Annotated in this window: 82 protein-coding genes, 1 other RNA gene and 1 pseudogene; 57 read left to right on the plus strand and 27 right to left on the minus strand. The window is 41.1% G+C overall.

Features of this window, described 5'->3' with window-relative positions; translation table 11 throughout:
- The first annotated feature begins 587 nt into the window (after nucleotides 1-587).
- From AB4153_RS08480 to AB4153_RS08495, 4 genes are all read left to right on the plus strand, one after another.
- Complete coding sequence (locus tag AB4153_RS08480) at nucleotides 588-1,886, plus strand: CmpA/NrtA family ABC transporter substrate-binding protein (protein ID WP_229370130.1); 1,299 nt, start codon at nucleotides 588-590, stop codon at nucleotides 1,884-1,886.
- A gap of 101 nt (nucleotides 1,887-1,987) precedes the next feature.
- A complete protein-coding gene (locus AB4153_RS08485; RefSeq protein ID WP_371997097.1) occupies nucleotides 1,988-2,947 on the plus strand; it encodes an ABC transporter permease in 960 nt (319 codons plus the stop codon).
- 16 nt (nucleotides 2,948-2,963) lie between these two features.
- The gene (locus AB4153_RS08490) at nucleotides 2,964-3,806 is read left to right on the plus strand and encodes an ABC transporter ATP-binding protein (protein WP_371997042.1); all 843 of its coding nucleotides are present in this window, start codon (nucleotides 2,964-2,966) and stop codon (nucleotides 3,804-3,806) included.
- A 44-nt stretch (nucleotides 3,807-3,850) separates the two neighbouring features.
- The gene (locus tag AB4153_RS08495) at nucleotides 3,851-5,098 is read left to right on the plus strand and encodes an alginate export family protein (RefSeq protein ID WP_371997044.1); all 1,248 of its coding nucleotides are present in this window, start codon (nucleotides 3,851-3,853) and stop codon (nucleotides 5,096-5,098) included.
- 130 nt (nucleotides 5,099-5,228) lie between these two features.
- Here the strand turns inward: AB4153_RS08495 and AB4153_RS08500 are convergent, their stop codons facing one another.
- Nucleotides 5,229-6,476: a dicarboxylate/amino acid:cation symporter gene (locus AB4153_RS08500; RefSeq protein WP_102526509.1), complete on the minus strand. Its 1,248-nt coding sequence runs from the start codon at nucleotides 6,474-6,476 to the stop codon at nucleotides 5,229-5,231.
- A gap of 363 nt (nucleotides 6,477-6,839) precedes the next feature.
- On the opposite strand from AB4153_RS08500, the gene AB4153_RS08505 reads away from it, so the two are divergent.
- The 6 genes from AB4153_RS08505 (at nucleotide 6,840) to AB4153_RS08530 (ending at nucleotide 14,753) form a co-directional block, all read left to right on the plus strand.
- Nucleotides 6,840-7,262: a YqaA family protein gene (locus tag AB4153_RS08505; RefSeq protein ID WP_102526508.1), complete on the plus strand. Its 423-nt coding sequence runs from the start codon at nucleotides 6,840-6,842 to the stop codon at nucleotides 7,260-7,262.
- A gap of 171 nt (nucleotides 7,263-7,433) precedes the next feature.
- On the plus strand, nucleotides 7,434-10,265 hold the full coding sequence (locus AB4153_RS08510; protein WP_371997045.1) for a M16 family metallopeptidase: 2,832 nt from the start codon (nucleotides 7,434-7,436) through the stop codon (nucleotides 10,263-10,265).
- 251 nt (nucleotides 10,266-10,516) lie between these two features.
- Nucleotides 10,517-12,109, plus strand: coding sequence for a glutamate--cysteine ligase (gene gshA, locus AB4153_RS08515; protein WP_371997046.1), 1,593 nt, complete (start codon nucleotides 10,517-10,519; stop codon nucleotides 12,107-12,109).
- A complete protein-coding gene (locus AB4153_RS08520) occupies nucleotides 12,106-12,534 on the plus strand; it encodes a hypothetical protein (RefSeq protein WP_371997047.1) in 429 nt (142 codons plus the stop codon). Before gshA ends, AB4153_RS08520 begins: the two co-directional genes overlap by 4 nt.
- Nucleotides 12,535-12,732: 198 nt before the next feature.
- On the plus strand, nucleotides 12,733-13,350 hold the full coding sequence (locus tag AB4153_RS08525; protein WP_102526504.1) for a hypothetical protein: 618 nt from the start codon (nucleotides 12,733-12,735) through the stop codon (nucleotides 13,348-13,350).
- Between the two features lie 224 nt (nucleotides 13,351-13,574).
- Nucleotides 13,575-14,753 carry a methyl-accepting chemotaxis protein gene (locus tag AB4153_RS08530; protein WP_102526503.1) on the plus strand — a complete coding sequence of 393 codons (1,179 nt, stop codon included), beginning with the start codon at nucleotides 13,575-13,577 and terminating at the stop codon, nucleotides 14,751-14,753.
- Between the two features lie 68 nt (nucleotides 14,754-14,821).
- Here the strand turns inward: AB4153_RS08530 and purK are convergent, their stop codons facing one another.
- Together purK and purE are read right to left on the minus strand one after the other, a co-directional pair.
- A complete protein-coding gene (gene purK / locus AB4153_RS08535) occupies nucleotides 14,822-15,943 on the minus strand; it encodes a 5-(carboxyamino)imidazole ribonucleotide synthase (protein ID WP_102526502.1) in 1,122 nt (373 codons plus the stop codon).
- Complete coding sequence (gene purE, locus AB4153_RS08540) at nucleotides 15,943-16,434, minus strand: 5-(carboxyamino)imidazole ribonucleotide mutase (RefSeq protein ID WP_102526501.1); 492 nt, start codon at nucleotides 16,432-16,434, stop codon at nucleotides 15,943-15,945. Before purE ends, purK begins: the two co-directional genes overlap by 1 nt.
- A 333-nt stretch (nucleotides 16,435-16,767) precedes the next feature.
- Here purE and AB4153_RS08545 point away from each other — a divergent pair, with 333 nt between their 5' ends.
- The 6 genes from AB4153_RS08545 to AB4153_RS08570 all read left to right on the plus strand — a co-directional run bounded on the left by AB4153_RS08545 (nucleotide 16,768) and on the right by AB4153_RS08570 (nucleotide 24,525).
- Nucleotides 16,768-17,517 carry a transporter substrate-binding domain-containing protein gene (locus tag AB4153_RS08545; RefSeq protein WP_303517352.1) on the plus strand — a complete coding sequence of 250 codons (750 nt, stop codon included), beginning with the start codon at nucleotides 16,768-16,770 and terminating at the stop codon, nucleotides 17,515-17,517.
- 96 nt (nucleotides 17,518-17,613) lie between these two features.
- Nucleotides 17,614-18,885 carry a von Willebrand factor type A domain-containing protein gene (locus tag AB4153_RS08550; RefSeq protein ID WP_371997049.1) on the plus strand — a complete coding sequence of 424 codons (1,272 nt, stop codon included), beginning with the start codon at nucleotides 17,614-17,616 and terminating at the stop codon, nucleotides 18,883-18,885.
- A 143-nt stretch (nucleotides 18,886-19,028) separates the two neighbouring features.
- Nucleotides 19,029-19,616 (plus strand): sigma-70 family RNA polymerase sigma factor, encoded by a 588-nt coding sequence (locus AB4153_RS08555; RefSeq protein WP_102526515.1) that lies wholly within the window; start codon nucleotides 19,029-19,031, stop codon nucleotides 19,614-19,616.
- Nucleotides 19,609-20,490 (plus strand): hypothetical protein, encoded by an 882-nt coding sequence (locus tag AB4153_RS08560; protein WP_371997050.1) that lies wholly within the window; start codon nucleotides 19,609-19,611, stop codon nucleotides 20,488-20,490. The genes AB4153_RS08555 and AB4153_RS08560 overlap by 8 nt, the downstream gene beginning before the upstream one ends.
- Before the next feature lie 264 nt (nucleotides 20,491-20,754).
- Complete coding sequence (locus AB4153_RS08565; RefSeq protein WP_371997052.1) at nucleotides 20,755-24,030, plus strand: S41 family peptidase; 3,276 nt, start codon at nucleotides 20,755-20,757, stop codon at nucleotides 24,028-24,030.
- Between the two features lie 183 nt (nucleotides 24,031-24,213).
- On the plus strand, nucleotides 24,214-24,525 hold the full coding sequence (locus tag AB4153_RS08570; RefSeq protein ID WP_102526496.1) for a hypothetical protein: 312 nt from the start codon (nucleotides 24,214-24,216) through the stop codon (nucleotides 24,523-24,525).
- A gap of 257 nt (nucleotides 24,526-24,782) precedes the next feature.
- Here AB4153_RS08570 and AB4153_RS08575 read toward each other — a convergent pair whose 3' ends face one another.
- Entirely contained in the window at nucleotides 24,783-25,226 is a 444-nt protein-coding gene (locus tag AB4153_RS08575; RefSeq protein WP_229370104.1) for an OsmC family protein, read from the minus strand.
- A gap of 401 nt (nucleotides 25,227-25,627) precedes the next feature.
- Between AB4153_RS08575 and AB4153_RS08580 the strand changes: the two genes are divergently transcribed.
- The 3 genes from AB4153_RS08580 to hpf all read left to right on the plus strand — a co-directional run bounded on the left by AB4153_RS08580 (nucleotide 25,628) and on the right by hpf (nucleotide 33,902).
- Nucleotides 25,628-28,618: a TonB-dependent receptor gene (locus tag AB4153_RS08580; RefSeq protein ID WP_371997054.1), complete on the plus strand. Its 2,991-nt coding sequence runs from the start codon at nucleotides 25,628-25,630 to the stop codon at nucleotides 28,616-28,618.
- A gap of 78 nt (nucleotides 28,619-28,696) precedes the next feature.
- Complete coding sequence (locus AB4153_RS08585) at nucleotides 28,697-33,025, plus strand: alpha-1,6-glucosidase domain-containing protein (protein ID WP_371997055.1); 4,329 nt, start codon at nucleotides 28,697-28,699, stop codon at nucleotides 33,023-33,025.
- Nucleotides 33,026-33,545: 520 nt separating this feature from the next.
- The gene (gene hpf / locus AB4153_RS08590; protein WP_102526492.1) at nucleotides 33,546-33,902 is read left to right on the plus strand and encodes a ribosome hibernation-promoting factor, HPF/YfiA family; all 357 of its coding nucleotides are present in this window, start codon (nucleotides 33,546-33,548) and stop codon (nucleotides 33,900-33,902) included.
- A 73-nt stretch (nucleotides 33,903-33,975) separates the two neighbouring features.
- Here hpf and AB4153_RS08595 read toward each other — a convergent pair whose 3' ends face one another.
- Nucleotides 33,976-34,698 carry a YebC/PmpR family DNA-binding transcriptional regulator gene (locus AB4153_RS08595; RefSeq protein ID WP_102526491.1) on the minus strand — a complete coding sequence of 241 codons (723 nt, stop codon included), beginning with the start codon at nucleotides 34,696-34,698 and terminating at the stop codon, nucleotides 33,976-33,978.
- A gap of 263 nt (nucleotides 34,699-34,961) precedes the next feature.
- Here AB4153_RS08595 and AB4153_RS08600 point away from each other — a divergent pair, with 263 nt between their 5' ends.
- A complete protein-coding gene (locus tag AB4153_RS08600; protein WP_102526490.1) occupies nucleotides 34,962-35,219 on the plus strand; it encodes a TIGR02922 family protein in 258 nt (85 codons plus the stop codon).
- A 156-nt stretch (nucleotides 35,220-35,375) separates the two neighbouring features.
- Entirely contained in the window at nucleotides 35,376-36,425 is a 1,050-nt protein-coding gene (locus AB4153_RS08605) for an alkene reductase (RefSeq protein WP_371997057.1), read from the plus strand.
- Between the two features lie 185 nt (nucleotides 36,426-36,610).
- On the opposite strand, the gene AB4153_RS08610 is transcribed toward AB4153_RS08605, so the two are convergent.
- Nucleotides 36,611-39,256: an EAL domain-containing protein gene (locus tag AB4153_RS08610; RefSeq protein WP_371997058.1), complete on the minus strand. Its 2,646-nt coding sequence runs from the start codon at nucleotides 39,254-39,256 to the stop codon at nucleotides 36,611-36,613.
- A 431-nt stretch (nucleotides 39,257-39,687) separates the two neighbouring features.
- Here AB4153_RS08610 and AB4153_RS08615 point away from each other — a divergent pair, with 431 nt between their 5' ends.
- Entirely contained in the window at nucleotides 39,688-40,029 is a 342-nt protein-coding gene (locus AB4153_RS08615; protein ID WP_102526514.1) for a zinc ribbon domain-containing protein YjdM, read from the plus strand.
- 197 nt (nucleotides 40,030-40,226) lie between these two features.
- Here the strand turns inward: AB4153_RS08615 and ssrA are convergent.
- Both ssrA and smpB read right to left on the minus strand, forming a co-directional pair.
- Nucleotides 40,227-40,581: a transfer-messenger RNA gene (gene ssrA / locus AB4153_RS08620) on the minus strand.
- 72 nt (nucleotides 40,582-40,653) lie between these two features.
- Entirely contained in the window at nucleotides 40,654-41,151 is a 498-nt protein-coding gene (gene smpB / locus AB4153_RS08625) for an SsrA-binding protein SmpB (RefSeq protein WP_102526487.1), read from the minus strand.
- A gap of 201 nt (nucleotides 41,152-41,352) precedes the next feature.
- Here smpB and AB4153_RS08630 point away from each other — a divergent pair, with 201 nt between their 5' ends.
- A complete protein-coding gene (locus AB4153_RS08630) occupies nucleotides 41,353-41,790 on the plus strand; it encodes a type II toxin-antitoxin system RatA family toxin (protein ID WP_102526513.1) in 438 nt (145 codons plus the stop codon).
- The gene (locus AB4153_RS08635) at nucleotides 41,780-42,112 is read left to right on the plus strand and encodes an RnfH family protein (protein WP_371997060.1); all 333 of its coding nucleotides are present in this window, start codon (nucleotides 41,780-41,782) and stop codon (nucleotides 42,110-42,112) included. The genes AB4153_RS08630 and AB4153_RS08635 overlap by 11 nt, the downstream gene beginning before the upstream one ends.
- Before the next feature lie 114 nt (nucleotides 42,113-42,226).
- On the opposite strand, the gene AB4153_RS08640 is transcribed toward AB4153_RS08635, so the two are convergent.
- Nucleotides 42,227-42,760 carry an outer membrane protein assembly factor BamE gene (locus tag AB4153_RS08640; RefSeq protein WP_229370091.1) on the minus strand — a complete coding sequence of 178 codons (534 nt, stop codon included), beginning with the start codon at nucleotides 42,758-42,760 and terminating at the stop codon, nucleotides 42,227-42,229.
- A 345-nt stretch (nucleotides 42,761-43,105) separates the two neighbouring features.
- Here AB4153_RS08640 and AB4153_RS08645 point away from each other — a divergent pair, with 345 nt between their 5' ends.
- The 7 genes from AB4153_RS08645 (at nucleotide 43,106) to AB4153_RS08675 (ending at nucleotide 53,354) form a co-directional block, all read left to right on the plus strand.
- Nucleotides 43,106-43,951 (plus strand): SAM-dependent methyltransferase, encoded by an 846-nt coding sequence (locus tag AB4153_RS08645; protein ID WP_303517335.1) that lies wholly within the window; start codon nucleotides 43,106-43,108, stop codon nucleotides 43,949-43,951.
- Nucleotides 43,952-43,979: 28 nt separating this feature from the next.
- Nucleotides 43,980-44,186: a hypothetical protein gene (locus AB4153_RS08650; protein WP_153913335.1), complete on the plus strand. Its 207-nt coding sequence runs from the start codon at nucleotides 43,980-43,982 to the stop codon at nucleotides 44,184-44,186.
- Between the two features lie 9 nt (nucleotides 44,187-44,195).
- On the plus strand, nucleotides 44,196-45,914 hold the full coding sequence (locus AB4153_RS08655; protein WP_371997062.1) for a diguanylate cyclase: 1,719 nt from the start codon (nucleotides 44,196-44,198) through the stop codon (nucleotides 45,912-45,914).
- A gap of 1,482 nt (nucleotides 45,915-47,396) precedes the next feature.
- On the plus strand, nucleotides 47,397-49,052 hold the full coding sequence (gene aceB, locus AB4153_RS08660) for a malate synthase A (protein WP_102528876.1): 1,656 nt from the start codon (nucleotides 47,397-47,399) through the stop codon (nucleotides 49,050-49,052).
- 120 nt (nucleotides 49,053-49,172) lie between these two features.
- On the plus strand, nucleotides 49,173-50,498 hold the full coding sequence (gene aceA / locus AB4153_RS08665) for an isocitrate lyase (protein WP_102528875.1): 1,326 nt from the start codon (nucleotides 49,173-49,175) through the stop codon (nucleotides 50,496-50,498).
- A 277-nt stretch (nucleotides 50,499-50,775) separates the two neighbouring features.
- Nucleotides 50,776-52,251: an HDOD domain-containing protein gene (locus tag AB4153_RS08670; RefSeq protein ID WP_371997064.1), complete on the plus strand. Its 1,476-nt coding sequence runs from the start codon at nucleotides 50,776-50,778 to the stop codon at nucleotides 52,249-52,251.
- Nucleotides 52,252-52,616: 365 nt separating this feature from the next.
- Complete coding sequence (locus AB4153_RS08675) at nucleotides 52,617-53,354, plus strand: alpha/beta hydrolase (protein ID WP_371997066.1); 738 nt, start codon at nucleotides 52,617-52,619, stop codon at nucleotides 53,352-53,354.
- 165 nt (nucleotides 53,355-53,519) lie between these two features.
- On the opposite strand, the gene AB4153_RS08680 is transcribed toward AB4153_RS08675, so the two are convergent.
- Together AB4153_RS08680 and AB4153_RS08685 are read right to left on the minus strand one after the other, a co-directional pair.
- The gene (locus tag AB4153_RS08680; protein WP_102528873.1) at nucleotides 53,520-53,996 is read right to left on the minus strand and encodes a nuclear transport factor 2 family protein; all 477 of its coding nucleotides are present in this window, start codon (nucleotides 53,994-53,996) and stop codon (nucleotides 53,520-53,522) included.
- A 46-nt stretch (nucleotides 53,997-54,042) separates the two neighbouring features.
- Nucleotides 54,043-54,867 carry a M90 family metallopeptidase gene (locus tag AB4153_RS08685; protein ID WP_102528872.1) on the minus strand — a complete coding sequence of 275 codons (825 nt, stop codon included), beginning with the start codon at nucleotides 54,865-54,867 and terminating at the stop codon, nucleotides 54,043-54,045.
- Between the two features lie 312 nt (nucleotides 54,868-55,179).
- Here AB4153_RS08685 and AB4153_RS08690 point away from each other — a divergent pair.
- A pseudogene (locus AB4153_RS08690) lies at nucleotides 55,180-55,392 on the plus strand (hypothetical protein).
- Between the two features lie 8 nt (nucleotides 55,393-55,400).
- Here AB4153_RS08690 and AB4153_RS08695 read toward each other — a convergent pair.
- Together AB4153_RS08695 and AB4153_RS08700 are read right to left on the minus strand one after the other, a co-directional pair.
- Complete coding sequence (locus AB4153_RS08695; RefSeq protein ID WP_371997067.1) at nucleotides 55,401-55,802, minus strand: CopG family transcriptional regulator; 402 nt, start codon at nucleotides 55,800-55,802, stop codon at nucleotides 55,401-55,403.
- A complete protein-coding gene (locus AB4153_RS08700) occupies nucleotides 55,762-56,508 on the minus strand; it encodes an AAA family ATPase (protein WP_102528870.1) in 747 nt (248 codons plus the stop codon). The genes AB4153_RS08695 and AB4153_RS08700 overlap by 41 nt, the downstream gene beginning before the upstream one ends.
- Before the next feature lie 719 nt (nucleotides 56,509-57,227).
- Here AB4153_RS08700 and AB4153_RS08705 point away from each other — a divergent pair.
- Nucleotides 57,228-57,440 carry a DUF3820 family protein gene (locus AB4153_RS08705; protein WP_055025682.1) on the plus strand — a complete coding sequence of 71 codons (213 nt, stop codon included), beginning with the start codon at nucleotides 57,228-57,230 and terminating at the stop codon, nucleotides 57,438-57,440.
- Nucleotides 57,441-57,471: 31 nt separating this feature from the next.
- On the opposite strand, the gene AB4153_RS08710 is transcribed toward AB4153_RS08705, so the two are convergent.
- The 4 genes from AB4153_RS08710 to AB4153_RS08725 form a co-directional block, all read right to left on the minus strand.
- Nucleotides 57,472-57,981, minus strand: a complete 510-nt coding sequence (locus AB4153_RS08710) for a GNAT family N-acetyltransferase (protein WP_371997068.1) — start codon at nucleotides 57,979-57,981, stop codon at nucleotides 57,472-57,474.
- A gap of 138 nt (nucleotides 57,982-58,119) precedes the next feature.
- Complete coding sequence (locus AB4153_RS08715) at nucleotides 58,120-58,422, minus strand: NrfJ (RefSeq protein ID WP_102528868.1); 303 nt, start codon at nucleotides 58,420-58,422, stop codon at nucleotides 58,120-58,122.
- A gap of 230 nt (nucleotides 58,423-58,652) precedes the next feature.
- On the minus strand, nucleotides 58,653-60,401 hold the full coding sequence (locus AB4153_RS08720) for a bifunctional UDP-sugar hydrolase/5'-nucleotidase (RefSeq protein WP_371997069.1): 1,749 nt from the start codon (nucleotides 60,399-60,401) through the stop codon (nucleotides 58,653-58,655).
- 183 nt (nucleotides 60,402-60,584) lie between these two features.
- Nucleotides 60,585-61,763, minus strand: coding sequence for a CNNM domain-containing protein (locus AB4153_RS08725; protein ID WP_371997071.1), 1,179 nt, complete (start codon nucleotides 61,761-61,763; stop codon nucleotides 60,585-60,587).
- A gap of 169 nt (nucleotides 61,764-61,932) precedes the next feature.
- Here AB4153_RS08725 and AB4153_RS08730 point away from each other — a divergent pair, with 169 nt between their 5' ends.
- The 15 genes from AB4153_RS08730 (at nucleotide 61,933) to AB4153_RS08800 (ending at nucleotide 77,087) form a co-directional block, all read left to right on the plus strand.
- Nucleotides 61,933-63,054, plus strand: coding sequence for a bifunctional tRNA (adenosine(37)-C2)-methyltransferase TrmG/ribosomal RNA large subunit methyltransferase RlmN (locus tag AB4153_RS08730; protein ID WP_102528865.1), 1,122 nt, complete (start codon nucleotides 61,933-61,935; stop codon nucleotides 63,052-63,054).
- A 35-nt stretch (nucleotides 63,055-63,089) separates the two neighbouring features.
- Nucleotides 63,090-63,872 carry a type IV pilus biogenesis/stability protein PilW gene (gene pilW / locus AB4153_RS08735; RefSeq protein WP_102528864.1) on the plus strand — a complete coding sequence of 261 codons (783 nt, stop codon included), beginning with the start codon at nucleotides 63,090-63,092 and terminating at the stop codon, nucleotides 63,870-63,872.
- The gene (locus tag AB4153_RS08740; protein ID WP_371997073.1) at nucleotides 63,872-64,858 is read left to right on the plus strand and encodes a RodZ domain-containing protein; all 987 of its coding nucleotides are present in this window, start codon (nucleotides 63,872-63,874) and stop codon (nucleotides 64,856-64,858) included. Before pilW ends, AB4153_RS08740 begins: the two co-directional genes overlap by 1 nt.
- A 38-nt stretch (nucleotides 64,859-64,896) precedes the next feature.
- Entirely contained in the window at nucleotides 64,897-66,012 is a 1,116-nt protein-coding gene (gene ispG / locus AB4153_RS08745; protein WP_102528862.1) for a flavodoxin-dependent (E)-4-hydroxy-3-methylbut-2-enyl-diphosphate synthase, read from the plus strand.
- A gap of 160 nt (nucleotides 66,013-66,172) precedes the next feature.
- Complete coding sequence (hisS, locus tag AB4153_RS08750; protein WP_102528861.1) at nucleotides 66,173-67,447, plus strand: histidine--tRNA ligase; 1,275 nt, start codon at nucleotides 66,173-66,175, stop codon at nucleotides 67,445-67,447.
- Nucleotides 67,448-67,496: 49 nt separating this feature from the next.
- Nucleotides 67,497-68,117 (plus strand): tetratricopeptide repeat protein, encoded by a 621-nt coding sequence (locus AB4153_RS08755; protein WP_102528860.1) that lies wholly within the window; start codon nucleotides 67,497-67,499, stop codon nucleotides 68,115-68,117.
- 12 nt (nucleotides 68,118-68,129) lie between these two features.
- Nucleotides 68,130-69,317: an outer membrane protein assembly factor BamB gene (gene bamB, locus AB4153_RS08760; RefSeq protein WP_102528859.1), complete on the plus strand. Its 1,188-nt coding sequence runs from the start codon at nucleotides 68,130-68,132 to the stop codon at nucleotides 69,315-69,317.
- Nucleotides 69,318-69,396: 79 nt separating this feature from the next.
- On the plus strand, nucleotides 69,397-70,863 hold the full coding sequence (der, locus tag AB4153_RS08765; RefSeq protein ID WP_371997075.1) for a ribosome biogenesis GTPase Der: 1,467 nt from the start codon (nucleotides 69,397-69,399) through the stop codon (nucleotides 70,861-70,863).
- 242 nt (nucleotides 70,864-71,105) lie between these two features.
- Nucleotides 71,106-71,672 (plus strand): cytochrome b/b6 domain-containing protein, encoded by a 567-nt coding sequence (locus AB4153_RS08770; protein WP_371997076.1) that lies wholly within the window; start codon nucleotides 71,106-71,108, stop codon nucleotides 71,670-71,672.
- A 245-nt stretch (nucleotides 71,673-71,917) separates the two neighbouring features.
- Nucleotides 71,918-72,397 carry a TlpA family protein disulfide reductase gene (locus tag AB4153_RS08775; protein WP_371997077.1) on the plus strand — a complete coding sequence of 160 codons (480 nt, stop codon included), beginning with the start codon at nucleotides 71,918-71,920 and terminating at the stop codon, nucleotides 72,395-72,397.
- 4 nt (nucleotides 72,398-72,401) lie between these two features.
- Complete coding sequence (locus tag AB4153_RS08780; protein ID WP_102440587.1) at nucleotides 72,402-72,641, plus strand: DUF4266 domain-containing protein; 240 nt, start codon at nucleotides 72,402-72,404, stop codon at nucleotides 72,639-72,641.
- A complete protein-coding gene (locus tag AB4153_RS08785) occupies nucleotides 72,632-73,942 on the plus strand; it encodes a DUF3570 domain-containing protein (protein WP_102528855.1) in 1,311 nt (436 codons plus the stop codon). Before AB4153_RS08780 ends, AB4153_RS08785 begins: the two co-directional genes overlap by 10 nt.
- 153 nt (nucleotides 73,943-74,095) lie before the next feature.
- Nucleotides 74,096-74,923 carry an FAD:protein FMN transferase gene (locus AB4153_RS08790; RefSeq protein ID WP_371997099.1) on the plus strand — a complete coding sequence of 276 codons (828 nt, stop codon included), beginning with the start codon at nucleotides 74,096-74,098 and terminating at the stop codon, nucleotides 74,921-74,923.
- Between the two features lie 73 nt (nucleotides 74,924-74,996).
- Complete coding sequence (locus tag AB4153_RS08795) at nucleotides 74,997-75,656, plus strand: response regulator transcription factor (RefSeq protein ID WP_371997079.1); 660 nt, start codon at nucleotides 74,997-74,999, stop codon at nucleotides 75,654-75,656.
- Between the two features lie 33 nt (nucleotides 75,657-75,689).
- Nucleotides 75,690-77,087 (plus strand): ATP-binding protein, encoded by a 1,398-nt coding sequence (locus tag AB4153_RS08800; protein ID WP_371997081.1) that lies wholly within the window; start codon nucleotides 75,690-75,692, stop codon nucleotides 77,085-77,087.
- A gap of 157 nt (nucleotides 77,088-77,244) precedes the next feature.
- On the opposite strand, the gene AB4153_RS08805 is transcribed toward AB4153_RS08800, so the two are convergent.
- The 4 genes from AB4153_RS08805 to AB4153_RS08820 all read right to left on the minus strand — a co-directional run bounded on the left by AB4153_RS08805 (nucleotide 77,245) and on the right by AB4153_RS08820 (nucleotide 81,244).
- Nucleotides 77,245-78,690: a DUF3300 domain-containing protein gene (locus AB4153_RS08805; RefSeq protein WP_371997083.1), complete on the minus strand. Its 1,446-nt coding sequence runs from the start codon at nucleotides 78,688-78,690 to the stop codon at nucleotides 77,245-77,247.
- Between the two features lie 150 nt (nucleotides 78,691-78,840).
- On the minus strand, nucleotides 78,841-80,166 hold the full coding sequence (locus AB4153_RS08810; RefSeq protein WP_371997100.1) for an ATP-binding protein: 1,326 nt from the start codon (nucleotides 80,164-80,166) through the stop codon (nucleotides 78,841-78,843).
- 98 nt (nucleotides 80,167-80,264) lie between these two features.
- Nucleotides 80,265-80,945, minus strand: a complete 681-nt coding sequence (locus AB4153_RS08815; RefSeq protein WP_102528851.1) for a response regulator transcription factor — start codon at nucleotides 80,943-80,945, stop codon at nucleotides 80,265-80,267.
- Nucleotides 80,946-80,947: 2 nt separating this feature from the next.
- Entirely contained in the window at nucleotides 80,948-81,244 is a 297-nt protein-coding gene (locus AB4153_RS08820; RefSeq protein ID WP_133146647.1) for a PepSY domain-containing protein, read from the minus strand.
- 443 nt (nucleotides 81,245-81,687) lie between these two features.
- On the opposite strand from AB4153_RS08820, the gene AB4153_RS08825 reads away from it, so the two are divergent.
- The gene (locus AB4153_RS08825; protein WP_371997086.1) at nucleotides 81,688-82,761 is read left to right on the plus strand and encodes a choice-of-anchor H family protein; all 1,074 of its coding nucleotides are present in this window, start codon (nucleotides 81,688-81,690) and stop codon (nucleotides 82,759-82,761) included.
- A 158-nt stretch (nucleotides 82,762-82,919) separates the two neighbouring features.
- Here AB4153_RS08825 and xseA read toward each other — a convergent pair whose 3' ends face one another.
- The gene (gene xseA, locus AB4153_RS08830) at nucleotides 82,920-84,248 is read right to left on the minus strand and encodes an exodeoxyribonuclease VII large subunit (protein WP_371997088.1); all 1,329 of its coding nucleotides are present in this window, start codon (nucleotides 84,246-84,248) and stop codon (nucleotides 82,920-82,922) included.
- A 121-nt stretch (nucleotides 84,249-84,369) separates the two neighbouring features.
- On the opposite strand from xseA, the gene guaB reads away from it, so the two are divergent.
- The 3 genes from guaB to tadA all read left to right on the plus strand — a co-directional run bounded on the left by guaB (nucleotide 84,370) and on the right by tadA (nucleotide 88,331).
- Complete coding sequence (gene guaB, locus AB4153_RS08835; RefSeq protein ID WP_102528849.1) at nucleotides 84,370-85,842, plus strand: IMP dehydrogenase; 1,473 nt, start codon at nucleotides 84,370-84,372, stop codon at nucleotides 85,840-85,842.
- A gap of 102 nt (nucleotides 85,843-85,944) precedes the next feature.
- Nucleotides 85,945-87,522 (plus strand): glutamine-hydrolyzing GMP synthase, encoded by a 1,578-nt coding sequence (gene guaA, locus AB4153_RS08840; RefSeq protein ID WP_303517303.1) that lies wholly within the window; start codon nucleotides 85,945-85,947, stop codon nucleotides 87,520-87,522.
- 203 nt (nucleotides 87,523-87,725) lie between these two features.
- A complete protein-coding gene (gene tadA, locus AB4153_RS08845) occupies nucleotides 87,726-88,331 on the plus strand; it encodes a tRNA adenosine(34) deaminase TadA (RefSeq protein ID WP_303517301.1) in 606 nt (201 codons plus the stop codon).
- A 168-nt stretch (nucleotides 88,332-88,499) separates the two neighbouring features.
- On the opposite strand, the gene mltF is transcribed toward tadA, so the two are convergent.
- Complete coding sequence (mltF, locus tag AB4153_RS08850) at nucleotides 88,500-89,954, minus strand: membrane-bound lytic murein transglycosylase MltF (RefSeq protein ID WP_371997101.1); 1,455 nt, start codon at nucleotides 89,952-89,954, stop codon at nucleotides 88,500-88,502.
- A 426-nt stretch (nucleotides 89,955-90,380) separates the two neighbouring features.
- On the opposite strand from mltF, the gene purL reads away from it, so the two are divergent.
- Nucleotides 90,381-94,262 (plus strand): phosphoribosylformylglycinamidine synthase, encoded by a 3,882-nt coding sequence (purL, locus tag AB4153_RS08855; protein ID WP_371997102.1) that lies wholly within the window; start codon nucleotides 90,381-90,383, stop codon nucleotides 94,260-94,262.
- A gap of 288 nt (nucleotides 94,263-94,550) precedes the next feature.
- Nucleotides 94,551-95,609: a diguanylate cyclase domain-containing protein gene (locus AB4153_RS08860; RefSeq protein WP_371997090.1), complete on the plus strand. Its 1,059-nt coding sequence runs from the start codon at nucleotides 94,551-94,553 to the stop codon at nucleotides 95,607-95,609.
- 93 nt (nucleotides 95,610-95,702) lie between these two features.
- Here the strand turns inward: AB4153_RS08860 and AB4153_RS08865 are convergent, their stop codons facing one another.
- Both AB4153_RS08865 and AB4153_RS08870 read right to left on the minus strand, forming a co-directional pair.
- On the minus strand, nucleotides 95,703-96,296 hold the full coding sequence (locus AB4153_RS08865) for a DUF1287 domain-containing protein (RefSeq protein WP_371997092.1): 594 nt from the start codon (nucleotides 96,294-96,296) through the stop codon (nucleotides 95,703-95,705).
- Nucleotides 96,297-96,903: 607 nt separating this feature from the next.
- Nucleotides 96,904-97,149 carry a hypothetical protein gene (locus AB4153_RS08870; protein ID WP_215999716.1) on the minus strand — a complete coding sequence of 82 codons (246 nt, stop codon included), beginning with the start codon at nucleotides 97,147-97,149 and terminating at the stop codon, nucleotides 96,904-96,906.
- Between the two features lie 2,236 nt (nucleotides 97,150-99,385).
- Between AB4153_RS08870 and AB4153_RS08875 the strand changes: the two genes are divergently transcribed.
- Genes AB4153_RS08875 through cydX form a run of 3 tightly spaced genes read left to right on the plus strand, consistent with a single transcriptional unit; the run spans nucleotide 99,386 to nucleotide 102,233 of the window.
- Entirely contained in the window at nucleotides 99,386-100,942 is a 1,557-nt protein-coding gene (locus AB4153_RS08875; RefSeq protein ID WP_102529401.1) for a cytochrome ubiquinol oxidase subunit I, read from the plus strand.
- Between the two features lie 15 nt (nucleotides 100,943-100,957).
- Entirely contained in the window at nucleotides 100,958-102,097 is a 1,140-nt protein-coding gene (cydB, locus tag AB4153_RS08880; RefSeq protein WP_102529402.1) for a cytochrome d ubiquinol oxidase subunit II, read from the plus strand.
- 13 nt (nucleotides 102,098-102,110) lie between these two features.
- Nucleotides 102,111-102,233, plus strand: coding sequence for a cytochrome bd-I oxidase subunit CydX (cydX, locus tag AB4153_RS08885; RefSeq protein WP_102529403.1), 123 nt, complete (start codon nucleotides 102,111-102,113; stop codon nucleotides 102,231-102,233).
- Between the two features lie 126 nt (nucleotides 102,234-102,359).
- On the opposite strand, the gene AB4153_RS08890 is transcribed toward cydX, so the two are convergent.
- Both AB4153_RS08890 and AB4153_RS08895 read right to left on the minus strand, forming a co-directional pair.
- Nucleotides 102,360-102,851 (minus strand): DM13 domain-containing protein, encoded by a 492-nt coding sequence (locus AB4153_RS08890; RefSeq protein ID WP_248955016.1) that lies wholly within the window; start codon nucleotides 102,849-102,851, stop codon nucleotides 102,360-102,362.
- 182 nt (nucleotides 102,852-103,033) lie between these two features.
- Nucleotides 103,034-105,037: a methyl-accepting chemotaxis protein gene (locus AB4153_RS08895; protein WP_371997095.1), complete on the minus strand. Its 2,004-nt coding sequence runs from the start codon at nucleotides 105,035-105,037 to the stop codon at nucleotides 103,034-103,036.
- Nucleotides 105,038-105,319 lie beyond the last annotated feature (282 nt).

The following is a 105,319-nucleotide window of genomic DNA, read 5'->3' on the forward strand; positions in this document are numbered from 1 at the left end:
TTAAATCTAGTCTCATTAAACCTACTCTCAACAAACTAAGTCTCATTAAACCTAGTCTCATTAAATCTAATCTCAGCAAACTAAGTCTCATTCAACCTCATCTCATTTATTCAAAAGTGATTTTTTCGTTTCAATAAAATGTTGCACCCCTTTAGGGGGATACTTTGCCGTTCAAGTACCCATTTAGGTGCGATTGAACTTATGTTGCACTGAATTGGTATCACCCTTTATGAGTACTACCAGTGCTTAATTTGTATACCTGTTTAAAAACAGAGACTTAAAAGGTTGGCACGGTTGCTGAATAGTATTTATCAACAATTCGAATTTTCAGTAGTGCTCATAAGTCGCATTTATCGTTGGTTATTTAATCGATTGTCTGTGTTGTGAGCCTTGAAAGAGATAAATTAATTTAAGCAAAGGCGCTTAATTATTCCTTAGGGAGTAGTTGGCGCCTTTTTTGTTTTCCCTATTTCAAACTTAGTTTTTGACTTAACTTTTTTAAATTTAACAAGGATAGAAAGATGAATTGGAAAAAAGCACTTAAACATACTCTATTGGCTGTGTCGTTTACGGCAGTCGCTCCTGCTATGGCAGAGGTAGGCTTTCCTGAAAAAGAAGAGTTAACGTTCGGTTTTATCAAATTAACCGATATGGCGCCGATTGCGATTGCTTATGAAAATGGTTACTTCGAAGAAGAAGGTTTATATGTGACCATCGAAGCACAAGCTAACTGGAAGGTGCTATTAGATGGTGTTATCGATGGACGTTTAGATGGTGCACATATGTTGGCAGGGCAACCGATAGCTGCCACGATTGGTTATGGCACTAAAGCTCACATCATCACGCCTTTTTCGATGGACTTAAATGGTAATGCGATTACGGTTTCAAATGATATTTGGAGCAAGATGAAACCCAATATTGCCAAAGATAGTGAAGGGAAACCCGTTCACCCTATTAAAGCTGATGCGTTAAAACCAGTGGTAGAGGAATACACTGAAGCGGGTAAGCCATTTAAAATGGGTATGGTATTTCCTGTCTCAACTCATAACTACGAATTACGTTATTGGTTAGCAGCAGGTGGTATCCACCCTGGTTACTACGCGCCTCATAAAGGTGATACTTCAGGTCAGTTAGATGCCCAAGCATTTTTATCAGTGACGCCACCACCACAGATGCCTTCAACCCTTGAAGCGGGCACGATTTATGGTTACTGCGTGGGTGAGCCATGGAACCAACAAGCCGTGTTTAAAGGTATTGGGGTGCCAGTGGTTACCGATTACGAGATCTGGAAAAATAACCCTGAGAAAGTCTTTGGTATAACAGCTGAATTTGCAGAAAAATACCCTAACACAACAATTCGATTAACCCGTGCTCTGATCAAAGCGGCGAAATGGTTAGATGATAACAACAATGCTAACCGTCCTGCTGCAGTTAAGATTTTGTCACAGTCAAACTATGTTGGTGCCGATTACGATGTGATTGCCAATAGCATGACAGGTACCTTTGAATACGAAAAAGGTGATAAGCGTTCAGTACCTGATTTCAATGTGTTCTTCCGCTACAACGCAACTTATCCATATTACTCTGATGCGATTTGGTATTTGACTCAAATGCGCCGTTGGGGACAAATCTCAGATGACAAGCCTGATGCTTGGTACAAAGATGTTGCTGCAAAAGTTTATCGTCCTGATATCTACGCTAAAGCTGCACAGTCTCTGATTGATGATAAGACAATCGAAGCTAAGCACTTCCCAGATTTTGCAACGGAAACGGGATTTAAAAAACCACAGCAGCACTTCATTGATGACATCGTTTATGACGGTAGTGCGCCTAATGATTATTTAAGCAAATTCGCTATTGGCTTAAAGCAGGGCGACAAACTCTAGATGATGTATTCGTAAGCAAGCTGAGTCATCAACTTGCTTACGTTTAGCGCGGAGTTAAGGAACACATTATGACAACCATTACACGCTTAACCGATCGATTAATGCTCGATAAAAGTAAATTGACCTCTTTAGTCTCTTGGATGGCTCAAGCCAGTAAAGCATTGCTACTGCCTGTCATTGGCATCACGGTTTTTTTAGTGATTTGGTCAATTGCTGCAAATAGCATTAACACCTCTTTAGGTAAATTCCCAGGTCCTGTTGCCGTAGCAGAACAGTTTGGGGCTTTATATCAAGAGCATAATGCTGAAAGAGTGAAAGCCGAGGCCTTTTATGAGCGTCAAGACAAGCGAAATGCTGCACGATTAGAAGTTGACCCTAGCTATGTTGTGAAAGTCAGAGCATACACAGGTAAAGAAACCTTTGTTGACCAGATTTTTACAAGTCTAGTGACAGTGATGTCAGGCTTTATCTTGGCTGCTGCTATTGCGATTCCAATGGGAATTTGGATGGGCTTGAGTCCAACGCTAAATGCAGCACTGAATCCGATAGTGCAAATTTTTAAGCCTGTATCGCCATTAGCCTGGTTACCTTTGGTGACAATGGTTGTCAGTGCCCTGTATGTATCGCCAGATCCTATGGTGTCTAAATCGTTTATTAATTCTTTACTCACGGTCACTTTATGTAGTTTGTGGCCAATGATGATTAATACTTCTCTTGGTGTAGCCAATATTGACTCTGATTTAGTGAACGTGAGTCGTGTACTGCGTTTATCTCCGTTGACCCATGTACAGAAAATTGTGTTACCGGCTTCGATTCCACTCATCTTTACAGGTATGCGCTTATCGCTTGGCGTTGCTTGGATGGTATTGATTGCGGCAGAAATGCTGGCACAAAACCCAGGGCTAGGTAAGTTCGTTTGGGATGAGTTTCAAAATGGTAGCTCAGAGTCATTGGCACGCATTATGGCTGCCGTGGTGGTTATTGGTCTAATTGGTTTTTTACTCGACCGAGGAGTGCTGGCGTTACAACGTTGGTTCTCGTGGGATAAAACCAAGTCATGAATGAGAGGAAAATCTAATGAGCACTTTTTTAGACATAAGTAACATTGATATGGATTTCCCTACACCTAAAGGGCCATTTAAAGCGCTTAAGGAAGTGAACCTTAAAATCAATAAAGGCGAGTTCGTGTCACTGATTGGTCACTCAGGTTGCGGTAAGTCTACGGTACTGAACATTGTCGCGGGTTTATACCAGGCAACCAAAGGTGGCGTGATTTTAAATAGCACAGAAGTGGCAGAACCAGGGCCAGAACGTGCCGTTGTGTTTCAGAACCACTCATTGCTGCCTTGGTTAACCTCATATCAAAATGTTGAGTTAGCCGTAAAGCAGGTGTTTAAGAATAAAAAATCCAAAGCAGAAATGAAAGATTGGATTGAATACAACTTGAAACTGGTTCATATGGACCATGCGATGCATAAGTTACCCAGCGAAATATCAGGTGGTATGAAACAACGTGTTGGTATTGCTAGAGCACTGGCAATGGAGCCTGAGGTTTTACTGATGGATGAGCCTTTTGGGGCTCTTGATGCGTTAACCAGAGCCCATATGCAAGACTCGTTGATGGAGATTCAGAATGAGCTCAATAACACGGTCATTATGATCACCCATGATGTTGATGAAGCGGTGTTGCTGTCAGACAAAATTGTGATGATGACCAATGGCCCTGCGGCAACAGTTGGTGAAATTTTAGACGTAAATTTACCTCGTCCTAGAGAGCGTTTAGCACTCGCAGAGGATAAAGATTATAACCATTTAAGAGCTGAGGTACTGAAGTTCTTATACGAAAAACAACGCAAAGTTGAGAATATAAATATTAGCAATTCATCAATTAGTAATGGTGAAACTGCTAATGTTGGCTAAGATTATTCTGATGGATAAGCTTTAAATACAATAAGGGAAATATGATGAGAAAGAACCAACTTGCAAGCTTAATCAATAAAAAGTTAGCCAAGTCTGCTTTGACTTTACTTGCACCTGCTTCATTGGCATTGATGGGCCAAGTACATGCAGCAGAAGCAACAACGATTGCAGAAGCGGTTACCGAGGGAAAGGTCAAGGTAGACCTTAACCTTCGTTATGAAATGGTTGAGCAAGATAACGCACTAAAAGATGCAGATGCTTTTACGCTACGTACTCGACTTACTTATGCGACAGCTGATTACTATGGTTTTAGTTCGTTAGTAGAGTTTGAAGATTCACGCGTCGTGGCTGGGGTTGATGATTACAACAACACTCTCGGTAAGAACCCTGATTATTCGGTCATTGCCGATCCAGAAACCACAGAGCTTGACCAATTCTTTTTAAAATACAATTACGAAGGTTTCACTGCTAAAGGTGGCCGTCAAGTGATTACCTTTGATAACCAACGTTTTGTTGGTCATGTAGGCTGGCGTCAAGATAGGCAGACCTTTGACGGGCTTATGCTTGAATATAAATTCAACGACGTTTTTAAAATTGATTACGGTTACATTACTCAACGTAATCGTATCTTTGCTGAAGAGAAAGATATCGATTCAAAAGATAATTTAATTAATGCTCAATTAAAAACGGGCTTCGGTACATTAAGTGCTTATGGTTACCTTCTGGAAGAAGATACCAATATTGAAAATGGTCTGGATACCTACGGTGTCCGTTTCGCGGGAAAAACCGATATTGGTGATATTAAAGTACTTTATTCTGCAGAGTACGCGACGCAAGACTCAGACACTGCAGGCCAATCTTATTCTGCTGATTATATGAGCGTTGAAGGTGGCATTGGACTTTCAGTGGTCACATTCAAAATAGGTTATGAGCTGTTAGGATCTGATGGCGGCGACTATGGTTTCTCGACTCCATTGGCAACACTGCACGGCTTTAATGGTTGGACGGACCAATTCTTAACCACACCTAAACAAGGTTTAGCTGACTTGTATGCGTCGATTGGCGGTAACGTAATCGGTGGTAAATGGGCTGTGGCTTATCATGAGTTTGATGCAGATGAATCGAGTGCGGTTGTCGATGATTTAGGCTCAGAAATTAACGCGGTGTTTAGTGTACCTTTCTATGACCACTATACTGTTGGTGTTAAGTATGCGGCTTATTCTGCAGGTGATGTGGCCGCGGGTAAAGTTGATACCGATAAAGGCTGGGTGTGGTTTAATGCCAAGTTCTAATGTTTATTTAAAACGCTACGTTTTAATGACAAAATTGTCATAAAGCAGGCAATAAAAATGGCAGATGATTTCATCTGCCATTTTTGATTTTATCGCGCTATATCAAGCTGAACTATGCTAATGCTAAAGCTTAAGCTGCTTGTTCAACGACTTTCTCATTTGAGTAAAATTGCTCTTCATCAAACTGACCTTCACTTTTACCAATAACAACAGCTGTCATCATATCGCCAGTGACATTGGTTGCAGTACGGATCATATCAATGACGCGGTCGATAGCGGCAATAAAGGCAATCCCTTCAAGCGGTAAACCCACAACACCTAGTGTTACGGTTAACATCACCATTGCACTTCCCGGCACGCCAGCAGTACCTACTGATGCTACCGTCGCTGTAACCGCAATCAACATATAGTCAGTCATGTCTAACGGAATACCGTAGATTTGAGCAATAAAGATAGCCGCAATTGCTGGGTAAATACCGCCACAACCGTCCATGTTCATGGTGGCGCCTAGTGGCAATACAAATGCGCTATAACGTTTTGATACACCCATTGATTCAGTACATTTATTACTGGCAGGCAATGTGCCAAAGCTTGATGCGGTGCTGAAAGCCACTAGTTGGGCAGGCATTGCTTTACGGAAAAACTGCACAGGGCTTAAGCGAGCTACAAACTTAATTAAACCGCCGTAAACGAAAATAATGTGAATTAATGCGGCAACGTAAATGGCTAAGATGAACTTACCAAGCGGAAGTAGAGTTGATAATCCATATTCGCCAACAACCCACGCCATTAAGCCAAATACACCAATTGGAGTCAGTTTTAACACCATACGAGTTAATTCAAACATCACTTCAGCACCCGCTGAAATGGTGTTTTTTAAAGGCGCTGCTTTTTCGCCAACGGTATTAATCGCTATACCGACTAACGCGGCAAAGACAATAATCTGGAGTACTTTACCTTCTGCTAGTGATGCAAAAGGGTTCTCGGGGATCATGTTCAGTAATACTTGAGCGAAGCCCGGAATATCTCGGTCACGCACTTCACTTGTTGCTAGCTCAATGCTGCCACCCATGTCGAATGAGCTACCAATGGCTAGGCCAATAAATGATGCGGCCGTACCTGTCAGCATAAACATGCCTAAGGTTTTGAGGCTGAGCCGCTTAAGGTTTGCTTGTGAGCCTAAAGAAGTAATGCTAACTACGATGGCACAAAATACTAACGGTGCGACCAGCATTTTAATGGCACTAATGAATAAGTCGCCTAGTGGCTTTAACATTATGGCGCTATCGCCAAGTGCGATACCTGCTAAAATACCAAATGCGAAACCCGCTAGCACTTTCTGCCAAAAAGGAATACGTTTCAAGGTTTGAAAAATCATTTCAATTCCAACTATTTATTATACTTGCTCTTTAAAGTAGGCAAGGGGATTATTATTTCAATAACCTAACACAATCACACATAAAGGCCATTGATAGTCATTGTTGATTTGTTTGTTACGAGCAAGAATACGTCGATAAGCCATATCATGTTCAGCTTATTTTAATATTGCTTAACTACAGTCTTTATCTGAACAATTTTCGAATTGTATTGAGTGTTCCAAGGTGGAACAAACCGTTTTTGATATAACTTATGCCAAAAACATAATATGTTAAATGCACTTTAAAATTCAACAACTTGCTAACTTTGTCGTCTGTGTAGTTGAAAGTGTTTAAAACTCTATAGATATCATTAGGTAAAGTAAATGACTGCGTTATGGTTAATGTTTAGTGGGGCGTTTTTAGCGGCAACTTTGTTACCTGGAGGTTCAGAAGTTTTACTTGTGGCTTTGCTAACAGATGCGCCTGAAACTTGGGTATCTTTACTGGTGGTCGCCAGCGTAGGTAATTCGTTAGGAGCGATTACAAGTTACTATTTAGGCTATTTAGGTCGATTCGCTAAGACGCCAGAGGATTTTGCCTCTAAAAAATACCAACATGGATTAAATTTAATTGAAAAATATGGCTACTGGGCATTACTCTTGTCTTGGCTACCTTTGATTGGTGATATTTTGTGTTTAATTGCAGGTTGGTTAAAGCTACCCATAGTCCCTTCTACAATCATGATTTTGATTGGCAAAACAATTCGATACTCTTTAATAGTAGCGGCCTTTATGTGGGCGTGGTAAAACGATAGTAATAGGCGTTTTACACCAAAGTATTTTATAAATAATGTCAGTGAGGCTTTTTTCAGCAATTGAATCAACAAGGTGAGATTTACTGAAACCCTATGCATTCCCTGCTGTCAGAGATGACATTAGCACATCTCACTGACCTTATATTTATTCAAGGAGAATAGAGTGAAAAAATGGATCTTAGCAGCGGCAATTTCAATTGCTATTAGTGGCTGCGCTCATGAAGCAACCACCTTTTCATCATTACCCGACGGGGTGACCTTACTTGAAACCGTTCAAGCATCAGATGCGATAGGCATCCCTTATAAAAAATACCAACTTGAAAACGGCTTAACGGTCATTCTGCATCAAGACAGCTCAGATCCTTTAGTTCATGTTGATGTGACCTATCATGTGGGCTCTGCTCGCGAAGTGGCTGGCCGCAGTGGCTTTGCACATTTATTTGAGCACATGATGTTTCAAGGTTCGCAAAATGTGGGCGATGAACAACACTTTAAAGTGATCACCGAAGCAGGTGGCACCTTAAATGGCACCACTAATACCGACCGAACCAACTACTTTGAAACGGTGCCAAGCAATCAGCTAGAAAAAATGTTGTGGCTAGAGTCAGACCGAATGGGCTTTTTGTTGCCTGCGTTAACCAGCGAGAAGTTTGAAGTACAACGTGAGACAGTTAAAAATGAACGAGCTCAGCGTATTGATAACCAGCCATATGGCCGTTTGAATGAGCGTTTCAATCAAGCAATGTTCCCAGCAGGGCACCCTTATTCTTGGCCAGTAATTGGCTGGCCTGAAGATTTAGAACGTGCCACGGTTGATGATGTTAGAAACTTTTTCAAACGTTGGTATGGCCCTAACAATGCAACATTAACCATTGGCGGTGACTTTGATGAAGTGCAAACCCTTGCCATGGTGAATAAGTACTTTGGTGAATTAGCACGTGGCCCTGAAGTGAATCCCGATCCGAAGACGCCAGTGAGCCTAGATAAAACTCGTTATATCTCAATGGAAGATAAAGTGCATTTGCCACTTGTCTACATGGGATTCCCAACGGTATACGCTCGCCATCAAGATGAAGCCGCATTAGATTTATTAGCTAACATATTAGGTGGGGGTAAAACCTCATTACTCTATAAAAACCTAGTAAAAGATGGTTTTGCGGTGCAAGCCTCGGTAGGGCACCCGTGCCAAGAGTTATCTTGTCGTTTAACCTTATTTGCATTAGCTAACCCAGCTAGCGGTGCTAACCTTGCTGACCTTGAGCAAAAGATTACTGACTCTATTGCTGAATTTGAGCAACGCGGGGTGACCGATGACGATTTACAAAAAGTAAAAGTACAATTTGAGTCGGACACTATCTATGGCATGCAAAGTGTCAAAGGTAAGGTATCGACACTGGCTTATAATCAAACCTTTTTCGATAACCCGAATATGGTCGCAAGCGATCTTGAGCGATACGCCAGTGTCACGAAAGAAGACGTTATGCGCGTTTTCAACAAATATATTAAAGATAAACCGATGGTGGTGATGAGCGTTGTCCCAGAAGGTGCAAAACAGCTTATTGCAAAACCGGATAACTTTACGCCGACTATGCTACCTATTGCTGAGGAAGCGGTAACGGGCACTGAAAATGTCCGTCAAATTACCTCAAGCTTTGATCGCACAGTCATGCCGAAAGTTGGTGACGCCCCTGTACTTAAAGTACCTCAGCTTTGGACTGCATCATTAGCTAATGGTATTGAAGTCATGGGGACTGAAAGTAATGAAACCCCAACCGTTGAGTTATTAATTTATCTTGAAGGAGGAAATCGACTTCCTGAAATGGATAAAGCAGGCTTAGCTTCAATAACCGCGTCAATGCTAAACGAGTCAACTGAAAAGCGCACAACAGAAGAGTTAGCGGGCGCACTAGAAATGCTAGGTAGTCGTATTTCGTTCGGTGCATCAGCCACGCAAAGCTATATTCAAGTGTCGAGTTTGACAGAGAACCTAACGCCGACATTAGCTATTTTACAAGAAAAGTTATTTAGTCCAGCTTTTGCTGAGGCGGATTTTGAGCGCTTAAAGCAACAGGAAATTCAAGGTCTACAGCATCAAGAGTCAGATCCTAACTTTCTTGCTAGCCGTGGTTTTTCAAGCTTACTTTATGGCGATGATAGCCATTTAAGTGCTAATGCTGGTGGAACTCTTGAGACTGTATCAGGATTAACGCTTGATGATGTGAAGCAGTTTTATCAGCAGCAGTATAAAGCTGGCAATGCACAGATGGTCGTGGTGTCTGATTTAAATCAGCAAGAAATCATGCCTTCATTAGCTGTATTTGAGCAATGGCAAGGTCAAGCTAATGAGCCTATGGCATTACCACCATTGCCTAAGCTTGCTGGTGGCACCATTTATATCATTGATAAACCAGATGCTGCCCAATCAGTGATTAAAATGGGTAAACGTGCTTTACCTTATGATGCTACTGGTAATTACTTCAAAGCATTCTTAATGAATTATCCATTGGGCGGCGCGTTTAATAGTCGGATTAACTTAAATCTTCGTGAAGATAAAGGTTATACCTACGGCGCGCGTACTGGCTTTAATGGTAATGACTTAACTGGACGTTTTGAAGCTTCTGCAAGTGTGAGAAGTGATGTGACAGCGGAGTCAGTAACTGAATTTATTAATGAAATAAAGCAGTTCCAAAAAGACGGTATGACGGAAGAAGAGTTGGCATTTATGCGCAGTTCGATTTCTCAAGGTAAAGCATTAGACTATGAAACGCCATATCAAAAAGCAGGGTTTATGCGCATTATTCAGCGTTACAAACTGGCCGATGATTTTACTGAACAGCAAGCTGACATTGTTGAAAACATCACAGCGAAAGAGCTAAATAAGCTTGCGGCTGAACAGCTTAAATTATCTGAGATGATTATTGTCATTGTGGGTGATAAACAAGCTATTTCACCAAAGCTTGAAGCATTGGGCTATCCTATTAAGGTGATTAAATAAGTTTAGCTATTGCTTTTGAAGTTATAGACCCTATATAGCCTATATAGGGTCTGATACAATGAATAAAAACTAATAACGGTGACAATAAAAATGTTACCGTTTTTTCTTTATTAGGCGCTAAAATGTGATTAATTTCATTAATTGTATTTATTTATACAGTTTGGGAAATTATCTCGTCTAATATCGGGTCTAGCAGTTTGAACGTCGTGGATGTGAGCGGCTAATACGAGCAACAATAAGAGAACAGCAAATTGAATTCATTCAATGAAACAATCGATCTTCTTTCTAACGGCGAAGGCCGTGAATCTTTACTTGGCATGCTACGTGGTATTGAACGTGAAGCATTACGTATCGATGACTCAGGTCAATTAGCAAAAGATGGCCACCCAGAAAAGCTAGGTTCTGCATTAACCCATTCTCGTATTACCACTGATTACAGTGAGTCATTGCTTGAGTTTATTACTCCTGTTAATACCAATATTGATACCTTATTAGAAGGCTTGACTCAAACTCATGCCTATAGCGTAAAAAACATGAATGGCCAGTCGCTATGGCCTGTGAGTATGCCGTGTTATGTGGGGGATGAAAAAGATATTCCGATTGCACGTTATGGCAGCTCAAATAACGGTAAAATGAAAACCTTATACCGTAAAGGTTTAACCCATAGATATGGCCCACTGATGCAGATTATTGCAGGGGTACATTTTAACTTTTCAGTATCAGAAAAGTTATGGGATAGCTTGTATGAGAACAGTGATAAAAGCTTAACGCGTCAAGATTTTATCTCAGAGTCTTACTTTGGCATGATCCGTAATTATCGCCGCCTGGTTTGGGTGTTGCCTTACTTTTTTGGTTCATCACCTGCGCTTTGTAGTTCTTTCATTAAAGGTCAGTCTACTGAGTTCGACTTTAAAACAACGGGTAAAGGCACCTTATACCTACCGTATGCAACCTCATTGCGTATGAGTGATTTAGGTTACACCAACCAAGAACAAGAACAGCTTAATATTAGCTACAACTCACTACCTGAGTATTTAAATGGTGTAGGTGAAGCCATCAGAATGCCTTCAGAAAGCTTTGCCAAAATTGGTGTCAAAGTGGATGGCGAATATCGCCAACTTAACAGCAATGTATTGCAAATCGAGAATGAATTTTACTCGCCTATTCGTGCTAAACGTGTGGCTAAGTCTGGCGAAAAACCTTCAGAGGCTTTGGCTAGAGCTGGGGTTGAATATATTGAAGTGCGTGCACTTGATGTTAACCCGTATAGCCCAATCGGGATTGATGCTAGTCAGGTCAAGTTCCTCGATTTATTCTTGCTGTATTGCTTGTTGTTGTCTTCAGAAAAAACCGATGCATCGGCTGAAGCTGAAATTGCTGCAAACCTTAAGGCGGTTGTGCTTGAAGGTCGTAAACCTGGCTTAGCATTGAGCCGTAATGGTCAACAAGTTGCCTTGAATGAGTGGTTAAATGATATCTTTGAGCCCATGACAAGAATTGCTAAATTACTTGATGGCGAAGGCACACAATACCAAGATGCGTTAACGCAGTGGCATGCGGCGATTAACGATCCAAGCAAAACAATCTCTGGTCGTGTAATTGACGATGTGGTTAATCAAGGTATTGACCATGGCGTTTGGGTGAAACAATTATCGCAGCAATATCAAGATTATTTAACTAATTACCCATTGTCAGAATCGACTATGGCAGAGTATGAAGCAGAAGCTGCAGCATCTCTACAGCAACAAAAAGACGTTGAAACCCAACCTTCTGTAGGATTTGATGAGTTTTTGGCTGACTACTTTGCTGATTTAGCTGAACCTGCAACAGCAGTGAATCAATGAGAAACATTGCGTTACTAGCGATATCGGTTGTGTTGCTGCAAGGCTGCGCAACGTCTACTGAAGATGAACTGATTTGTGGTTCAGTGGCGAGTTATATTACGCCACCAGTCACAGACAGTTTATATCGTGTCGTGGTAACGCACCTTAACGGTAAACCAGTTATTTCACGTCCATATTATAAATTACCAGCGGGTGAACATCAGTTTACTGTTGCTGAGTTAATTGAATCGCCGGAACTGAAAGTTAAATTAGCTGCTCGACAAACTAAAACTATCTTGGTTGAGGTTGAACTAGAGCAGCGTTATCACTTAGCCGCTGAATTTAAACTAGATAAAGTTTACAACGGATTAAATACAGATTATTGGCAACCAGTTGTCTGGAAAAAAGAATCTTATGAGTGTGCGTTTGCCAATCCAATAGAGTAAGCTTGCGCGCATTTTCTATTCGTACACTTTCTATTCGTACATCGTTCTAAACCATTCATTTGAACTGTAACCGCGTCGCCTTATGCTCAAGTAAGGCTTATGGCTAATTTTCTGGTAAACCCGATTGCATCTGTACTTCATAGATGTGAAAATCTAGCCCTATGATTGAGTTTGTATTCCGTTGATTTAAGGGCTTTTATGAAGTGGTTTTTCCGTGCTTTTAGCACCGTTATTCTTCTGCAACTTGCAGGCTGCGCTACACCACCGCCTAAAGAACCTGATAATTTATGTTCTATATTCCAAGAGAATCGCTCTTGGTATAAAGCCGCAGTCAATACCCGTGATAAATGGGGAGTACCTGTGCATGTCCCGTTAGCCATGATGTATCAAGAAAGTTCGTTTAAGCATAATGCCGCGCCGCCAATGGAATACTTTTTAGGTTTTATCCCAACAGGCAGAGCCAGTGATGCTTATGGTTATGCTCAAGCTAAAACCATGACTTGGGATGATTACGTGCGTGAAACAGGGAACTCTTGGTCGAGCCGCAGTAACTTTGATGACGCGATGGACTTTATGGGATGGTTTATTTACAAAACTCATAAAATTAATGGCGTTTCAAAATGGGATGCCAAGAATCAATATTTGAATTACCACGAAGGTTGGGGCGGTTATAAACGTGGCACTTATAAGGCTAAAGCTTGGTTAGGGCCTGTGGCTGATCGTGTTGACGCCCGTTCTAAAACCTATGCTCAACAATACCGAACCTGTAAAGAGGATTTAGATTCTTCATGGTTATGGCGTTTGTTTTTCGGTTAAGCTGAGCGTAACAACTTGCCCCGCATTGTCGGGGCTTTTTTATGTCATTAATTTATGATTCTATTCAGAATAACACTAAACTTTCCTGACTATCTTCCGATAACAAATGTAGATATTGTGTTAATTTAGTGCTGTTGAACACGCTATTAACTCAAAGATGAACCCTAAAAACCATAATAAGAACTGTTAGATTCGTATCATAAAAATTGTTTTCGGAACTCTATATGCAAAACCATAATGATAATAAATTGCAGACGAAATTACTTTTACCATTAATTTCGTTAGTGCTGCTGGCCATTGTTGTATCTCTGTTTTCACCCGCACAAGTCTCAAAAACTTATCTTGTTTGTCTATTAATCAGTTTAGGGTTAGCGCAATTAATCCTCGGTGTGTATTTGTTTAAACAGCAAATACAAAAACGATTAAATGATTTAAGCCATTATCTTAGTTTGGTTATCAGTACCGAAACGGCGCCCGATAAACCAATTAAAGATCATGGTGATGATCAAATTGCTGATATTACTAATAGTCTCAGTGAGTTCATTGAAGACTTAAAGTCGGTAATTGATAATATTCGCAGTGATGCCAACGACGTAAAAGAAGGCTCTTATGAGCTTGCTTCGCAAATGGGGGCTGCTGAGTCTTCGGTCAACAAAAGCACCGATGAGAACGAGCAAATTACCGCATCGCTCACTGAAATCATGCTCACAGCCGATGAGCTGTCAAATAATGCTGATGAACTTAAGTCCACCTCAGTTCAAGTTACTGAGCTATTAGCGCAAGGTTCAGATGATGCGCAAAATAATCAAAACTCAATGACCACATTTGCTAACGGTATTGAAAGTATGGTCTCTGATTTAGATCTACTGAACAGTGATAGCCAAAAAATCGGTAATGTACTAGAAGTGATTAAAAGCATTGCAGAGCAAACTAATTTGTTAGCGCTTAATGCGGCCATTGAGGCAGCAAGGGCTGGCGAGCAAGGGCGTGGTTTTGCTGTGGTTGCTGACGAGGTTCGAGCATTGGCGCATCGTACTCAAGAGTCGACAGTTGAGATCCAATCCATTGTACTCGAGTTGCAGGCTAAAGCCGGTAATGCTGTAAATGCTATTGGTGAAAGCCAACGGGTTACCCAAGAAAGTTTAATGCAATGTCAGCGTGTGACTCAGGCATTTGCTGATATTGGAAGGGCATTTCAGCAGTTAGATACGGTTGCCGGTAACATGACTTACAGTATTCAAGGCCAGCAAACTTCAACAGGGAGTATTAATACCCGTGCAATTGAAATCTCTCGCTTAAGTCATGAAGTGCAATTAAACCTTGAGGCCATTTCAAATAGAGCGAAGCAGCAAAAAGCCAGCTCAGAAAACTTGGAGCAAGTTCTCACAAGAGTGTGCATCTAGTCGGTTTGACGGATTCATAAAAAAAGGAGCCCTAGGCTCCTTTTTTTGTGCAAAATATTAAGTCAACTCTAGCGACTAAACTCGTCTAAAATCCATGCTAATGGCGCCTGATATTGCTGTGGCATCCATTGCTGCAATTGGCCAATACTGTCATTAACCATATCGTTACTGTGTGCTGAAAGATTAAGATGTCCTACCTTGCGGCCAACTCGCACTTCTTTGTTATACCAAAATAACTCTGCATTAGGCAGGCTTAACCAGCGGTCATCTTTATCGACACCAATTAAGTTAACCATGACACACTGGAAGTTAACTTGTGGCTTATGGATAGGTAATCCACACAGTGCACGAAGGTGTAATTCAAATTGGTTAATGTGGCAACCTGATTGAGTCCAATGCCCAGAATTATGAACGCGAGGAGCAAGTTCGTTAACGAGCAGTTTATCACCGACTCTGAAACACTCCATCGCCATCACACCCACATATTCAAGCTCGTCCATAACACTGGTCAGCATTGCTTCAGCTTGTGGTTGCAGATGGTCGAGACGAGTTAACGGTGCAATAGAGGCCATTAAAATGCCGTCTTGATGCAAGTTAAGTGTGAGTGGGTAAAAAACACATTCGCCAGTTTGGGTTCTCACACCAACAATCGATACTTCTTCATCAAAGTTGATGGCTTGCTCTGCAATGGCTTCGTTACGCCAGTCAGCAGGAATGTCAGTTGCTTCAGCTTGTTTTAGCCAATGTTGACCTTTGCCATCATAACCACCAGTACGGCGCTTTAATAAAACCCGATCACCGTATTGCTGATGTAATGCCTCAGTTTGAGTGTTGTCATCGACCAATTCCCAAGGAGAAGTCGGCACTGATAACTCATCTAATAGGCTTTTTTGAGTAAAGCGATCTGCTAAACGGCCAAATACATGGCCATTAATAAAATGCGGGTGTTCGCTTAACTGTAAACTTAAGCTTGATTCAGGCCATTGTTCACGTTCAGCTGTAATGATATCAGTACCCTGTAGCGGTAAACGCTCATCTGATGGCGTCATGATATCCACTGGGCGAACATTAATCGCTAGTGGCTGGCCTGCATGAGATAACATCGCGCCTAATTGGCCATCGCCTAATACCCAAACATTGTGTTGTTTTGCTGGTGTTTGCGTGTTTGACTGAGAGTCCTGCTTAGACATTAAGCTTCCCTCGGATCTGGATTATCAAGAATAGTATTAGTTTGATCTTCGCGGAATGCATCTAAACGAGCTGCAAGTTCAGCATCGGTAACTGCCAAGATTTGGCTTGCTAATAAACCTGCATTGAACGCACCAGCTGTGCCAATAGCTAACGTACCAACAGCAATACCTTTTGGCATTTGTACTATTGAAAGCAAGCTGTCCATACCTGAAAGCGCTTTACTTTGTACTGGGACACCTAGCACAGGTAAGCGAGTTTTTGACGCTATCATACCTGGTAAATGTGCTGCACCACCGGCACCACCAATAATGACCTTATAGCCTTTATCTGCAGCGGTACTAGCAAAATCCATTAGTTTGTCAGGAGTGCGATGCGCTGAGACAACTTCAACATGATATGGCACCTGAAGCTTATCCATAATTTCTGCGGCGGCTTCCATGGTCGGCCAATCACTCTTAGATCCCATTACTACGGCAACAAGGGCTTGCATGATAACTCCTTAACACACTTATATTATTAGGTTATTTTTACTTTTATCCTGTGTAGGGCACAGGGTTTATAACTTGCTGAAAGCTCGCTATAAAAAAGGGGCTAGATAATATCATGTTGGCTTTATTTTGGCTGCTTTTCAGTGTTTTCTGCGGCTGAAACTCAGTTTCTGATTGCGAATGCTAAAACTCTCCTCTAATGTTAACCACATAGGCTTTAAACTCGGAGGCAATCTATGGCATTCCAAAGGTTAAAGACTAAGGGACTAGTTTTTTACATTACATTGTTTTTTATTATTATAAATCAACCTTCTTACGCAACTGTACAGGCTGTTATGTTGACGGAAGTAGATGAGACGATTGTGTCTATTGCTGGTAATGAAGAAATGGAAGTGCTTTCTTTACTCACTGAATTTAGTGATAACCAGCTGTCGTTTGAACAGCAGCAAGTCAGTATGACTCGTGGTTGGTTAGAGCTGTCTAAACAGCAAAATAGTTGCATGTTTAATAAGATTAAAACCCCCGAACGACTTGAAGTTGCAAGCTTTTCACATTACCCCATCAGTATTTACCCACCATTGAGATTAATCGTGCTCGCTAAAAATCAGCAGATTTTTGCACAGCAATTAGATTTAGCCAATATGCCCGCAAACACACAGGCGCAGATAGGTGTAGTTAAAGACAGAGCCTATGGCGAGTACATTGATCAACAAATAACTAAAAGACCTCATGAATTTTATGTTCGTGGTGGTGTTAGCTCCTCTAATAAGTTAATTGAGATGCTCAAGGCTGAAAGGGTACTTGGGGTGATTGAATATAGTGAAGTGGTGGATGCTTATTTACGTGAATACAACAAATCTCTTGATTATATTTCGATACCTATTCGCCATGTTGAACAGCCTATTTATGGCTATATTGCCTGCTCTAAAGGTGATAAAGGCGATAAGATAACCGCTGAAATTGATCGCATTATGGCGCAGCAAAGCTTTCAAGAAGCGTTTATTAGAATGCATGATGATTATTTTGGTGAGGCTGAGAAAGCCATTTTAATTCCAGAACTGGAATTACTCTTTAATCTCAGGTGAACTGAAAAAGATTAAAATAAATAACCCTTTTTGATTTTGGTTACGTTATTACTAATAAGGTTGGTATCAATCAACGTTTTGGTAATGAGGCTGAATATGACAAAGCAAAATCGAAATGGGTTCAAACATCAATGTTATCTCGCGACTTTAACCGCGATGTTAGCGACTTCAATGTGCGTCAACGCTGAAGAAATTCAGCAAATCGCTAAAAGTGAAAAAGTACAAGCCGTTAGTACTGATCCTATTTCATTACCTAAGAAGCCTTCTTACCCACCGGTTAAACCAGGCTATTACCAAGGTAACTTAACCCTCAGCGGTCATGGCGGAAATATGGTGACAGGCGAAACCCCTGTGTCACGATTTAGTTTTATGTCAAACCGTGATGACTATGAATTATTAACCCAAGCGGTGAATAAAAATACCTTACCAGAACGCAATCAAGTGGCGAGTCATCAGTTGATTAATCGCTTTGATTATCAATTTTCCCACAATGCTAATGATGTCGTGCTCTTATCCAATAACTATGTGTTGGCAACAGAACTTGCACCATCCCCTTATAACCGTGATACAGAATTATTGTTAATCAGTATTGAGTTAACTAAAGAGGCCAGTGATAAAGCGGCACTTGGCTTTAATTGGTTACAAGCGACGGTTAACTTTAACCCAAGACTCGTGTCAGAATATCGTTTGGTAGGCTTTGAAAATGCGCATCAAACCTCATCACACCCAAGAACAATGAAGCTTAGTTATCGTCGCCAGTATGTGGCGCTTTATGAGCTTAGATTTAATGAATCTATTGAAAATCAGCCCAATAACTCTATCAATAGCTCTATCAATCACTCGAACAATGATTCAATCATTAACAAATACAGTGCCAATGAGTTAGCCACGTTATCCTTGTCCGATGCACGCTCGACATCAGGGCAACAATTAATCAAGCCGCAGCCTATTGATATTCATCAGCAGCAGAAGTTTTTTGAACACACGAGTAACGAATTTAGATTCGCAGCAGCAGTCGCAGGCTTAGGGCAGTTAATGAACATGAATAATTATGTGCATGACTTCGATTACCAACAACTGATTGAAATTGCTGAAGGTTCAAAAGGTGAAGATTTCGATGGTGAACGCACAGAGTTCATTGCGCTAGCCAAGTCTGTAGCCGTTATTGCCTCAGACAGTAAATTGAGGGATGCGCGCAGTAAAAAACAGGTGGTACCACCACATGAGCGGGAGCCTTATCCAATGCCGTATCCAATAAAATCTAAACATGCCGGTGAGCTACCTGAGGGAAAACAAAAATTGATATTGCCTGTAAAGCCAGTGCTTGAACCTGTTCCTAAGCCTTTACCGGTAAATAATCATATTTAGTAGACAATAACTGCTGGGCTGGGCAAACTGGTTTAATGCAATTAAAACAGCAAATAAGCCAGGTAGCCTGAGTGAAAGACTTAGATTCAAATAACAGCGATTCGAATAAGCCAGACTCGAATAAGCAAAGCTCTGATAGTGCAATGGGAATATCAGATGAACAACTCATGTTGAATTATCAGCAAGGTGATACTGCGGCATTTGAGCAGTTATATTCTAAGCATAAAGGCCCGTTATATCGCTATTTTGTTCGCCAGTTGAGCCAGAAATCATTGGCTGAAGACTTGTATCAAGATACCTGGGGCAAAGTGATAAAAGCAGCGGGTAATTATCAAGTTACAGCAAAGTTCACTACTTGGTTATATCGCATCGCCCATAATTTATTAATCGATCATGTTAGAGCGGTTAAACCGCTTGATGAAGCTGCAGATATGGGAGACGAGACTATGGATAACTTTGATGCCAATATTAATAATGAACATGCTCATGGCCGTCCTGATGAGCAGCTTGAAGATGAACAAAAAGCCAAATTACTTAAGTCCTGTGTAGCCAGTTTACCTGCAGTTCAAAAAGAGGCTTTTTTACTTAATATCGAATTAGGGTTAACCGCTGCCGCAATTAGTGATATTGCTGATGTCACTTTAGAAGCCACTAAAAGCCGTATTCGTTATGCCTATCAAAGCATTAAGCAATGCGTTGCCGCTAAATGGCAAGGGGTAACATATGACTGATCGTCATCAGACAGATAAAGATGCAATGAGTGATGAAGAGTTTATTGCCTTACAGCAAGAAATCTCAGCACTCTATAAGCAGCAAGCCCTTGAACGGCCTTCAGCCGCAATTGATGCCGCTATTTTATTGCAAGCGAAAGCGACTCAGGCATCTTCATTAAAAAATAATGTGAAAACTGCCGAGAAAAGTAATCTTGTCCAATTAAGTTTTTGGAAAAAACATCGCTTGCCCATATCAAGTGCAGCTTCTGTGATGCTTATTGCTTCAGTGATGTTACTTAACCCAGAATTCAAACAACATGCAGTGTCGGAACTTGATGACAGTGTTCCTGTTATGTCTGATGTAGCAGCTCCTGTTCAAATGGCTGCACCTGTTCAAATAGCACCTGTTCAAACAGCAGAACCGGCAACTGTAAAAGCGCCAGTTATGGACGCAACCGGATTAACAACGTCAGAAGCAGCTTATATGAGTGAGAGCAAAAATACCCCTATGCCACAGGCTCGTGTACAAGCGTTTGATGCACAAATCCCGCAAACCAATAAGACAGGCGTTCGTGGTCAAATGAAAATGGACTCTGCAGAAGGGGTTAGTGTAGGCGAAGCACTTACATCTTCATCGTCTACCGAACCTAGACTTGAGCGTACTGACATTGAGCGAAATCGCACTGAACTTGATCGAACAGCCCCTAGAATGCATGTTGATTCTGCAGAAAAGGCAGTCATGCAGCTCAGTGAATTGGTCGAATCAGAAGATTATGTTCAAGCGGAACGTTATATGATCACTATCGAACAACGATTTCCGAATATTGTTAATCCACAGCACCCGCAATATGATGCTTTCAAAAAACTAAAACAGCAATTAACATCCCAGTAAAACAGTGATGCATTCCATAGCCCAGTGTTATCAAGATTGATAACGCTGGGCTGCTTATGAACCATTAGTCGTGAATATTGCTTTAGATATTGATATATAAGAATTTTATTCAACAGAACATCTTCTGTCGCATTAAACATTAATTTGGTTACAATTTCCTATCATTTAAATGATGTTTTCCTCCATTTTACTGCTGCTTATTAACCATTTATTTGCTAATTTGAGTCCTTGAAAATAATAATATTTACAAGGATTTTTCTGACTATGAAACTTCGCCACTCAGTTACTGCATGTATACTGGCATTAGGTTTATGCAGTACTTCAACTTTTGCGCTCGATACAAACAATCAAGGTTATTACCGAGCCCCTGCCTTGCATGACCAAACCGTGGTCTTTACCGCAGAAGGCGACCTGTGGACCAGTCAGTTAAATCAAACAAACGCTAAACGCATCACCACTCAAGCGGCTGAAGAGTTAGACGCGACAATATCTAAAGATGGACAATGGCTAGCCTATACCGCGAATTATGACGGGGCGACAGAAGTCTATGTTATGCCAATTGGCGGAGGAGTAGCCAAACGGGTAAGTTTTGAAAACAGCCGTGTCAGATTACAAGGCTGGACTGCTTCAGGAGAAGTGCTTTACTCAACAGACAATGCCCATGGCCCAGCGAATTATTGGGTACTGAAAACCGTTAACCCTAATTCATTGGCTGTAACGGATTTACCGCTTGCAGATGCGATTGAAGGTACGATAGATGAACAGGGTAAGTACGTATACTTCACTCAGTTTGGCTTACAGGCCAGCGGCGACAATGCCAAAGTTTACCGTGGTGGAGCACTGGGCGAGATTTGGCGCTTCGAGCTTGGCAGCGAAAATGAAGCGCAAAAACTAACAACGGCGCATCAAGGCTCAGTAAGACAACCTATGCTGTGGCAACAAAGATTGTATTTTGTTAGTGACCAATCAGGCAATGACAACATCTGGTCAATGCAGCTTAATGGCAGTGATATTAAGCAGCACACCAAGTTCAATGAATGGCAAGTACGTGATGCGACCCTAAATCAAGGCCGAGTTGTTTTCCAACACGGTGCAGATTTAAAAGTGTTTGATATTGCTAATCAAAACTCATCAATCATTAATGTCAGTTTGACTTCTGACTTCCCTCATCGCCGTGAACATTGGATAAACGATCCGATGGAATTCGCGACCTCTGTCGAGTTTGCCGCGAAAGGTGACAAAGCGGTTATAACAGCAAGAAGCCATGTTGCAGTTGCCAGCCATGATGGCAGCCGATTAGTGCAGATTCAAAGTCCCGCTGAATCTCGCATTCGAGACGGCGTATTAAGCGTTGATGGCAAGTGGGTATACGGCATCAGTGATGCATCTGGTCAGCAAGAAATATGGCAATTCCCAGCTGATGGCACCAAAGGGGCTAAGCAGTTAACCAAAGATGGCAGTAGCCTTCGCACTAGCTTACATTTATCACCTGATGGCCGCTATATTGCTCACGATGATTATGATGGCAATGTTTGGTTGCTAGATTTGAAAAAAGGTAACAATCAAAAAATCATTACTAACGGCGAAGGATTAGGTGAATACCCTAATATCGTTTGGTCTGCTAACAGCCAACTTATTGCGGTAACGAAAGCTGAAATCGGTAAGCAGCGACCGCAAATCGTGCTTTATTCTTTATCTGAAGAAAAGTCTACATCACTAACCAGTGATAAGTATGAGTCGTACTCGCCAAGTTTCAGTCCTGATGGGCAGTGGTTATATTTCTTATCGAATCGTCACTTTGACGCCACACCGGGCTCGCCTTGGGGTGATAGAAATATGGGGCCGATTTTTGATAAACGGACACAAGTTTTTGCTATCGCATTAAATGAAAAAGCCCTGTTTCCATTTGTTAAACCAACCGAGCTTAATGCAGCGCAATTAGCTGCTACTTCTGATGATGAAGAGAACACCACTAAAAAGGCTAAAGTGGATTGGAAAGGGATTAAACAGCGACTATGGCAAGTGCCTATCGCTGCGGGTAATTATGACAAATTGACAGTGTTAAAAGATAAGTTCTACTTGTTAGACACTCATGCAAACAAAACCAGTTTGAAATTAGTTAAGTTTGATCACTTATCTGCAGACGTTAGCGAGTTTGCAGCTGATATCGCTGATTACCAGGTGTCTGCTAATGGTGAAAAACTGCTGATTACTAAGCAGTCTAATCCGAGTGAATTACACATAGTTGCAGCGGGCGATAAACTACCTGCTGAGCTTAAAAACACCAAAGTAGACACGGCTCAGTGGCAGTTAGCCATATCGCCAATGCAAGAGTGGCAACAAATCTTTGAAGATGCCTGGTTAATGCACCGAGATTCATTTTATGACAAAAACATGCGTGGTAAAGATTGGACTGAAATAAAGAAAAAGTACCAACCTTTGCTAGCAAGGCTGACCGACAGAAATGAACTAAATGACATTTTCAAACAAATGATGGGTGAACTAGACGCTTTGCACTCACAAGTCAGGGGTGGCGACATTGCTAAAAATGACACCGCAACAGGAGCAAGTTTAGGCGCGCGATTAACGCAAACTTCAAAAGGCATAGTGATAAGCCATATTTATCAAAATGATCCTGAGTTACCAAGCCAAGCATCACCATTAGCACGTATCGAAGTTGATGCTAAAGAAGGTGATATTATTTTGGCGATTAACGGCAAACCAGTCACTAATATTGCAGAAGTGACCCAAGGGCTTAGAAACCAAGCCAAAAAACAAGTATTACTAGAGTTAAAGCGCGGTAAACGCAGCCATAGCACGATTGTGGTTCCTCATGAAAATAACACCGACGCAAAATTACGTTATTTAGATTGGGTCAATAACAATGCCACTAAAGTGACCGAAGCCAGCGATGGCAAAATGGGCTACTTACACTTATATGCTATGGGATCGGGTGACATTGAAAGTTTCGCCCGTGAATTTTATACCAACTATGATAAAGAAGGCTTAATCATCGATGTTCGTCGTAACCGAGGCGGCAATATTGATAGTTGGATTATTGAGAAACTACTGCGCCGTGCGTGGGCATTTTGGCAGCCAACACATGGGTCTGCTAGTACCAATATGCAGCAGACCTTCAGAGGGCATTTAGTCGTGTTAGCTGATCAAATGACGTATTCCGATGGAGAAACCTTTTCTGCAGGGATTAAAGCCTTAGGTATTGCCCCTGTGATTGGTAAGCAAACAGCGGGAGCAGGTGTGTGGCTTTCAGGTCGAAACCGTCTTACAGATAAAGGCATGGCACGTGTGGCTGAATACCCACAATATGCAATGGATGGACGTTGGATTGTTGAAGGTTTTGGGGTGACACCAGATATTGAGGTCGATAACTTACCTTATGCCACCTTCAATGGTGTTGATGCTCAGCTCAATAAAGCTATTAGTTACCTAAAAGATGAAATGGTGCAGACGCCTATTTTACCGTTAAAAGCACTACCAATCCCTGAGACTGGCGCTGCGAAAGATATCTTGCCGCAATAAATATTTTGCAGCATTTCTAATGAAAAGCCGCTGTCGAAAAAGTAGTCGACAGCGGCTTTTATTTTATGTAGTTTAAGCGTTAAAGTTTGGCCTGTAAGCCAAAAGGTTGATTCATTATTGTCGTCAGAGCAAGATGAATATAACCCTAAAATATGGAAATCGAATTCAAATCTAAGGATGGATATGAGTGACTTTAGTTATTCAAAACAAGTAAAACTCGAGTCGTTGATTGCGGGCGGAAAGTGGCGATTTGTTTTTCTACACGGCGTATTGGGCTGGGGAATTTCAACGGCTTTTATTATCTTTGTTATCGACCATTTCGTCATGAACACCCAATTAGTCAACTCATTTACTCAAGCGCTAATGATCTATCCCGCGGCAGGTTTTTTGTTTGGTCTTGTTATGTGGACAATGGTCAATAATGAATATCGTAAGATGTTTATGGGCTATAGTGAACAGCAAAAAATGAGCCCTAAGGTTCAGTCAAAACACTGAGTTAAAACACTGAGTTAAACTTTGAGTCAGACACTTACTCAAAACACTTTCTCAAAACACAGGCTCAAAACACAGGTTCAAAACACAGGCTCAAAACACAGGCTCACTTCCTGGTTTCCTAAATAAGTTTACGAATTAAGCTTATGATATGGGTTAATGACTACACTTACACTTACACTTACACTTACACTTACACTTACATATTGAAAAGCCACTCAATTGAGTGGCTTTTCAAGTGTTTATCGCAGCTAAACTAGTTACAGATTAATCTCTACTTCAGAGTTAATACTATTGGCAATAAAGCAATTGGCATGCGCTTTATCGTGAATCTTTTGCAGGACTTCTTGGCTCACTTCTACACCATCAGCAAATATCACTTGTGGATTAAGACACATCTTAGTCACAGATAATTTTCCCGATTCATTTTTACCTAACTCGGCCTTGGCGTTGTCAGTGTAAGTTTCAACGGTGAGCCGTTTTAAATGAGCTATGGCTAAAAAAGTTAACATATGGCATGAGGATAATGCTGCCAACAAACTCTCTTCAGGATTTACCTTAGCTTCATTACCCTTGTATTCTGGCGCTGAAGAAGCATTAACCACTTGGCCTGAACCGAACTCAATTTGGTGGTCTCGGTTAAATTCTGGTGCAGTATGCTCAAAGTGATCCGCTTGCCACTTTACCGTTAACTTAAAACCCATCTAAAAATCCTTTATTAACAATTTCAAATATTTAGATAAGCTTTTTTGAGTAAAACATCAAATGATGTAAAAGCATTTGCCTAGATATTTTTCGCTGAACAAGCATTTTACCTAAGTGACTGATGAAATCTACTAAAGCTTAGATATTTAAAGACTAGCCTAGAGTAAAAATTCCTTTGCAATATTTATTTGGATAGTTTTTATCCGATTTTTCATCCTCTTAGCCTTTATTTAACAGTCTTAATTGTTAATCAAATGTTATGAATACGTATGCAATAAATTGAGGCGAATACTTATCCATGACTACTATAACCAAATAATAATGCCTGATATTCCATTAGTCTGAGTCGTATAACTGAATGTTGGGTGACTATAAAGTCAGTAAGGTGAGGGGAAACTCAATGTTCAATTGTAAACCTAGTGTTTTATCGCTAGCGCTAGCGGCGGCAGGAGTCAGTTTTATATTAACTCCTAGTCAGGCTTTGGCAGCCGATGAGGTAAAAACACAATCAGTCCAGTCATCAACAGCTGATGTTGAAGTCCAAGCGACTGAAAGCACGGCACCTACCAATGTGTTAGCAGAATCTAACCCTGAGGCTGTGGAAGAAGACACAGATATCGAACGGATTAATGTGACTGGATATAGTCGCAGCTTAATTGATTCTCTCAACTCAAAACGCTATGGGGATACCGTTTCTGAGCAACTATCAGCAGATGACTTAGGTGCACTGCCTGATGTATCAATGGCTGATGCATTAACGCGACTACCGGGGATTTCAGCGGTACGTACAGGTGGCCAAGCGGCAGAAATCAATATTCGTGGTATGTCTGGAGGCTTTGTCTTTTCAACTTTAAATGGGCGTGAGCAGGTATCGACAAGTGGTTCACGTAGTATTGAGTTTGACCAATATCCTTCAGAGTTAATCAGTTCAGCTGCAGTTTATAAATCGCCAAAAGCATCACTCATCGAAGGTGGTGTAGCGGGTACGGTTGAACTTACTACCGTCAGCCCATTAAGCAAAGAAAAACAACACAACTTTACAGCTAATGTTCGTGGCATGTATAACGACCGCGCTGACGAAGTGTTTGGCGCAGAAGAGTTTGGTCATCGCTTAAGCTTCTCGTATCAAGGTAAGTTCTTAGAAGATACCTTAGGGGTGGCTGTTGGATATGCAAGGCTTGAGCAACCCAGCGTCGCGACGCAATTTGTAGGCTTTGCTTATAATGGCTCGTTAGATGTTGATGGCTTAGAGAATGATACTAATGGGCCTGTTGGCGATGACGGTGACATGAGCAATGTCCATAAAGAATACCTAGGTGAAGGCTTCGAGTTACAACATTTAGGCGGTGTTGAAACCCGAAATGGCTACATGGGGGCTATTGAGTGGGCACCTGTTGAAAACTTTGTCCTGAAGGCAGATGCTTTTATTTCTCGTTTTGATAGTGAAGCTTTTGCTCGTGGTTTTAGGGTAAAACTTGATGGTGAAAATGCCAATATTCATAACCCTGTATTAGATGGTAATGCGGTGGTTGGTGGTAATTTCGGGCGTAAATCAAAAGACAGTAATACTCGCGTTGAAATCGTCAACGATGACAATCAAGATTTTGATGAAGTAAACAGCTTTGGCATCAATGCTGATTGGCAAGTCACTGATAATTTAAATGTAAATTTAGATGTGTCGTTATCGTCAGCTAAAAGTGATTTCCGTAATGGTTTGCTATGGTCTAACGTTGCAGAAGATGCCACCATCGATTCACCCATATTTGATAATGATGTGGCAATCAACTATCTACTTAATGGTTTAAATCTACCTGATGTGGGTTTTAATCAGGCTGATGACTTTTCAAATATAGATAAAGTGATGGTGAGTAAATACGGTATTTACCCCTTTGTAAATGAGGATGAATTAACTGCATTTCGTTTAGATTTCACCTATGAACTTGATAATGATTTTATCTCAAGTATAGAGTTTGGTGGTCGCTACTCTGATCGTACCTACTCAAATGATCGCTCGGTATTTGAATATGGTGCTGATAATGCCTTTTCTGAATCGCAACCACCACTTAGGTTAACTGATGAAATGGCCACAGTGGTCGACTGGGAAGGGGACTTTGGTTACTTCCCTTCATATCTAGCGATTGATGTAGATAAAGCGCTCAATGCATGGTTCCCTGATGGCACACCGCAACCTGTACAAACTTGGGGTAATTCTGCTGGAGTCATTGACGCGAAAGGTTATGAAAATGGTTACTCATGGACCATGCTGCAAAGCGGGGAGGTATACGAAGAGGTCTTTTCTGGTTATGTGATGGCTAATATCGATCTAGAAATAGGCAGCTTGCCTATAACGGGTAACTTTGGCGTGCGTGTGGTTAACACTGACCAGTCAGCAACCATGTTGCAAAATGTCGGTGGGGAGCCTGAGTTAGGTGCGCAAAACATTACAGACGACATAGGCATTATCAATCAAAACTATGCACCTACGGTACAAGGTGTGGATTACACCGATTACCTACCATCAATTAACTTAAACTTCAAAGTTACTGACGACTCACAAGTGCGTTTTGCTGCGGCAAAAGTGATGTCTCGCCCGCCAATTAATCGTCTTGCTGGCGATATTAGTGCAACGGTTTCAGATGATGGCGAAATCAATGGTTCCAGTACTAACAATCCTTTCTTAAAACCATTTTATGCCGATCAGTATGATTTATCTTATGAATACTACCTTGATGACGGTGCGATAGTTGCCGCAGTATTCTACAAAAATATTGACTCATTCATTGATACCATTGGTATCACTGATTTCGATTTTGCAGGGAATGGCTTTAATGTCCCAGAATACAAAGAGCTTGATAATAATTCCCGTGTACCCACCTATAACGGCACTTATACCACCGCAGTAAATAATGCTAACGGTGGTTACATTCGCGGCCTGGAATTAGCTTATACCCAAGTATTTTCAACCTTACCTGATGCTTGGTCAGGCTTAGGCTTTAATGCCAGTTATTCCTATACCGAATCAGAGGTTGAATCTATCACCAGTTTAGGTGGTGATACAACGATTCAATCATTACCTGGATTATCTAATAACGTTGCTAATGCAACACTGTTCTATTCCTATGAAGGGTTTGAAACCCGAGTGAGTGCGCGTTATCGCGATGAGTTTGTGTCAGAACAAGTGGCGATTAATGAGCAAGTGGTCAACTTTGATGGTGAAACAGTCATTGACTATCAAGCGTCTTATCAAGTCACAGATGGGTTAGGTGTGTTATTTCAAGTAAACAATTTAACCGATGAACCCACCAAAAGTTATTTTGGCACCCAGCAAAAAACAGGAACGATTCAATATTTTGGGCGTGAATATTATTTGGGGTTCACTTATGCAATGTAATCACTTGAAAGAAAATCAAGAGAATAAACACCAAGTATCACGTTTGATAAAAACATATTCAATGGGGAGAGCCCACTCATGATGAGTATTTCTAAAATAATAAAATTGACTGCGGTTGCAGCTAGTATCACAGCATTGACAGGCTGTGGTAGTGAATCATCAGAACCAGGTGAGGTATTATTGACTTGTAGTTCGCCAAACATTCCCAACTCTACAGGCACTGAATGTGTGGCTCCGCCAGCAAAAGTGTGTAAAGCACCGACTTTCCCTGATGCCAAAAATGAAGCTTGTATTGTTGGTTATAACGACAGTTTACCTTTACCTGTGGTTTTAGCTGGTGAAAATCAAGCTGTTCTATATTACAACCGCTTGAAGGATAATAATAACACCGAAACGAATCCGAATTATTCGGCATACAGGCTCCATACTTGGAATAACGATGCCTGTAATAGCTATGCCCCACCGTTTGACTCCACAGAATGGAGTAATGGCCACCTGTTTGATGGTGTTGATGAAAACTACGGTGCTTATTGGATCCTTAATCTTAAAGAAGGGTACTCAGAGTGTGCCCAATTTATTATCCATGATGGTGATACCAAGGCGTTATCTGCAGGTGATTTGTCGGTTAACCTCAAGGCTTATGAAGATTCTACTGCAATAGAGGCGCAATTTGATCGCGCTAATTTTACAATTGATGGCACTCCTGATGTCTATAACTTCCCTATATTGGATGTCGGTTTCTCTATTGAGGGGGCAAGTGCCCATTGGTTAGATCAAAATACTTTTGTATGGAATCAGTCAGCGGACGGAATTGCAAAGTTTGTCATTCATCATTCTGCAACCGCAGGTATTGAGAGCGATATCGCAGGCAATATCAGTGGCACACAAGTTGAAGTGGTCACTAGTGAACTCACTGATGCGCAAAAAGCCCTAGTACCGCATTTAGCGGATTGGCCAGCTTATGAAGCAAACTTTAGTGCTGATGAAGCTAAAATGGTCGCTAAAAACCAGTTAGTCATGGTGGCTTATGATGGCGACAACAAACCTGTTGCTGCAACCCATGTGCAAGCCGCTAAAGTACTTGATGCACTTTACACCGCTGGTGAGAATGATGCTGATGAAGCTGACTTAGGCATAATCTATGATGGCAGTAACATCATGGCGAAAGTCTGGGCACCAACAGCTCAGACGGTGAATTTGAACGTTTATGATGCAGCTAAAAACTTAACCAACACTGAGTCGATGACCTTAAATGCTGAAACGGGGATTTGGACATTTAACGGTGATATGAGCTTAGACAGAATGTATTACCGTTACGAACTCACCGTTTTCCATCCTGTAACTAAAGCTATTGAAACACTTGAATCAACGGACCCTTATTCTCTGAATGTGTCAACCAATGGCCGCTATAGTCAATTTATTAATTTAAGTGACGATGATTTAAAGCCAGAAGGTTGGGATGACCACGAAGTCATGACGGTAGCAAACCCTGAAGATATCGTGATTTACGAAGGGCATGTACGTGACTTTAGTGCGCGTGATGAAAGCACTTCAGAAGCGAATCGTGGCAAATATTTAGCCTTTACTGAAGAGGGTAGTGCACCTGTTGAGCATCTGCGTAAATTAGCTGAAAGCGGCGTGACTCATTTCCATTTATTACCTGTTAATGATATCGCTACTGTTAATGAAGATCCGGCAGAGCGAGTTGATATAACAGACACTTTAGGCACCTTGTGTGACAAGATTGAAGATAATGCAGATGCCTGTGTTACCCAAGATAAATCAGCCACAATTGAATCAATCCTAGAAGGAGCATTACCAGGCTCAAAAGATGCTCAAGCATTAGTTGAAGCTATGCGCGGTTATGACAGCTTTAACTGGGGTTATGACCCTCAGCACTTTATTGCACCTGAAGGCAGTTATGCTAGCGATGCCGATGGCATTGCTCGTGTAAAAGAACTGCGTGAAATGAACTTAGCTTTACATGAGTTAGGGCTAAGAGTCGTGTTAGATGTGGTGTATAACCATACCAGTTCATCTGGGCTTTGGGATAACTCAGTGCTCGATAAAGTCGTGCCAGGTTATTACCACCGTTATAACGAAATTAGCGGTAATATTGAGTCATCAACCTGTTGCGATAATACGGCAACTGAACATCGAATGATGGATAAGTTTGTCTCTGATTCCATGGTGATTTTAGCTGAACAATATGGCTTTGATGGTTTCCGTTTTGATGTCATGGGACATATGCCTAAAAGCAGTATTTTAGCCGCCCGTGATGCCGTTCAAGCGGTGGATGCTGATAACTACTTCTACGGTGAAGGTTGGAACTTTGGTGAAGTCGCCGATAATCGATTGTTCGAACAGGCCACTCAAGCCAATATGGCAGGCAGTGAAGTCGGTACCTACAATGACCGCATTCGTGAGGCCGTTCGAGGGGGGGCTTTATTTGCACTAGAGCAAAAAGACGATTATCTGCGTGACCAAGATACTCTGCGCTTATCAATGGCAGGTAACTTACAAAACTACGTACTAAAAGACTTTAACGGCAATACTGCCACCGGGAGTAGCTTTAGCTGGAACTCACAGCCAACAGGTTACACCTTAGATCCTGCAGACAGTATTAACTATGTATCAAAGCATGATAACGAAACTCTATGGGATATTTTACAGTGTTCAAATGATATTGGTTTATCGTTAGATAGCCGCGTACGAGTGCAAAATATTGCCGCTACGATTCCATTAATGAGCCAAGGTATTCCATTTTTACAAATGGGTGGTGACATGTTGCGCTCAAAATCATTAGACCGAAATACTTATGATTCCGGCGATTGGTTTAACTGGGTCGACTTTACTAAAGGCAGCAATAACTGGAATGTAGGCTTACCGTTAGAGCAAGATAATGCTGAGAAAATGGAGCAAATTATAGCGCTTGCGGGTAATCCTAATTCAGCCCCTTCTATGTCTGAAATTGAGTTTGCTTCTAACGTCTTTAATGAGTTTTTATCTATACGTAAAACGAGCCCATTACTGCGTTTAACGACTGAGCAAGACATTATTGACCGTGTTGGTTTCCATAATATTGGCAAAAATCAGACTCAGGGCGTGATTGTGATGAGTATTGATGATGGTGCTGATTTAACTGATATAGATCCTTCAGTTGATGCCATGGTCGTGATGATCAACGGCAGTGAAAATGAGCAGTCTCATACAGTGCCGACAGCATCTGGGTTTAGTTTGCATCCTAGTTTATCTATGTCGATTGACACCACAGTGCAAAGTGCCAACTTTAGCGAGGGTGCTGAAGAAGGTACGTTTACTGTCCCTGCTTATACCACCGCTGTATTTGTTAAAAATCAGGGTGATACACAAGGTACAGGTTTAAGTGCTAATGCTACAGCGGGTGCGCCAGATGTTGTGCCATATGGCAGCACAGAAGTGTTTGTTCGTGGTGGCATGAACGGCTGGGGTGAAGTGGATAGCTTTACTTATATTGGTAGTGGTGAATATCGCGTTGCCATTACTTTAGCCGCTGGTGGCTATGACTTTAAAATTGCCTCAGCAGATTGGAGCACCGTTGATTTTGGCGGCGTATCTGATGCTGAAGCTGGCGTTGAAGAAGATGTTGCAGAGCAACTTGCCCCAAGCGGAGCTAACTTAAGCTTTACAGCAGCAACAGATGCCACTTATGTGTTCTCACTTAATGCAGCAGATAAAGATAACCCAGTACTCACCGTATACAACGAAGAGCCTTTCGTCGGCACGAGTGTTTATGTTCGTGGCGGCATGAATGGTTGGGGCGAAACCAATGAATTGGTTTACATGGGCGGCAGTATTTACCAAGCAGAAATATTGGTATCAGCTGCAAACCATGAATTTAAAGTTGCCTCAAGTGATTGGTCTACAGTTGATTACGGCAGTTTAGATGATAATGGTGCAGTGACCTTAGATGCTGCCAAAGCGTTAGCGGTTGCTGGGACGAATATGAGTCTCAACTTTGAAACTGAAGAAATGTACACTTTTACTTTTGATATGAGTAATCGTTTAGAGCCAATGTTAACTGTCAATAAAACAGAAATGTTTGGCACTAATACTGTGTATATTCGTGGCGGAATGAATGGTTGGGGCGAAGTTGATGCCCTGAGCTATCAAGGTTCATCTGTTTACACTGTTGATATCGCTTTAGAAGCGGGTAATGCAGAGTTTAAGATTGCTACCGGAGATTGGTCAACTGTTGATTTGGGCGCGATAGCAGGTGAAGAAGCTGTTGTTGAAGGCGATATGAAAACGTTGGCTTCAAAAGGCGCAAACATGCTGTTTGATGTGGCAACAGCGGGGACTTATCGCTTTACGGTTACTGGGCCAAGTTCAAGCTCGCCAGTGTTGAGCGTTACTTCGGTGAATTAAACCAGTAATGAAGAGTATATATTAGCCTAGTTATTATAGGCTTCACTTTTATTGCCCAGCTTTAGCTGGGCTTTTTATTGAGAGAGTAATAGTCGTTTTATTCAGTATTTGTGGTTAATACTATCAACGCTTACAGCTTTAACCCTGAGCATTATTGCATCTGTATTGGCGGATAAACCGTACATGAACAATCTATCACAAACTTTATCACGGCTAATAGAATGAAAAACAATCAAAAAGTGCGCTTAATTGTTTGAAAAATGACAATAAATACAAATTCAGCGTAAAGACGACAAAAGTTGCAGATTTTGTTGTGGTTTTATGTCTATACTAAAGCTGTAAACTAAATAAATGACATAAGTATGAAAATGGAAGCAGGTTGTTTATTAAGTTAACAATGATTAATGCGATTACCCTTGTGATCTAGGACATACGCCCCCAAATCTACTTATGTAAGCACAAATATCTGCTAGAAAGTGAAGTATATAGCCAAGCTATATTATTAAAGGATAAGTTATCTATGAAAATAAATCTTTCAGGTCACCATGTTGATGTTACAGATACTGTAAAAGAAGACGTTAGCGCAAAGTTCACTAAAATTGCCAGCCATTTCCCAACGTTAATATCACTCGATATCATCATCTCAAAAGAACACGGCGAATTTGAAGTTGAAATCACGACAAATTATGAAGGAAGTCGTATAGCCGCCAAAGCCTCAGACCCTGTTATGTACCCTGCGCTTTCAAGTGCAGGCAAAAAACTTGATGCAGCATTAAAGCATCGAAAAGGTCAGCTAAAAGCTGATTTGCACGCCAAACCAGAAGTCACAGCGCCTGAAATTGCTTATGAACGAGTCCAAGAAATGGATCTTAAGTAAATCAAGCTAATATGAGTTAGATACAAAAAACGCAGTCAAATGACTGCGTTTTTTATTGCAAGAAACTCACAGATTAATCGTTAATTTCTGCATTATGGTAAACGTTTTGTACATCATCACAATCTTCTAACGCGTTAATGAATTTGTCGAAGGTTTCAACATCTTCACCAGTCAGTTCAGTCATGGCTTGAGGTACAAAAGTAATATGTTCAACTTCAAAGTTGATGTCAGCAATTTCTTCGGTCAAAGCAATGCGTGCTTTGCTGAATTCAGTAATAGGCGCGAATACGCTGATCATGCCATCTTCTAACTCAACGTCAGTTACATCAACATCAGCCATCATTAATAATTCAAGAATCGCTTCATCATCGTCACCAGCAAATACAAATACCGCTTGATGATCAAAACTATGAGCAACTGTGCCTGGTCCGCCTAATTTTGCATCGTTTTTAACGAATGCTTGACGAACTTCAGTGAATGTACGCTTTACGTTATCGGTTAAACAGTCAACGATAACTGAACAACCACCAGGGCCGAAACCTTCATAGCGAGCAGTATCATAATCTTCACCGCCACCGCCTCTGGCTTTTTCAATTGCGCGTTCAATAACGTGAGTAGGGACTTGATCCTTCTTTGCACGGGTAATTAGGCTGCGTAACGCAAGGTTACCATCAGGATCAAAACCACCATTTTTAGCACAAACGTATATTTCTTTACCGTAGCGCGAATAGATACGCGTTTTTTGGCCGGCAGTTTTTGCCATAGATTCTTTGCGGTTTTGGTATGCTCTTCCCATCTTGATCTCGTTTTGAATTTCGAAAAATTGCCGCTGATTCTAACAAAAATAATCGCAGCTGTTTAGTCTATATGGGCGTTGCAGTTGATGCAGATCAGCCGATATAGGATTATTAGGATTAATTTACCATAGATGGTGTTAAATTTGTGTAAGATATTGATTGCTTGAATGAGGTATTAGCAACAATAATCGTCTAGACTGAAACAAGTGATATAAAAAACATATCGTAAGCATGTAGTTAGCATCGGTAAGAGAGTAAAAATATGACAAAAGTGATTCAAGAACCGGCCACCACTGATAACGAAAATAAAGCGACGGTGACAGTATTATTTTATGAGGCTCCTGTGGGGTTATTAATGAAAAATACCGTGTTGACAGGCTTAGATGTAAGCGAAACGGGCAGGGTAATGCTGCCTAATGATTTTAGAGCAGGAAAGTCGATTATTGCTGTACTTGATGGTGAATGTAAAATCCTCAACTCATTAGGTGAACGTGTCTACGCTCAGAAAAATTTAGTCTAATTCAGAACTAAATTTTTATTTACAACGTACATACAAAGCGTATTTTTAAGCGACTACTAGTGAGTCGCTTTTTCATGTTCGAATGTTATCAGGCCGAATAGTAAAATTGATTTGCGTATTCAGTTTGTTAAACCGTTTTTATCAAGGAAGTATTTTATGACCGCCACCTTGTTCACCCCGTATAAGCTCAATGACACGTTAACCCTGAATAATAAAATAATTATGGCGCCACTGACTCGTTGTATGGCTGATGATAACTTAGTGCCTACCGCAACCATGGCAGCATATTATGCCCGCCGAGCCGATGCAGGATTAATCATTAGCGAAGCGACCATTATCCGCCCCGATGGTCAAGGATATGTGAATACCCCTGGCCTATATACACAAGCGCAAATTGAAGGCTGGAAAGTCGTCACTAAGGCTGTACATGACAAAGGCGGCAAGATTTTCGCGCAGTTATGGCATACAGGGCGTGTCGCTCATCCGTTCTTTTTTGGTGAGCAAAATGGCGAAGTGATTTCAGCATCGAATATTGGTATCGAAGGTACCATACCTAGAAATCGCGAATTAACCTATCAGCAGCCTAAAGCCGCCACTCAAGCAGATATTGCGCAACTAGTCAGTGACTACGCAACAGCAGCAAGTAATGCGATCGAAGCGGGTTTTGATGGGGTAGAAATCCACGGTGCCAATGGTTACTTAATCGATCAATTTTTGCATTACTCATGTAATAACCGCACAGACGAATACGGTGAAACACCTGAAAATATGGCGCGCTTTGCAGTTGAAGTAGTCGATGCAATTATTGCAGCTATCGGCAGTGATAGAACGGCAATTCGCTTATCACCTGGTGCATATTTCAATATGGAACCTAATCAAGGTGATAGAGCGGTATTCGATACACTGTTAAAGCAGTTAGAAAACCGTCACTTGGCATTTATACATCTTGGTATATTTGATGATGCGATGGAGTTTGATTATTTAGGTGGAACGGCGTCTAGTTATTTACGCCAGCAATATCAGCAAACATTAGTGGGGGTGGGCAGTTATACCGCCGAAACAGGTAGTAAGGCGATTGCGAATAATCAATTTGATTTATTAGCAATCGGTAGAGCTTTTATCGCCAACCCTGATTATGTCACTAGAGTGCGCGATGGACTTGAACTCACCGCTTATGACGATGCCATGCTTGCTGAGTTAGTGTAACTAAAAGCATGAATTAGCTTTAGTTTGCTTATTTCGCACAATTAATCCCCTTAGCTTAAACCCAATGCTGCGTCACTTCGCAGCATTTTTATGTCGCTTTAAAGTGGACATAACAGCTTCACTTAATTAGTGCTTCACTTAATTAGTACTGCAGTTAATTAGTACTTAATGTTTATTAATAAGGGCTAAGCACTATTGTCTCTTTGGATAGATAAGGCGGCTTCAATCGAGGCTTCCGGTTTTCCAAGTAAAAAGCCTTGGGCATAATCAATTTGATAGTGTTTTACTTGTGAGAGTACTTGTTCTGAGTCTACAAATTCGGCTACCGTCTTAATGTTCATTTTTTTGGCAAAATGGGTCACTGTTTCAACTAAGTGTTGCGCTTTGGTGTCGGTATCAAGATTGCGGATTAATGAACCGTCAATTTTGATGACATCGATATCAAGACTCATTAAATGGACAAAGTTAGAGTAGCCTGCACCAAAGTCATCAATGGCAATTTTACAGCCGAAAGGTTTTACCTTCACAATAAAGTCATGGACTAAATCATAGTTGGTGATTTCTTCACTTTCGAGCAATTCAAAGGTCAGTCTGGTTGAGGTCTCCGGGTTTGCCTTAAGCAGCTCAAGTAGCTCTGCAACTCGCTCAGTATCAGCAATATCCTCCAGTGAAATATTCACCGAAAACTCATAAGGTAACTGACTAAAGAGAGAGAATGACTTTTCTAACATGGCTTTCATCATCCGAGGATAAAGTCTTGAACGTACAGCCGTTTGCATAAACATCGCAGGTGTCAGCACTGTGCCATCGTCAAGACAGATTCGCATCAAACACTCAAATTTAGGCTGTGCATCGGCTGACAAGGGGTTAATTAACTGCACATACGGCGTCACCCAATCATGCTGAACAGCTGATACCAACATTCGGTTTTGATGCATGTTCGCTTCAAAGGCTTTTGGGTTTGACATATCTGGCGTAAATAATCGATATCGCTGGAACTGACGACGACCAATACGCCGCGCTAAATCTGCTTGTTGATGTAATTGAGAATATTGGTCGTTAACGCAATGTGCTCCACCTGCGCTTAAGGTGACATAGAGTTCATTACCATCAATTGTCATCGCTTGATGACTGATATGGTCAATGATGTGTTCTGCTAATTGTTGCAGTTGTTGATCACTGCAGTCACAAGCCATGAGTACTACAAACTCATCAGCCCCTGTTTTATAAAGGCTGTGAGGGGCGCAAGACAGCTCCAGGCCATTCGCGACCTTTTGAATGATAGTATCGCCAGTGGTTATGCCATAAAAATCATTTATCTCACCAAAGTTGTTAATGTTGAATACCAACAAAGAACTTGCTTGATGCTTGCTTAAATCAGCATAGAGTTTTTTGCGATTAGGTAACCCAGTGAGATTATTAAAATAAGCCTCTTTAAATAGGTTACTGTTTTGCTGTTCAATTTGATGAAAGCTTTCAGCTAAAGACTGGCGCATGATTTCAAAATTATCGCCGAGTTGCTGGATTTCATCTTGGCTATTCAGTTTTAGTTTTTGGGTTAAGTCACCTTTGACCACTTTTTGGGTCCAATTGGTCAAAGTTAAAATATCCGCGGTAACGATTTTACCTACACTCATTAATAACCAACTCGCTAACGCCAATACGCCAGACAGCAACATTAATTGAAAGATAAGTGTATTTAATAGTTCTGCACCATAAAGCTTCACTTGAATAGAACCACCGTAAAACCCCATCAGTTGGCCCCGCTCAATAATAGGCTGCATGACCTGGCTAAAGCCCAGTACCCATTCTCCTTGGCGCGTTTTATTAGTTTCAACATGTCGAATGGCTGGCGGTCTTTTAGCGGTAATTAACTGGCCATTGAGTGCATCTTGTTTTGCTAGTGGAATTAACTTGGACCACATGCCTTTGACAAAATAATCTGAGGTAGAGTTAAATCCCAGTTTTGTGGCTCTATCAAGCTGAATCGATTCATTTTGTTGTCTATGATGTAAAGAAATCAGCTGGCCATCGTTATCGAGAACCGCAAAGTCTGACAAGGTAATTTGAAATAGACTGGTTTGCTTTTTATCAATGCGAGTTGTCGCTTGGTTAAAGAAATGACTAATGGTTTTATCTATTTGCGTTTTTTGGCTGGTTAAATCAGTGATATCAACCTGGTTACTGGCTAAAAGCAAGTGCATATTGTGTAAGGTGTCACTGACACTCAGCTTAATTAACTGTCTATTTTGATGTAATTGGTAACTGAAAAAAATCACTTGAGCACACACAAGGATCAACAAATTGGTTAGCATTAGCTTGCGATGCAATGGCATTTTTAAATGCAGCAACCAATAGAGTAAGGGCTCAAGTAAGCAAAATAATAGAAAAGAGCCAATCAGTGCAAAAGTCAGCAATTGAGTTATTAACGCAATTTTTGGCCAATCGGCGACTTCTATTAACGAGTTCTTGTTTCCCCATGGGTTAACTGATGTATTCGGGTTATAAGGGTCTAAAATCCAAATAGGATCTTGTTCACCTTTAACCTGTAAAACCAGTTTGTATTCTATGTCGCCATGATGAAGGGGTAATGTGAATTGCCATTGATTGTGGCCATTAGCTCGCATTTGATAATAGGCATCGTCAGGGTGCCAATCGGAGAAACTGCCACTGACAAACACGCTTTCTATGTGACTTGAAGTGGATAAACCGTATTGCTGATTTAGCTCGTCGGATAAGGGTAGAGTGAGATTAATTTCATACGGCGTGAGTGCATCATGGGACATTAACGAAATGACCCAAGTTTGAATAGGCCATATACAGACAAGCACAAAAAAGATACCCAGCCTAATTTTCCATTTATGGAGATAGTGAGCAATTAAACTCAAAGGCTAGGCCTTACTAATAATAACAAGATATTCTGCTCCCAAATAACAAACCGATAAATGTTGTAGAAGTTGATGTAAATATTAACAATTATGTATCAATATGAGCTGAATATGACCTAGGGTCAACAGCAAGTGAGCGAAAAATTGTACTGTTCAGAGGTGTAAGGGGAATTACTATCTTGTAGGTGCAAAACTCAAAGGTGCAGTCTTGTTGTAATCTAGTATCTCAGTGTTATAACTGTGACTCGAGTAATGTGCTGTTACTGGCTGAGATCCAATAAATTACGTATAATGTAAAACATCTATTTCTGCTTATTAGTGGAATGACTTCGGCTAATCAGCCTGAAAACTTATATCAATTGAGAGAAATTACCATGAGCGCTATCCCACCATGTCCAAAATGTGAATCTGTATATGTATACGAAGACGGTTCACAATTAGTTTGCCCTGAATGTGCTCATGAATGGAACCCGAATGAAGAAATCATCGATCCAGATGCAATCATTTTAAAAGATGCTGTCGGTAACTTACTGGCTGAAGAAGATAAAGTAACCTTGATTAAAGATCTTAAAGTTAAAGGTTCTTCGCTCGTTCTTAAAGTTGGCACTAAAGCGGTCATCAAACGCTTTGTAGATGCAGACCACGACATCGATTGTAAAGTTGATGGCCACGGTCAAATGATGCTTAAATCTAAGTTTGTTAGAAAACAAAACTAATTAGCATTATTGCCAATTTAGATTAAAAACACCTGCCAACAAGCAGGTGTTTTTTATGTGAAAATTATGGATCTGGGTTCAGCTCCCGCCGCCGAATGTTAATCAATTGAAGTGTTTTGAATAATTTGAGACGTAAATGTTATATCTTAAGACAAAGAAAAAGGGCTTAACCTTGCGGTTAAGCCCTTTTAAGTATTTGGTGGAGGCGGCGGGATTTGAACCCGCGTCCAGAAAGCCTACATCCAAGGCGCTACATGTTTAGTCTCTCTTTTGATTAACCAAGTACACTCCGAAAGACAGGATTGCAATTGGCGAGTCCGATACTATTTCGCGGTTCACCCTCGGACGGAGTTCCCTCGCTATCAAATGTAATATGACCATCTTGAATCCCTGCCCATTTGAGAGACGTGGGTAAGATGGCTAGCTAGCCTAAGCTGCTAGAGAGTAGTTAGAGTCGTTAGCAACTATAACAGTGCGGCTTTTTACGAGGCCAACCGCCCCTCGACATGCTCCCAGGGTTTCGTGAATCCTGTCGAATCCAGAATCGCCCCCAAAGTTTGTTGATTGTATCGGGTAAACGCTAAAATACCTAGCGTATTCCACTAAAATACAATCGTTTGTATATTATCCGTCCAGTCTGCTCTTTTTCATTACGCGAGACTGTTCGACTTTCCATTCTCTTTCTTTAGTGTCTTGACGCTTGTCATGGTCTTTTTTACCTTTACCTAGACCAATCTCTACTTTTACCCAAGCGCTTTTGCGCCAGTATAGAGATAGCGGCACTAAGGTATAACCTTGACGCTCAATTAAGCCTTCAAGTTTATCAATTTCGCTGCGCTTCATTAGTAGCTTTTTAGTACGAACTGGATCGCATACTACATGGGTCGTCGCTGTGTTGAGGGGCTGAACAGTACAACCATGCATGAATGCTTCACCGTTTTTGATGAAAACATAGCAATCAGCTAAGGTCACTTTACCCATACGCAAGGATTTAACTTCCCAGCCTTGTAGCTCAAGTCCAGCTTCTACTTTTTCTTCAATTTTAAATTCAAAGGTCGCGCGCTTATTACGTGTAATCGTAGCGGGTGGATTCTTTGATTTTTTCGAATTCTTTTTTACCATAATCGCGTGTACTGCCCGCTGTTATCCCATTTAAAAGATCTGCTCGTTTTCACATACTGCAGATATGGGGGAGAGAATAAACTAATCAAGGGATTATACCCAAACCACTTAAAGATGCGAGTTTATTCCTTAATCGTAATGGATGCGTTTTACTTCAAGCGTGTTAAAATTGGCAGATTGTTATCGATAGTGTTGTTATTCATGCCAAAAATTTCAAAAAATGTGCTTGTACGCTTCAGTGCAATGCAAATGTATGATCTGGTAAATGACGTTGAGTCGTACCATGAGTTTTTACCTGGCTGTGTGGGCGGTAAAGTCCTTGAGTTTGATGGTAAGACAATGGTCGCATCGGTTGATGTATCTAAAGCGGGTATTCGTAAAACGTTTACGACCCGCAATCAGGTTGTGCCTGGAAAATCCGTGTCTCTTGCCCTTGAAAATGGCCCATTTAAAAACTTAGATGGCATTTGGCGTTTTACTGAGTTGACGGAAGATGCTTGCAAAGTTGAGTTTGACTTAAATTTTGAGTTTTCAAACCCGCTTGCGGACATGGCATTTGGCCGAGTATTTAAAGAGTTAATGAATTCGATGGTGACGGCTTTTACCGATAGAGCCAAGGTAATTTACAATGACAAATGACGTTGAAACATTCTCTGTGGATGTGATTTATGCGCTCCCTACGCAACAAAAAATTATCACCATTAGTGTGATGCCTGGCACCACTTTTATTGAGGCTGTTAAGCAGAGTAATATTGTCAGTTTTTTCCCTGAAATTGATCTTGAAAAGGTCAAACTTGGAGTATTCAGCCGCCAAGCCAAGCATGATGAAGTGCTGCAACAAGGTCAGCGTATTGAGATATATAGGCCACTCATTGCGGACCCTAAAGATGTACGCCGTAAGCGAGCTGAAAAAGCCAAAGAGGAAGGGCGCAGCAACAGAATTACTGGTGCTAAGCTTTAATTTATAAACTTAAGCTATCCATGTGATATTGATGCGTAATGCTATATGTAACGAGTTTTACGTATAAAAAAGCGGACAGCTAATGCTGTCCGCTTTTTTATGAGTATAATTTGGTTACTCGCCTTTTGGCCGATTCTGATTACCGCCTTTAGGAACGTCATTTTCCTTTGAAATACGTTCTTCTTCAACCAGTGGCTTAGCATCACGGCGAATGGCGTTAGGCTCTTGCTCAGGTAGCAACGGAGCAACCACAGGCGCAGATACGGTTGGCAGCGCACCTTCATTAAGTGGTGTATCAAAGTCATCACTTAATTTGTAATCGCCTTCAACTTTGGTGAGTAAATCACCGTCGAAGTATAAAATAAGCTCTTTGTGAGTCACGCTGGCATTACGACCACTTTTAAAGTGATAAACGTAATACCAAATATTATCAGCGAAACTGTCACGCAGTACTGGGCGACCTAATATGTATTCGGCTTGCTCTTTAGTCATTTCAACACGTAGCTTTTCTACTTGTTGTAACTCCATGTAGTTACCTTGCGGTACATCAGGCTTATAGATTAACCAATCAAAAACACTACAGGCACTTAAAGATACTGATAGCGCAACTGCGCCTAAAAGGGTAAGACTTTGTTTTTTGTTTATCATTGTCTGCGCTATTTCCTAAAAATCTGACGCCATCATACCCAAGGCTTCCCTATGCTGACAAGTGGCTATTAACTGTTGGATGCTATAACTGTGTGAATAATAGAGTGGATAGCTGTCAGTTAGTTCCTCACAACTTAGTAAACTTGACTAATTACTCAGGTAATTGCGCTTAATTGTTACATAAATGTAGAAAGATATGGTAAATCCAAGAGTAATTATATAAGTTTGAATAATAGGTTTTAGCTGAGACAGAAAAATTGATTAATTAAGTTAATTCATAAACCTGCATAGCCCGATACGTGCTTAATATTCGCTCTAATTTGACAAAAAGAATAATGATTAACGATGTCATCAAAAGAAATTAAAAAAAATCAACAATCACTGGCACCTCAAAAATCAGCAGGTAAGGTGACATTTGTAGGTACCGGTCTGCAATTAGCTGGGCAGATCAGTGTATTAAGTAAAAGCTACATTGAAAATGCAGATATCATTTTTTCGCTGGTTCCTGATGGGTTTACTGAACGATGGCTAGTTAGTTTAAATGCTAATCATCACTCACTTCAGCCTTACTATGCCCAAAAAGGTGAAGTGAAAAATCGCCGTGATACTTATTCGCAAATGGTCGATGCAATACTCGAACAAGTACGTCTTGGCTTAAACGTGGTTGTTGCTTTGTATGGTCATCCTGGCGTTTTTGCTTGTGTGTCGCATTTATCGATTAAGCAGGCGAGATTAGAAGGTTATCAAGCTGAAATGCTGCCAGGGATTTCTGCAGAATCGTGCCTATGGGCTGATTTAGGTATAGATCCTGGCACTTCCGGACATCAAAGCTACGAAGCCACTCAATTTATGTTGTATCAGCATATTCCTAACCCTAAGACCCATCTACTCCTGTGGCAAATATCGTTAGCTGGCGAACATACGTTAACTGAATTTTCGACAACATCAGAGCGGTTAGAGATCTTAGTTGAGCATCTATCACAGTGGTATCCGCGTGAGCATGAGGTAGTCATTTACGAAGCTGCTACCTTACCTCATTTAAAACCTAGAATTGAACGTTTCAATCTTGAGCAGTTGCCTCATGTTGAACTCAGCACCATTAGTACATTATTAATACCTCCCTCGGAGCAATTAGCTTTAAATTTCGACATATTAAAGCGCCTTGGGATTGAAGCTTGCGATATTGGATAAACCTTTCAACACTAAAATGGAAATTACTATGTCAAAACTTAGCTCTTTTTTAACGGATTTAAGCTCGGATGCAAAATTAAAACAAGCCTATGAAAGCTCGCCTGAAAAAGTCATGCAGGATTACGGCTTGAGTAAAGAGGAACAAGAAGCTGTAATGTCATGCGATGAAGGTAAAGTCTGTGCATTAATTGGGGATGTTGATAAATCTAAAATATTGTTTGTTCATCATTCCTAGGCTAATGGCTTGAAATTTATATTATTGATTTTGTTTTTTCTAAGTCCTTTTGTTTTTGCCAATACTGACCAGCAAATTGATATAGAGTTATCGCAATTAGAAAAAACGATGAAAACTTCCCCTGATGAAGGGGGAGTGCTTTTTAGTGCCTTACATGATAAAAGCTCAATTTTAAATAATGACCAGCTTGCTAGGTTATGGATGATCGATGCCCAAAGACAAATAATGATAGGCAATTTTGAGACTGCACTTATTCGCCTAGATGATGTACAAAAAGTGGCAACAGATAGAATATTATTAACCCAGTCTTATATGTATAAGGTCACTTCATATATAGGCCTAAAAAATTACACTTCTGCATTTATTGAATTAAGAAAGAACCTTGAACGAGTAGAAACCTACCAAGATCTAGAATTAAAACTAGAGTCATATTTACGCATTTTAAATGTATACCTAGACATGGATGCATATAAAGAAAGTAAACGAATTTCTGAGAAACTATTGGACTTGAATAAACAGCAGTCACCTAAAAGCCATTGCTATGGGCTTGTAGGACTAGGCTACAGCAATTTGAATTTGAGACTCTACCAAGAAGCTACCTCCACTTTTGACGAAGCATACGCTTATTGTCAAACTCACGAGTTTTCTCTTGTTGGGGCTATGGCTCTAAAAGGGTTAGCTGAAATCAACCTGGAAATGAGTGAATATAGTAAGGCTAAAGAGCAGTTGGAAACTGCTTTAAATGTTTATCAAAGATTCAATTTCAGCTACGAACTATCAAGGACAAACGCACTATTAGCGATAGTCCACTATCATATTAAAGAATTCGAAACCGCTACCCATTATGCTGAATTGGTCAATGCGCTCCCCAATGATTCTATTTATATGTTACCTAAGAGAAAAGTAAGTGAAATATTATCAATGCTTGCTAATCGACAAGGTAGATATAAAGAAGCTTATCAATATCAGGTTCTAGCTCATGCCTTAGATATGCAGATAATCAATGAGAAAAAAGTAAAAGAAAATGCCTACCAAATGGTTAAGTTCGATTCTGCAGAGAAAACTCGTGAACTGAATCAACTCGTACAAGATCATGAGATGATTGCTAAGCAGCGTAGTATGTTGAATAACGAAAAAAGCTCTTCTTTTATGTTCTCAACGGTATTAGTCGGCACGGTGGCTTTTTTGAGCTTGATGTTGTCAGCAGCTTGGATGCAGCGAAATCAATTCCGTAAACAAGCGCAAATAGATGCGTTGACAGGTTTATATAATCGAGGCGCAGGCATCGAAAAAGCTGAGAATGAATTTATTCAAGTGCAAGCTCAGCAAGGCTGTATTAGTGTCATTGTTATTGATTTAGATTGGTTTAAAAAAATTAATGATAGTTACGGCCATGCTACCGGTGACTGGGCGTTAAAAAAGGTGGCTGATACGATTACTGAACATAAACGTGCCAGTGACATTGTTTGCCGTTTAGGTGGCGAAGAATTTGCGATCTTTATGCCGTTCACTGATATTGATTTGGCATATGAATGCGCGCAAAGCTTGTGTACAGCATTTGCTAATATCAATACTCGTTACTCTGGTCATCAATTTACGATTACAGGTAGTTTTGGGGTGAGTGATTTAACTAACGATGACTTAAGCCTAGACCCTATACTTAATCGTGCAGATAATGCGCTCTATAAAGCGAAGTCTGAAGGTCGAAATCGAGTAGTTAAGTCTTAAGTAAGGCATGTCTTTTTTTAAGTATCAGTGTCGTGCTTAGTTCTCATATCAAAACAAATCCAACCAACCTATAGCTGTTTCAATTATTTCTATTCTTAATGCTAGTTATTCGCACCGCTATCTATCGTTTTTATTGTGGCAATGTTGGCTGTTACTGCATTACTTATCCTTGATACTTTCTTGTTGCTGCCTATTTCTTGATTCCAGACTTTTGATTCTTGTGTATAGATTCTTGTGTATAGATTCTTGTGGTTAGTATTGTGTGCTTTGTGCCTGTCAGAGGACTATGGTTCGTACTCACTCAATCAATCAATAAACCAATCAGTCAGTCAGTCACACTCATGAACAATCAATCACTCAATCTAAGGCGCAAGTATTCAGAGTATTGCCTTTCAATGCTTTCGCTTGGGGGCTTGCTGTTGTAAGCATTCAAAACAATAGCTGTGAATTATCATTTGGCTATTTCTTTAACTATTCATTTAATTATTCATTTAACTATTTATTTGACCACTAATTTACTCATTGTTGATCATGAAAGCTCGGTTACAACCACTAGCTGTGTTCGTTCATCCATATGCAGGCTAGCTATTAATGTCTGATTATTCCCATCATGTTTGCTACCCCCTGCACTAAGTCTTCAATTAACGCTTCAATTAACTCTTCAATTAACGCTTTAGTAAATCATACGCCCTCTGAATTAGCCTCATATTCTCCTAAGTCATAAGTTGAGGGGGAATATATGGTTGAAGCGTGCAGTTAATCCTTCTAGTCACTGCGGTGTTTTTGATGGTTTTTCAGCTCAAAAATCGAAAAATGACAGTTTTTTTACTTTTTAATAAAAAAAATCGATTTATTTTCATTGAAACCAAGAAATTCTGTGATGTTGATCGGGCAACATCGGTCAAGCTCTAGAGTAATTATTCTACTATTGCTATTTCGTTAACGTAAACGTCAACTTAAAACGCTTGTTTGAATCCACTTTTGAAGGAGCTTTATCTATGTCATTGTTTTTAATCAGTTAGATTGCTTTACCTTTAGGTTAGTTCAAAACAAAAGCTTGATTCTACTTTGGTATAAATACATAAAATTTAAGTAAATTAAAGTTTACACTATGTTTTTTTATTACCTTTTAAGTTACCTTCTATGGCGTCTGGTTAAGTTGTAAGACAATTTACCATTAAGATTGTGTTAATAATTTGTTTTATTTAAAAGTCTAGTTAAAACAAGTCTTTGGTGGTTTTTGTGGTTTGGTAATACCAATTTATCTTCATGTTTTTGATTGTTTTTAGGTCATTTCAAGCTGTTGCAAATGCAAACGTTTCTGGTTAGGTTTTAGTACGAAACAAACATTTGGTGGTTAAATTTTGGCAGGTTTGTTTTGGAGATAGAGAAATAGAGCGCAACCCGCTTTCATCTATAAAGTCATGCTTAATGTGCAGGCTTCTCTCTTTTTAAAACTGACTTATGCTCAAGGGGCTTAATATGACAGCAGAACAATTAGTGGCTAAATATGCTAAATCGCAGCCAAGTGCTGATACTGAATTACCAACAAGCGCAGAACTTGCGTTAATTGGTCCAAAGGTCCCTGGCCAAGAAACAATCTTTAATGATGGCGCGCTTTCTTTACTTGCTGCGCTGTGTGAAGAGTTTAATGAAGAAGTACCTGAGCTGCTGAGTAAGCGTAAACAAAAGCAGCAACGCATTGATAATGGTGAGCTTCCAGATTTTTTGCCAGAAACTCGCGCTATTCGTGATGGTGAGTGGAGCATTCGTGGCATGCCAGAAGATCTCACTGACCGTAGAGTGGAAATTACCGGTCCTGTAGATCGTAAAATGATTATTAATGCCCTGAACGCCAACGTGAAAGTATTCATGGCAGATTTTGAAGATTCATTAGCACCTAGTTGGGAAAAGGTGGTTCAAGGTCAAATTAACTTACGTGATGCTGTTCGAGGCGATATCAGTTTTACAGCAGAAAACACGGGTAAGCATTACACCTTAGATGAAGATCCAGCTGTATTAATTTGCCGCGTTCGTGGTCTGCATTTAAAAGAGAAACATGTTGAATTTAAAGGCGAAGCTATTCCTGGTGGATTATTTGATTTCGCAATGTACTTTTATCACAACTACCACCAGTTATTAGCTAAAGGTAGTGGCCCTTATTTCTATATCCCAAAACTTGAAAGCCATGTTGAGGCTCGCTGGTGGGCAAAAGTATTCGCTTTTGTTGAAGAACGTTTTTGTTTAAAGCCTGGCACCATCAAATGTACTTGTTTGATTGAAACATTGCCTGCGGTGTTCGAGATGGACGAAATCCTCTACGAACTTCGTTCAAATATTGTGGCTTTGAACTGTGGACGTTGGGATTACATCTTTAGTTATATCAAAACACTTAATAAACATGCCGATCGTGTTTTACCCGATAGACAAGCTGTGACCATGGATACGCCTTTCTTAAGTGCCTATTCACGCTTACTGATTAAGACTTGTCATAAACGTGGCGCATTAGCGATGGGCGGCATGGCGGCATTAATTCCGGCTAAAACAGCTGAAGAAAATGAAATCATCTTACAAAAGGTTAAAGGCGATAAGGAGCTAGAGGCTCGCAATGGTCATGATGGCACTTGGGTTGCACATCCAGGTCTTGCTGATACTGCAATGACTATCTTTAACGACTACATAGGTACTGGTACTAACCAATTACATATTACTCGTGATGTTGATGCACCCATTTTAGCTGATGAGCTACTAGCACCTTGTGCTGGTGAGCGAACAGAAGCTGGGATGCGCTTAAATATTCGAATCGCGCTGCAATACATTGAAGCATGGATCCAAGGTAATGGCTGTGTGCCGATTTACGGCTTAATGGAAGATGCAGCAACCGCAGAAATTTCACGTACTTCTATTTGGCAATGGATTCAACACGAAAAATCATTATCAAACGGAAAGTTAGTCACAAAAGCATTGTTCAAAAGCATGCTCAGCGAAGAGCTTGGCACAGTAGAGCAAGAGCTTGGCAGCGAAAGATTTAACCAAGGTAAGTTTAATCAAGCGGCGGGTTTATTTGATGAAATTACCACTTCAGATGAGCTGGTTGATTTCTTAACTTTACCAGGTTACGAGCTACTAACAGCTTAGTTTTAAAGAGTTCAACAAGCTGTAACAAGCTTAATAGATAGAAATGGTATGACACATTGGGGTGTGAATACCGACATTAAATAGCATAACAAAACGAATTACACAGGAAGGAGTAACACTATGTCTAACACTAATAAGCAACTAACTCGTCAAGAACAGATTGATGCGATTAAGAAGGATTGGGCTGAAAACCCACGTTGGAAAGGTGTTAAGCGTCCGTTTACTGCAGAAGAAGTCGTCAAGTTACGTGGTTCGGTTGTGCCTGAGAATACCATCGCACAGCGTGGTGCTGAAAAACTTTGGAGCCTAATTAATGGCGGTGCAAAGAAAGGTTATGTGAACTCTTTAGGCGCATTAACAGGTGGTCAAGCAGTACAACAAGCTAAAGCGGGTATTGAAGCGATTTATCTTTCAGGTTGGCAGGTAGCAGCTGATGCTAACTTAGCGGGCACTATGTACCCAGATCAGTCTTTATACCCTGCAAACTCAGTACCTGCTGTAGTGGGACGTATTAATAATTCATTCCGTCGTGCTGACCAAATTCAGTGGGGCAAAGAAGTGAATCCAGGTGATGAAAATTACACAGATTATTTCTTACCGATTGTTGCTGATGCAGAAGCTGGTTTTGGTGGCGTACTGAATGCATTTGAGCTAATGAAATCAATGATCGATGCCGGTGCTGCGGGTGTTCACTTTGAAGACCAGTTAGCGTCAGTTAAAAAATGTGGTCACATGGGCGGTAAAGTATTAGTCCCTACACAAGAAGCGGTTCAAAAGTTAGTTGCTGCACGTTTAGCGGCTGATGTAAGCGGTGTTGAAACACTGGTAATTGCACGTACCGATGCTAACGCTGCTGATTTAATGACATCTGACTGCGATGCTTATGACCGTGACTTTGTCACTGGTGAGCGAACTGAAGAAGGCTTTTACCGTGTTAATGCAGGTATCGACCAAGCTATTTCACGCGGCCTAGCTTACGCACCTTATGCTGATTTGATTTGGTGTGAAACGGCTAAACCATGTCTTGAAGAAGCAAAGAAATTTGCTGATGCAATTCATGCGCAGTACCCAGACCAATTACTCGCTTATAACTGTTCACCTTCATTTAACTGGAAGAAGAACTTGGACGATGCAACGATTGCGAAGTTCCAACAAGAACTTTCGAACATGGGCTACAAGTACCAGTTCATTACGTTAGCGGGCATTCATAACATGTGGTACAACATGTTCGATTTAGCTTATGACTATGCACGTGGTGAAGGTATGAAGCACTATGTTGAAAAAGTACAAGAAGTTGAATTTGCAGCAGCTGAAAAAGGCTACACATTCGTATCGCATCAGCAAGAAGTGGGTACTGGTTACTTTGACCAAGTCACTACTTGTATTCAAGGCGGTAAGTCATCAGTGACAGCGTTAACAGGCTCTACTGAAGAAGAACAGTTTTAATCGTTTTTAACTTTGTAACAGTTTAGCTGCTTTGCAGCTGATTTACCCCGGTGTTACTCACCTACAGGTTTCATCGGGTTTTTATCCAGTATTCGGAATATTAGCGAAAGCTAGCAGTGGTTCTTAATGCGAGGATTTTTAACTTCCTACCCAGTAAGTTTTCAACCATTCGCTTGTGTTGCGGCTCTTCGGAGCCGTTTTTTTTTGCAAAAAATAATGAGTTTATTGTTATTAAAAGGTTATAGTAAAAATACTGTCATAATTGATGAGTATGTACTTGAAAACCTCACTACCCATAACAAAAGGTGTCGATTACTGGACTAAACGTATTAGTGATCAAGAAATGCCTGCTTTATGTTCCACTATTAGAGACTTAGAGAAACTTGCTAAGGATGATGTGTCTTCATTAGCGTCTCTTGGTCGAAGTGTTATGCACGATAATGCCTTAACCACGCGTATTTTACGGGTTGCCAATAGTGCTATTTATAATAAAGGTACTAGCCATGTAACTACAGTTAGCCGTGCAGCAGTCGTGCTCGGCTTTGATACCATTCGTAATATCTGCATTACCGCCAAACTGCTAACGAGTCTTTTAGAAAATCATAACCTTTCCGAATCTGTTTATCAGCGTTTAATCAAATTGATGGCGCACTCATTTCAGTCAGCAATGATTTCGAGAGTGATGCTCAAAGATTATGATGAAGCCTTGCGTGAAGAGGTGTTTATCGCCTCTTTATTATATCGAATCGGTGAAAGTGCTTTTTGGAGTATTGGCGGTGATTTTGTTGATCATTTAGATCAAGCCTTATTAGCGTGTGACTCGCCTAAGCAGCAGAAAGTTATCGTCAGGGAAAAACTTGGTACCTCGTTCTCGCAGTTAACGCAAAGCATTGCTAGAGCTTGGGGCTTAGGGGATGTGCTCACCACATCTTTGTCACACCCTGATGAAAGAATGCCTGAAATTCGCAGTATATTTTTAGCTAACGAAATTACAGATGCTTTGAATCAGCCCCATGTAAATGCTGAAAAGCTAAATGAATTATTAACTGCCGCTGCTGAAATTCAAAATATCAGTTTAGAGCAATGTAAAGCGCGACTGAGTCGCTGTGCTGAAGCAACGATACGTTTAGCTGAAGATTATGGAGCCATTGAACTCGTTCAACACTTGCCAGATACAGCAGAAATAATATCGACATTAGATAAGCCTGAACCTTTACAGCAATTTAGGGAAGCTAATTTGGTTCTTCAGCTGAAAAAATTACGTGAGCTGACAGAGTTTGCGATTCACAAAGCCGATTTTAATCAAGTTGTGCAAACAACTTTAGAAGGGGTTTTAGACGGTGTAGGAGTTGATCGCTGCGCAGTGATGTTACTGTCTCCTAATCGAAAACAACTATCACCACGGATTGCTTTTGGTGATGATGCGGATAAATTCAAGCAACAACTTTTAATTGAAATGTCAGGCGACAGTAATCCATTTTTGCAAAGCATAAACAGTAAAAAGGCGAAGTGGTTGCACGAGTTTGATGAAAGAGCACCTGCTGATATGGATGCTTTTATTGGTTCAGATTTTGACTTAAGCCAGTTTAAACATGGTTTTATGGTTGCGCCCATTGTCGTTAATGATAAAGCGATTGGTTTGTTTTATGCGGACAAACAATTTTCTGCAAGGCTGCTTACTCAACAAGATTTTGATAGCTTTTGTCATTTAACTCAATTGGCCAATCTTTGCTTTGGGCTTACGGTAAAGTAACAAATATTCACTTAAACTCACATATCAACAGGTTTGTGTTTTACGCATTTTACCTACAGTGGTTGTTCTTTTGATGGGGATTACTGTTGTGAAACTGCTTAAACATGAGCTTAGTTTTACACATGAGCTTAGTTTTACACATGAGCTTGATTTTACACTCGAACTTAGTTTTACAAATGAGATTACTTTTAAACATGAAAATGCTTTCAAATAATGGCTTTAATTCCTTTTGTAGTCGTTCAACTCTTTACCGTTTTATAGTGTGCTGCAGCTTATTGTGCAGCCTTATTACCTCATTTCGCCTCACAGCTTCAACGTCTGAATTAACGCTTAATCCACCACAAGCTTCTCAAGCACTTGAGATTATGGATACTGCTCGAAATAGATTAATTCCTGTTGAGTTATATAATCCTGCATCTAAGTTCGCTTGTACGCCAGATAAACCATGCCCTGTGGTTATTCTAAGTTCTGGGTATGGATTGTTGCATACTGATTATCAATTCATTAGCCATTTCTTTCAGCAACATGGCACGCTAGTTATTGCGGTTCGTCATGAGCTACCGTCAGATCCTTCGTTATCAGGTATTCAGCCATTTATGGAAACACGATCTGAAAATTGGCAGCGCGGCGCAAATACTTTGGATTTCATTCACGAGTACTTTAGCGGAGATGAGCTTCATGCTGAAGCTCATCATTATGCAAACTATGACTTTAATCATATCACCCTGGTGGGTCACTCTAATGGCGGCGATATTTCAGCTTGGTTAGCTGATTACGGTGTTGTTAGCAACAAATCAAAGCTAAATGGTGCAGGGGCAAACAAAAGCACAAATAAACAGGTGCAATATATTGCTCGTATTATTACGTTAGATCATCGCAGAGTGGCTCTGCCAAGAAGTCCTGATATTGAAGTGTTATCTATACGAGCAAGTGATTATCCTGCAGATGAAGGTGTGCTTCCTAGGGTTGATGAAGATGCAGCAAATATTTCTGTAGTCACGATTGAAAAAGCCAGACACAACGATATGAATGATTATGGGCCTGAATGGTTAAAAAACGAGATAGTACGTATCATTGCTAAGCAGTTTTATAGTGCAGAATAAGCCCAAGCTATAAACTAAGGCTATTAACTAAAGCTATAAATTAAAGCCGTAAACTAAGGCTATTAACAAAACTGCCAATAATGATGGCCAACGGGTTAATGCCATTGGCCATCATGACAAATAGTATTCTGGGCTTATTAACCAGCAACTATTAATCTACTCCTATTATCCTGCCCCTATAAGCTTGGCTACGGCTTTAGCATTTTCATTAGGGATAGCAATGCTTAAGTGGTATTGCACAATTTTCCAACCATTTTCAGTGAGTTGCAATGCACCTGTACCGCGGCATAAACCGTAACTTGCACTATGTAGTAACTCATCAAATACGATGGTATTGTCAAATTGTAGTAACTGGCGGGATTTAACTTCATAGTGCCATCCATCAGTGGGTCTTGCATAACCTGCAAACTGGCTCATATCCCACCGCTCAGTCGCATCGGTACCAAGAAAAACGGCTTTCTCATCATAAAGTGAAAAGTAGCTATCCCAATTAGCATCACTGGCATCTTGATGGAGTTTATCTAATAAAGTATTGGCTTGCTGTCTCGACTCAACTGAAATCGTGTCATTGGCTTCTGCTGGAAGTGATGACATTACCCATAAACTGCTGGTTAATAGAAAGGTAAGAAGCGCTTTTTGCATGGAAATTCCTTGTTGTATTTTTATACTAAATCAACTCAGTATGGCACTAGTGCCAGTTGATGGGGTCAAGCTGATAAAACTGGCTTAACTCTTTATAAAGCAAATTGTGTCGTTGGTAAAATTCATGGGGTTTTTCAAAGAAGGTCTCGCTAATAACGGCAAAAAACTCAGCAGGGTTAGTCGCGCCATAATAGTTAAACAATGAGGGGACTTGTTGTTTTGCACAGTGTTGTAAGTTTTCAAACTCCTGACCTAACACCTTCGACCAGGTTGAATAATCTGTAATGTCTCGCAAAGGTGGCGCACCGTTCGCTTGGCCATTTTCTTGATCGAGTTGATGTGCGAATTCATGAATCACGACGTTTTGACCATCAAATGGATCTGCGGCACCATCAAGAGTGCTTTTCCAGGATAATATAATTTTTCCATTCCCCCATGATTCACCGAGTAAAACATTACGTTGATTAGATTCAACTCCAGCAAAGTCAGTGCCTCTTTTTTCGACAATAAAGGCATATGGATATACTAAAATCTGTTTCAGTTTTGGGTAAAAGTTCGTTTTACGATTCAGCAGTAGTAAGCATGCCTGAGCCGCAATGGTGACTTTGACTTCATCTGTAATCTCAAAGCCGTCACAGCCAACAAATTCCTTTTCTGCAATAAACACTTGAATGTGTTTTTTAAGTTGCAGTTGAAGATCGGTTGGCATCGCTTTGAAATAAGGGAATCGACGCTTAAGTATGTTTCGCCACGCTTTAGGAAATGGTTGCAGCGTGATTTTTTCTCTATGACGCTGAGTTCGCATTGGCTTGGACACAATAAGGCCAATGGCAATAATTGAAACAATGATCAAAGCCAATAGTGCAAACATATGCCCTCGTTAATAAGTAATAAGCTTAAATAGGTTATTGGGCGACTAAGTATGATTTTCAAGGGTAAGTTTAGATATAGCTAATAAAGCTAGTGTAAATTAGTCATAAAAAAACTGGCAATCAACAAAAGTTGATGCCAGCAAAGAGGGGGGAGGGATTTTTATTTTTTTAGTGCGTTACTCAAATTAATTATTGGGTTAATGCTTAGGGCCTGTTGATCTTTGCTGGTTAAGTTTTGTTCGAAATAAAAGCGTTTTAATCGAGGCGGATGAGTTGATGCCTATTCATCTAAGCCCCTTTTATTGACAAAGATGCATCCAACAAAGAGTAAAGCGCTTTTAGTCGAACCCTTTGGGCAGCGTTTGTTGGTCATTTTTACTGCGTTATCGACTTTTTATGTAGAATAACTACACCACAAAGTCTCTGCCTTGTATAAATGTCCAACAACTCGCTGCAAAAACAACCTTGAAAGATCAACAGGCCCTAGTATTTTCAGTTTATTTTTTAAATGTAGATTCCTTTAATTTGCTGATTATTTGATGTTTATGTCAGTTTCAATTGCTCGTTGTTCTTGCTCTGATAACAAAAAGTGTTGCTGGATCAGTTGTCTGATCAATTTAGATTTAGCTGAATGACTACTCAAGCTCATGGCGGTTAATTGCTCAATTGCTGCTTCACTTAATGTAAATGTGGCTCTTCTGAACGGCTTTGGTTTCCCTTTGTTTGAGTCTGCATTTAGCGGTTCATTGGCTTCGGTTAACGCAAATAATTGTTCCATTGCGTGTTTATTAGAATCATCGTGCGAAAGAGTATGACGCTGTGGTTTCCCCATGGCATACAAGTTTGCTGCTTCAATAAAGTCATCAACCGACATCTGCGGCGAAAATTGTGCTTTACATGGCGTAACGTTTTTCTTGAGATCTGCTAGCCCCATAAGTCCCCCTCAGCTGCGTAACGTTTCCGGCATCATTACGTTGTTGGATAAGTTGTTCTGCATTCTCAACTTCCAGCAATTCGCAGGCAATATTGCGAATTTCGTTAGCTGCTTTTCCGCTAGGGTCTATTTCAATGACTGACAAACCAGATTCTTCACTGTCATCGTAAATGTTTCGGCTGTAAGTGATTGCTTCAAGCACGTTGATATCGAAAGTGTTGCACACTTCTTTTGCTTCAAAAATTCGACCGGCTTGATTAGGTAAACTTGGGCACTGGGTGATAACAAATGAAGCTTTCATTTTAGGGTTAATCATCTTACAAGTTGCGATGATATCGTCCATGTGTTCAACGGTCTTTAAATCACGACGTTTAGGGCGTAATGGCATTAAGGCATGTGATGCCACTGAAAGTGTCGCACGAAGGGCTAAGTTATCTTGTCCGCCGCAATCGACAATGACGTAATCATAATGTTGCTCGAGACTAAGTAAGTCGTTGCGTATTTTTCCGTATAATTGCACGCAATTAATAGCAGGAAGTTCAGGATTATTGTTTCTTGCTTGGATCCAGTCTGACGTGGTTCTTTGTGGGTCACAATCAACCATGATAATGCTTGCTTTAGCATCTTTTGCGAGAAATACAGCGACATTTTGTGCAAGGCAACTTTTGCCACTACCGCCTTTTTCTCCACCGACTAATATGATCATCTTTACATCTCCTGATGGGGCAACGAGAACCACTTTATAAACACTCGTTGCAGTAATACTTAGCCAAACTTTCGGTTAAACCTTAGGTAACATTTAACCTTTATGCTATTAACTTTATGTGGTGAGTTGTAACAGGTCAATTGGCGGTAAATTGACGATAAGGCCGTTTTGACTCGCAGGTGTCTTTTTGACTTATCAGCATTATTGGCGGCTTTTTGACTGATTGGTTTTTAGCCAAAGTTGGTTAGGTGAATTGGTTGATATTGAGTGGTTTAGGGCGTTAAAACATTGACGCTGTCATTTTGTGATTCAATTACACAGAAAAATGGATAGGCGAACAAGCTTATTTAATAGCTAAAAAGTATTATAGGGTTGGTTTATATTTCTAAATGTTATATTTAAAATAGAGATAAAAATGCAGTTATCAATGTGGATCTTCTCATGTAGCTTGTTTAGCGTTAACCAAACAGCAATAATTTAGTGAGTTTGTTGCAGTAAACATGAGCTGTATTAGCTCAAAGCTGTGCTAATTCAAAGCTGTGCTAACTCAAAGCTGTATTTTTTCAAATCGATACTTGCTCAAATCGATACTAGCTCATATATATATTTTCGAGAATCTCTAAGCTGTAGGATGAGTTAATCTATTTTATTGGCGATTATCAAGCCAAATGAATATAGCCAAAGTATAATGTGATAAAAAATGTTGGAATATAATCTAGATGAATGAAGCACTACTTTTAGAAGCAATTAATCAAAAAATGCCATTTGGTAAGTATGCTGGCAGAAAACTATTGGAATTACCGGAACCTTATTTAGTCTGGTTTCATAGCAAAGGTTTTCCTGAGGGAAAATTGGGCGAGCAGTTAGCGTTAATGTATGAAGTGAAATTGAATGGCCTAGAAGAAATGCTGCAGCCATTACTTAAAAAGTGAGTTTGTCGTTTTATGTTAGTTGAGTATTAGATTATTTCAGCAGGCTTTTGGTCATATAAAAGCCATTAATGACTTGGTCTTTAGTGATTTGATAGCTTGGCTGTATTTGTTTAAAACCTTGCTTAAGGAAAAAGCCTTTCGATAAGTAAGATGCATCGACACTCAGTGATGTATAGCCTTGTGCTTGGGCCCATAATTCCAGAGTTTGATAAAGCCGATTTGCCAACCCTTGTCGCTGTAACAATGGCGATATATAAAGACTATCAATGTAGCCTCGATGATGAAAATCGGTTTCCACATTGATAACCCCCACGATATCCTCTGTTTCGCGTTGTTGAGTATCGCTGAGCATTACCCAGCTTTGACTGCGCTGCAATCTCAGTTGCCAGTGTTTTCTTGAACGAGGGGCTGTTGACCATGCGTTTAATTGCTCATGGCTATAGCGAGGATGGTCAATGTGCTGAACACTAAGGTGAACTAATTGACTGACTTTTTCAGCAAACTTTGGCTTAAACTGAACAATGGGAAAAAGGTTACTCATAGGTAGATTCGGATGTTGAGTTCATAAAATTATCACAAGGTTTAAATGTCATTATCAATGATCCACTGGAACATTTAACCAAAAAAAATCGGCTAATGATAATTAGCCGATTATGCGTTTATTTGAAACTAAAGCGAGTTATTTTTTCTCGATTTTGCCTACAAATAATAATTCTTCAAAGGTTTTGTTTAGCGTGCTGCTGGTGAAATCATTCATCCACATTTGCTCGTTCATGCTAACAGTGTCGCCTTTAGTAATGTCAACTTGTGGGCCAGCAGCCCAGAAAGTTTTGTCTTCGCCTTTAACTTGTACATAGGTGTAGCCACCGCTGTTCATTGTGTCTAATACTTCGCCTTGGTGCATGATACCAGCAGCCCAAGCTGAAGAAACACCTAATGCTAATGTTGCAGCCGCTGCTAATTTGATTAATTTTGCTTTCATGAAATTGTTTCCTATTTGATTAGGCTAATATTTGCAATGATTCAAGTCATGAATCCACATAAAGATACATTATTAAATCATGAAGCTAGCACAGGGTCTGTGATCAGCTGCAGATTTGTGAAGTCTACATTATCATAAATAATATTAATCTTGGCTAATGTATCGTTTTTCTTATGCATCTCTATTTTTAGTTAAGCTTAATTTTTAATGGCTCAATCTAAGGCTGTATTTTATCGATGGCTAATATAATACACATTAGGTTGTAATGGGTTTTCAATTAAATTGCCATGTTGAGATACAAAATCGACAAAGGCTTCTGGCAAGGTCATGGTGTGCAAATCTTGTTGCCAGTGCGCCTTGAGTAATGCGTCATAACCTTCTTTTCCTGCGGCGGTGTATGCACTTGAAACGCCGATATACAGCTTATCTTTGTCTATCTCACTCCATTGCCCTTGTCGATATTCTTCGATAAGGGTAATGCGTTGATTTTTTTCTAACTTCCCATCGTAGAAGTATCTAATCCCATAAGTATACGGAAAGCTGCCAGCACCTGTGCCAGTGACGCCATTGTTAGTGGCAGCATTAATCGACGACTCTAGCACTTGATATAAGTATTGGCCTTGGATTTGGTATTTAACTAAAGGCAGCTCAAACGGTAATATTCGCCCGAGTACATCAGCGACGGATAAGTTACCTTTATTTAATGATTGCCTTACGCCGCCGGCATTATGTAATGCAAAGTCTAATTCTGGCTCAGATAATTTAGTGGCTTTATACATACTACGGCACACCCAAGGCGCGATTTCACTGCCATGGGGGAAGTGCTTGCTGGGCAGTCGAGTGTGGATCAAATCTCGTGGAATATGGGCGAGTACTTGCTCTTCGAGGGCGTTTAACGCAGGGCGATAATCCCGCATAATAGTGTCGTGTACTGCTTGATTAGCTTCATCGCCTAATACACCAGAGTGGGATTGTAACTGTTTGGTCACTTTGGCAATCTGTTCAGACGTGATTTGCTTAGCCGCGTTCGCCTCAGTTGGGATGAATGAAACATCCACCTGCTCATCGAGCATAAAGTAGTTATCGCCATTAATGGCAGTACACTTGCCTTGAACGTCAAACTCTATTTCAGCAAGCCCCAACACTTCCGCATATTTACTTGCGTGAATGATAGGGGTGTGATTTATCACTTCTGCGTATTCTGTGTGGCTTAAGCCTAGGTCACTAAAATTGCCTTGCAGTGTGTGAGAGTGACCACCAACAATAACACTGATTCCGTCAACTTTTTCGGCTAACTCACGGTCTTGGTCCAGCCCTAAGTGGCTTAATATGACAATGTGGTCAATACCTTGCTGTTTCAACATAGTCACGGTGTTGACTGTAGTATCAATAGCGTTAATAAAGTGAGTGTCGGGGTCGGGTCTCGCAATTAATGGCATTTGATCAAGGGTGATACCGACAATGGCAATTTTTTTGTCATAGAAAGGTTTTAACAGCACCTTGGCGCACTTTAACTGCGGATCATAGTCAAGCAACATGGGATGGTCTTTTAATCGACCTTCCTTATCGGTGACTTCCTGACTTAAATCCATATTGCCAGCTAATAGTGGAAATTCAATTCGATTTAAGAAGGCTAAAACCGGGCTGTTACCCGCATCAATTTCATGATTACCCAACACCATGGCATCAGGGTTTAACATATTTAATAAGTGCGCATTGGCAGCACCTTTAAACTCACGAAAATATAACGTGCCCTGAAAGCTATCACCGCCATGAAGAAATAAAAATGCTTGTTGGTCATCATGGGCTTTTTTTCTGGCAGTTTCTATTTGGTAACAGAGGCGAGCATAACCACCCGTTTTGGTTTCAGCTTGATACTCTTGGCCATCAACTGACAAATTAAATTTAATTTTGCTTGGCTCGAAATTTGAGTGGGTATCATTGATATGAGCGAGCATTAGCGTGTAATTTTTCGGCATCATTTCCTCTATATTTACAAGGGAGAAAGATTGTAGGAGTCCCTTGCTAGGTTACAAACTCGACTCTGTTCGTTTTCACCTGTGATGTACGCAGTAAAGATATTTTTTGGTCAAAAAAGGGAGCAATGCTCCCTTTATATTTGAATCAATGTTTGTATAAAAGCCATTTTATGTCGTGTTTATTTACAGCTTTTTATCACTCGATTTTTTATCTCTAGTAAGTGGTTCACTGACTGGCTTGACAAGAGGCTTCTTGTTTTGTTGAGCACCTTGTTTGGCTTGTTCAGCGACCATCGTATCTTGTTTAGAGAACTCACCATCATCAGACAATACAATGCCTTTATGCTTCATGCGAGTGCTCCATAACTTACGAGCTAATTGTTGCATATCAGTGACGGGGTCATTGGAGTCGACAATCTCCAAGCCTAGTAAGGATTCAACAATATCTTCTAAGGTAACAATACCTTCACCAGAACCATATTCATCAACAATCATGGCAATTTTGGTATTGCGCTTAATCATTAATTCGAAAATCGGTAATATCTTAGCCGTCTCAGGTATCACTAGCAGGTTCTTTTTCAATACACCGATAGATTCCTTAGGCGTATATCGTTCTGCTTGAATGATATTATTACGGTTAACGTAGCCGATAATATTATCTGGGTCATCCTGATATACCGGAATTCGGGTAAAAGGCTTAGCTAAGAATTGCGTGACAAATTCACCTTGAGATAAATGTATCGGTAATTTGAACATCACAGTTCTTGGGGTCATGATTGCAGATACTGGCATTTCTTTCACTGACAGCATTTGCGTTAAAATCGCAGATTCTTGCTTGTCTAGCTCACCTGATTGGCGGCCAATTTCTGCCATCGCACTCATTTCTTGACGGATATATTGTCCTTCGTCGCCTTTACCCATTAACTTTGTCACTTGTGATGACATCCAAATTAACGGTTTAGTGGCTCTTTCCATCCACACTAAAATGAGCGAAACCGGAGAGGCTAAAGAGCGCCAATAGTTTGCACCTAATGTTTTCGGAATAATTTCAGAAAAGAATAAAATCAAGAAGGTAAGCACACCAGAGAATACGCCGAGCATTTCATCACCAAAAACTTTTGCTGCCTGTGCGCCTGCTACTGCAGCGCCGACGGTGTGAGCTATGGTGTTTAATGTCAGAATAGAAACCAGTGGTGATTCCACATTTTGTTTCTGTTTATCAAGCCGTTTTGCAGCTTTTGGATTAGTTTTTGCCAAGTTGGCAATGTAACTAGGGGTAACAGACAGTAATACCGCTTCAAAAACACTACAAAGAAATGAGATTGCAATGGCGATAAATACTATAATGATAAGAGTTATCATAAAGGTGGAATTACACCTCCATATGGCAGACCAATATTAGTCCACGGAAATTTTAGCACAGTCGTGAAAGTATCAAAGCTTTAATGCAGTGACACTGGCGAAATTTTGTAAGGATCTGTATAATTCGCCGCCCGCTAGCAGGTTTTAGGTTTTTTTGAGGTTAGACAACATGAGTGAAAAAAAGATCAATTTATTGGATCTTGATCGAAAGGCAATGAGAGCGTTATTCACCGAAATGGGCGAAAAACCGTTCCGTGCTGATCAATTGATGAAATGGCTTTATCACTTTGGTGTTAGCGACTTCGAAGAAATGAACAACATTAACAAAGCATTACGCGCTAAATTATCGCGTAAGTGTGAAGTGGTCGCGCCAGAAATTGCCAGTTTCCAAAAGTCAGATGATGGCACGATTAAGTTCGCTATTAATGTAGGCCAAGGCCAAGAAGTTGAAACGGTTTATATACCTGAAGAAGACAGAGCGACTTTGTGTGTATCATCGCAAGTAGGCTGTGCACTAGAATGTACTTTCTGTTCAACAGGTCAGCAAGGCTTCAACCGTAACTTGACCGTGGCTGAAATCATCGGCCAAGTTTGGCGTGTATCAGAATTTTTAGGTTTCCATAAAGATACCGGTGATCGTCCTATCACTAACGTTGTGATGATGGGCATGGGTGAGCCGTTATTGAATTTAGCCAACGTCATCCCTGCGATGGACATCATGCTGGATGATTTTGGTTTTAGCTTATCAAAACGCCGGGTAACATTATCAACTTCAGGTGTGGTACCCGCGCTTGATAAGTTAGGTGATGCGATAGATGTTGCACTTGCAGTAAGTATTCATGCACCAAATGATGAATTGCGTGATGTGTTAGTGCCAGTGAATAAGAAGTACCCATTAGAAGAGTTTCTTGCGGGTATTCGTCGCTACTTAACCAAGTCAAATGCCAACCGTGGTCGCGTGACCGTAGAATATGTCATGCTAGATCATATCAACGACAGCACAGACCAAGCACATGAGCTGGCTAAGTTGATGAAAGATACACCGTGTAAAATTAACTTAATTCCATTTAACCCTTACCCTGGGTCACCATATGGTCGTTCTTCTAATTCTAGGATTGACCGTTTCTCGAAAGTATTGATGGAATATGGGTTAACCGTAATTGTACGTAAGACTCGCGGAGACGATATTGATGCTGCTTGCGGTCAATTAGCGGGTGATATTCGTGACCGAACTAAACGTATGGCGAAAAAACGCATGCAAGAAAGTGCTATTTCGGTCACAATGGATTAACTCTTTGTTTGTATAGATTAATAGGCGTAAGAAGTATGCACGGATTGCCGAAGTTTTTATTTATTGTTGCCTTATCATTACCTTTAGTGGGTTGTGTTACAGAAAGAACGTATAGTGGTACAGATATTCCAGTTTCTGAAAGGACATTGGATAAAACTTCAGCTGCGAAAGAAAGAATGCAGCTTGGTTTGACCTATTTAAAACGTGGCAACATGGAACAGGCAAAGTTTAATTTGAATCGTGCAGTTGATTATGCACCGCAATTAAGCGCAGTGCATACCGCTATGGCTTATTACTATCAAACCGTTGATGATGTAGTACGCGCAGAAGAATCTTATCGCAAAGCCATTAACACCAGCGATGCTACGGGTGATGCGATGAACAACTTTGGCGTGTTTTTATGTCAACAAGATAAATTCAGTCAAGCCGAAGTCATGTTTAAAAATGCGATTGAAGCAAAAGAATATACCCGCACCGCATCAAGCTATGAAAATTTAGGTGTGTGCAGTCTTTCTGCTGGTGAACCTGAAAAGGCTAAGCAGTACTTTGAAAGTGCATTGCGTTACGATCCAAGAAGACAATCTACATTGATGGAGCTGATTGATTTAGCTATCGCAGAAAGTGATTATGATGCGGCTAAAACCAATTTACAGCGGTTTCATCGTGTGGCGCAGCAAACGCCTGAAAGTTTAGCTTTAGGAATTAAAATATCGCGTGAGTTAGCAGATGATGAAGCGCTTCAACGCTATGGCATTACGTTAATCGCCAAATATCCTGCTTCAGAACAAGCGAAAGAATACAGGGCTACTTTGCATTAATGACAAATAATAAAAACGAAAACACCCATACAGATGGGAATGATGCTGACCAAATTGACTTACTAGAAGAAGTCTCAACCGCTGGGATGCTGTTACGGACAGCGCGTGAAGCAAAAGGCTTATCAGTTGAAGCCGTAGCAACACAGCTACATTTACGTCCTGGCATCATTGAAGATATTGAAAACGATAACTTTGATAATATTGCATCGGCAACTTATGCGCGCGGCTATGCAAAAAATTATGCCAAATACGTTGAGGCAGATGCTAATGCTTTGCAGCAATGTCTTGCCCAACAATTACCGGACGAAACAGCGGCAATGCAAAGTTTTTCTCGTAAGACGACTCGTGAAGCTCGTGATAGTCGTTTAACGATAGTAACTTACTTAATCATTTTCGCATTACTCGCACTGTTAGTGGTTTGGTGGGTACAAAAAGATTCATTACTCAGTGGGATTGATTTATCAAAACCTACCGCTGAAGAAGTTGCTGCGGCAAGTGTCACTGAGGTAAATCAAACTGAAGATTTATTAGAGCCAGAAATTGACCCTAAACTGGCTTATGTGGAACCGTCAGCGAATGAATCTGATATAGAGAACAATATTCAAGCTTTGACAACCTCCTTGGATAATGCGCAAGACAATGTCGACGAGACTTTGCAATCTGCCAGTGCATTAACTTCTGACGCAGCAACTGAGCTTACCAATGAACCTGTAGTTTCAAATGAAACAGATGCACTAGCTGCAAATGATGCATTGAGCATGAGTTTTACAGCTGATTGTTGGGTTAACGTGGTTGATGCAACTGGTAAAACACTGGTTGATGGCGTTAAAGGTTCAAGCAGAATTGTTGAAGCTAAAGGCGTTGCACCGTTCAAGCTTATTTTAGGTGCCCCGCAAGTTGTAACGATTAAATTTAATGGCGAAGACATCAGTTTAGCTGATTTCTCCGAAGGCCGTGTGGCTAGGTTAACCTTACCTAGAGTGTAATGTTAATTGTAATTAAGTAAGCAGTAGAGCAACAGATTATGTATAACGAATCTCCTATTATTCGCCGCCCTTCAAGCCGTATTTATGTTGGCGATGTTCCTATCGGTGATGGTGCGCCTATCGCAGTTCAGTCGATGACGAACACCAAAACGACTGACGTTGAAGCGACTGTGGCACAAATTCGTGCACTTGAAAAAGTAGGTGCAGACATTGTTCGTGTCTCAGTTCCTACAATGGATGCAGCTGAAGCATTTAAGTTGATTAAACAAAGTGTCAATGTTCCGCTTGTTGCAGACATTCACTTTGATTACCGAATCGCACTAAAAGTGGCTGAATATGGGGTTGATTGTTTACGTATTAACCCTGGCAATATCGGTAATGAAGAACGCATTCGTAACGTTGTGGAATGTGCGCGTGATAAAAACATTCCAATTCGCATAGGGGTAAACGGTGGTTCATTAGAAAAAGATCTAATGGATAAATACCATGAGCCGACACCTGAAGCTTTACTTGAATCAGCAATGCGCCATGTGGATATTTTAGACCGTCTTAATTTTGACCAGTTTAAAGTCAGCGTAAAAGCCTCTGATGTGTTTTTAGCGGTTGAGTCATATCGTTTACTGGCCAAACAAATCAAGCAACCATTGCATTTAGGCATAACCGAAGCGGGCGGAGCGCGTGCGGGTTCGGTTAAATCTGCAGTTGGTTTAGGCATGTTACTGGCTGAAGGTATTGGTGATACTTTACGTATTTCGTTAGCAGCGGATCCTGTTGAAGAAATTAAAGTGGGCTTTGATATCTTAAAGTCGCTACGTATCAGAAGCCGTGGTATTAACTTCATTGCGTGTCCATCATGTTCTCGTCAAGAGTTTGATGTGATCAACACTGTTAATGCACTTGAAATGCGCCTTGAAGACATTACCACAGCAATGGATGTTTCTATCATTGGCTGTGTGGTAAATGGCCCTGGTGAAGCACTAGTTTCAGATATTGGTTTAACCGGTAGCCATGGTAAAAGTGGTTATTATGATGACGGGAAACGTCAAAAAGAGCGCTTTGATAACAATGATTTAGTGGATTCGTTAGAAGCTAAGATTCGTGCGAAAGCAGCGATAATGCAAAACAGAATCGATATTAAAGACGCAACAGAATAAGTTTGTTTTAGACAACAATTACACCTTACCAGCGATGGTAGGTGTTTTTTTGTGTAAGGCATGTAGATTAATTTAAGTCCTCGGTCATCGATTTTAAATCGAACAAAACGATTTTATTTTGAACACGATACGACGGCGAGTTAACACAAGTAGGCAAAACGTGGCTAAACAGATCCAAGCAATTCGCGGAATGAATGACATTCTGCCAACGCAAAGCCCATTATGGCAAAAAGTAGAATCGGTTATCCGTTCTACTGTGAGCGCATACGGCTATAGCGAAATTCGTACTCCGATTGTTGAATCAACCGATCTTTTCAAACGTTCAATTGGTGAAGTGACCGATATCGTTGAAAAAGAAATGTACACCTTTGCAGATCGTAACGAAGACAGCTTAACCTTACGTCCAGAAGGTACAGCTTCTACCGTACGTGCTGGTAATGAGCATGGCTTACTTTATAACCAAGAGCAGCGTTTATGGTACATGGGCCCTATGTTCCGCCATGAACGTCCTCAAAAAGGTCGTTACCGTCAATTCCACCAGTTTGGTGTTGAAGTGTACGGCATTCCAAGTGCAGATATTGACGCTGAAGTATTAATGCTTTCAGCGCGTCTTTGGGAATCATTTGGGATTACTGAACACGTTAAGTTAGAGCTAAATACGTTAGGCGATCCAGCTGAGCGCGCGGCCTACCGTGATGCACTGATTGCGTTTCTTGAGCAACATAAAGAACAATTAGATGAAGACTCACAGCGCCGTATGTATTCAAATCCGCTGCGTGTATTAGATTCAAAATCACCACAAGTTCAAGCTTTGTTAGCCGATGCGCCAGCATTGATGGAGTACTTAGGTGAAGAGTCGAAAACACATTTTTCAACCTTATGTGAACTCTTAGACGCTGTTGGAATCCAATACACAGTTAATCCTCGCCTTGTTCGTGGATTAGATTACTATAACCGCACTGTTTTCGAGTGGGTGACGGATAGCTTAGGCTCTCAAGGCACTGTTTTAGCAGGTGGTCGTTATGATGGACTCGTCGGCCAATTAGGCGGTAAAGATACGCCAGCAGTTGGTTTTGCAATGGGTCTTGAACGTATTGTATTACTGCTAGAAACCCTTGAACTAAACAAAGATGTTGCCCCAGTTGTTGACGTTTATGTCACAGCAATGGGTGAAAACTGTTTAGTTGAAGCAATTAAAATTGCACAAGAGTTGCGTCAAAGCCTGCCACAGCTTAAAGTCATGAGTCATTGTGGTGGCGGTAACTTTAAAAAGCAGATGAAGCGTGCTGATAAAAGTGGTGCTGAGTATGCATTAATCATTGGTGAGAACGAAATTGAGAACCAACAGGTTGCAGTTAAGCCATTGAGAAATAAGAACGAACAACTTTTGGTTGCCCGAGACGATTTGGCGACCACGATTAAATCATTATTTTAATATTAGCTGATAGCTAATAAACAGAACTGAATAGAAAGGGGAAGTGCGCGTGGATATTTATAGCACAGAAGAACAACAAGTAGATGCTATTAAGCAGTTCTGGAAAGATTACGGCAGCTCAATCATTGTAGGTGCGGTAGTAGGTCTAGGTGGATTATACGGTTGGAATTACTATTCTGACGTAAAAATTGAAAATGCTGAAGCAGCGTCTGAAGCATTCCAAAGCATTACTGCTAATAGTACAGACAGCACAGCTGTGATGGCTGCAGTAAGCGACTTTGGTCAGCAACATGATCAACAAGGTTATCAAGCATTGCTTGAACTAATGTCTGCTAAAGCGGCTGTTGAAGCTGGTGAGCTAGATAAAGCTGAAGCAGCCTTCACTAAAATTATTGCAGCTAACCCAGGTGCTTCACTAGCATCTTTAGCAACGATACGTTTATCACGTGTTCAAGCTGAGCAAGGTAACTTAGGCACTGCATTAGCAACTTTAGAACAAGTGAATGATGAAGCGTTCAATGCGCAACGTGACGAGTTAAAAGGCGACTTCTTAGTGCGTCAAGGCGACATGGATAAAGCAAGATCTGCTTATCAAGCAGCGGTAGATAATGGCGGCACGTTATCAAGCCCTGCTCTACAAATGAAGCTAGACAATTTAAACAAGGCATAAGGAATTAGCCGAATGAAGTCTTTATGCAAAACCTTGCTAGCTGCGGGCTTAAGTGTCGCTATGCTATCTGCTTGTTCTTCAAGCGATAATGAAGAAGAAGTTGTAACAGAACTAACTGAAATCCAAGCAACAGTATTTCCTGAGGTAAATTGGGAAGTCAGCGTAGGCAATGGTGTGGGTGATTACTACTCACAACTTAAACCTGCTGTTTTTTATGGTCACGTCTATGTGGCTGATCGTAACGGTACTGTTATCGCGTACGATCAAGAAACTGGCAAGGTCGCTTGGCGTAAAGATTTAGCGTCAGAATTTAAAGATACTGCGCTAGCTAATACCAGACAAGCCCGTATTGCTGCAGGCGTAACCGTTGGCCGTAATAAAGTCTTTATTGGTGGCGAGTCAGGATTGCTTGTAGCGCTTGATGCTAAAACCGGTGAAACGGCTTGGCATGCTATTGCAAGCGGCGAATTATTATCATTGCCAACAGTGTCTGAAGATTCAGTCGCTGTGCATACCAGTGATGGTAACTTTGAGTCATTTTCAATTGAAGATGGCAGCAAGTTATGGACTCATGAAATGCAACTGCCAAACCTAACCCTTCGCGGTACAGGTTCAGCGGCATATGACTCAGGCGGTTTCTTCTTAGGGACTGCTGATGGTAAAATATCAGTTATTGTTAAAAATAACGGTCAAGTGGCTTGGGAACAAGCTGTGTTTACTCCAACTGGTGGTAACGAGTTTACTCGTATGGCTGATGTGGATATGACACCGTTAATTTTGGGCGATAATTTATACGCGGTAAGTTACAATGGTAACTTGGTGTCAATGGAGCTTAGAACGGGTCGTGTTGTTTGGACACGTAAGTACTCAAGCTTTAATGAACTCGCCGCAGCAGGGGTTGGACTTTATGTCGTTGATGACCATAGTCGTATTTACTCAGTAGATAGACGAAATGGTTTAGAACTTTGGAGTAATACTACGTTAACAAACCGTGGTTTAACTTCTCCTGCAGTTATTGGTTCTTATATTGTTGTAGGTGACTTTGAAGGTTATCTGCACTTTATCGATCGCAGCACTGGCGAAGTCGCTGGTCGAGTTGAGGTTGATAGTGATGGTTTATTCTCGCAGCCGGTAGTGGCTGGAGACAAAGTTTATGTGCAAGGTCGCAGCGGGAAGCTAGCTACTGTAATCCTGCCATAAATTAACCAGTAAACCTTATTAGAGCCCCTGGAAGTGTGTTCCGGGGGCTTTTTATTTAAAAGTTTTTAGAGGCAAAATCATGATCCCTGTAGTGGCCCTGGTGGGGCGACCTAATGTTGGTAAGTCAACTTTATTCAACCGTCTTACTCGCACAAGAGATGCGCTTGTCGCCGATTTTCCTGGTTTAACACGTGACCGTAAATATGGTCGTGCGTTTTTATCTGGTTACGAATTTATTGTGGTTGATACTGGTGGTATCGATGGCACTGAAGAAGGGATCGAAACCAAAATGGCTGAACAGTCGCTTGCTGCGATTGAAGAAGCTGATGTCGTATTATTCTTAACTGATGCGCGCGCAGGTCTTACTTCTGCTGACTTAGCGATTTCAGAACATTTACGTAGCCGTGATAAAACCACCTTTGTTGTTGCCAACAAAGTTGATGGTATTGACGCTGATTCAGCTTGCGCTGAGTTTTGGTCGCTGGGTTTAGGTGAAGTTTATCAAATGGCAGCTGCGCAAGGCCGCGGCGTGACCAATATGATTGAATATTCACTGGCTCCTTATGCTGAAGCGATGGGGATTACTCGTCAAGATGCTGATGAAGACGGTGAAGAAGTTCGTGAATACACCGAAGAAGAAGCCGAAGCGGAGCAAGAGCGTCTACAAAACTTACCGATTAAACTTGCGATTATTGGCAAGCCTAACGTGGGTAAATCAACACTGACTAACCGTATTTTAGGTGAAGAGCGTGTGGTTGTTTATGATGCACCAGGTACGACTCGTGACAGTATTTACATTCCAATGGAACGTGAAGGTCGTCAATACGTATTAATCGATACTGCTGGTGTTCGTCGCCGTGCAAAAGTACATGAAGTTATCGAGAAGTTCTCGGTGATTAAAACGTTGAAAGCGGTTGAAGATTCTAACGTAGTATTGCTAGTGATTGATGCGCAAGATGGTATCTCTGAGCAAGATTTAGGCTTATTAGGTTTTGCATTGAATGCGGGCCGCGCAATCGTCATTGCTGTGAATAAATGGGATGGCCTTGACCAGTCATTTAAAGAAAGTGTTAAGAGTGAATTAGATCGCCGTTTAGGCTTTATTGATTTCGCCCGTATTCACTTTATTTCAGCATTACACGGAACTGGTGTTGGTCACTTGTACGAATCTATTGAAGAAGCGTATGACAGTGCGACACGTCGTGTGAGTACGTCAATGCTGACCCGCATTATGCAAATGTCACAAGACGATCATCAGCCACCATTAGTACATGGTCGCCGTGTGAAGCTTAAGTATGCCCATGCTGGTGGTTATAACCCACCAATCGTTGTCGTGCATGGTAATCAGGTAAGTAAGTTACCTGATTCATACAAGCGCTACATGATGAACTACTTCCGTCGTTCATTGAAAGTTGTGGGTACCCCAATTCAAATCCGCTTTCAAGAGGGAGCTAATCCATTTGAAGGCCGCCATGAAAAGCTAACCATTAGTCAAGAGCGTCGCCGTAAACGCGCAATGAGCCACATTAATAGCCGCAAAAAATAAATTATTTTCTGTGAGTTAAGCAAAACCTGAATGACTGCAAAGTGATTCAGGTTTTTTTATGTCTCTGATTTACTGGTGTTTGAACTGAGGAGTTTGAACTGAGGAGTTTGAACTGAGGAGTTTGAACCGAGGTTATTGACAGTTATTGGTTTGGTAAGGTGAAACTTGAAATGATCTAGCATAAGCGAATGTTAAGTTTTACCACTTATAGTCATAATTCACTTTCAATCACTGAGGTTTTTATGAGTACTCGCCGCCATTTTCCTGCTATCCATCGTCTTTTGCATTGGGGGCTTGCGCTGTCAATGTTGGTGATGCTGTTAACCATCTTACTGCGTTTAGGCTGGATGGAAAAAAATCATATGGCTGAGATGATCCAGCAAGGATTATTGCAGCTTGATTTACTTATCAGTGATAAACAAGCCGTCATTATTGCTAAAAGCATTCGTAATGTGATGTTTAAGTGGCATCTTTATTTTGGCTATGCGGTGGCTTTTTTTGTGTCGCTGCGGTTTATCTACATGGCAAAATGCGGCTTACAATACCCTAGCGCACTCAGTAAACAGGCTAGCGGCCGTGAAAAATTTCAAGCTCTGATATATTGGTTATTTTATCTGGGTATTGGGTTATCGGTCAGCACAGGTTTGTTGATTGAATTTGGCCCAGAGTCCATTGAACACCAAGCTGAAACCGTGCATAAACTTGCCTTATGGTATTTTATCCCGTTTATCAGTTTGCATTTAGCCGGGATATTATTGGCAGAATTTACTCACGATAAAGGCTTAGTCTCGAGAATTATCGGCGGATAAATCAATCGCAGGTTATCAAGCATCACAGCATTAGCCATAGTGCTGTGATGAATCAAACATAGTTTTGTCTATTCATCCCTATCATCGTCATCCATACACCTCTTGCATTAACACTCTGTTAAACTTATTCGTCATAATGCTTAATAAAACCTTAAGATTGAAGGTTTAACTTGGATTATATTGAATCACTTACAAGTTAGTCATCAATGACTCCTGAAAAAATAATATTAACAAAGCGAGACCCCATGAAGCGATCATTACTAGCGAGTTTGTTACTCACATTGGCCTTTAGCAGCCCATTATTTGCCGCGCCCTCACTTGATCATACTGTACTCACCAAAGAGGGCACTGAAACCAGCTTGCAAGAGTTTGCTGGCAAAGTGGTGTATGTAGATTTTTGGGCCTCTTGGTGCGGTCCATGTCGAAAGTCTTTTCCTTGGATGAACCAGATGCAGGCCAAATACCAGCAGCAAGGCTTTGAAGTGGTTGCTATCAATCTGGATGTTGATACTGAGTTAGCCCATGAGTTTCTCACTAAAATCCCCGCTAATTTCAATTTGCGCTTTAATCCAGAAGGGGATGTGGCAAGGGAGTTTGATTTACCTGGTATGCCAAGTAGCTATTTATTTAACCGCCAAGGTGAATTAGTTCAGCGTCATGTTGGTTTTTTTGACAAGAATAAGCCTGCTTACGAGCAAGAAATTCAACTGTTGTTAAAGGAGTAAAACGATGAAAAAATCGAGTTTTAAGCAATATATTAAGCTGTTATTGGCCTTGTCGATTATCAGCAGTTTAGCGGGCTGTTCGAGTTTAGGTGTAGAGCCGTGGGAGAAGGATCAATTTGCCCGCGCTGATATGGCACTTAATAATGAAAAGTTAGATTTAGCATTGGATGACCATATTTACTTCAGTAAAGAAGGCACCAGTGGCGGACGCTCATTAGCTGGCGGAGGTTGTGGATGCAACTAACTTCGAAACTAACGCCGAAACAAAGCATCGCTAGCGCTTTGGCCATGGCTAGCTGCAGTTTGTTGTCACAACAAGCCAACGCACAAGAGCCGGTACCGGCAAATGATGATTGGAAGGTCGATGCCGCCATTATGTATTACGGTGAGCAAGATCGTGTACAAGCCGTTGAAGCTATTGGTAATGTGCAAAAAGCCTTTGGCGAAGATTCGCTGCTAGATATGAAAATCGTTGTCGACAGCTTAACCGGCGCTTCAGCCTCTGGCGCTGTAGCACAATCCATCAGCCAAACCTTTACTCGACCTTCAGGTAAGGGAGAGTATACGGTCGCCCCAGGTGAAACGCCCCTTGATGATACGTTCCAAGATACCCGGGTGCAGTTAAGTGCCAATTGGCAGGAAATTTTAAATCCTGACTGGACGGTTAACTTAGGTGTTTATGGTTCTAAAGAATATGATTATTTATCATTAGGCTTAAATGCGGGGGTGGAGCGCAGTTTTAACAAAAACAACACCACCCTTGCCTTATCGGGTGCCTATACGAATGATACTGTTGATCCTGTGGGCGGACGTCCTGTGGCGTTATCAGAAATGGTATTTCGCGGTGATTATGATGGTGATGATGCCTTTCAAGCTGCATTTGACGCCACTCGATTAGACGGTGATGACACCAAGCAAACCGCTGATGTCATGCTAGGTGTGACCCAAATCTTGAATCGTAACTGGTTAATGCAAGCCAACTACGGTTTTTCAAGTGTGTCGGGCTATATGACCGATCCCTATAAAATTCTCAGTATGGTCGATGGTAACGGTGAGTCCCATGGTTATCGCTATGAAAACCGCCCAGACTCGCGCACTAAGCACAGTGTTTTCTTGTTAGCAAAAGGCGCATTGGACTCAGGGGTGATTGATTTCTCTTATCGCTACAATACTGATGACTGGGATATTCAAGCGCACACTTTAGAAACCCATTATCGCTATTACTTTACCCCAAGCTTATATGGCCAGCTGCATTTGCGTTATTACCAGCAGCAAGCTGCTGAGTTTTATCAGCCATTTTTGCGCACAGAAGCTGCATTACCTGAGTATGCCAGTGCGGATTATCGCATTGGTGACATGTCAGCTTATACCGTAGGGCTTAAGTTTGGCCATCGCTTATCTGGCGGCCATGAACTTAGCTATCGTATTGAGTATTATCAGCAAAACCCTGAAAACAACGGCACAGATATCCCTGGTGAGTTAAATAATCAGGATTTATTTCCATCGGTGAAAGCAATCGTAGCTCAAATAAGCTATTCGTTTTAAATAAATAGTCTTAAGATAAATAAACGCAAAACATCAGAGTTATTGAAATTGTTAAATAAAGCCGCTGTTACATCACAAGCCGCTACATCTAAGGCCCCACAGGTCGCGACGCTTACACGTCGCCCTTGGGGCTTTTTAGGTTCATTTAGCGCCATGGCAAGTCCATGTGAAATGTTAATGCGACTAGATGATGAGCGCATTGCCCAGCAGATGTTAAATATCGCTGTGGCTGAAGCCAAACGAGTAGAGAGTAAATATAGCCGTTTTTTACAAGGTAATATTGTTTGGCAACTCAACAATGCCCAAGGGCAGGCGGTTAACATTGATGCTGAAACGGCGCATTTACTGCAATTTGCCCAGCAATGTTATCAATTAAGTGACGGCGCTTTTGATATCAGCGCAGGTCCTTTAATGAAGTTGTGGCGCTTTGATGGTAGTCATCAAGTGCCACCAGCTAGTGCGATTAAATCGGCATTAAAGCTAGTGGATTTTAGCGCCATTGATTTTACTGACAGCAAATTGACTATGCCTGCAGCAATGAGTTTAGATTTTGGTGGCATAGGCAAAGAGTATGCGGTGGATAGTACAGCGCAATTACTCAGCAAGCGTTGGCCTGATATCTCTGTGTTAGTTAATTTTGGCGGCGATATTGCCTGTCCCATCCTTAACCCCAATGGCTGGCAAGTGGGGATTGAAAACCCGCAGCAATTGGATAATGCCGCGGCGCTGTTAACCATACGCCAAGGCGCATTAGCCACTAGCGGCACCACTCGGCGCTACATTGAAGTGGATCAAAAACGCTATGGCCACATTATTAATCCTCGAACAGGTTATCCTGTGGAGCAAGCGCCGCTTTCAGTGACGGTATTAGGGCCAAATAGCGTAACCGCGGGAATGTTATCGACCATGGCAATGTTAAAAGGCGCAGCTGCTGAAGCCTTTTTGAGTGGGCAAGGTGTTGACTTCAAAGTGTTTAGATAAGCTTAAATCGCGCTTTAATTGCTATAAAAGCAATACATAAGAACAATATATAAGAACAATAAAGGAATAACCGATGCGGGTATTGTTAGTAGAAGACAATCAGTTATTAGCACAAGGCGTGGTTTTGAGTTTGGCTAAAGAAGGGATCCAAGTGGATCACTTATGTTCTTATAACCAAGCATTAGCGGCGCTGGATAATGAAGATTTTAGCGCCATTATTCTTGATTTAGGTTTGCCTGATGGCAATGGCGAAGATTTATTAAAGCACTGGCGTAAAGCGGGAGTATCTTTGCCGATTATTGTGCTTACAGCCAATACGGATTTTGATACTCGCTTAAACTGTTTAGACATTGGCGCAGATGATTATCTCAGTAAACCGTTTGATGTGCGGGAATTAGTTGCAAGACTGCGAGCGATTGTTCGCCGCCAACACGGCTTAGATAACAATCAATTTAGTTTCGGCGCATTGACCATCGATTTCAGTTGTTGTGAAGTGCATTTTCGAGAGCAATTAATCAATCTGCCACGGCGGGAATATCAATTGTTATTGGAGTTTGCCCAAACAGCAGGGCGAGTACTAACCCGCAGCCAGCTTGAGCAATTAACCTATGGTTGGGATGAAGTCGGCAGTAATTCCATTGAAGTGCATATTCATCATTTACGTAAAAAAATGGCCCCAGAACTGATTAAAACTGTTAGAGGCATTGGCTATATTTTAGCTGAAATTCAATAAGCATTAATGGTCAGTAGATCATAAAAGGATATTATGTTTTCGTTACGTTTCTCCCTTAGTTTATTGATGTTAGTCGGCATCTTACTGACCGTATCGGTTGCCAGTGTGCTGAGTAGCCGCGATGCCATGTACGAGATAGAAGAGCTATTTGATGCAGAAATGGTGCAAACCGCCAAAGTGCTGGATTTGTTTTATGTCAAAAGGCTTACTGCCGCCAAAGTAGCAAGCTTAATTGAGCAACCTATTCGCTTTCATGTGTCAGAGTCTGAAATAGAAACCTTTGCCGAGCAGTCTACGGTAGAAACCCTCTCTTACGAGCGAAAGCTGTCATTTCAATTATTTACCGCAGCAGGTGAGTTACTTGCATACTCAGATAATACTGGTGTAAAACCGCTAACGGATTTTAACCACGGCTATGCCTATCAGGCAGTCGGTGAGCACACCTGGCATGTGTACAGCTTGTTTTCAACGGCGCAACAGGTGTGGATTGTGACTGCACAGCGTGATGATGTGCGCCAAGAGTTGGTGGATAAGATTAACGCCAATAGCTGGCGCTCGCCTTTGATTATTGCGCCTATCATGTTGCTTATCATGCTATTGGTGACTTACTACTTATTTAAACCCATCAAACTACTTGAACGTCACTTAGCTTATCGCAGTGCTCAAGATCTAGCGCCAATTAATATCCGCTTACCGTCAGAACTTATTACAATTCAGCAGTCGCTTAATAGTTATTTAGCCCGTATCGCCGATATGATGATCCGCGAACGACGCTTTAGTGCTGATGCCGCCCATGAATTAAAGACCCCCTTAGCCATCATTAAACTTCATGGTGATGGTTTAGAAAGCGTGATTAATTCATCAACCGATGAAAGCTTAAAGCAACAAGCAATGCCTTATACTCAAGCCATGGGGCAGGGAATTAAGCGTATGAGTCATACTGTTGAGCAACTGTTATTACTCTCAAGGGTTGATGCCATTGAAGTGATTAATAAGGCTGAATGCGACTTACAAAGCCTAATTGATAATGTGATTAATCAGTTAGTGCATATTGTGGCCGATTATCAGTGGCAGCTTGATATTCCTAAGGGACTTACCGTTAAAGCTGATAGCTTTTATCTTGAATTAGTATTAAAAAATATTATCGAAAATGCCTGTAAATACAGCCCTAAAGAATCGGTTATTAGCATTCGCGCTGAGCAAGATGCTAACCAATGCGTCATTAATATCATTGATCAAGGCATAGGCATGTCTGCAAGCGAAATTGATTTAGCCAAGAACCGTTTTTATCGGGTTGATGAAAATGTATCCCAAGGTGCAGGGCTAGGGTTATCCATTTGTCAGCTCATCATTATGTTGCATCAAGGTGATATGAGTTTTCATCAAGCTAAGCCTCAAGGGCTAAAGGTCAACATTGTGTTACCCAATTAAACTAACTTATTTAATCTTGGGATAGAAAAAGCCTGAGTCACAGTGAATGTGATTCAGGCTTTTTATTTATTTCAGACCCAGCTTCTAACTCAGCTTCTGGCCCAGCTTATGACTTAACTTCTGACTCAGACAAAGCGCAGTTTATTTCACTCGTTACTTATTTCACTCGCTGTTTAGACGACGAGTGATGACTGCTTGAGCGACTACCACCACGGTTGTTGTGGGATGCATTACTCGCTCTTTGCTGCGGCTTGATGCTGTGGTTTTGGGCGCTACGGTTGTTATTCACTCGCGCAGTTTGGTTATAGTGCTTGCTACTTTGCTGTTTATTAACAGTCGGTCTGCTGGTCGCTTGTCTATTAGTAACCTGCCTGTTTGTCGCTTGTCTGCTGCTCGGTTGCTTGGTCGCTTTTTGGCTTTGATGAGCCTTATTTGAACGGTTTGGCTGTGATTTATTTGCCGTTCTCAGCGCTTTATCCTGCTGGCCATTATGCATTTTATTCGTATTACTTGGCTTAGTGCTCGGTCTAGTATTTGGCTTAGTACTGGGTCTTGAGCTATAGCTCGGCTTAGCATTATGATTATTTTTTAATGCTTTATTAACACGTTGCTGCTTTGCTATATGGCTTGGCTTAGAGTTATGCAGCTGTGCTGGCTTACCTTTATGACCAGGTTTTTGAGAATGAGCCACCTTGTGGCTTTTATTGTAACGGGCACGATCATACTTATGGCTTACTCTCGGCGCTTTATAAGCAACCCCGCGGCGATGCGCGGGTTTATGCTTCCATCGTTGTGAACCACTGCTATAAGCAATTTTATGTGGTTTGCGGTAATAACGCGTATTACGATGATTAACCACTACGACACGGTGATGTGACCAATGCACAGCACCAAAGAAGTAGTTAAAGTTTATGTAAACACTTGGGCCCCAATATATTGGACGGTGTGGGCGATAATAAGCGTATGCTGGATAATGCCAGTAAACAGGCGGGTATGCATGCCAGCGCCAGTGACCGTAAACCACTCTTGGGTCGTACACTGGAACATAAATGACTTCAGGCTTGGCAGGCTCAATAATGATCTGTTTCTCGACACGGGTAACTGTCATGTTATCCATATCATTAAAGCTATCTGCTTCGTCAGCTTGCTGCCTAAGCGCCTGAACACTGGCAAGCACTATAGCTTCATCTTGCAAGAAAGCTTCACCGAGTTCTTGAGTCCAGTCTAAATCTTCATTGAGTTTTTCAAGTACGGTAGGAAAAGCGACAAGGGCAGTGACACTGGGATCCCAATCTTGCTGTTCAGCCTGCTGCATTTTTTGACTGCTACTTAAACTGCTATTTTGTTGTTCCCAACGACGGGCCTGAACGATTTCAAGCGGATACGTTGCTGCAATTAAAATATGCGTCAATAAGCTGTCTGGGTAAAGTGCAATAGGCGCAAGCATTTGCGCTAACTGCGCTTCAGAAAGCTGAGACTGCTCAAATTGAGCGTCGTTATTGCCATTGGATTGGCTATCAACAGCTAACGCCGCTGGTGACAGTAAGCACAGGCTCATTAGCCCAGCTTTTAATAGTTTATTGGGGATAGATAATAGTGTCATTTTATCTCCATGTACCAAACATCGGTACTTTACGAATGTTAGGGATAGAATAACTAAGTGAAAATGAACACAAGATGAAAGTGTATTAGATAGGGCTAACTAAATGAGGTAATTTTTAGTCGCTATTTAGCCAATTAAATGGATAAAGACTTAATGGCGAAAGGTGACTGTAAATTTTGCGCCGCCATACTGCTCTGATTGAGCAACTGTTAACTCACCTTGGTAGCTATTAACCAAGTCTTGAACGATGGCTAGACCAATGCCATGTCCTTGATTGTACGTGTCAGCGCGAATACCACGCTCAAAAATATTTTGGCGCTGCACCTCAGTTAAGCCATTACCATCATCTTCAATAATAAAACTTAAGCTGGAGTCAGTTTTTGTTACCGATAAACAAACCTGCGTTTTCGCCGCCTTACAAGCATTATCGAGCAGATTTCCCAGCAGTTCATGTAAATCCGCTTCTTCGCCTTTAAATACCAGTTTAGCAGGGGCTTGATAGTCGATATCAATGTGTGACTGTTGATATATCTTAGCTAAGGTTCTAATTAATTTGCTGGCTACATCATCAATGCTCACCCCTAAATGCCATGCTTGATTGGCACTGGATTTAGCCTTGTTGAGCTGATAACTAATGATGTTATTAATATTATTTGCTTGCTCTTTAGAGTCCGGACTTAAGTCCGTTTGGCTTTGCAGCACGGCTAATGGCGTTTTTAAACTATGAGCTAAGTCGGCTAACGCATTTCGGTAGCGCTGGCGCTGAAGTTGCTCTGTGTTTAGCAATACATTGAGTTGTTTTGCGACAGCATTTAACTCGTTGGGGTAATGTTGATTTAATCGTGTTTGTTGGCCTTGCTCTACTAATGCTAGCTCTTTCGTGAACTGGTTTAATGGCTTTAATGTCCAGAATAACCAAATAGCCTGAACCAAAGCCAATACAATCATGAGCACGATAAGCCAAGTCCAGAGAGTGGTGCTGAACTCAATCACTTGCTGTTGATAGTCAGCGTCATCTTTAACAATATGTACTGTGATTGCCAGGGGTTTTTCATTGGTTTCAAAGCTAACACTAAAGCTATACACAACATGGTTATTGTTGCTGTTACCAGCTAAATCATCAAAACGAACTTGGGTGAGCTGGCCTTGGCCCATTGGAGGTGCTGGCAGTAATAATGCTGTTGATTGATTCGTGGGTAAATCTAAGCCTAGAAAAGATTCTGAGTGCCAAACCAGTTTATCTTCAGAAGATATAAGGGCATACAAGCCAGAGCCAATCACATTAAATTGGTTTTCTAATAGATAATTGGGCATGACGACGTGTTCATCTTTGACTTCAGCGACAGCTAACACTGAATAAACATAAGCGCGTAACTGGTTATTAATCGATTGGGTAATTTGATGTTGGAAAGCACCATTAACTGTGATGCCAATCAGCGGGAGTAATACCAAAATCAACAACAGGCCGCTGAGCATTAATCTGATTTTTAATGAATTAATCCCGCCAATAAAATTTGACCTTGCTTGCTTGTTAAGCCATTGGGTTTTGAATGTGCTCAGCCAATTCATGACGACTAGCCTGCAGCTAATTGTCGCAGGCGATACCCTTGACCGCGCAAGGTTTCTATCAGTTTATATTCACCGTCGGGATCGAGCTTTTTGCGCAGACGGCGGATAAACACTTCAATGACATTTGAGTCTAAGTCGAAATCTTGATCATAGATATGTTCAATCAAGGTGGGTTTAGAAATGACTTCGCCTTGATGCAGCATGAAGTATTCAAATAATTTAAACTCTGAACTACTGAGAATAATGGGGTTTTGTAAATGCATTAGCTCAAGGGTGCGAGTATTGAGGCTAAATGGTCCGTTAGTCACTGTTGGGCTAGCTTTTCCCACTGAACGGCGTATCAATGCATTTAAACGGGCAACAAGCTCTTCAGGTTGAAACGGCTTAGTAAGGTAATCGTCAGCGCCAGAGTCTAGCCCAAGCACCTTGTCTTGCCAGCCGTCTCTAGCGGTTAAAATAAGGATTGGGTAATCAATTTGCTTTTGACGAAGTTGCGTAATTAGGCTCAAACCATCAATTTTAGGTAAGCCGACATCGATAATCGCGGCGTCATATTGATATTCAGTTGCTTGAAATAAGCCATCTTCACCGTCAGATGATATATCGACGCTGTAATTAGCGGCTTGTAAATGCTCAGTAAGGTTTCTCTGTAAGCCTAAATCATCTTCTACTAACAATATTCTCATGGCTAATTCCTTGAAATTGAACCGGTACGCGCATTAACGGTGGCATAAAACACCATGCCATTATTAGAGAGTAATTTAATTCGGTAGCCCGTTGAATTACCCACTTTTGTCGATTGCACTGATAGCACTTTTGCAGAGTATTGTCGTTTGGCGATTTGCGCCGCTTGTGAAGAACTCTTCACGGCTAAAGATTGGGATTTACCTGAACCGCCTTTGGTTTTGTTATTAAACCCAGGGTGACCAATATTTACTGAAGAGCTGATTGAAATAGCACTGCTGAGATTAGTAATAACTGACATAGGCGCAGCCTGAACCGACCCCATTGTTATTGAAAACAATAGAAACGATAGCAGGGAAGTGCATAATCTCTTGTTTAATTTGCTCATTATCAGCGTCCACATCAATATTTATCTTTAAAATCAGTTATCAGTGTAAAAGATCCCTTTCAATATAGAAACATCTGCATCGATGAATATCAATTGCTTTGGTATTCGCTCAAAGTATGGATTGGTTTATATGAATAGAAGATGAATAGCTTGCAGTGGCGCAGCTGCTGGTTATTTATGTCAGTCACTTTTTATCTACGACATTGTTTATCTAAGTCAATTTCATGTAAGTCATTTTTCGTGTTCAGCTTGCATTCATTTTGATTCCTTTTAAATAACAACTCATCAATAACAAGCTTTGAGTGATTAAGTGCAATTTACTCTAGCGGTTAAATCTGAATGAGAGGGAATACAAAATGGATATTAAATTGATAACGCAAAACCGTTTCAGTCAGGTGATTAGTGTTTTTACTAAAGTGAGTTGCGCATTAATGCTAACGCTTGCGCCGACTGCGTACGCTGACGAATATGAGCAAGACATGATTGTTGTCAGTGAGGGGAGGCAAGTTAGTGGTGCTGCCTCTTTAAGTGAACCAGCAGGTAAAGCTTCATTATCACCTGAGCAAAAACAAACCTTGCTGCAATTGATTGCGGATGAGAAAGCCAAACGCAAATCTGATGCGGCGCAAGGAAAGCCATTACCTAAGCGTGCAACGCGCGAGTACATAACGAGTTTACGCCAAGCAGGGCAGTTATCTGTCAATGCATTACACAGTGTCAACCAAGCGCCTCAGGCACTTTCCAAATTAGAAACTTCAGTAAATGAAGTTACAACAGATGCAGCAACAACTCATGCAGCAACAACGAATACAGTAACAGCCAATACAGTAACAACAAATGACAGCATTGAAAGTCAGTCATCAAATAGCAAATTATTAACTAATCACGTATCGCAGCAGTCTATTATTGGTTATCGCGATTTTGATATTTATGAGGCTTATAGCCGTCTATTTGATGATTTTGATGAAGATGGTTTTTATCAAACTTTTAGCGTGACCTTTGATGCAGATGTCTATGGTTTTACCCAAGGAGAGCCTGCTAATGTTTATGCTGAGCTGTATTTAAGCCGAAATGGTGGTCCATGGGAGCATTATTACTCTACCGAAGTGTTTACCATTTATGGTGATGCCACCGATGATGATTATGAAGTGCTGACAACCTTAGCCCAGGGGTACAAAACTGATTATTACGATGTCCTTATCGATTTATATGAGTTTGGCTATGAAGATATTGTCGCGACATTAAGTGCAGATGAGTCTGATGGTTTATATGCCTTACCACTAGAAAGTAGTGACAGAGATGAAGTGTACGAAGAAGAATATATTGAAGTCGTTGAAACTGAGGTCATCGTTAGCGGTGGTAGCTTGGCTTGGAGTGGATTATTGATGTTGCTACTTCTAGCAATGAGACGTTCAAACTTGAATGCTTAAGTTGCAGTCTCTCTAATGATGAACCTTGTGATTATGAAAACAAAATCCCGCTAATGCGGGATTTTTCTGGTTGTTGATAAGGTGTGTTGATATTAACGCCAGTTGCCAGTTGCCAGTTGCCAGTTAGCACTTGTCACTTGCCAATTACCAATTACCACCTATGACACAACTGACTTTACTTCACCTTGATTAAGTTGAGTTGTCAGTATTTCGCCCGTTTTCACTTGCTTCGCATCTTGTAAGATATTGCCTTTACCGTCTCGGGTAATACTGTAACCACGGCTTAATGTGGCCAATGGGCTAACGGTTTCTAACTGATGTGCGCTGTAACTGACTAGTTGATTGGCGTTAGTTAATCTTGTTTTCATGGCATCGTTAAGTCGATTACTTAAATAGCTCACTTTGTTTTGTTCTAACGTTAACTTATGAGCTGGGGATTGCTGCTGAAGATGGCCTTTCAAGCGTTGTTGTTTTAACGCTGCGTTAGATAATTTGTATTGCATAGCCGACTCAAGTTTTAGCTGCATTTCATCAAAGCGTTGCTCAAGTTGTTGTAGTTGTCTTTTAGGATCTTCACGTTGCAGCTGGTGGCTTAACTCTGTCAGTAGTGTGCTTTGGTGCAATAAGTAATGACGCATAGCTTGGCGTAATCTTGAAAACGTCAGGTTGAGCTTTTGCGTCTTATTGCCTTTATCGTCCGATAATAACTCGGCACCCGCTGATGGTGTTGGCGCTCGTACATCCGCGACATAATCACTGATGGTAGTATCAATTTCATGACCCACAGCGCTAACAACGGGTAAGGCACTGTTATAAATCGAATGGGCTAAGTCTTCATCATTAAAACACCATAAGTCTTCTAATGAGCCGCCGCCACGGGTAAGCAGTATCACATCGACTTCTAAGCGTTTATTGGCTGTAGTGATAGCACTGATGATTTGCTTGCTGGCACTGGTTCCCTGAACTTGTGTAGGGTAAATCACCACTTCGATTGATGGGTCGCGCGTCGATAGTACTTTGACCACATCTCTTACGGCAGCGCCAGTGGCTGAGGTGATAACACCTATTCGTTGAATGTTTTGCGGTAATGGGCGCTTAGTTTCTGTTGCAAACAAGCCTTCAGCGGCTAATTTCAGTTTAAGTGCTTCATATTGCTGTGCGAGTAATCCATCACCTGCAGGTAACATTGATTCCAAGAGTAATTGATAATCGCCGCGAGGCTCGTAAACACTGATAGAGCCTTTAACTAATACTTGTTGGCCATTAACAGGTTTAAAAGGCACTGATTGATTACGGCCTTTGAACATTGCACAGCGAATTTGCGAGCGGCTATCTTTTAAGGTCATATACCAATGACCTGAATTTGGGGAAACAAAGTTCGAGATTTCGGCCTCAAGCCACACCTTTCCTAGCTCTCCTTCAAGCAGCTGGCGGACTTCACCGTTTAATCGGGAAACGGTGTAAACATTATTTTTCGAGCTTTTCATCAAATTCAACCGACCAATAGTATTTTTTCACTATTTTCCATTTACCAACCTAAATATGCAAGGTATAATCCCGCCGCAATATTTACCCTTTCTAAACCCTACACTTTCTGGGAGATGTTGCATGTTAAGATTAAGAAATGACGCACTAACATTTGATGATGTACTACTAGTGCCTGCTCACTCAACCGTCCTCCCAAATACCGCTGTTCTGAAAACTCGTCTGACTAAAAAAATTGAATTAAACACACCAATTGTGTCTGCAGCTATGGATACCGTAACTGAAGCTCGCTTAGCGATCGCGATGGCGCAAGAAGGTGGTCTAGGTTTTATTCATAAAAACATGACGATCGAACAACAAGCTGAAGAAGTTCGCAAAGTTAAAATCTATGAAGCTGGTATCGTACAGCAGCCTGTTACAGTGACGCCAAGCACCACGCTAGCTGAACTTAAGCAACTGACTGAACGTAACGGTTTTGCTGGTTACCCAGTGATTAACGATGCGAAAGAGCTTGTGGGTATTATCACTGGCCGTGATGTTCGTTTTATTACTGACTGGAGCCGTACCGTTGAGCAAGTCATGACGCCGAAAGATCGTCTTGTTACTGTGCTTGAAGGGACTAAGCTAGATGAAGTTCAAACCCTAATGCATTCACATCGTGTTGAAAAAGTATTAGTAGTTGATGCTAACTTTAAGCTTAAAGGCCTTATCACTGTTAAAGATTTCCAAAAAGCAGAACGTAAACCGAATGCATGTAAAGACGAATTAGGTCGTTTACGTGTTGGTGCTGCTGTTGGCGCTGGTGCAGGCAACGAAGAACGCGTTGAAGCATTAGTTAAAGCAGGTGTTGACGTATTGCTGATTGATTCTTCACACGGTCACTCTGAAGGGGTATTGCAACGTATTCGCGATACTCGCGCGGCTTTCCCTGATTTACAAATTGTTGGCGGTAACGTAGCAACAGCTGAAGGTGCATTAGCCTTAGTTGATGCTGGTGTTGATGCCGTTAAAGTGGGTATTGGCCCAGGTTCAATTTGTACTACTCGTATCGTTACTGGCGTTGGTGTACCGCAAATTACTGCTGTATCAGATGCCGCAGCTGCGATTAAGCATTTAGATATCCCTGTTATTGCAGATGGTGGTATTCGTTTCTCTGGTGATTTAGCTAAAGCATTAGCTGCGGGTGCATCATGCATCATGGCTGGTTCAATGTTTGCTGGTACTGAAGAAGCGCCAGGTGAAACTGAACTTTATAACGGCCGCGCTTATAAGTCATACCGTGGTATGGGTTCTTTAGGTGCGATGACGCAAACACAAGGTTCATCTGACCGTTACTTCCAAAGCGATAACGCCGCTGACAAATTAGTACCAGAAGGTATTGAAGGTCGCGTAGCTTATAAAGGTAAATTAAAAGAAATTATTCACCAACATATGGGCGGTTTACGTTCATGTATGGGTCTTACTGGTTGTGCAACCATTCAAGAGTTAAACGAAAAAGCAGAATTTGTAAAAATCACTTCTGCTGGTATGGGCGAGTCTCATGTCCATGACGTGACAATCAGTAAAGAAGCGCCGAACTATCGCAGCGGTTCTTAATACATTAAAGGCGGCAATGTGATTGTCGCCTTTTTTCAATCTTAAAATTCATTGAGATTGAAAGTACACCTACTATAAGTAAAACCAGATATAAGGTATCCCATGAGCAACATTCATGAGCATAAAATCCTGATCCTCGACTTTGGATCGCAATACACGCAGTTAATCGCCCGCCGTATTCGTGAAATCGGTGTTTATTGTGAGCTTTGGGCTTGGGATGTATCTGAAGAGCAAATCAAAGGATTTGCTCCAAATGGCATCATCTTAGCCGGTGGCCCTGAAAGTGTTACAGCCGAAAACTCGCCTCGTGCTTCTGAATATGTCTTTAATGCAGGCGTGCCTGTTTTAGGTATTTGTTACGGCATGCAAACCATGTCTGAGCAATTAGGCGGTAAAGTTATTCAAGGTGTGGGTGAAGGTGAGTTTGGTTATGCACAAGTTGAAGTGCAAACTGAATCAGCGTTATTTAAAAGCATTGAAGATGCAATCAGCGCTGAAGGTAAGCCATTACTTGACGTATGGATGAGTCACGGCGACAAAGTATCAGAAATTCCTGAAGGTTTCGTAACTGTTGCTAAAACAGAAACGTGTCCTTTCGCTGCAATGGCTAATGAAGACAAGAAATTCTACGGTGTGCAATTTCACCCAGAAGTCACGCACACTCGCCAGGGCAAGCGTATGCTTGAGCACTTCGCCCTCGATATTTGTGGTTGTGATGCTAACTGGAAGCCATCTTCAATTATTGAAGACGCCATTGAGCGCTTAAAGGAACAAATCGGTGATGACGAAGTTATCTTAGGCTTATCAGGTGGTGTTGATTCATCTGTTGTGGCTATGCTGCTTCACCGCGCGATTGGTGACAAACTAACTTGTGTATTCGTTGATAACGGTTTATTGCGTTTAAACGAAGCAGAGCAAGTGATGGATATGTTTGGCGATCATTTTGGACTGAACATTGTTCACGTTGATGCAGAAAACCGTTTCTTAGATGCGATGGCTGGCGAAGCAGATCCAGAAGCTAAACGTAAAATCATTGGTCATGTTTTTGTTGATATCTTCGATGAAGAATCAAAGAAATGTGTTAATGCCAAATGGTTAGCACAAGGCACTATTTATCCAGATGTCATTGAATCTGCTGGTAGTGCAACAGGTAAAGCCCATGTGATTAAATCTCATCATAACGTAGGCGGATTGCCTGATGATATGGAAATGGGATTAGTTGAGCCATTACGTGAGTTATTTAAAGATGAAGTACGTAAAATTGGTTTAGAGCTAGGTCTGCCATACGACATGCTTTACCGTCATCCATTCCCTGGACCGGGTTTAGGTGTACGTGTACTGGGTGAAGTGAAAAAAGAATACTGTGATTTACTGCGTTTAGCTGATGCTATCTTCATTGAAGAGCTGCATAAAGCCGACCTTTATAACAAAGTCAGCCAAGCATTTACGGTTTTCTTACCAGTACGTTCAGTTGGCGTAATGGGTGATGGTCGTAAATACGATTGGGTTGTATCCTTGCGTGCTGTTGAAACCATTGATTTCATGACTGCACATTGGGCACACTTACCTTATGACTTCTTAGGTCGTGTATCTAACCGCATTATTAACGAAATCGATGGTATTTCGCGTGTGGTTTATGATATTTCAGGTAAGCCACCTGCAACCATTGAATGGGAATAAGCTTTCATTCGTTTTCCAATCAGTTTTGATTAAAGACATAAAAGGCGCTTAGGCGCCTTTTTTATTGGGATAAATTTATTGTTGTTTGTCGTATAATCAGCTGAAGTCAGGCTAAGTCACACACTGTACACCTGAACGTTTAAACATATGCAATCAGCTAAACATCGCGAAATATAAATCATCGGTATACCTAAGAGACACTAATGACGTTAGAAAACAAACTTAGCATCAGCCAAAAACAGCAAGCGAGTGAGACCAAGCCATTCACTGAAGAAGAGTTAGCCTTGCTTGCTATTCAAGATGAGAAATGGATGCGTGTGGCAATAGCGTTGGCGAGTGAAGCAGAAGCACTGGGTGAAGTGCCTGTTGGCGCAGTGCTGGTTAAAGATGATAAGTTAATTGCGTCAGGGTTTAATTTAAGCATTACAGAACACGACCCCAGTGCTCATGCTGAAATGCAGTGTATTCGCGCTGCAGGTAAAATATTACACAATTACCGCATGCTAGGTGCGACCTTGTATGTCACTTTAGAGCCTTGTCCAATGTGCGCAGGTGCAATGATCCACAGCCGCATTGAACGGGTGGTGTTTGGCGCAAAAGATTTAAAAACAGGGGCGGCGGGAAGTGTGATTAATCTATTACAAGACTCGCACTTCAATCACCAGTTAACGGTAGATTCTGGCATTTTAGCTGAAGAATGTGCGAGTCAATTGAGTCAGTTTTTTAAACGTCGACGTGATGAGAAAAAAGCACTGAAAAAGCTGCTAAAACAACAATCAGACTTGTTGCTGCAAAAAGGCAAAGAATAACTTTTGACGGTTTAGCATTCTACGTTGTTTCAATTTAATACTGCTACGGCGACGGGCATTATTATTCATATTGGGTCTTCTCATTGTGCACCTATATTGACTGTATGGTTAAATGTGTCACTGCATGTATGACTGCACGGTTTATGATAAACCGTTTCGATGACGAATTTATTGCGCAGCTGATTTAATGAGTTCTTCAGGGTTATCAATATCATCAGTCTGCGAACCTGTTTCTTCTGCTAACGCTTCCGTTTGTTCTAACTCTAACTCCAGTTGTTTGGTCTGATTATCTACCCAAACCAGGGTGTCATAATAACGGCGAATATTATCAACGTAATGCACAGCTTCACTGCCTCTAGCGTAGCCATAGCGTGTGTGCTGATAATACTTACGTTGCTGTAATAAGGGTAAGACTTGTTTTACATCGCGCCATGCGCTGGGATCTTTTCCCATACCTTGGGTAATTTTACGGGCATCCTCAACATGACCTAAACCCACGTTATAGGAGGCAAGGGCAAACCAAATTCGCTGACTATCAGGAATGGACGCTGGCAATCGATCAATCATCTTTTGCAGATAAATAGCACCACCACGAATACTTTGCTCGGCATCAAGACGGTTATCTACCCCAACAGAGCTGGCAGTGGGCTGAGTTAACATCATCATACCGCGAACACCAGTAGGCGAGCGTGCTTTAGGATTCCAATGTGATTCTTGATAACCCGCCGCGGCCAGTTTTCGCCAATCTAAATTACCGGCATGTTTTTCGAATAAAGCTTGATACTCAGGCAGCACATTATCAATTGCACGAATAAACGCGCGAGTATCCACATAGTCAAAGCGCTTAACGTGGCCAAAGTACTTTTCGTTCAGGTGCTCTAGGGTGCCGTTACGTTTTTGATTATGCCAAAACGACAGTAAAGCGCTCATTAATCGGTCGCTATCAAGCGGCGGTAGTAACCACACCACTTCAGTTTTTTCGTCAAGCACAATACCTTCACGTAGTTCAGGTAAATAACGTTGATTGATTAGCAAGCTGTTGGAGTCGGCAATGGTATATAACACCTCACCTGAAGCCACCATAGAAAACAATTCTTCGTTATCTTTATCATCGACCTGCTGCCAGCTTAAATTAGGGTTGGTTTGCTGCAGCTTTATCACGGTATCAACGGCAGCTGATTCAGAAATGACAATGACATCACCTTGAAGCTTATTAAAGTCTCGCGGTTTTAGGTTGCCAGATTTGTAAATAAGAACTTGGTTAACTTCATAAAGGGTAGGACCAAGCAAAAACTGTTCACGTCGATTTTTGGTCGTCGTAATAGCAGCAGCAACGATATCGATTTGTTTCAGACGTAATGCTTCAAATAATTGCTGACGATTATGGTAGGGGATCATTTCTAACGGCACATCGAGATAGTCGGCAAACTTTGCCGCCATTTCATAATCAAAACCACTTTCACCTTGATCTGAGTTGAGATAGGTTTGCGAGCCGTAGAGTGTTCCTACCTTAAGAACGGTACGTTGAGGTGTTTCTTCAATGAACTCTGTTGCTTTCATATTCGCTTGATGACAAGCGCTGAGCAGCAAAGTAATTGAAATGATTGCGACGATCTTTAACAGTTTGGTCATGTCCCTCTATGGATGAAGCATGTTAGTGATGGCGAGAAATCTCAGTGAGTGTGGGCTTGTTGGCCGTTTATCCACTAATTGAAAGCCATAACGCCTCTAATGCGAGCTTCAAAGTACGATTTAAAAACAATATCTAATAAATATACTTTAGCAGTAGTTTTGTATTTCACCTAGCCCGATGAGAATCAGTGTTAAATTATACGGTTGAATTTATTAGTAAAATCGAATTTAAAAAAATTAAATACGAATGAAATGTTATTGAAATATATCGTGGGTAGATTGTGGTTTTGTTTTGATTGTTTTCGTTAACGGGAAACACTGTTCTAGCAAGCCTTCTTAGGTGATTTATAAAGTGTGATTCCCTATAATAGCGCCAATTCTTACCCTGCCAATATAATCATAAGGTGAATTGACGTGATTGAGATCATTCGCGGAGCCCCAGCACTTTCAGCTTTTAGAATCCAAAAGCTTATGGAGGCCTGTGAAACTGCAGCCCTTCCTGTTGAGCAAATCTACGCTGAGTATGTCCATTTAGCTGATATCAGTGAAAAGCTTGACGATAAAGAATATCAACAGCTTGAAACGATTTTAACCTACGGACCTGCCATTGAATCTCATGCTCCAGAAGGTTCATTATTTTTTATCACTCCTCGTCCAGGCACCATTTCTCCTTGGTCATCAAAAGCAACTGACATTGCCAAAAACTGTGGTTTAAGCAAAGTAAAACGTCTAGAACGTGGCGTTGCTTATTACGTTGCAGGCGCGTCATTGACCGCTGAGCAATTAGAGCAAGTAAAAGGCTTAATCCACGACCGTATGGTTGAAGTGATTTTACCTGAGTTTGCCGCTGCATCAGTACTGTTTGAGCGCACTGAGCCATTACCCTTCAAGAGCATCAACATTCTTGCAGAAGGTCGCCGCGCGTTAGAAGTTGCAAACACTCAGCTTGGTCTTGCACTTGCAGAAGATGAAATTGATTACTTAGTGGATAACTTTGTTCGCTTAAACCGTAATCCAAACGATATTGAGCTAATGATGTTTGCCCAAGCAAACTCAGAGCATTGTCGTCATAAAATCTTCAATGCTGACTGGACTATTGATGGTCAAGTACAGCCTAAATCATTATTTAAAATGATTAAGAACACCTTTGAAGTCACGCCAGATAACGTATTGTCAGCTTATAAAGATAACGCTGCAGTTATGAATGGTAGTGTTGCAGGTCGTTTCTTCCCAGATCAAGACGGTGTGTATAACTACCACACCGAGCCAATGCATATCTTGATGAAGGTAGAAACCCATAACCACCCAACAGCTATCAGCCCATACCCTGGTGCAGCAACGGGTTCAGGCGGTGAAATCCGTGATGAAGGTGCAACAGGCCGTGGCTCTAAACCAAAAGCGGGTTTAACAGGTTTCAGTGTTTCTAACCTTAAAATTCCAGGGTTTGTCCAACCATGGGAAGGCGATTACGGCAAACCTAGCCGTATTGTTACGCCACTAGAAATCATGACTGAAGGCCCATTAGGCGGCGCAGCATTTAACAATGAGTTTGGTCGTCCTGCGTTAGTGGGTTATTTCCGTACTTACGAGCAAGAAGTCTCAAGCCATAACGGCGTTGAAGTCCGTGGTTACCACAAGCCAATTATGCTTGCTGGTGGTTTAGGTAACATCCGTGAAGACCATGTTCAAAAAGGCGAAATCACTGTAGGCGCTAAGCTGATTGTATTAGGTGGCCCTGCAATGAACATTGGATTAGGCGGCGGCGCTGCTTCATCAATGGCATCAGGTCAATCTAGCGAAGATTTAGATTTTGCTTCAGTACAACGTGAAAACCCAGAAATGGAACGTCGTTGTCAAGAAGTGATCGATCGCTGCTGGCAGATGGGTGATGACAACCCAATTCAATTTATTCACGATGTGGGCGCAGGCGGATTATCAAATGCCTTCCCTGAACTTGTGAATGATGCAGACCGAGGCGCACTATTTAACTTACGTAACGTGCCTTCAGATGAGCCTGGCATGAGCCCACTTGAGATTTGGTGTAATGAATCACAAGAGCGCTATGTTATGTCTGTAGCGCCAGAGAATTTAGAAACCTTCAGAAAAATTTGTGAGCGTGAACGCGCGCCGTTTTCTGTAGTGGGTGATGCCACTGAAGAGCAGCACCTAACGCTTGAAGATAGCCATTTTGACAACAAGCCAATTGATTTACCGCTTGAAGTGCTTTTAGGTAAAGCGCCTAAAATGAGCCGTGATGTGGTTTCAGCAAAAGCTGAATCACCTGCGCTTAATCAAGCAGGTATTGATGTTAAAGATGCAGTATCACGCATTTTACATTTACCAACCGTTGCTGATAAGTCATTCCTTATCACCATTGGTGACCGCTCTGTAACGGGTTTAGTTAACCGTGATCAAATGGTTGGCCCTTGGCAGGTACCTGTTGCCGATTGCGCAGTGACGGCATCTAGCTTTGATAGCTACGCCGGTGAAGCAATGTCTATCGGTGAGCGTACGCCGCTGGCACTACTTGATTTTGGCGCATCAGCACGTATGGCTGTAGCAGAATCAATTTTGAACATTGCTGGTACTGACATTGGTTCATTCAAAGACATTAAGTTATCAGCTAACTGGATGTCTGCAGCAGGTCACCCAGGTGAAGATGCTGGTCTTTATGAAGCAGTAAAAGCAGTCGGTGAAGAGTTATGTCCTGAGCTTGAGTTAACTATCCCAGTGGGTAAAGACTCAATGTCTATGAAGACAGCTTGGAATGACGAAGGTCAAGACAAAACTGTAACTTCGCCAATGTCATTGGTTATCACTGCATTCGGCGTGGTAAAAGACATTCGCCATACTGTGACACCAGAACTTCGCACCAACAAAGGTGAGACTGAGCTGTTATTAGTTGATTTAGCGAAGGGTCAAAACCGTTTAGGTGGTTCTTGTTTAGCGCAAGTATTCAGCCAACTTGGTGATGTAGCGCCAGATCTTGATGATGCAGCAAGCTTACGTGGCTTCTTTGAAGTGATTCAGCCATTAGTCGCTGATCAAAAAGTGATTGCATACCATGACCGCAGTGACGGTGGTTTATTCACCACACTTGTTGAAATGGCATTTGCGGGTAACACAGGTTTGAACATTGACCTTAGCGGATTAAAAGGTAACGACTTAGAGCGTTTATTTAATGAAGAGCTAGGTGCGGTTATTCAGGTATCTAAAGCAGAAAGCGCAGATATCAAAGCACAATTCAACGCCGCTGGTGTTGATTGTCATAGCGTTGCCACTTTAACATCTGACGACCAGATTACCGTTGTTGATGGTGATCGTGCAGTATTCAGTGACTCTCGTGTTGCGCTTCGCACTATGTGGTCAGAAACCACTTACCGTATGCAAGCAATGCGTGATAACCCTGAGTGTGCTAAAGAAGAGTTTGAACTTAAGCAGCAAGCTAAAGACCCAGGCCTTACGGTTGAATTAGGTTTTAACCCAAGTGAAGACGTTGCCGCACCGTTCATCTTAAAAGGCGCAGCGCCTAAGATGGCGATTATCCGTGAGCAAGGTGTTAACTCTCACGTTGAAATGGCAGCAGCATTTGACCGCGCAGGTTTTGAAAGCCGCGATGTTCACATGTCAGACATTCTATCTGGTCGCATTAGTCTTGAAGAATTCCAAGGTCTAGTGGCTTGTGGTGGTTTCTCTTATGGTGATGTTTTAGGTGCTGGTGAAGGTTGGGCTAAATCAATCTTATTTAACGACCGTGCTCGCAGTGAGTTCTCACGTTTCTTTGAGCGTGATGCCACATTAGCATTGGGCGTATGTAATGGTTGTCAGATGTTATCTAACCTGAAAGAAATCATTCCAGGTAGCGAGCATTGGCCACACTTTGTCCGTAACCGTTCAGAGCGTTTCGAAGCACGTGCAAGCTTAGTTGAAGTGCAAAAGAGTCCTTCAATCTTCTTCGAAGGAATGGAAGGTTCACGCATGCCAATCGCCGTATCACACGGTGAAGGTCGCGCTGAGTTTAAGTCTGTCGAAGCCTTAGCAGCTGCTGAAGCATCAGGTACAGTGGCACTGCGTTATGTTGACGGTAATGGTCAAATCGCAACGCAATACCCACAAAACCCAAATGGTTCGCCAAATGCAATCACTGCACTAACGACAACCGATGGTCGAGTAACAATCATGATGCCGCATCCAGAGCGTGTATTCAGAACCGTTGCAAACTCTTGGCACCCAGATGAGTGGGCCGAAGATAGCCCGTGGATGCGTATGTTCCGCAATGCACGGGTTAAGTTAGGGTGATTTGCACTTAACCTAGTATTGAGTTAACAGCTAAAAGGTGACCGAATGGTCGCCTTTTTTATGCGTTAAGCTTTACGAATATATGCAAGTGGCTAGGAAAAGCTCATGACTCTTGAAGCTGTAAATATTGTTCTTAAAGTATAAAGTGACTTGTATTTTAGTAAGTTATGATTCATTTTAGTGATATATGACATATAAAAAGGCATAACTTAAATCACGCTTTAGTGACGTACAGTTATTAGTGCATTGTTGTAATCAGTAGTGATGCTTAGACCAAGGAAAATAATAATGACGAAGCAATCTAGCAGCGAAAAGGTCATTCGCAGGCTGTACCAAATTACCCAAGATCATCATAAAGGCTTTGAGTACCAAGTCATTGAGCTAATTAAAATGGGGCTTGAGCGTTTTGGACTCCATATCGGGATATTATCTAAAATTGATAGCAAGGATTATCGTGTAAAGCTTTGCGTGACCCCAGAAGAAGTGCCACTTAAAGCTGGTGATAGTTTCAATTTTGATGAAACCTATTGCAGTTTAACGTGTCTTGCTGATGGGCCTTTAGGCATAGAACATATGGGTGAAAATGATAAATATGCTGTTCATCCAGCATATAAAGCATTTGGTTTAGAGTCTTATATTGGTATACCAATTCGATTAAAAGGTAAATTGTACGGCACGTTAAACTTCTCTAGTCCAACACCATACCCAAGACATTTTCGTGAAGTCGATATTGATGCATTGCAGCTGATGGCCTCATGGATTGAAGTTGAACTGATCCGAAGAGAACAAGAAACACAATTAAAAGCCTTGAATAAAGAGCTACATCATTTAGCCAATTACGACGTGTTGACGGATATCCCTAATCGACGTGGCATGCTTAAGACATTACAAAGAGACATTAACCGACTAAGCCGTGTTAAAGGTAAAGGAACAATCGCATTAATTGATATTGATAAGTTTAAGCAACTTAATGATACCTATGGTCATCAAATGGGGGATGATGCGTTAGTTGAAATAGCCAAAACGATTACAAATACATTACGAGACTATGATTTAGTTGCCAGGATTGGTGGTGAAGAGTTTTTATTGTGGTTACCCGACACCAATGAGCAAGAGTGCGCGATAGCTTGTCAAAGAGTCATGAAAGATATCGCCGCAATCAAGTTAACCTCTACACCGATCACTGTTTCAATAGGAGCTTGTCATTTCAACTTCAATCAAGTTCAGCCTAATAACCCGTGCGAACTGATTAATGACTTCATTTCAGAAGCGGATACCGCACTTTATGACGCCAAAGCACAGGGAAGAGATAGACTTATTAGTAGCCATAAGATGATCCCTGCATAGTTTGAACGAGATTCATCTAAATACATGTAAATAACCGAACACGCGAATAATCCATTCGCGTTTTTTATGTCTTACATGGACTTACTGGCTGAGTTATTGATTGTATTTTTCAGGTACATACCGATAATGACCTGTGATTTCATAATCAAACAGCATGTCTTCAACTATCGGCCCCTGACCAATATTATGTACGATCATGGGATTACCCGTTTTATCGCTTATTTGATCAATAACCATACCGATATGTGGCAAGTTACCAGACACCATCCAAGTGACAATATCACCAACTTTATAATCCGTACCATTTTCACTGATACTGAGCACTTCTCCTTTTCGTTTAAAAAAGGTCTGTAAATTAGGGACTCTACGATGATCGATATTTTTATCTGTGGTGGATAACCCCCAAATCCTATTTGAAGGATAAAGCGAAAAATGCTGTTTCATATCTTCATGCACAGCTTGTTGTAAGTCAGCACCAAGTTCACGATAAGCTCTGATCACAACATCAGTACATACACCAATATTGGCGGGTACATCACCATTTGGATAGGGGATTGAGATATAAGCACCATCGTATGTCACTTGAAGAGTGGTTCTGTGGAGTAAGCTTTTTACTATGTCATCATTGAAGTTAGATGCATGGGTGTTAAAGCCAATAATACTTAATAAAACAAGATACTTTTTCATTAACCATCCTTGGAAATACTGACTCAACCAATAAGACAACTAATGCTAGCAGTAACATTTTTTGATGGTTGACAGTTGTTCGATTCTTATTATTTCTTTATAGCGTTTTTAGCTGAGGAATGTAAGTAAGTGCCTGAAAATAGCTGCTCAAAATAAACTTAATATTGGTAATACTTCAAAAGGTTTAAGCTTGTTGAAGCCTTAGCTGTTGGAGCCTCAGTCGTTGAAACCACAATCGCTTAAGCAGCAGGGACAGTGGTACATCTCATGTTGGTAGTAATGCTCAAGTTACAACTTATACTCACAAAACGTGAATGATTTACCAAAAGCGATGACAGCATTAACCACCGTTAATGACCGAGTGACCATTATGGTAATGCAATCCAGAACGTGTGTTTTGAACGGTTGCTAACTCAGACTTGGACAGAAGCCACTTAGAGTATTGAGTTTAATCAACCTAACTATGATTAGAAAAAGTATGGCAATCGATGTTCGGTAACGCCGCCATAAGCGGCAAAGTAACGTTGGCTAAAATAAGTGAGGTACGAACGCGAGCCAACTGTTACGTGTCCGACTTAATGGCCTTGTTATGTAACTATTAAATGAGTTATCCCCACCTAACTAAACCTATAATTGCAGATGTTGCATAGAAAAACTGCAATGCAAAAAATGCCCATCGCTTATCAATAAACCCCCAAGCTGCAAATAGAATTGCTGATATTAATAGCAAGCTAAAACCTAAAATTTCATTACCTGTATTAGAAGCGATAAGGAGTGCGTATATCATTGCTAATAGAGAGCCTGAAACTTCAAAAAATGTAATTAACTTTTGTTTCTTTTCATTAGAATCCAAATTTGACTCCTTTAAGCAAACTCTAGAGTTACATAACATTTGTATAGTGCGCATGCGCGTTTATTTGGCAAACGCGCATGCACATTTAATAAACCTATTATTTAAGCCTTACTAAAGTAAAGCTATTGATTTATATGCACTCTACCAGAGTGGTATTGGATAAACGAGCACAAATATGTGCAAAGTGAGCATTGAAATTGATGCCTTATCAGAAGTAATCAGCAGCAGTCACTTATCGATTAGAAAAAGCTGGCCTACTGGCTTTTACTTATCTTTACTACCTATCATTTAAAACACGTTTTGGGGCAAAAACGTTTTAAGGCCACCAATTCTATATTTCATTTATATTGGCTAACTTACAGCAGACCATTACTTCAATCTAACCCATTGCCTGCCGCAGGCTTTTGTGCAGATACATCCAAGACACGCCGTAAACACATCCCTGTGGGCTCTGCGAAAACATCCATGTTTTCGAAGGTCTTGAACGCATCTACACTGGGTTTATTGTCTCTTCGATTTGACAGCATTGGTGATAATTTAAAGAGCTAAAGCTAGTAGATCTTGCATTGAAAAGACTCCATTTGAATTGAGGACGTTGAAGAAAATAGCGTGAGCCTGACAGGACGTCAGGCTAGCTTTTGCGGTGCACGGATGCACCATCGGAAGCGTTAGCATTTTCGAGTGAGGCCGAAGCAGTCTACAAGCGAGGTTGAAAGCTGGATCAATCCCCGTTGAAAATATGCGCTTTTCAGCATTTTTCGTTAGGGGCGGCAGGGTGATCCAAGAGGGTATTGCTGTTGATCCCCTCTTGGTCGGGTGTGGGTGGAAAACTCACGACCTTAATCCAAACGGAGTTTGGAAATACAGAAAGGAAATTTACGGTCTAAATCAGGTGTTAACTAAGCGCCACGACTTAGAGCTTTAATTCCATCTAATATGAAAAGTGGTACTGAAAAATAAATAAGAAGATGCTTAAGTTAATGATTTTATTTGTTTGGTTGGCTAATTCGAGCAACCAATAAATTTAGGGGAGAGGAGAGTGTTAGTAAACGTTGATTTGATCTATTTGAAATTATCAAACGTATGTTTGAATACTTTAATTTAGATATAAAAATACTTTAGATATAAAAAAGACAGTGAGAATGGCATTAAAAAGCCCCTTAGAATCGAAACTCTAAAGGGCTAGTCAAGCTCTATGTAGCAAGTGAGCTGCAAGAGCTGTTTTGCGCTAACAAAACATCAAGGGTAACGTCCAATGTCCATAGCAAGCTAATTGCATGCTCAAGACATCTTCCGTTGTATTGCTGCTCAACATGGTCCCAAAGGTGTTTCCAAAATTCAGCAGCAATATAAAACTAATTAGTACGCTTGGTACATTTCAACAAAAACACGTTTGTAGCTATTGATGAAACGCTCAAATAATTTAGTCATTTTAAAATCTCCACTCAGTAATAAATTCAAATTAGTAGAGTTGGGGATGTAACTTGAAATCCATTTTGTTCAAGTCCAATCGACCTTCTCTCAACACAGGACGAATTCTATATCTGTTCAAAAAATAGCTCAAACGAATAAAATTAATCTTTACCATTATTAAAACTAATCCAATATTTGGTTGTTTTAATGTTTATTAATCGGATTTTTAATATTTTTCTGTTTGAATCAGTTGGTTATGTTTTTGGCTTCTATATTTTATGGTTAGTAAATCTATTGCAGATATGTAAAAAGTTAATTTTTGGGTTTGATAATGTTTTCATTAGTTTTAGATAGTTTAGACTTAGTGATTTTACAAAAATGTAAATAAATCCCTACCAGCTATCAGTGGTAGGGTCAACACCTAAAAGGTGGTACTTTGCGCACCTACTCAAAACCCGCAAAAAACACATTTTTTATAAGTCATTTTGTTGATTGAGGTCAAATTTCGGTGGTATAAATTAAAGGTCTGCAGTATTTGTTGTTTGCTGTAAGTTGTTGAATTTAAAGGGTAAGCTAAAAGGTAAATAATGGCAGTCACGATCGCAGTCACGTTACGTGATTAAGTGTGATGTGAGTCTCACATTATTTGTGTTTTATCTGGCTAAATTGAGTTTTCGTAGAATGTTATAAAAGCGCTTAGTTAACATTGAATTAACATGTTAAAAAGAGCATTACTTTTAAATAAAATTTTTCCTGCAATGGCACTTGTTGTGATTGATGGGAATCATCATGGCATTTGGATGTACCGAGTAAGGAGTCGCCAATGATTATTGAAGAGGTTGTAGAGCTGTCACGATTGCAGTTCGCGCTAACAGCCATGTACCACTTTCTGTTTGTACCTTTAACTTTAGGTCTAGCTTTTATTTTGGCTATTATGGAATCGCTTTATGTGATGACTGATAATCAAATCTATAAAGATATGACCAAGTTTTGGGGTAAGTTATTCGGGATTAACTTTGCACTAGGTGTTACCACCGGTTTAGCAATGGAATTCCAGTTCGGTACTAACTGGGCATATTTCTCACATTATGTGGGTGATATTTTCGGCGCGCCACTCGCAATTGAAGGCTTAATGGCATTCTTCCTAGAGTCGACTCTAGTGGGTATGTTCTTCTTCGGTTGGGATCGATTCAGTAAACGTCAGCATTTAGCAGTAACTTGGTTAGTCGCCATTGCTTCTAATATGTCAGCGTTATGGATTCTGGTTGCCAACGGTTGGATGCAAAACCCTGTCGGTTCTGTGTTTAACTACGAAACCATGCGTATGGAAATGACTAGCTTCGCTGAAGTGGTATTTAACCCTGTAGCGCAAGTTAAGTTTGTTCATACAGTGGCATCTGGTTATGTAGCCGGTGCGATGTTCGTTCTAGCTATTAGTTCTTACTACATCCTTAAAGGTCGTGACTTACCGTTTGCTCGTCGCTCGTTTGCGATTGCAGCAAGTTTCGGTATGGCATCTATCCTGTCAGTTATCGTGTTAGGTGATGAATCAGGCTATAAAGTGGGTGAAGTACAACGCGTTAAGTTAGCAGCGATTGAAGCTGAGTGGCACACTGAGCCAGCTCCAGCAGCATTTACTGCGGTAGGTTTCCCAAATCAAGAGAAGATGGAAACTGACTTCGCGATTAAAATTCCTTTTGCAATGGGTATCATTGCTACGCGTTCTATCGATGAGCAAGTAACAGGGATTATCGATTTAATCGACGAGCATGAGATCCGCATTCGTAACGGTATGGTTGCTTATTCATTCCTCGAACAGCTTAAAGCTGGCGATGAAAGCCCTGAACTGCGTGCAAACTTTGAAGCAACAAAAGGTGACTTAGGTTACGGCTTATTGCTTAAGCGTTACACTGAAAACGTGGTTGACGCGACTGAAGAACAAATTAAAGCTGCTGCCAAGGATTCTATACCTAACGTAGCGCCAATGTTCTGGTCATTCCGTATCATGGTTGGTGCAGGTATGATTATGTTGTTTGTATTTGCCGCAGCATTCTGGCAAAGCACACGTCATAAAATTGAAGAGAAGCCTTGGGTATTACGTGCGGCGCTTTACAGCTTACCACTGCCTTGGATTGCGATTGAATGTGGTTGGTTTGTGGCTGAATACGGTCGTCAACCTTGGACTATTTCAGAAGTGCTTCCGACCTTCATGTCAGCTTCAAGTCTAACGACTTCGGATCTGTGGTTCAGTATCATTTCTATCACTGTGTTCTACTCGATTCTATTAGTGATTGAATTGTTCTTAATGTTTAAGTTTGCTCGTCTAGGCCCATCAAGCCTTAAGACAGGTAGATATCATTTTGAAAACCAAGATGCTTAATCTGAGGACCTGATTATGTTTGATTATGAAATGCTAAGATTTATCTGGTGGGCTCTGATTGGCGTATTGCTAATAGGGTTCTCTGTGACCGACGGTTTTGATATGGGTGTGGGTGCGTTATTACCTGTAATTGGTAAAGACGATACTGACCGCCGTATTATGATTAATACCATTGCCCCGCACTGGGATGGTAACCAAGTTTGGTTAATTACTGCTGGTGGCGCTTTGTTTGCTGCATGGCCTATGGTTTATGGCGTATCTTTCTCTGGCTTTTATGTGGCTATGATGTTGGTACTGTTTGCCTTATTCCTACGTCCAGTTGGCTTTGATTACCGCTCTAAAATTGAAGATCCAAGATGGCGTAAGTCGTGGGATTATGCATTATGTATTGGTGGCTTCGTACCACCGCTGATTATCGGTGTTGCGTTTGGTAACTTGCTTCAAGGCGTACCGTTTGATTTTGATCAGTTCTTACGTGCAACTTACCACGGTGGTTTATTCGGCCTATTAAACCCATTTGGTTTATTAGCAGGTTTAATTGCAGCGTTTATGTTTGTGATGCAAGGTGCATCATGGCTACAAATGAAGACTGAAGGTGAGCTACGTGTTCGTGCGGCTAAAGCGGCACAAATTACAGGCCTTTTAGTTGCTGTGTTATTCGCTATTGCAGGTGTTTGGTTAGTAAATGGTATCGACGGTTACGTCATTACCTCTGCTATCGACACTGCTGGGCCTTCAAACCCAACGACTAAAACCGTTGCGGTTGAAGCTGGCGCTTGGTTAGCTAACTACGATAAGTACCCACTGACGATGTTATTCCCTGTATTGGGTCTGCTTATGCCAGTACTGGTTGTACTTGCTAGCCGTTTAAACCGTAGTGGTTTTGCATTCTTGTTTAGCTCATTAGCTATTGCAGGTATCATTTTGACATGTGGCGCAGCAATGTTCCCATTCATCATGCCATCTTCTTTAGACCCGAATGTAAGCTTAACAATGTGGGATTCTACAGCGAGTGAAATTACGCTTAATGTGATGACTTGGGCTGCAATCATTTTCGTACCGATTGTACTGAGTTATACCGCTTGGACTTATTACAAGATGTTTGGTCGCTTGAACCGTGAGTTCATCGAAAAGAACAAGACATCATTATATTAATTAAGGAGCCATTATGTGGTATTTCTCTTGGATACTAGGTGTATTACTAGCCTGTGCTTTTGGCATCATTAATGCGCTTTGGTTAGAAAACACTGAAAACTTAGATAGAATCAAAGAAGCTGATTCTGAAAAGTAATTAGTCGTTTACGCTAATATTTAAAACCCTGCCATTGTGCAGGGTTTTTTATTGGCTAAGAAAAATATGGTCGCAGGTGATGCTATTGATATAAAGAGCGTTGAGTATATAACGTTGTGGTTAGCCTTATGATTGCGTTATCTGCTGATACTGTGCAGCAGTAATAAATTGACCAAAACTCTCGCACCAAACGATTAAGGTGTTGTACTCAGCGACATTCACGTTAGCCGTTATCGGCACTAAAAAGTTATCGAAGGTTTTGATGTCAGCGACCTGAACCATTTCTGATTTTAAGCGATTGAAGTCCGCTTCTGTTTCTACAAATTCTTTGGCCAAATAAACTTTAAAGTCGGGACCCGGTGAGAGTTTGCCATCGAGTGCGATAAATTCATCGCCGATAGTGACCGTGCCTTCACCCCAATGTAATGCATCGCTGTCTTTTAGCTCGCGAGTAAATTGAGCGGTAAATCGCTGTTGGGCGCTAATGGATAACACTTGTTCACTACTAGGCGCTTCAGGTGCTGTCAGAATTGGCAGGGCATAAATCCCAGCGCCAAAACCAATGGCGAGCACTAAGGCATGGGTCGAGAACAATGTTGCTATGGTGCGTTTTTTCATGGGCGGCCTATATTTCCTGTCATTGTTAAGTTTTCTAATAAAAAGGCATGAACTTTTCAGCTCATGCCTTCAATAAGACCTGCATTAATAGCGATAAATTTCAATTACCCGATTAATGCATATCAACAGCTAATCTAACCCTACATTCAAATTTAAACGTACCTCTAAATCTAAATACACGCTTAGACTTTAAAGAAGTTAATTTTAGTTTTTAGCTCACTAGCAAGTTCAGTTAAACCATCTGCAACCTCAACGGTTTCTCCTGCACGTTCTTGTCCTTCATTTGCCAAGGTGGATATTTGGTGTAGGTTACGGGTTATTTCATCTGCTACGGCGCTTTGCTGCTCTGTGGCACTTGCTATGCTACTGGTAAAGGTGGCTAGCTCACCGATGCTTACAGTTATTTGACTCAATTGCTGACTTGATTGAGTTCCTTGCTCGGCTGAGAAGGTGCCTAATTTATGGCTGTCTTCCATTTGCTGGGCAGTATTTTTAACCTGAGATTGCAACTGAGCAATGGTTTTACTGATTTCTGATATTGAGCTTTGGGTGCGCTGAGCAAGAGAGCGAACCTCGTCGGCAACAACAGCGAATCCTCGGCCTTGTTCGCCTGCACGTGCAGCTTCAATTGCAGCGTTAAGGGCAAGCAAATTGGTTTGCTCAGCAATACTGTTAATCACCTCAGTGACTTGGTTAATCGCTTCACTTTCTTTACTGACATTTTCAATGTTAGCTTGGCTTTCATTCAGTTGGGTTTTAAGTAAATCTAACGACTCAACCACTTCTGTTAGCTGTTGATGACCAGAGCGTGATGACTCATCCACTTGCTGGCTTTTGGTAGCGCCTTCATTTGAATGATTTGCCACATCACGGATAGAGGCTGACATTTCTTCAATAGCAGTGGCAATCTGGTTGGTTTGCATCATCAATGACTCTGATTCATCGCCATTTAATCTTGCCATATCTTGGGCTTTTTGGGCTTGTGATTCTAAGCTCTCCACTGAGTGCTGCAGCGAGTCAATTAAGTCTTTTAGGTTGGTGGACATATCAGCTGCACTGGCAGTAATAAGGTCAATTTCATTATTACTGTTAGGGTCTGTTACTTCAAATTGCTGGGATAAGTCGCCTCGGCCTAATAATTGCAGTTGTTGCTGTAATTTTTGTAACGGCGCGAGGGCTTTAACTTGCAGCATCGCCAATAAACCACTGATTAAGATAATCCCCAAGGCTGCAACGCCCGCAGTAATGTATAGCAGTTGCAAGCTTTCATTATTTAGCTCAGCGGCTTCAGTTAAGCCGATTAATGTCCAGTTCCATCCTGGAATATTAATACTATTGGCAAACATGGTTTTTTGCTGATTATTGAGGTACTCATAATTGAAATGCTGACCGAGCACTTTATTCGCATCTAGGCCATTTAAAATGTCAGGAGTAAGTGCTTCACCAACCTTAAATCTTGGGTGTGATATCAGGCGTTTGTCACTGTTTCTGACCAGCATGTAAAAACCAGACTCTTCAACCACCAGGTTGTTGATGGTTTTTTGTAGTTCAGTAATCGACTCGGTAATGTCAAAACCGATATATAAAATGCCAATGACGTCGCCAGTTTCATTTTTAATCGGGCGATAAACTGTCATGTAGTCTTTACCGAAAAGCTTGGCATAACCTTCATAGGTCTCACCCTTAATCAAAGTTTGATAACCCGGATGAGATTGACCGAGGTAGGTGACTAATGCTCTTGAGCCATCTGCTTTTTTGAGTGAAGTGGAAATTCGTAAGAAGTCATCGCCATCTTTGACAAAAATAGTCGCTGTACCGCCAGTGAGGTTTGAAAAGCGATCTACTTTACTTTTAGTCGCATTGATTTGGGCACTCTCATGGACAAGTGACGGGGTTTGGGTGCTATAGATTTTGACGCTGCGATCAGGTTTGTGAAAGTTACCTGGGTACATAGCGCGCAGAATGTCGGCATTACGGCGAGCAAGGTTTAATAAGCTGACATATTGCAACTCGATAAGTGCAGCATTACTTTGCATTTGCTCATTCATCGAGTCGATGGCTTTTTCTTTTAAAACGTTAGACGAACTGAAATAGGAGACAGAAGAAATAATACCGAATACCAGTATGGTAAGCGCTAGCGAAAAGTACGTTATTTGTTTTGTTATTGACCAATTTCGATAGTTCATGTGATAAGTTCCGAAAAAAGGATAAGTATAATCTAGTGGATATGACCCCGAATTTATTTGATTAAGATCATGGGAAGATTGAGAATTATCAAGAATTAGTAATTCAACATCTTAAAAAAAAACGACGCATAAATGCGTCGTTTTTTGATGGTTATTAGGGCGTGTTGATCTTTTAGGGTTGTTTTTGCAGCGAGTTGTTGTTCATTTAGACAAGGCAGAGACTTTGTAGTGTAGTTATTCTACATAAAAAGCCGATAACGAAGTAAAAATGAACAACAAACG

Source organism: Shewanella sp. 10N.286.52.E4, from assembly GCF_041468785.1.
GTDB lineage: Bacteria > Pseudomonadota > Gammaproteobacteria > Enterobacterales > Shewanellaceae > Shewanella > Shewanella electrodiphila.

What these genes read in the sequence shown, in the direction of transcription:
- AB4153_RS08480 (WP_229370130.1), top strand. Translation starts at nt 588, where the DNA reads ATGGCAGAGGTAGGCTTTCCTGAAAAAGAAGAGTTAACGTTCGGTTTT.
- AB4153_RS08485 (WP_371997097.1), top strand. Translation starts at nt 1,988, where the DNA reads ATGCTCGATAAAAGTAAATTGACCTCTTTAGTCTCTTGGATGGCTCAA.
- AB4153_RS08490 (WP_371997042.1), top strand. Translation starts at nt 2,964, where the DNA reads ATGAGCACTTTTTTAGACATAAGTAACATTGATATGGATTTCCCTACA.
- AB4153_RS08495 (WP_371997044.1), top strand. Translation starts at nt 3,851, where the DNA reads ATGAGAAAGAACCAACTTGCAAGCTTAATCAATAAAAAGTTAGCCAAG.
- AB4153_RS08500 (WP_102526509.1), bottom strand. Translation starts at nt 6,476, where the DNA reads ATGATTTTTCAAACCTTGAAACGTATTCCTTTTTGGCAGAAAGTGCTA.
- AB4153_RS08505 (WP_102526508.1), top strand. Translation starts at nt 6,840, where the DNA reads ATGACTGCGTTATGGTTAATGTTTAGTGGGGCGTTTTTAGCGGCAACT.
- AB4153_RS08520 (WP_371997047.1), top strand. Translation starts at nt 12,106, where the DNA reads ATGAGAAACATTGCGTTACTAGCGATATCGGTTGTGTTGCTGCAAGGC.
- AB4153_RS08525 (WP_102526504.1), top strand. Translation starts at nt 12,733, where the DNA reads ATGAAGTGGTTTTTCCGTGCTTTTAGCACCGTTATTCTTCTGCAACTT.
- AB4153_RS08530 (WP_102526503.1), top strand. Translation starts at nt 13,575, where the DNA reads ATGCAAAACCATAATGATAATAAATTGCAGACGAAATTACTTTTACCA.
- purK (WP_102526502.1), bottom strand. Translation starts at nt 15,943, where the DNA reads ATGTCTAAGCAGGACTCTCAGTCAAACACGCAAACACCAGCAAAACAA.
- purE (WP_102526501.1), bottom strand. Translation starts at nt 16,434, where the DNA reads ATGCAAGCCCTTGTTGCCGTAGTAATGGGATCTAAGAGTGATTGGCCG.
- AB4153_RS08545 (WP_303517352.1), top strand. Translation starts at nt 16,768, where the DNA reads ATGTTGACGGAAGTAGATGAGACGATTGTGTCTATTGCTGGTAATGAA.
- AB4153_RS08550 (WP_371997049.1), top strand. Translation starts at nt 17,614, where the DNA reads ATGACAAAGCAAAATCGAAATGGGTTCAAACATCAATGTTATCTCGCG.
- AB4153_RS08555 (WP_102526515.1), top strand. Translation starts at nt 19,029, where the DNA reads ATGGGAATATCAGATGAACAACTCATGTTGAATTATCAGCAAGGTGAT.
- AB4153_RS08560 (WP_371997050.1), top strand. Translation starts at nt 19,609, where the DNA reads ATGACTGATCGTCATCAGACAGATAAAGATGCAATGAGTGATGAAGAG.
- AB4153_RS08565 (WP_371997052.1), top strand. Translation starts at nt 20,755, where the DNA reads ATGAAACTTCGCCACTCAGTTACTGCATGTATACTGGCATTAGGTTTA.
- AB4153_RS08570 (WP_102526496.1), top strand. Translation starts at nt 24,214, where the DNA reads ATGAGTGACTTTAGTTATTCAAAACAAGTAAAACTCGAGTCGTTGATT.
- AB4153_RS08575 (WP_229370104.1), bottom strand. Translation starts at nt 25,226, where the DNA reads ATGGGTTTTAAGTTAACGGTAAAGTGGCAAGCGGATCACTTTGAGCAT.
- AB4153_RS08580 (WP_371997054.1), top strand. Translation starts at nt 25,628, where the DNA reads ATGTTCAATTGTAAACCTAGTGTTTTATCGCTAGCGCTAGCGGCGGCA.
- AB4153_RS08585 (WP_371997055.1), top strand. Translation starts at nt 28,697, where the DNA reads ATGATGAGTATTTCTAAAATAATAAAATTGACTGCGGTTGCAGCTAGT.
- hpf (WP_102526492.1), top strand. Translation starts at nt 33,546, where the DNA reads ATGAAAATAAATCTTTCAGGTCACCATGTTGATGTTACAGATACTGTA.
- AB4153_RS08595 (WP_102526491.1), bottom strand. Translation starts at nt 34,698, where the DNA reads ATGGGAAGAGCATACCAAAACCGCAAAGAATCTATGGCAAAAACTGCC.
- AB4153_RS08600 (WP_102526490.1), top strand. Translation starts at nt 34,962, where the DNA reads ATGACAAAAGTGATTCAAGAACCGGCCACCACTGATAACGAAAATAAA.
- AB4153_RS08605 (WP_371997057.1), top strand. Translation starts at nt 35,376, where the DNA reads ATGACCGCCACCTTGTTCACCCCGTATAAGCTCAATGACACGTTAACC.
- AB4153_RS08615 (WP_102526514.1), top strand. Translation starts at nt 39,688, where the DNA reads ATGAGCGCTATCCCACCATGTCCAAAATGTGAATCTGTATATGTATAC.
- smpB (WP_102526487.1), bottom strand. Translation starts at nt 41,151, where the DNA reads ATGGTAAAAAAGAATTCGAAAAAATCAAAGAATCCACCCGCTACGATT.
- AB4153_RS08630 (WP_102526513.1), top strand. Translation starts at nt 41,353, where the DNA reads ATGCCAAAAATTTCAAAAAATGTGCTTGTACGCTTCAGTGCAATGCAA.
- AB4153_RS08635 (WP_371997060.1), top strand. Translation starts at nt 41,780, where the DNA reads ATGACAAATGACGTTGAAACATTCTCTGTGGATGTGATTTATGCGCTC.
- AB4153_RS08640 (WP_229370091.1), bottom strand. Translation starts at nt 42,760, where the DNA reads ATGATAAACAAAAAACAAAGTCTTACCCTTTTAGGCGCAGTTGCGCTA.
- AB4153_RS08645 (WP_303517335.1), top strand. Translation starts at nt 43,106, where the DNA reads ATGTCATCAAAAGAAATTAAAAAAAATCAACAATCACTGGCACCTCAA.
- AB4153_RS08650 (WP_153913335.1), top strand. Translation starts at nt 43,980, where the DNA reads ATGTCAAAACTTAGCTCTTTTTTAACGGATTTAAGCTCGGATGCAAAA.
- aceB (WP_102528876.1), top strand. Translation starts at nt 47,397, where the DNA reads ATGACAGCAGAACAATTAGTGGCTAAATATGCTAAATCGCAGCCAAGT.
- aceA (WP_102528875.1), top strand. Translation starts at nt 49,173, where the DNA reads ATGTCTAACACTAATAAGCAACTAACTCGTCAAGAACAGATTGATGCG.
- AB4153_RS08675 (WP_371997066.1), top strand. Translation starts at nt 52,617, where the DNA reads ATGGATACTGCTCGAAATAGATTAATTCCTGTTGAGTTATATAATCCT.
- AB4153_RS08680 (WP_102528873.1), bottom strand. Translation starts at nt 53,996, where the DNA reads ATGCAAAAAGCGCTTCTTACCTTTCTATTAACCAGCAGTTTATGGGTA.
- AB4153_RS08685 (WP_102528872.1), bottom strand. Translation starts at nt 54,867, where the DNA reads ATGTTTGCACTATTGGCTTTGATCATTGTTTCAATTATTGCCATTGGC.
- AB4153_RS08695 (WP_371997067.1), bottom strand. Translation starts at nt 55,802, where the DNA reads ATGGGGCTAGCAGATCTCAAGAAAAACGTTACGCCATGTAAAGCACAA.
- AB4153_RS08700 (WP_102528870.1), bottom strand. Translation starts at nt 56,508, where the DNA reads ATGATCATATTAGTCGGTGGAGAAAAAGGCGGTAGTGGCAAAAGTTGC.
- AB4153_RS08705 (WP_055025682.1), top strand. Translation starts at nt 57,228, where the DNA reads ATGAATGAAGCACTACTTTTAGAAGCAATTAATCAAAAAATGCCATTT.
- AB4153_RS08710 (WP_371997068.1), bottom strand. Translation starts at nt 57,981, where the DNA reads ATGAGTAACCTTTTTCCCATTGTTCAGTTTAAGCCAAAGTTTGCTGAA.
- AB4153_RS08715 (WP_102528868.1), bottom strand. Translation starts at nt 58,422, where the DNA reads ATGAAAGCAAAATTAATCAAATTAGCAGCGGCTGCAACATTAGCATTA.
- AB4153_RS08720 (WP_371997069.1), bottom strand. Translation starts at nt 60,401, where the DNA reads ATGCCGAAAAATTACACGCTAATGCTCGCTCATATCAATGATACCCAC.
- AB4153_RS08725 (WP_371997071.1), bottom strand. Translation starts at nt 61,763, where the DNA reads ATGATAACTCTTATCATTATAGTATTTATCGCCATTGCAATCTCATTT.
- AB4153_RS08730 (WP_102528865.1), top strand. Translation starts at nt 61,933, where the DNA reads ATGAGTGAAAAAAAGATCAATTTATTGGATCTTGATCGAAAGGCAATG.
- pilW (WP_102528864.1), top strand. Translation starts at nt 63,090, where the DNA reads ATGCACGGATTGCCGAAGTTTTTATTTATTGTTGCCTTATCATTACCT.
- AB4153_RS08740 (WP_371997073.1), top strand. Translation starts at nt 63,872, where the DNA reads ATGACAAATAATAAAAACGAAAACACCCATACAGATGGGAATGATGCT.
- ispG (WP_102528862.1), top strand. Translation starts at nt 64,897, where the DNA reads ATGTATAACGAATCTCCTATTATTCGCCGCCCTTCAAGCCGTATTTAT.
- bamB (WP_102528859.1), top strand. Translation starts at nt 68,130, where the DNA reads ATGAAGTCTTTATGCAAAACCTTGCTAGCTGCGGGCTTAAGTGTCGCT.
- der (WP_371997075.1), top strand. Translation starts at nt 69,397, where the DNA reads ATGATCCCTGTAGTGGCCCTGGTGGGGCGACCTAATGTTGGTAAGTCA.
- AB4153_RS08770 (WP_371997076.1), top strand. Translation starts at nt 71,106, where the DNA reads ATGAGTACTCGCCGCCATTTTCCTGCTATCCATCGTCTTTTGCATTGG.
- AB4153_RS08775 (WP_371997077.1), top strand. Translation starts at nt 71,918, where the DNA reads ATGAAGCGATCATTACTAGCGAGTTTGTTACTCACATTGGCCTTTAGC.
- AB4153_RS08780 (WP_102440587.1), top strand. Translation starts at nt 72,402, where the DNA reads ATGAAAAAATCGAGTTTTAAGCAATATATTAAGCTGTTATTGGCCTTG.
- AB4153_RS08785 (WP_102528855.1), top strand. Translation starts at nt 72,632, where the DNA reads ATGCAACTAACTTCGAAACTAACGCCGAAACAAAGCATCGCTAGCGCT.
- AB4153_RS08790 (WP_371997099.1), top strand. Translation starts at nt 74,096, where the DNA reads ATGGCAAGTCCATGTGAAATGTTAATGCGACTAGATGATGAGCGCATT.
- AB4153_RS08795 (WP_371997079.1), top strand. Translation starts at nt 74,997, where the DNA reads ATGCGGGTATTGTTAGTAGAAGACAATCAGTTATTAGCACAAGGCGTG.
- AB4153_RS08800 (WP_371997081.1), top strand. Translation starts at nt 75,690, where the DNA reads ATGTTTTCGTTACGTTTCTCCCTTAGTTTATTGATGTTAGTCGGCATC.
- AB4153_RS08805 (WP_371997083.1), bottom strand. Translation starts at nt 78,690, where the DNA reads ATGACACTATTATCTATCCCCAATAAACTATTAAAAGCTGGGCTAATG.
- AB4153_RS08810 (WP_371997100.1), bottom strand. Translation starts at nt 80,166, where the DNA reads ATGCTCAGCGGCCTGTTGTTGATTTTGGTATTACTCCCGCTGATTGGC.
- AB4153_RS08815 (WP_102528851.1), bottom strand. Translation starts at nt 80,945, where the DNA reads ATGAGAATATTGTTAGTAGAAGATGATTTAGGCTTACAGAGAAACCTT.
- AB4153_RS08820 (WP_133146647.1), bottom strand. Translation starts at nt 81,244, where the DNA reads ATGTCAGTTATTACTAATCTCAGCAGTGCTATTTCAATCAGCTCTTCA.
- AB4153_RS08825 (WP_371997086.1), top strand. Translation starts at nt 81,688, where the DNA reads ATGGATATTAAATTGATAACGCAAAACCGTTTCAGTCAGGTGATTAGT.
- xseA (WP_371997088.1), bottom strand. Translation starts at nt 84,248, where the DNA reads ATGAAAAGCTCGAAAAATAATGTTTACACCGTTTCCCGATTAAACGGT.
- guaB (WP_102528849.1), top strand. Translation starts at nt 84,370, where the DNA reads ATGTTAAGATTAAGAAATGACGCACTAACATTTGATGATGTACTACTA.
- guaA (WP_303517303.1), top strand. Translation starts at nt 85,945, where the DNA reads ATGAGCAACATTCATGAGCATAAAATCCTGATCCTCGACTTTGGATCG.
- tadA (WP_303517301.1), top strand. Translation starts at nt 87,726, where the DNA reads ATGACGTTAGAAAACAAACTTAGCATCAGCCAAAAACAGCAAGCGAGT.
- AB4153_RS08860 (WP_371997090.1), top strand. Translation starts at nt 94,551, where the DNA reads ATGACGAAGCAATCTAGCAGCGAAAAGGTCATTCGCAGGCTGTACCAA.
- AB4153_RS08865 (WP_371997092.1), bottom strand. Translation starts at nt 96,296, where the DNA reads ATGAAAAAGTATCTTGTTTTATTAAGTATTATTGGCTTTAACACCCAT.
- AB4153_RS08875 (WP_102529401.1), top strand. Translation starts at nt 99,386, where the DNA reads ATGATTATTGAAGAGGTTGTAGAGCTGTCACGATTGCAGTTCGCGCTA.
- cydB (WP_102529402.1), top strand. Translation starts at nt 100,958, where the DNA reads ATGTTTGATTATGAAATGCTAAGATTTATCTGGTGGGCTCTGATTGGC.
- cydX (WP_102529403.1), top strand. Translation starts at nt 102,111, where the DNA reads ATGTGGTATTTCTCTTGGATACTAGGTGTATTACTAGCCTGTGCTTTT.
- AB4153_RS08890 (WP_248955016.1), bottom strand. Translation starts at nt 102,851, where the DNA reads ATGAAAAAACGCACCATAGCAACATTGTTCTCGACCCATGCCTTAGTG.
- AB4153_RS08895 (WP_371997095.1), bottom strand. Translation starts at nt 105,037, where the DNA reads ATGAACTATCGAAATTGGTCAATAACAAAACAAATAACGTACTTTTCG.